Source organism: Micromonospora tulbaghiae (genome assembly GCF_900091605.1).
In the GTDB taxonomy this organism is placed as follows: Bacteria; Actinomycetota; Actinomycetes; order Mycobacteriales; family Micromonosporaceae; genus Micromonospora; species Micromonospora tulbaghiae.
Genome location: NZ_FMCQ01000001.1, coordinates 509,164 through 621,882, shown reverse-complemented (window position 1 = coordinate 621,882; position 112,719 = coordinate 509,164). Strand labels below are relative to the sequence as shown.

The following is a 112,719-nucleotide window of genomic DNA, read 5'->3' as shown; positions in this document are numbered from 1 at the left end:
CGCCAGGCGCTGCACGTCCTCGGCGAGCTGTTCGATGGCGGCCGGGCTGGTGGACTCGGCGGCGAGCATGGCGTACTGACGGGCGCGTTGTGCGGCCATGGCGAGGAGGTTCCTTTCCGGGCCGGCGCCGGTGGGGTCGACAATCTGTCGCTCCGGCGCAGGGGTCAACTGGTGGGGAGTCCAAGGGCGCTGTAGTTCGTCGATGGGCTTGCTGAACATGGCCTGTAGTGCCCGCCGGGTGGCGGGAGTCGATGAGGCCAGGTCGCGTTCGCCGCGTGCCAACCGCCCGAGGTGCCGGGCGCTGATCGCCGCCCGGGGATCCATCCGGGAGAACTCGTCGGCCAGTTCCTCGTACGTACGGTCGCTCTGCTGGATCAGGTGCTCCAGCACGGTGCGAGGTTCACGGCGTTCTCGTGCCATCCGTCTACGCCTTCCTGATGGGCTGTCTCCACGCTCGCCCGGGTGAGGTCCTTCCGGCAATGCAGGTCCTCGTGGTGTCCGCTCGATGTCCGCCAGAGGTGTCCCTACGGGTCCTCGATCGGTCCCGTAGGTCCCGTGCAATCTCTCCTACATGGACGGCTCACCCACCGCAATTGTGCATGTGCATCCCGTCGATGCACATGGGCAGCAGCGTCGACGCGGACACCGGGAGGGGCGCTCAGCGAGGAGCGGCGCTGAGCAAACCGGGGTCCGGGTCGTCCGGTGCGTGGATGGGCCGCGTCCGCAGCGAGGGCCGCATCGGTCCTCGCCGTCCGGGCCGGCTGCGTGTCCTGCATGCGAGGGGCGGGGCTGGAAGATGGCCAGCCCTCGGCGCTCGCTCCGGGCACCCGGTGACCCGAACCGGTTGCAGCGGCGTGACTGCCCCGACTGCGCAGGAACCGGCGCCCAGGGGCAGTGGGCGGGGCTAGCGGTCGTCTGACAGCGGCGACCGCCAACCCTCCGTGATCACGCGGCGTTCTGCCGTGTCCTGAGTTGGCCCGGGGCGGGTGCTGGTGGAAGCGCGGTGTCGGCCGCGTTCGCAAGCCCGCCCGCCTCGGCGCCCGCTCATCCGAGGTGTGGAAGGCGGCCGGCAGTGGTTCCGAAACCGGGAGACGTGCTTCACGTCGATGGCGGCGCGTCGGTGCAGTTCGGCGGCGACCGAGCCTTGATCTTCCGAGTCATCAAGGTCTCCGGCGAACTGGCTTTCCACGACTGGATCTGGCTGACGGGCTACGTCCTCGACCAGAAGGGCAACGCTCTGACCCGTCGAGAGATCTTCGTGCAGAAGGCAGGCCTTCGTCGGGCGGACCCGCCGCGGGCCGTGATCCGCCAACCAAGCAGGAGGCCAACAGCGGTAACGCGAGCCAGGAACGGCTCGAAGCAGGAATTAAGCGTGACAACTTGAAGGGAGATTTCAATGGCAGTGGGAGTCTTTCGCGTGGCGTCACGGCTCGTGCCGATGGCTCCGGAACAGGTGCGCCGTCAGCGGTTCCGGCGGACCGGGTTCGGTCGGCGGGGCCTGGCCGAGGAGCACGTCTATGCGTTCCTGCGCCGGGTCGTTGACGAGCTGACCGCCAGGGATGCGGTCGAGGCAAGCCTCCGGGAGGAAAACATCCGGCTGAAAAACGCTCTCCGAGACTGGCAGGGCCAATTCGCGCCGAGGCCCGGTCGGGCGGGCGGCAGCGCATGGACAGGGGATCAGCAGCGCAGATAGCCTGTTGACAACTTGAGTTTCCATCTGGAGTGAAACGGTGCCGATCGAGGTTGCGCCGCCGAAGTACGTGGTGATCGTCAATGCAGTGCAACAGCGCATCGAGGACGGCACCTACCCGCCGGGTGCGATGCTGCCCAGCGAGACCGAACTCATCCGCGAGTTCGGCGCGTCCCGGCCCGTCGTGGTCCGGGCCCTGGACCTCCTGCGACAGGACGGCTGGATCGAGAGTCGCCAGGGCAAGGGTCGGTTCGTTCTGGGTCGTCCAGGAGGCACCGGCCAGCGCTCACGCGAGCGGCGCTATGGCCTGCTCGACGACGACGAGCGGGCGGGGTCGACGCTACTGGCCGCCGGTACCGTTCCCGCTCCCCCACGAGCCGCTAACGCCCTCGGCGTGAAACCGGGGACTCCGGTCGTGGCACGTCGGCGTCTCATCACCGCTGAAGACGTCGGCCCGGTGGAACTGGGTACGGCGTTCCTGCCCGTCGAGCTGGCCGATGGAACCGGCGTGGGCTCCCAGGACGTCATGCCGGAGGGCCTGCTCAGACACGTCGCCTCCCGCAAGCGCCTCAAGCTCGACCACGTGACCGAGCGCATCTCGGCGCGGCTGCCCACCACCGAGGAAGCCGAGCTGTTGCAGGTCCGCGAAAGCGATCCAGTGCTGACCGTGCTCCTGGTCATCTGCGACCGGAGCGCCACGCCGCTGCTGGCGGTGGACGTGCTCCTTCCCGCCGCCCGGCACGATCTGGAAGACGTCTACCCGCTCGACTGACCAAAGTGGATTTGCTGCTTGACAAGTCAAGTTGGCACTCTTTACCTTCGATCTCACTTAACAAGTCAACTAGTCGAGTTGACTTGTCGACTTGGAGGTCTTGTCGTGATTCCGCTGACGTTGAAGGTGCCGGTCCCGTCCGAGTACGTCTTCCCCGCTGGGGCGCTCTGCCTCGGCGTCTCCCCGCAGATCGACTTCGAGCGGCGGGGCGAGGCGGATAACCAGGCGCGGGACAAGGACACCGGCGAGCGGGTCTGGGTGGTGCGAGTGATGGATCTCGACCCCGAAGCCGGGAAGTTCGGCCGGTCGACCGAAGTGAAGGTCAAGGTCGTTGCTCCGCAGCAGCCGGTCCCGCCGCCGTCGACCGTTCCCGGCTATCCGCCGGCGGTGGAGTTCGAGGGCCTGACCCTCACGCCGTATGTCGACTCGCAGCGGTGCAAGCCGGGTCGTTCCTCGGGTGACTGCCGTTCCCGCATGGCGTACTCGCTGCGGGCCACCTCGATCCGCCCGGCGTCGACGGTGCCGGGTTCGGTGGCTGCCTGACTCGGTTGTTGTGCGCGCGGGGCGGGTCGTTTCCCCGCCAAGAGTCCCGACCCGTCCCGCGCTCTCCCACCCCTCATCTGATGAAGGAGGGCGTAGTGCCCACCGTAGTTCCTGCTGCCCTGAACCCCTTGCGCCGCCGCTCGTCGGGGTGGTGGTCCTGATGTCGCGTACTCGTCTGGTCGGTGTGCGGCACGCGTACCGGGAGGTGGAGGCCGCCGTCCGGTCGGTGTTGCATCTGCCGCCGGCTTCGGCGCGCGTGTGCGCGATCCGCTGCCCCCGTTGCTGCCGGTGGGTGAAGCCGCGCCGGTTTGACCTGCGCCGCATGTCCTGCCACTCGTGCATCGCGACGCTGGGGCGTTCGGTTCGGGGTGGTGACCTGTGCCTCTGATCAACGTGATTCCCGGGGACAAGATCCCCATGGCGCCGATGAACGTGCGCCTTCCTGCGTGGCGGGTTCCGGGTTGGCTGCTGGTGCTCTGGTGGCTGGCCCGGGGCCTGTTCCGGCTCACCGTGCTGGCGATCCGGTACTGGTGGCTCACCGCCCCCGTCGCACTGGCCCTATGGGTCCGGGCGGAGTTCGGCGGCCTGGTATTGGCCGGCGTAGTCCTAACCGTCGCCACGGGCTGCGCGGCATGGTGGCGGTGGCATCCGTCGTCGTGGCTGCGGTTCGGCTGGTACCCGCTCGTCAGCCGGTTCCGCGCGCTGTTCGTCTACCGGCGTCGGTGGGCGTCGGTGATGGCCACGTGTGGCCTAGCGACCACGTTCGCCGGCAACCGGTACGTGCCGCAGCTCCTGCGGGTGCGCGGCGACCGGTTCGGCGATGAGCTGACCGTCCGGCTGTTGCCGGGGCAGATCCCGGACGACTGGGGGCAGGCCGCGGAACGCCTCGCCTACGCCTTCCGCCGCCGCAGCGGACAGGCCCGCTCCACAGGCCGCCCGGATCGGGTGGTGGTGCGCCTCGTGCGCCGTGACCCCCTCGCCGCTGTCGTGGTGCCGCTGCCGGTGGCCGACGTGCCGGAACTGGACGGGCTGCCGCTCGGCGTCGACGAGGACGGGCAGCCCTACCGGCTGCGGCTGGCCGGGTCGCATGTGCTCATCGCGGGGGCGACCGGTTCAGGGAAGGGCTCGGTGCTGTGGTCACTGCTCCGCTCCCTGGCCGGCGGCATCCAATCGGGCCTGATCGAGGTGTGGGCGTTCGACCCGAAGGGCGGAATGGAACTGGCGGCCGGAGTGCCGCTGTTCACCCGGTTCACCTACGACGACCCGGACAGCATGGCCGGCGTCCTGGAAGAGGCTGTGAAGCGGATGCGGCTGCGGGCGGCCCGGCTGCGCGGGGTGACCCGTCAGCATGTGCCGACCCCGGAGGATCCGTTGCTCGTCCTGGTCGTTGACGAGCTGGCCGCACTCACGGCGTACATCACCGATCGGAAGGTCCGCGACCGGATCAAGGAATCGCTCGGGCTGCTGCTGTCGCAGGGCCGGGCGGTCGGCGTGCACGTGGTCGCAGCCTTGCAGGACCCGCGTAAGGACGTCCTGCCGTTCCGCGACCTATTCCCCACCCGCATCGGGCTGCGGCTGACCGAGCCGGAACAGGTGGACATGGTCCTCGGCGACGCCGCCCGCGACCGAGGAGCCCTCTGCGACCGGATTCCGGAGTCGTCGCCCGGGGTGGGATTCGTGGTCCTCGACGGCGTCCGTGAACCCGTCCGGGTGCGGTTCGCCTACCTCACCGATGACGACATCCGTCAGCTCGGCCGCGACTACCGCCGCCTCTGCGACGACACCGACCAGGAGGTGACCTCATGAAGGCCGACACCGAGCGCGTGGAAGGGCTCGTCCTGGTGCTCATCGTCCTCATCGTGGGCGGACTGGCCGGGGCCGCATCCTTCACTCACGTGCACGACTGGACCATGGCCAACTCTCCGGCCGGTACCGGGGAGTGGTTCGGCTGGGCGAATGCCGCCATATCCGAACTGCTCCCGCTCGCGGCGCTGCTGACCATCCGGCGGCGCCGCCGCACCGGCGGCCCGATCGGGTACCCGCTGTTCCTGCTCGTCTGCGCCGTCGCTCTGTCTCTCGCCGCGCAACTGGCGGTGGCGAAGCCGAGCCCGTCCGGGTGGCTGCTGTCGGCCGTGCCCGCGCTGGCGTTTCTCGGCCTGTCCAAGCTCGTCTTCTCCACCGCCCCGGAGGCGCCCGTCGAGCAGCCGAGCGGCGACCGGGGCGAGGTGCCACCCGGCTACGACCCGACCGAGGATCACCGGCCCGTCGTGGTCGACGCCGTCAACGAGGACCAGGCGGTCACCGTCGAACCGGTTCGGTCGGCGGCGGTAGTGGTGCAGCGGCCCGGCCTGGTGCCCGTGCCCGCAGCAGCGTTCACGGCCCGCAACGGCACCTCGTACGGCGCGGAGCGTGACCAGTGACCCAACTTCCCCTCATTCCCGAGACTCCGTCGGAGACGCAGCCGCGGCCCGGGTCGCGGGCCGACCGGATGCGCAAACCCCTCGCCAAGGACGCGCTCAAACAGCTCGCCGAGTCACACGGCGTCTGCGTCCGCCCCCTCGCCCTGCGCCGCACCGACACCGCCAACGGCCTGACCGAGGTGGTGGAGGTGCCGTGCGGCGCGACGCTGGCCGTGAAGTGCAAGCCGTGCGCGGAGAAGGGCCGGCGGCTGCGGATCCAGCAGATCCGGGAGGGCTGGCACCTCGCTGACGAGCCGGCCGTGCGCCCCGACAAGCCTGGTGAGGACGCGCTCGCCCTGGTGCGGGTGCGGGCGCATCTGGAGTTCGAACGCGAAGCCGTCCAATACCAGCCGATGACCCCGGATGAGCGGGCCGCGCAGGTGGCGGAGATCGATGCCGCGATCGCCGAGCTGGACGAAGCCCTCGGCGAGACCAGCCTGCGCGGCCACCTGACCCCGAAAGAGCGGGACGATCGGCCTCGCCGCAAGCGGTCCACCCGGCGGCGTCAGGACTCGCCCGATCTGCCCCGCCTACCGGTCGACCCCCGCACGGTGGGCCGCGCCTACTCGGGCCGGGCGGGCAAGACCTACCGGCCGTCGATGCTGATCACGCTGACGCTCGACTCGCACGGGCCGGTGCACTCCCACCTCCGCCGCGGCGCGTATGTCGCTGCCTGTGAATGCGGTACCCGGCACGGTCCGAACGACGATCTCCTGGGCACCCCGGTCGACCCGGCCGGCTACGACTACCGACGCGCCGCCCTCGATGCGATCCACTTCGCCCGGGTTCTCGATCGGTGGTGGCAGAACGTCCGCCGTGCCGCCGGCTGGAACGTCCAATACGCCGGAGCGGTCGAGCTGCAACGCCGCCTCGCCCCACACGCGCACTTCGCTATCCGGGGCACTCTCCCGCGCCGGTTGCTCAAGCAGATCGCCGCCGCCACCTACCACCAGGTGTGGTGGCCACCCTTCAACGAGCCGGTTTACCGCCTGGACAAGCCGCCGGTCTGGGACGTCGACCGACAGGCATACGTCGACCCCAAGACCCGCGAGCCGCTGCCCACCTGGGGCGAAGCCCTCGACGCCCTGGAAGAACCCGACAGCCGACCCGCCTACGTCGCCCGCCTCGGCCGCATCGACGCCCGCGGCATCGAGCAGGGCACCAAGGACGCCGAACGGTCCATCCGGTACGTGACCAAGTACGTCACGAAGGATCTGACCGACCAGGCCAGGCCCCGCTCGGACCCGCAGAAGGCGCACTTCGACCGGCTCCACGCGGAACTGTCGGTCCTGCCGTGCTCGCCGACGTGTGCGAACTGGCTGCTCTACGGCGTTCAGCCGGACGGCGTCAAGGCGGGCTTGACCCCGGGCCGGTGCACCGGGAAGGTCCACCAACGCTCCACCCTCGGCTTCACCGGCCGCCGCGTCCTCGTCTCCCGCCAATGGTCCGGCAAGACTCTCGCCGACCACCGCGCGGACAACCGGGCGTGGGTGCGCGCCATCCTCGCCGGCGGCATGGCCGACACCGAGGAGCACGACCAGGCGGCCGACAACGCGGACGGATCCAAGCGGTACCGGTTCGAACTCGCCCGGCCCGAAGACCCCGACGTACCGCCACTGGAACACCGACTCCTGCGCGCCATATCCGCGCGCATCCGCTGGCGCACAGACCTCGACACCGCACGGCTACGAACAGCCGCGGTCGCGCCGTCATCCGATCAACCTGCCGCACTCGCGGCCTGAACCATGGGGGAAATCTTGTCCAACGTCGTGCCATTCGAGCTGCGGCAGGCCGGCCCTTGGATGGGCGAAGCCGCCTCCGAGGTCAAGCCGGTCCGTGCCGTCTACACGGTCAAGGAGGTGGCCGCGATGCTGTCTCTCTCGGTCAGCTCGGCCTACGCCCTGGTCCGGGCCGGGCAGATTCCCGCCGAGCGTCTGGGGCGCCGCTGGGTGGTGCCGCGCAGCCGCTTCCACGCCTGGCTGGACGGTGCGGCCGGCGGGCTTTCGGCAACCGGGACCGACTCGCCGCGTGGAGGTTGGTGACCGTGGGCTTCGTGAGCAAGACGCCGGCCGGGACCTACCGGGCGAACTGGCGGGATTCGGCCAACCGGCAGAAGGCCAAGACGTTCCGCACGAAGAAGGAGGCGAACGCGTACCTCGCTGAGGTGGAGGGCGCGATCAACCGGGGCACGTATGTCGACCCGCACGCCGGGCGGATGCGGTTCGGCGAGTTCGTGACGCGGTGGTTGGCCGGGCGGTCGGTGGAGGTTCGGACGGCCGAGCGGACGGAATCGATGCTGCGGGCGCATCTGCTGCCACAGTGGGCGGAATGGCCGTTGGCGCGGATCGACTACCTGGCGGTGCAGGAGTGGGTGACGAACCTGGGCCGGACCTTGGCGCCCTCGACGACGGCTAAGCACCTCGGCATGCTGTCGATGATCATGCAGACGGCGATCCGGGCGCGGCTGATCGCGGTGAACCCGTGCGAGGGGGTGCGGATACCGCGAAACCGGGCTGGTGAGGCTCGCGCTGGCACGATCAGCCGAGAGGTCTTCCTCGGCCGGCTGCTGCCCGCCGTGCCGGCCGAGCATCGGGGGATCGTCTGCGCCGCCGCCGGGGCGGGTCTGCGCTGGGGTGAGTGCGCGGGCCTGCCCTGGGAGGCTGTCGACCTCGACCGAGGGCTCGTGCACGTAGCCCAGGTTGCGGTAGAGACCCATGGCGGGGTCGTGCTGCGGGCGTATCCGAAGACTCGGGCCGGGGTGCGCGCAGTGCCGATGCCGCGCTTCCTCGTCGACGAGTTGCGCCGGCGGCGCGGGGCCGGGTCGCCGGACGGCCGGGCGTTGGTCTTCGCCGACCGGGACGGCGGGCCGCATCGGCGATCGAACTTCCGGCGGCGGGTGTGGCTGCCGTCGCTGGTGCGGGCCGGGCTGCTCGGTCGCGTGACCGAGGTGGCGCCGGGCCGGTGGCTGGCGGTGTGGCCGGATCGGGACGGGCGGGAGCCGCGGGCGGAGTTCGCCACGGAGGCGGCGGCGGTGGCGCACGCGGCGGCCTCGGCGGTCGGCGGGTTGCGGTTCCACGACCTGCGGCACTCGTACATAACGTGGCTGGTGACGGACGGGGTGCCGGTCAACGTGGTGCGGCGGGTGGTGGGCCACGAGAAGGCGTCGACGACGCTGGACCGGTACACGCACACGCCCGACGACTACGCCGATCGGGTCCGGCTGACGTTCGCTGACGATTCGCTGACTTTCCGCCCGGCGCCGCACCCGGCCGATCCGGAGAACCCGCCTCCACCTGTGCCGGAAGGGGAAGCCGCAAAGGGACGACCCCCGTCGGGGGGAGACGGGGGTCGTCTTGTGGTTCGGCTCCGGGGGGTCGAGCCGAACCGACTCAGCGGTTACGGGGGGTGCAACCGCCGAGGCCCATCGACGCCGGGTATGCGAACTCCCGTCGCGAGCACAAGCATGCCGCAGTCGACCCTTATACGTCGAGTGTTGTTCACTCCACGCAAAGCTAAATTCATCGATAGCTACCTGTGACCGCCGTCACTCCACCGGGTGCTCATCGGCTTTCGCGACCCGGGCGGACGCCTCCACGCCTCCCGTCGGGCTAGACTTTCGCGCCGTGGGCCGCAGCGCCGCTTTCTTCGATCTCGACAAGACCGTCATCGCCAAGTCGAGCGCCCTGGCGTTCGGTCGGCCGTTCTACCGGGACGGGCTGATCACCAGGCGTGACGTGGTCAAGTCGGCGTACGCGCAGTTGATGTTCCGGCTGGGCGGCACCGACGAGCAGACCATGGCCCGGACCCGGGACTACCTGGCCACACTCTGCAAGGGCTGGCCGGTGGAACAGGTCCGCCAGATCGTCGCGGAGACGCTGCACGAGCTGATCAACCCCTATGTGTACGCCGAGGCGGCCGCCCTGATCGAGGAGCACCAGTCCGCCGGGCGCGACGTCGTGCTGGTCTCCGCGTCCGGCGACGAGATGGTCCGGCCGATCGGTGAGCTGCTCGGGATCACCGACGTGATCGCGACCCGGATGGGCGTGGTGGACGGCCGTTACAGCGGCGAGGTCGAGTTCTACGCGGCCGGTCCGAGCAAGGTCGAGGCGGTCAGCGAACTGGCTCTGGAGCGGGACTACGACCTGGCCGACTCGTACGCGTACTCCGACTCGTACTCCGATCGGCCGCTGCTGGAGTGCGTGGGGCATCCGACGGTGGTCAACCCGGACCGGGCGCTGCGCAAGCTGGCGGTGGAGAACGCGTGGCCGGTGCTGGAGTTCCGGCACCCGATCCCGCTGGGTCGCCGCCTGCGCGAGCGGCCGGCGGTGCCGGTCGCGGCGGCAGCGCTCGGCGTGGGCGTCGGCGTGGCCATCGGCATCGCCTGGTACGGCCGGCACCGCCGCACCCGCACGGCCGCACCCACCGCCTGACACCCGCAACCGTCAGGACGCGGCGAGGATCTCGTCGCCGATCAGCGTGATCTGGTCCGCGCCGACCTCCACCGCGCTCATGTAGTGCCGCAGCCAGGAGCGCAGGCCGTCGGGCGTGCCGGTGGCGAACGCGCCGGCCGCGCCCACGTACTCCGGTTCGCGCTCGCGGTGGCCGACGTCCACCGCGACCAGCCCGCGGGGGTCGAACCCGGTGGAGATCAGCACCAGCCGGGCGGCGGCGCGGGCCACCACCCCGGACGGGCCGGGGAACGGGCGCAGGTTCAGCAGCTCGCCGTGTACGACGGCGGCCAGCACCAGCGGTGGCACCTTGGTGCCGCCGGCGACCAGGGCGGCCAGGCCGTCGAGGCGGGCCGCCACCACCGGGTCGGCGACGGGGCGGCCCAGTTCCTCCTCGGTCACCACGTCGCGGGCGGCGAGCACGTGCAGCCGGGCCATCACCTGCCGGGGGGCCTTGGGCCAGAGGTCGCTCAGTCCGGGCAGCGCCCCGGCGACCCGTAGCGCGCCCTGGAGCACCGGGTCGGTGACGGTGCCGGCGCGTACCTCCTCGCGTTCGTGGTCGCGGCCCTCCAGCGCGGCGCTGGCCACAGCCGAGCGGAGACTGACCTCGGCGGCGACCTGGCCGCCCTGGCGGCGCAGCGCGCGGTGCCGGTGGGCCAGGTCGACCCGCTCGCGGGCCCGCTCGACGGCGGGGGCGACGTCGGCGAGCGCGAGCAGCGGGGCGAGCGGATCGGTGGTCACCCCGTCACGCTAGCGACCGGCGGGCCGGTATCCGCCTCCGCCCGCCGGGAAAGTGACGCCGTCGGCGTCGCGCGGTGCACTCGGCGCGGGGACGGGGCCGCTCGGCGCGCGGTGAGAGGCCGGGCGGTCGCGGCCGGAGTACGGCGGGACTAACCTTCCCCGCAGTAGGAGACGCAGGTCACGCGACGAAGGAGTCACCGCATGAGCGAGGCATTGGCCAACTTGCTGAACGAGACGCGCCAGTTCCCGCCGCCGGCTGAACTCGCCGCGAACGCCAACGTGACCGCCGAGGCGTACGAGGAGGCGGCCGGCGACCGGCTCGCCTTCTGGGAGCGCCAGGCCGGCCGGCTGGCCTGGGCCCAGCCGTGGGAGCAGGTGCTGGACTGGTCGAACGCCCCGTTCGCGAAGTGGTTCACCGGGGGCCGGCTCAACGTGGCGTACAACTGCCTGGACCGGCACGTCGAGGCGGGCCAGGGCGACAAGGTGGCGATCCACTGGGAGGGCGAGCCGGGCGACACCCGTACCGTCACCTACGCCGACCTGCACAAGCTCACCTGCCAGGCCGCGAACGCGCTGACCGAGCTGGGCGTGACCGCCGGTGACCGGGTGGCGATCTACATGCCGATGATCCCGGAGGCGGCGGTGGCGATGCTCGCCTGCGCCCGGATCGGCGCCACGCACAGCGTGGTGTTCGGCGGCTTCTCCGCCGACGCGCTCACCAACCGGATCCAGGACGCCAGCGCCAAGGTGGTGATCACCGCGGACGGCGGCTTCCGCCGGGGCAAGCCGTCGGCACTCAAGCCGACGGTGGACGAGGCGGTGGCGAAGTGCCCGTCGGTGGAGCACGTGCTGGTGGTCCGCCGTACCGGTGAGGAGGTCGCCTGGTCGGGCAAGGACCACTGGTGGCACGAGACGGTGGAGACCGCGTCGCCGGAGCACGAGGCGCAGGCGTTCGACGCCGAGCACCCGCTGTTCATCCTCTACACCAGCGGCACGACCGCCCGGCCGAAGGGCATCCTGCACACCACCGGCGGCTACCTGACCCAGACGTCGTACACCACGCACGCGGTCTTCGACCTGAAGCCGGAGACGGACGTCTACTGGTGCACGGCCGACATCGGCTGGGTGACCGGGCACTCCTACATCGTGTACGGCCCGCTCTCAAACGGCGCCACCCAGGTCATGTACGAGGGCACCCCGGACACCCCGCACAAGGGCCGGTTCTGGGAGATCGTCGACAAGTACAAGGTGACCATCCTGTACACCGCGCCGACCCTGATCCGCACCATGATGAAGTGGGGCGAGGACATTCCGGCCGGGTTCGACCTGTCGTCGCTGCGTCTGCTCGGCAGCGTCGGCGAGCCGATCAACCCGGAGGCGTGGATCTGGTACCGGCAGCACGTCGGCCGTGGTGAGCTGCCGGTGGTGGACACCTGGTGGCAGACCGAGACCGGCGCCATCATGATCTCGCCGCTGCCCGGCGTGACCGAGGCGAAGCCCGGCTCGGCGATGAGCCCGCTGCCCGGCATCGTCGCCGACGTGGTCGACGACCAGGGCCAGTCGGTGCCGAACGGCGGCGGCGGATACCTGGTGCTGAAGGAGCCGTGGCCCTCGATGCTGCGGACCATCTGGGGCGACGACAACCGGTTCCTGGAGACGTACTGGTCCCGGTTCGGCGCGGGCGCCAACACCGGCGACGAGTGGGTCTACTTCGCCGGTGACGGCGCCAAGAAGGACGACGACGGGCACATCTGGCTGCTCGGCCGGGTCGACGACGTGATGCTGGTGTCCGGCCACAACATCTCCACCACCGAGGTGGAGTCGGCGCTGGTCAGTCACCCGTCGGTGGCGGAGGCGGCGGTGGTCGGCGCGACCGACCCGACCACCGGCCAGGCGATCGTCGCGTTCGCCATCCCGCGCGGCAGCGCGGAGACCGCGGGTGACGCGGGCGAGCAGCTCATCGCCGAGCTGCGCAACCACGTGGCGAAGACGCTGGGCCCGATCGCCAAGCCGCGACAGATCATGCTGGTGCCGGAGCTGCCGAAGACCCGCTCCGGGAAGATCATGCGCCGGCTGCTGCGGGACGTGGCGGAGAACCGGTCGCTCGGCGACGTGACCACGCTCCAGGACTCCTCGGTGATGGAGTTGATCTCCTCGGGGATGAGCGGCGGCAAGTCCGACGAGGACTGACCACAGCCGACCGAGGGGCGGGCCGCGCGGCGGTCCGCCCCTCGTCGTACCCGGGGACCTGTTCCGGTCGATCGGTGGACCCGGTCTGACCTGATCGGCCAGAGGGGCTTTTCACCACTGTCGATGTCGCTGCTTGTCGGTTACGTTCAGCCGCACCGGCGGATTTCGACGAGTGTCAGTGAGACGGCCGGTCCCTCACCATTCCCTACGAACGGAGTGGCATGCTCCCCATGTCGCAGCACAGGGCACGCCGACGCCTACTCGTCGCGCTGCCCGCCATCGCGCTCGCGGCCACGTCGCTGACCGTGACGGGCAGCGCGGCGGCCCAGCCGTCCCGGTCCGCACCGGTCACGATCGGGGCGGACGAGCACTACATCAACTACGCCGAGCCCGAGGTGCAGCCGGACACCGGCGGCAAGGAGGTCAAGGGCCGCGACGGCGTCTTCTCCTCGCCCGCGGACGAGGCGCGCGCCTACGACCGCAAGTACGCCGGCGGCAACCCGATCGCCGCCCGCGAGCTGGCGAAGCTGGAGGCCAAGTCCATCCGGACCGGCCACAGCCCTCGGAAGATCAAGAAGGCCAAGAGCACGCAGACCGCCAAGCTGCTGACGCTGCTCGTCGAGTTCAACGACAAGGCCAACGACGACTTCACGAACGTGATGGTCCCGAAGACGGTGTTCGAGGACCGCACCTGCGTTCCCGGCACCGTGCAGAACGGGCCGCGGCACAACACCATTCCGAACCCGGCCACGCTGCCGCACAAGGACAACAACTCGATGTGGGTGCCGGACTTCTCCCCGGCCCACTACGACAAGATGCTCTACAGCAAGAAGGGCATCACCGAGCGGGTCCGCAAGGACCTGAAGGGGCCGGACGGCAAGCCGGGCATCAGCCTCGCCGGGCGGACCATGCACAACATGTACCTGGAGATGTCCAAGAACGCGTACACCGTGGACGGGCAGGCCAGCCCGTGGATCACGGTGCCGCACTCGGAGGGCTGGTACGCCGCCTCGCGCTGCTTCCAGGACGAGAACGGCAACTGGGTCGCCGGGCGTGAGCAGTCGATGAACGGCCACCCGGACAACCCGCAGGGCGCCGGGCGCCTCGCCACCGATGCGATCGACGCGCTCGCCGCGGCCGACCCGAACTTCCCGTGGGCCGACTACGACATCGAGGACCAGAGCGACCGCGACGGCGACGGCAACTACCACGAGCCGGACGGCGTGATCGACCACCTGGTGCTGGTGCACGCCAACCAGGGCAAGTCCCGTGGCGGCGGCGACGTCGGGATCTACTCGGTCTGGGCGCACTCCTCGACCGTGACCGGTGGCTACACGATCCCGGGCACCAACCTGAAGGTGTCGAACTACATCGTGCAGCCGGAGGACGCCGGCGTCGGCGTCTTCGCCCACGAGTTCGGGCACGACCTGGGCCTGCCGGACCTCTACGACACCTCCGGCAACGCCGACTCGGACGTGGACTTCTGGGACCTGATGGCGTCGGGCTCGCACTCCGGCGAGATCTTCCAGGCGCTTCCCACCCACATGGGCCTCTGGGACAAGTGGGTGCTGGGCTGGGCCGAGCCGAAGACGTTCGGGCCGGGTGACCGGGCCAAGCTGGTCAAGCTCGGGCAGACCTCGCGTACGCCGGTCGGCACCGAGGACGGCATCAAGATCGATCTGCCGGACAAGGTGATCTCGCTGGCCACGCCGCACAGCGGCGGGAACATGTGGTACTCCGGCGCCGACCAGAACTGGGCCGACGTCAAGCTCAGCCGCACGGTGACCGTCCCGAACGCCGCGGACGCGAAGTTCTGGATGTGGAACAACTACGTCATCGAGGCGGACTGGGACTTCGGCTTCGTCGAGGTCTCCACCGACGGCGGGGCCACCTGGAGCGAGCAGAAGGTGTACGCCGAGGGCGGCGCGCTGGTCTCCACCAACGACGGTTACGCCGACCCGAACGGCCGCATGGTCGACTTCGGCAACAAGAAGTACGGCCTGACCGGCAGCACCGGCGGCTGGCGGCACGACTACGTCGACCTGTCGTCGTACGCCGGGCAGACCGTGCAGGTCCGGCTGCGCTACGCCACCGACGAGGCGTTCGTGGAGCGCGGCTGGTTCGCCGACGACTTCTCGGTGACCGGCGGCGGCGCCACCACGTGGAGCGACGACGTGGAGAGCGGCGCCGCGGGCTGGACCCAGACCGGCGGCACGTTCACCGACACCAGCGGCGCGGGTTGGTACATCGACTCGGGCACCCAGGTGAAGTCGCACTACTACCTGGCCGAGTGGCGTAACTTCGACGGCTTCGACAAGGGTCTGAAGTACACCTACGACACCGTCTACTCGCACGAGGCGTGGAAGGTCGACCGGATCGCGTACAACGCGCCGGGCATGCTGGTCTGGTACCGGGACACCCAGCTCGGCGACGTCAACCACGTCACCGCGCAGATGACCGCGCTGCCCAGCTACGGCGCCAAGGGCGGTCTGCTGATCGTCGACTCGCACAACGACCCGCTGCGCCGCAAGGGCGTCGCGGCCGAGAAGGACCCGTCGGTGCTGAAGAACCTGCCCAGCCGGCCGCAGTCCTCCAACGCCGCGTTCGGCCTGAAGCCCACGTACCCGTTCAAGGAGTGCCTGGAGGCGGCGGACGAGCCGTACAGCGAGTACTGCACGAAGTTCGGCCCGCAGGCTCCGGTGCGTGGCTTCACCGACGCCAAGGGCTGGTACCCGGGCATCGAGATCCGCGACGGTGCGGCGTACGCGCGGGACAACGACGCCTCGGTGGTCATCCCGTCGCGGGGCAACCAGCAGTACACGACCCGGGTGGTGAACCCGGACGGCAGCCCGGCGACGGACTACTACGGTTCGACGCTCGGTGGCGGGGCGATCGTGCTCGGCACCGGCAACCCGGGTGACGCGGGCGTCCAGTACGGTGTCTCGATCATCATCAAGCGGGCCGCCAAGGACAACTCGTACGCCCAGGTGTACGTGGTTCCGCCGCGCAGCTGAACGGGCGCGGTCAAAGCGGAACCGGAATGACCGAAAAATGATCTGATCCAGCTCGATGGGGGAAGGGCCGGGAGCGCGAGCGCTCCCGGCCCTTCCGCGCAACCATTAATCCATGCATGTCACTGCAATCGCCGCTGAGCGCATCGTTGCTGGTCAACGACTCGGCCACCGGCAGGCATGTGACGGTGAAAAGCATTCTCAACAAAAAGTTGCTACAAATCGACGCACGCATCTTCCCACCGGTCGCAGCAGTGTCTATGTTCACCTTTGGTCCCACTAGTGGGACGTTCCACCGGCCCGTACCCCCAGTTGGGCCGGTTCCCTCACACCGGAGGTACCACGTGCGCAAAGTCGCAGTGGGTCTGCTCGGGCTTTCGCTGACCGCGACGGGGCTGATGGCAGGCACGTCCGCCAGTGCCGCGCCGACGCCGAAGCTGCCGGCCGCCGCTCCGTCGGTGGCCGAGCCTGCGCAGGCTGAGCACGACCTGCCCAACCCGCTGGAGGAGAAGCGGCGCGCGCTGCGCCAGGAGGGCCTCAGCGAGGTCCTGTCCGGCAGGGCGAAGGCCCAGAAGATCAACGGCAGCAAGGTCGTCAAGGTCGGCGAGCAGGCTGTCGCCGGTCCCGCGGCGGGCAAGGCAGCCAAGAGCACCAAGGCAGGCAAGGGTCCGACCAAGGACCAGTACGTCGAACTCTCCCGCGAGCGGACCGACAAGATCTTCGTCATCCTCGCGGAGTTCGGCGACGAGCGGCACCCGAACTACCCGGACCAGGACACCGACCCGGACACCCCGGGCCCGACCCGGTTCGACGGTCCGCTCCGCAACCAGATCCCCCAGCCCAACCGTGCGGTGGACAACTCCACGGTGTGGCAGGCGGACTACAGCGCCGACCACTTCCGGCAGCTGTACTTCGGCACCAACCCGGGCGACGAGTCGCTGAAGCAGTACTACGAGGCCCAGTCCTCGGGTCGGTACAGCGTCGACGGCGAGGTCACCAACTGGGTGAAGGTGCAGTACAACGAGGCCCGCTACGGCCGCTCCGGCGGCTACCCGTGCGCCTCGAACGTCTGCACCAACACGTGGGCGCTGGTCCGCGACGCCGCCAACCAGTGGGTCGCCGACCAGAAGGCGCAGGGCCGCTCCGACGCGGAGATCGCCGCGGACGTCAAGGCGATGGACGAGTGGGACCGGTACGACTTCGACGGCGACGGCGACTTCAACGAGCCGGACGGCTACATCGACCACTTCCAGATCGTCCACGCCGGCGGTGACGAGGCCGACGGTGACCCGTACCAGGGTGAGGACGCCATCTGGAGCCACCGGTGGTACGCCTTCGCCAGCGACCAGGGCAACACCGGCCCGGAGAACTTCCCGGCCGGCGGCACCCAGATCGGCAACACCGGCGTCTGGATCGGTGACTACACGATCCAGCCGGAGAACGGTGGCCGGAGCGTCTTCTACCACGAGTACGGCCACGACCTCGGTCTGCCGGACGACTACAACGTCGTCAGTGGTGGGGACAACAACAACGAGCACTGGACCCTGATGGCCCAGAGCCGGCTCGGTGCCAAGAACGACGGTGGCATCGGCGAGCGCGGCGGCGACCTCGGCGCGTGGAACAAGCTCCAGCTCGGCTGGCTCGACTACGAGGTCATCGTGGCCGGTCAGAAGCGCACCCTGGAACTGGGCCCGCAGGAGTACAACTCCAAGAAGGCCCAGGGCGCCGTGGTGGTGCTGCCGCAGCGGGAGTACACGTTCCAGAACGGCAAGCCGTTCGAGGGCACGAAGCAGTTCTTCTCGGGCAACGACGACGACCTGAACAACACGATGACGCGCACTGTCGACCTCACCGGGAAGACCAGCGCCGCGCTGTCGATGAAGGGTCGCTACAGCATCGAGGCGGACTACGACTACCTCTTCTTCGAGGCGTCCACCGACGGTGGCCAGACCTGGGCCTCGCTGCCCGGTACGGCCAACGGCACCCCGCTGAAGGAGATCTCCCCCGGGCGCTACGCCCTGGACGGCTCCAGCAACAACGAGTGGGTCGACGTCAACATCCCGATGGACGCGGTCGCCGGCAAGGTCGTGCAGTTCCGGCTCCGCTACCAGACGGACGGCGGTGTCTCCGAGGGCGGCTTCTACGGTGACGCGGTCACCGTGACCGCCGACGGCCAGACGCTCCTCACCGACGGCGCCGAGGCCGGTGCGAACGGCTGGACCCTCAGCGGTTTCAGCATCGTCGAGGAGACCTACACCCGTAAGTTCGACAACTACTACATCGCCGGCAACCGGTCGTACGTCTCGTACGACAAGTACCTCAAGACCGGCCCGTACTTCTTCGGCTACGCGAACACCCGCCCGGACTACGTGGACCACTACGCGTACCAGGAGGGTCTGCTGATCTCCTACTGGAACCTCCGGTTCGCGGACAACGACACGTTCGCGCACCCGGGTGAAGGCCGGAACATGATCATCGACGCGCACCCGCGGCCGATCTACAACCTGACCGGGGCGCCCTGGCGGGCCCGCGTCCAGGTCTACGACGCGCCGTTCAGCCTGAAGAAGGCCGACTCGTTCACGCTGCACGTCAACAGCCAGCCGCAGTACATCCGCGGCCAGGCGGCGCAGCCGCTGTTCGACGACACCAAGCAGTACTGGTACCCGGAGCTGCCGAACCACGGCGTCAAGCTCCCGGCGACCGGCACCAAGATCAAGGTTCTGGAGCAGAACGGCACCTCGCTGAAGGTCCGCTTCTCCTGATCCACTGATCGACGCACCACGCGATGCCCGGGCGGTGAACCGCCCGGGCATCGCCCTTTCCGGGGAACCCGCCGGCCCTCACCCGCGTCCCATCCGGGTGACGCCCCGCACCATGCTGCCGGCCCTCTCGCGAACCGCTGCCGGCCGGCGCGGTCGCGGCCGAGACGGAGGATCCGTGTCCGACGACCACCAGCAGCCGGCCGTGAGCGGCGCGGGCGCACCCGCCGATCGTCCCGCGCCGCTGTCCGCCACCGACCTGCCGACGCTTCGGCGGCCTGCCGGCCCGCCGAAGAGGCCCACCGACAACCGGCCCACCGGCGTCGTCGCCGGCTGGATCACCCGGGGCGGGTCCGGGCCGTGCTACGGGCTGATGGACGAGAACGGCACGGAGTACGCGGTGTACGGCCCGAACGCCGGTGAGCTGCGCAAGGGCGATCTGGTCACGTTGCGGCTCACCGCGCGGGACCGCTCCGTCGACTGCGGACCCGGCATCCCGATGCGGATCATCGAAGAGTGACATGCGGTAGCGGCGCCCTCACGCGAACGCGGTACCCGGCTGCGCGGTTCCGGGTGACCGCCCGGAGAAATCCCTGATCCTCGTCACCTGCGGGGGCCGGTGGGTGACCGGCGGCCCTAGGCTGTGCCCCATGACCGACCAGCGCGGCGGACCCGTCGACGACTCCTGCGTCCTGCCCGAGGGGCCGTGGACGCACCGGTTCGTCGGCGCCAACGGCAGCCGGTTCCACGTCGTCGAGGCGGGCACCGGCCCGATGGTGCTCTTCCTGCACGGCTTCCCCGAACACTGGTACGCCTGGCACGAGATGCTGCCGGCGGTCGCCGACGCGGGCTTCCGCGCGGTCGCGGTCGACCTGCGCGGTTACGGCGCGAGCGACAAGCCACCCCGGGGGTACGACGGCTACACGCTCGCCGCCGACGTCGCCGGCCTGATCCGGGCACTCGGTGAGCGGTCGGCCACTGTCGTCGGCACCGGCGCGGGCGGGCTCATCGGCTGGACCGCCGCCTCCTTCCATCCGACGCTGGTCCGGCGGCTCGTGGTGCTCGGCGCGCCGCACCCGCTGCGGCTGCGGGCGGCCATCTTCGCCGACCCGCGCGGCCAGTTCGCCTCGGCCACCGCGACGCTGAAGTTCCAGCTCCCCCGCTACGAGCACGTCCTGGCCCGGGACGACGCCGCCGAGGTGGAGGAGATCCTGCGCCGGTGGGGCGGCCCGCGCTGGGTGTCCGGCCCCGACTTCGCCGACTACGCCCACTGCTGCCGGGTGGCGATGCAGATCCCGCAGGCCGCATTCTGCGCGATGGAGGGCTACCGCTGGGCGTTCCGCTCGGTGCTGCGGCTGCACGGCTACCGCTTCGTGAAGCTGATGCAGAAGCCGCTGGTCACGCCGACCCTGCAACTGCACGGCGCACTCGACCGCGCCTCGCTCCCCCGTACCGCCCAGGGCTCCGGCCGCTACGTCACCGCCCCGTACGAGTGGCGACTACTCGACGACGTGGGGCACTTCCCGCACGTGGAGGCGCGGGACGTGGTGCTCGGCGAGATCCTGCGCTGGGCGAAGTCCTGACTCAGACCCGCTGCTCGCCCAGGTCGGCCACCTCGGCCGCGGGCGCCCAGCCCTGGTAGACGCCGAAGTCGAACGCCTCCAGCCCCATCGCCTCGGCCACCGGCCAGCGCCCACCGGTGTACTCCAGCCGCAGCCAGCCCTCGTGCTCGGCCAGCACGATGAACGGCTGCCCCTGCCAGGTGCAGGTGGTCCGCACGTACGCCAGATCGTCGACCTCGGCGGCCGGCACCACCCGGACGTACCGGCCGGGGCGTACCTCGGTGAAGCCCTCGCCCGGTCCGGGCTGGTAGAGGCGGATGTCGTCCCCGTCAGGGCTGGCGTGGTACTCCCGTCCCCGCCAGCGGGCCACGTAGCCGTCCCGGGTCACGCCTCGCCCGCCTTCCGCCACAGCAGCTCGTCGGTGTCCAGGACCGCGACCAGCTTGCTGTCACCGTCCGCGCCGACCCGCCACAGCTCGGCACCGTGCGGGAGCCGGGCGCTGTCCACCTTGAACTCGGCGATCACATCGCTGCTCTCCCCCGGCGCGAAGCCGTTGCCGCGGAACGGGGGCCGCTCGATCACCCAGCCCTCCATCGCCCGCATCGCCGCCTCGTTCGGGCCGCCGTACGGGATCCGGTAGAGGCTCGGCCGGTAGGCGGGCCAGCGCAGCAGGTAGATCTCCTCGTCGTCGGGGGAGAACGGCGACCCCGGGTGGCCGAGGCCGAGCGCCCGGTACAGCTCCGCCGGGGTACGCAGGTGCCCCAGTTCCCCGGCCCGGTGCACGAATCCGGAGACCCGGTCGTAGCCACGCTCCAGGTAGTACGCGAGCTGGCTCGCCGCGATCGCCTTCTGCATGGCGACCGGCCGGTTCGCGGCGATCGTGGGCGCCTCCGTGCGCTGTCGTTCCGCCTGCTGCGGCGCGGCGGCCGGCTCCGGGTCGTCACCGAGGCCCACCTCGGCCGCCCAGTTGGCGAGCGCGAGGACCTGCTCCCCCGGGTACGTCGCGCCGACCGGGCTGCCCGGGTTGACCCGGAACGACCAGGCCACGTCCGGCCACCTGCGGATGAGCTGGACGAACTTGACCCGTACCGTCTCGACCTGACTCTCGGTGTGTTCGGCCAGGCGTTCCGGCGAGGTGTAGACCGAAACGCACCTCTCGCCGTCGACCTGATCGGCGTGCCAGACGAAGCCGGGGTCGCCCGGCCGGCTGCCGGCGACCGAGTCGGGCGCGACGGGCAGCAGCACCCGGGCCAGCAGCAGGGTGGTGAGGAAGCCGTCGGTGCTGCCGCTGCCCGCGGCGGCCAGCAGGTCCTCCTCGACGTCGTTCGCCGGTACGAATTCGGCGGGCCCGCTCGTGGTGGTCGATCCGTGGCCGGCCGGCGGACCGGCTGTCGTGGCGGGGGTCGCGGTGTCCGGTGCCGTCGACGCCGGCGTGGACAGCGCCACGGTCGGCTCGCCGCGCGCGAACAGCGACGCGGTGACCGGTTCGTCGCCGGTCGCCGGCGCGAAGAGGGACACGGTCGGCTGCTCCGCCGACACGGGGTTCGACAGCGAGACGGTCGGCTCAGCCGGTGCCGGGTCGAACAGCGGCGCGGTCGGCTCAGCCGGTACCGGATCGAACAGCGAGACCGTCGGCTCGGCCTCGGTAGGCCCGGAGAGCGGCGCGGTCGGCTCGGTCGACACCCGATCGAACAACGAGACAGTCGGCTCGGCCCCAACCGGACCGGACAGCGGCGCGGTCGACTCAGCCGATGCCCGGTCGGAGGCAGAAACTGCCGGCTCAGCCTCGACCGGGCCGGCCACCGGCGCGGGCGACTCGGTCGGTGCCGGATCGAACAACGAGACCGTCGGCTCGGCCGACGTCGACGGCGTGAACAGCGGCGCGGTGGCGTCCGCCGCGGGAGTCGGCGGCTCGAACAGCGACGTCGTGGGCTCGGATGACGACGCGAGCGACACGGTCGGCTCGGCCTCACCCAGGCCGGCCGGCGGCGCGGTCGGCCCGGTCGGCACCCGGTCGAACAACGAGACCGTAGGCTCGGCCGACGCCGACGGCGTCAACAGCGGCGCGGTGGCCTCGGCTGCCGGGGCCGGCGGCCCGAACAGCGACGTCGTGGGCTCGGATGACGACGCGAACGACACGGTCGGCTCGTCGGGCGGCGTACCCCGGTCCGTCGCGCCGGTGGCCCGGGTATGGGCCGGCGTCGGCTCGGCGGGGTTCACCGTGTCGTCGGCGGCCGGCGGGTCCGCGGAGAGCGACACGGTCGGGTCGGTGGTGCCGGCCCACGGCGTGGCCGCGCCCTCGGCCGGTTCCGCGCGCACCGGACCGACCTGCTGCGCGGACCAGAACGGCGCGGGCTCGGTCAGGTCGCGGGCCTCGATGACGGTGCCCTCGATGACGATGGGTGTGAAGTCGCGGCGTGACGCGGGCGGCGCGGAGACCGGTTCGGCGATCGACGGAGGCAGCTCCTCCACCGGCTCGTCGATCGTCTCCCACCGCGCGGTCTCGCCCTCGGCGTTGCCCGGCGCGGCCCCCCACCCGTCAGCAGTGGCCTGCCCGGCGGCGGTAGCGGATCCGGCGTCCGCCGCAGTGGCCGGTCCCGCGTGCCGCCGGGGCAGCGCCTCGGTGGCGTCCTCGGGCGGGCGGGTCGGCCGGAACGCCTGGGTCGCCTCCTCCGACCGGGGCACCGGCGACGGCTCGTCCGTCCGGGTCGGGAAGGCGTGGGTCGGGCCCTCGCGTACCGGCTCGTTCAGCGGCCGTCGGCGCGGAAACGGCTGCCCGCCGGCGAACCGGGTCGGCGGCATGGCCCGGTCGCCGGCCCGGCGCGACGGGTCCAGCGGCGACGGGCGCCGGGCCGAGCGGCCACCGGACGAGGGTTCGAAGAAGGAGCGGGACGGTGGCGGCGCGGAGGCCGCCGGCGCCTCGTCGGCAGGTGCCGCCGGGGCGGTGGCGAACGGGTCCGGCTCGTCCGGGCGGCGGCGCAGGTCGGTGAGCCAGCCGTCGAGGGCGTCCGTTTCCGCCTCGGCGCCGGAGGCGCTCCGGCTCGGGACGTCGCTGTCCGACGCCCGGCGGCGGGGCGGCACGGTGGGCAGCCGCCGGCCCAGGACCGAAGCGGCCCGCATCGGCACCGTCGGCGGCTCGTCGTTCTTCATCAGGCGCTCGTCCTTCATCAGCCGCTCGTCCCGGCCGGACGCGCCGGCGACCGGAGGCACGACCGGAGGCGGCACAGCGGGAGGCGGCACGACGGGAGGCGGAACAGCGGCCGGCGGCGGAACGACGGCAGTGGGCACCGATGCCGGCGCGACGGCAGCCGGCGGGACGGGAACGGCCGGCGGGCGGGGGGCCGCCTCGGGCACCGCGTTCCGGGCTCCCCGGGTGGCGTTCTCCACCCGTTCCAGCCGGGCGCGGGCGCCCATGGTGCGGCCGGGAAGCCGGACGTCGCCCCGGGAGAGCTGAGCCACGTACCAGGCGGGCAGGTAGCCCTCGATCGGCAGGCCGGGATTGACCGCCAACCACCACTCGGGGTTGGGCCAGCCGGCCGCCAGATCCGGGTAGGCGACGCGGCGGGTGGGCCCCGCGTTCTCCCCCAGGCTCGCGCGCAGCGCGGCGACGGAGGTGAAGGCCAGCACGTGGGTGCGGCCCCCGGAGGTCCAGGTGCCCCACCCGGCGGTCGGTCCGCTCGCGACCGGAAGCAAGAGATCGACGCGAGTCAGCGCCCGGAAGTACTGCTGCTGGTCCTGCGCGCGCAGCGCATCCCGCATCGCCACCTCGGCCTCGGTGGCCGGCTCCCATCCGGTCACGGCCACCTCTCCTTCCGCGAACAGGCCACAGGCATCGCCTACAACCTACAAGGTGGCAGCAAGATCAGGACTTCTGGCCATCGACGGTCGGCCCCGAGGTGAGCGAGCCGCTAACATCCCGTTCCGGAGCCGACACGTTACGGAGGTCGTCGATGTATCGGCCAGTCGCGTACCCCGCCGTGGCCGCCCTGGCGACGCTCCTCGCCACAGCGGTTCCGGCCGCCCCCGCGGCGGCTCGCGCGCCCGCCGGCTGCGCCTCGCCGCCCGCGCCGGCCCGGCCGGTGGCCGACCAGCCGTGGCCGCAGCAGCGGTACGCCCCGGACCGGCTCACCCCGCTCGCGACGGGAGCCGGGATCGTGGTCGCGGTCGTCGACTCTGGAGTGGACCGGTCCCACCCGCAGCTGGCCGGCCGGGTTCTCGACGGCGCCGACTTCCTCGACCGGGGCGGGGACGGCACCCGGGACTGCGCCGGCCACGGCACCGGGGTGGCGAGCATCATCGCCGCCGCGCCGCAGCCCGGCGTCGCATTCCGCGGCGTCGCGCCGGACGCACGCATCCTGCCGGTACGGGTGAGCGAGCAGCAGGTGGTCGAGGGTCGGGAGTCGGGGCGTACGGTCGACGCGGCCGGGTTCGCCCGGGCCATCCGCTGGGCCGTGGACCACGACGCCGACGTGCTGAACCTCTCGGTGGTGCTGTACACGGACGACCCGGCCGTACGAGCCGCCGTCGCCTACGCGGTGCGCCGGGACGTGGTCGTGGTGGCCGCCGCCGGGAACCTGCACGACAACGGTGATCCCCGGCCCTATCCGGCGGCGTACGACGGGGTGATCGGCGTCGGCGCGATCGGGCGGGACGGGACGCGCTCGGCGTTCTCCCAGACCGGCTCGTACGTGGACGTGGTCGCCCCGGGTAGCGAGGTGCTGATGGCGGCGCCCCGGTCGGGACACCAGCGGGCGGAGGGGACCAGCTATGCCACTCCGTTCGTCGCGGGTACGGCGGCGTTGCTGCGCCAGTACCGGCCGCGGCTGAGCGCGGACGAGGTGGCCGGTCGGATCGTGGCTGCCGCCGACCCGGCGCCGGGTCGGGACGCGGGCTACGGCGCGGGGGTGCTCAACCCGTACCGGGCGGTGACCGAGGCGGCCGGCGCGACCGATTCCCGTACCCGGCCGGGCGCGGCGCTTCCCGCCGACCGGCCCGATCCGGCCGCGCTGGCCCGCCAGTCCCGCCGGGACACGGCCCGGGACCGGGCGCTCCTGGCCGCCGCCGTCGCGGGCGGGACGGTGGCACTCGTGGCGGCGCTCGCCCTGGTGCTGCCGCGCGGTGCGCGCAGGCGATGGCGGGCGGCTGATCCGGCAGCTCCGAGATGACTGCCGGCCACGTGCGGCGCCGCGCGGCCCGGGTCACCTGCCCGGGCCGCGCGGCGTCGGTTCACTGGAACAGGTTGGCGTTGCGCTTCTCGGTGTCGAGGTAGTCGGTGGCGGAGTCCGCCACCGCGAGCTTGATGTCACGCAGCATCGCCTGGAGATCCTGGGAGGCGGCCCGCCACCGGGACTGCCGCACCTCGTACGCCTCGCGGGCCTCGCCGTTCCAGCCGGCCACCAGCGGAGCGGCGTCGCGTTCGAGCTGACCGAGCTGACTCTCCAGCGTGGACAGCGCACGTTGGATGTCGGCGCCCGCCTGTTGCAGGGCGGCGAAGTTGACGACCAGCACACCGTGCTCCATGGTTTCGATCCTTCCGGTTGTCAGAGCGGCAGCTGGATGCCGCGGTTGGTGCCCGCCACCCGGCCGGCGGCCTCGGTGTCGGAGACGTCGTACTGCCGGCCCGCGGTGCGGATCGCGGTGGCGGTCTCGCGCAGCGCCCGGTGAAGGGCGGCCTGGTCCTGCGCCCACTGCTGCTTGACCTGCGCGAACGAGCGCCCACCGGCGCCCCGCCAGGCCTGCTGCAACACCTCCAGCTCGGCCATCAGGCCGCTGAGCATGGTCTGGAGCGACTGGTCGACCTGCTCGAACTTCGCGGCGGTCTGCTGCATCACCGCGGCTTCTGCCTGGGTCTGGGACATCCCGGACGTCACCTCGTCTCCTCGGTCGTGGCTGGCCACCGTGTGACCACCGTGGACTCGTCGGCGGGGTCCGGGGCCGATGGAGGGGGAAGCCTGGCGGCGGCGGACACGCAACTCGACGTTTTCGTCGCTGACGGTAGCCGTCCGACTCCGGTTCTGCTACCCCTTCGGGCTCCCCTGTGGACAACTCGGCCATTACGATGAGCCACGGCAGCGTCACGCGGAGGCTCGGCGAGGAGGTGCGGTGACGGCGAGCACGTCCGAGCGGTCCGCGTGCGTCGCGGTCGTCGCCCCACAGTGGACGAGCCGTCCGACCGCGCGGCTGCGCGCCGGCCAGATCGTGGCGACCCAGGTCGCGGCGGCTGTGCTGATCGCGGCCGCCGGGCGGGGTGTCGTGCCGACTGCCGTCGCGCTGCTCTCGGCGGCCCTGCTGCTGCCCGCCGCGTGGGTGCGGGTGCGCGGCCGCTGGCTCCACGAATGGCTCGTCACCGCCGCCGCGTACCTGACCCGGCGGCGCGCCCTGCCGGCGGCGGCCGACCCGGCGGCGCTTCTGGAGCTGCTCCGGCCGGGCGCGGTGGTCGGCGCGACGGAGGCGTCCGGCGGGGCGGCCGTGCTGCACGACGCCGCCGGACTGACCGCGCTGCTGGAGCTGGGCGACCCGGACGACCTGCTCGGCGACCACGCGCACGAGCTGACCACGCCGTTCGACCTGCTTCCCCCGACCGGTCCGGAGGCGCCCGCGATCCGGCTGCAACTGGTGTTCTCGTCATCCCCCGCACCGGCGCCCGCTGTGGCCGGCGGTCCGGCCGGGACGTCGTACCGCCAGCTCACCGACGGGCGGCTGGCCGGGCGGGCGCGCGTGGTGCTGGCCGTCCAGGTGCTGCGCGCCGACGGCTGGCCGGATGAGGATCTGCTACGGGCACTGTCCGGCACCCTGCGCCGGCTCGTCCGCCGGCTCGGCCCGCTCACCGCACGGCCGCTCGGCGGCGACGCGGCGCTGCGGGTGATCGCCGAACTGGCCCACCACGAGCCCGGCGCCCCGGTGCGGGAGACCTGGCCGCTGCTCACCGTCGGTGGCCTCACACAGGCCACCTGGCGGCTGGGCCGGTGGCCGGATGCGCGTGGCGAGGCGGCGCGAGGGCTGGTGGGCCGGCTGCTCGCGCTGCCGGCCACCGCTACCACCGTCGCGCTCACAGTCGGCCCGCGCACCGGCACGGCGCCGGTCCCAGGCGAGCTGGCGGTACGGGTGGCGGCCGGGACCACGGCCGAGCTGTCGACGGCGGAACGCACGCTGCGCCGGGTCGCCGGTGACGCCGGCGGCGAGTTGCGCCGGCTCGACGGTGAGCACCTGGCCGGGTTGGCCGCCACGCTGCCGTTGGCGGCGAGCGCCGGGGGCGCGTTCCCGGCCGGGTCGCCTCCGCCCGCGCTGGACCTGCCCCCGGCCGCTGCCGGCCTGATGGTGGGCGCGAACCGGCACGGCGCCGCGCTCACGGTGCGCCTGTTCCGGCCGGCTACGACCCGGGTGCTGCTCGTCGGCGGCGTGCCCGCGGCGCAACTGCTCGTGCTGCGGGCGCTGGCGCTCGGCGCGCGCGTGGTGGTGCAGACCGGCCGCCCTCGGTTCTGGGAACCGTTCGTGCGGGGTGTCGGGACGGTCGGCGGCGGCGTACCGCTGCTTCCGCCCGGTCGTCCGGTCGGTGGCGCGCCCGGTTCGCCGCTGCGCCCGCTGCTGGTCGTGGTGGACGCCGGCCCGGTGCCGCCGGAGGCCGGACCGGCGGCCGCCTGGCAGTCGGTCCTGGTGGTCCGCGACGAGCTGACCCCGGCCGACACGCCCGCGCTGGCCCGCGCCGACCTGGCGATCCTCCAGCCGCTCGACCCGGACGAGGCCGCCCTCGCGGGCGCGGCGCTGGGCCTGGGCGACTCCGCGGAGTGGCTGACGCGGATCCGCGACGACATGGTGGCGGTGGTCAACCGACGGGCCCTGCGCTGGGCGCTGCTCTCGCCCACACCTGTCGAGTCGCAACTGGTCGGTCGCCCGGCCCGGCACTGACGGCCGCGCGCCGCCGCGCGACTTCCCCTGGTGGTACGGCCGTGGCACGATCCCGGCCATGGATTTCCTGAAGGGTCTTTTGATTCGCGTGGGTTCGACGGCGGTGGCGTTCTGGCTCGCCACCCTGCTCATCCCGGGCATTTCGCTCGACTCCGACTCGGCCACCGAGACGGTGATCACGCTGGTGCTCGTCGCGGTCATCTTCGGCGTGGTGAACGCGGTGCTCCAGCCGATCATCAAGACCGTGGGGTGCGGCTTCTACCTGCTGACCCTCGGCCTGATCGCGCTCGTGGTGAACGGCCTGCTCTTCCTGCTCACCAGCTGGATCGCCGGTGAGGCCGGACTGCCCTTCCACGTGGACGGGTTCTGGCCGGAGGCGGTGCTGGGCGCGCTCTTCGTCGGCATCGTCACCTGGATCCTCGGCGCCGTTCTCGACCGCGACTGACACCGGGCCCCGGCCGGCCACCGTGGCGGCCGGCCGGGGCCGCCAGGCCAGCAGTAGGGAATTGGCTGGCGAGAGGGCCGGGCGGTGGTACTAGCCTCGGCCGCGTGTTCACCCTGACCCGCGCGGACGGCTACGAGATCAGCACCGACCCGGACCGGATCGACCTGGACCTGGTGCACGTCTGGCTCGCCACCGACGCGTACTGGGCGCTGGGGCGGGAGCGGGAGACGGTGGCGCGCGCCTTCGCCGGCTCGATCGGCTTCGGCGTCTACCGGCCGGGTGACGGGCGGCAGGTGGCCGTCGCGCGGGTGGTCACCGACGGAACCACGTTCGCCTGGCTCTGCGACGTGTACGTGGACCCGGCCGAGCGGGGTCGCGGGCTGGGCACCTGGCTGGCCGGCGCGGTCCGCGACCACCTGGGCGAGCTGGGCGTACGCCGGATCCTGCTGGCCACGCTCGACGCCCACGGGGTCTACGCGAAGATCGGCTTCCGGCCGGTCGCGCCGGATCGGTGGATGGAGCTGGATCAGCGGGTGACGCCGGTCACCGATAAGGACCAGGGGAGCGATCCACCACTTACGGTGGAGCGGTGAACCAGCTCCGGCTCGGCTACCTGTACGGCGTCGGCGCGTACCTGATCTGGGGTTTCTTCCCGATCTACCTGAAGCTGCTGCGCCCGGCCGGGCCGGTGGAGATCCTCGCGCACCGGATCCTCTGGTCGGTGGCGTTCGTGGCGTTGCTGCTGGCCGCCACGCGGCACGCCGGCTTCCTGCGCAAGCTGGCCCGGCGACCCCGGGCGCTCGCCGGCATCGGGCTCGCCGCCGCGCTGATCGCTGTCAACTGGGGCACGTACATCTACGGCGTCAACTCCGACCGGGTGGTGGAGACGGCGCTCGGCTACTTCATCAACCCGCTGGTGTCGGTGCTGTTCGGCGTGCTGGTGCTGCGGGAACGGCTGCGCCGGGCACAGTGGGCGGCACTCGGCGTCGGCGCGCTCGCGGTCGCGGTACTCACCGTCGACTACGGCCGCCTGCCCTGGCTGGCGCTCACGCTGGCGTTCAGCTTCGCCGGGTACGGCCTGGTCAAGAAGCAGCTCGCGCTGCCCGCCACGGAGGGGCTGTTCGTCGAGTCGGCGGTGCTGGCGCTGCCCGCGCTGGCGTACCTGGGGTGGCTGTCGGCGCGCGGCGACTCGACGTTCGGGCACGTCTCGGCCGGGCACACCGCGCTGCTGGTGCTCGCCGGCGCCGCCACCGCGATCCCGCTGCTGCTGTTCGCCGGGGCGGCTAACCGGCTGCCGCTGTCCACTGTCGGCATGCTGCAGTACCTCGCGCCGATCCTCCAGCTCGGCTGCGGCGTGCTGATCTTCCACGAGCCGATGCCGCCGGCCCGGCTGGCCGGCTTCGCCCTGGTCTGGCTCGCCCTGGTCGTCTTCACCGCCGACGCCCTGCGCCACTCCCACCGCGCCCGCGTAGCCGCCCGCACCCCCACCCCCGTCCCCACCCCGTCTCGCTGATCTTGCACTTGCTGCCCCGGCGAAAGGGGCGAACCGCCCGCGCCGAGGGCCGATAGTGCAAGATCAACGGGGAGAGCGGGCGGGAGGGCGGGGTCAGCGGAGGTCGTAGGCCAGGACGGGGGCGTTTGTGCCTCGGAGCAACTCCAGGCGGACCAGCTCGCCCTTGGTGAAGCGGGTGACGCCGGAGAAGCGCAGGTCGTCGCCGGGCGCGGCGAGCCAGGAGCCGATCTGCTCCGTCGCGCCGTCCGGGCCGTGCGCGACCAGCCGGAACGTGTACGCCTCCCGGTGCCCGGCCCGCCTGTCGTAGCCACAGTGCATGGTGACCTCGGTGCCCCACGGCGTCTCGGTCAGCCCCACTTCGGCGTGCACCGGCACCGTCCCGGCCACCGGCCGCATGGAGGCCAGCGCCACCGGTGGCTTGGACGGCTCGGCGGACGGCTGCACGAGCGCCACCCCGACGCCCGCGAGCACCGCGAGCGCGGCGGCGGCGAGCGCTGTCAGCGCGTACCGTCGGCGGGAGCGGGACCGGTCGCGGCGCTTGCGCTCGCGCGCGGCGTCGAGCAGCGCGGGCACCCGCGACGTCTCCGGCCCGACCTCCAGGAACTGCTCCAGCCCGGCCGGGTCGAGCCGCCCCAGCAGGCCGGGCAGCACGGCGATCTCGGCCACCGCCTCCCGGCACTGCGCACACCCGGCCAGGTGCCGCTCGTAGGCGACCCGGTCCGCCGGGGCGAGAGCGCCGAGCACGTACGCCCCGTCGTCGTGCGCGAACTCGCAGCGTGTCACCCGGTCACCCCCATCTCGGCCAGCGCCAACCGTAGTGAGCGCAGCGCGTAGTGGGTACGCGACTTCACCGTGCCCGGTGGTACGCCCAGCCGCGCCGCCGCCTCCGCCACCGAACGCCCCTGGTAGAAGCACTCGACCAGCACCTCCCGGTGGGTCGGGCTGAGCCGGTTGAGCGCCTCGGCGACCGTCCACGCCTCCACCGCGCGCTCGGTCTCGTCGACCGTCTCGGCGGTCTCCGGCAGTTCGTCCGTGTACACCTCGCCGACCCGGGCCGAGCGCCGCCGCCAGGCGTCGATGGCGAGGTTCCGCGCGGTGGTGAACAGCCAGGCGCGTACCGAGCCGCGTCGCGGATCCAGCGACTCGGGGTGCCGCCAGGCGCGCAGCAGCGTCTCCTGCACGAGATCCTCGGCCCGGGGCCGATCGCCGTTGACCAGCCGCAGGGCGTGCGCGTACAGCGCGTCGGCATGCTCGTCGTGCAGCGCGCGCAGCAGTTGGGCGTCGTGGTCACTGATGGCGGTACCTCGCTTCCGGCGGCGGGGAAACCGGCGATGCGTTCGCCCTTCCATACGTGCCGTGACGCCGAACGGTTCAGCCGCAGGTCAACGCGGAGCTGTTCACGTCCGGTTCAGGTCCGGGCCGATCGCCGCTCACCGTGCCCTGGCAGCGTCCGGCGGGTGAGCGCGCGAGCCGATCACCCGCGCGCCTTCCGACATCGAAATCAGGAGGCTCCACCACATGAGCGACCGGCCTCGCCTGCTTCCGCTGCTGGGTGGCACCCGCCACGGCAGCCGCGACGCGATGACCTGTCTGTACCGGTGCGGCAACGCGTGTGACCACCCGGTGCCGAACCCGACCGACAACCCGTACTTCGGGGACGTGGTCGACACCGAGATCTCCCGGCGCGGCGTGGTCCGGGCCGGCGCGGTCGGCGCGCTGGTGCTCGGCTTCGGCGGCGCCGCCGTGGGCGCGCTCGCCGGCGCCGCGCCGGCCGCCGCCGCGCCCGCCGCCCCGCCCGTGCCCGGCGGCGGCGAGGTGTCCCCCGCCGGGGCGGGCCGCCCGGGCGGCGGCGCGCTGACGTTCAAGCCGATCCCGCCGAACAAGCTCGACACCCTCGTGGTCCCGAACGGGTACGACCACTCCGTCGTGATCCGCTGGGGCGACGAGGTCGTGCCCGGCGCGCCCGCCTTCGACCTGGGCCGGCAGACCGCCGCCGCCCAGTCCAAGCAGTTCGGCTACAACAACGACTTCGTCGGCGTGCTGCCCATCGACCGGCGGCGCGCGCTGCTCGTGGTGAACCACGAGTACACCAACGAGGACCTGATGTTTCCCGGCTTCACCGGCCAGGACGCGCTCACGGTCGAGCAGGTGCGGGTGGCGATGGCCGCGCACGGCATGTCAGTGGTGGAGCTGGAGCGGGTGGAGAACACCGGGCAGTGGCGGCCGGTACGGCGTGGCCGGCGGGAGTACAACCGCCGGGTCACGGCGCTCGCGACGAAGTTCGAGCTGACCGGCCCGGCCGCCGGCTCGGCGTGGCTGCGTACCGCCGCCGACCCGAAGGGCCGGACCGTGATCGGCACGCTCAACAACTGCGCCGGTGGCGTCACCCCGTGGGGCACGGTGCTCTCCGGCGAGGAGAACTTCAACCAGTACTTCGTCGGCGGCGACGGCGCGCCGGAGGAGCAGAAGCCGAGGCTGGCCCGGTACGGCATCCCGACCGACGTGCGTCACCCGAGCGGCAGCCGCAAGTGGGAGCGGGCGGACGAGCGGTTCGACCTGGCCCGGCACCCCAACGAGGCGAACCGGTTCGGCTGGATCGTCGAGATCGACCCGTTCGACCCGCAGGCCAAGCCGCGCAAGCACACCGCGCTGGGCCGGTTCAAGCACGAGGGCGCGAACGTCATCGTGGCGCGCAACGGCCGGGTGGTCGCGTACATGGGCGACGACGAGCGCTTCGACTACCTCTACAAGTTCGTCTCGGACAAGAAGTTCATGCCGGGGAAGTCCTCGGTGGCCCGGCGGCACAACCTGACGCTGCTGGAGTCGGGCACGCTCTACGTCGCGAAGATCGAGGGCGACAGCCCGGCCGCCGAGATCGACGGTTCCGGCACGCTCCCGGCCGACGGCGGCTTCGGCGGCCGGGGCCGCTGGATCAAGCTGGCCAGCGGCAACCGCTCGTACGTCGACGGCATGACCGCCGCGGACGTGCTCACGTTCACCCGGCTGGCCGGGGACAAGGTCGGCGCGACGAAGATGGACCGGCCCGAGGACGTCGAGCCGAGTCTGCTCACCGGCAAGGTCTACGTGGCGCTGACGAACAACAGCGACCGCGGCAAGGCCGGCAAGGCGCCCGCCGACGAGGCGAACCCGCGCAACAGCAACAAGCACGGGCAGATCCTGGAGCTGGTCGAGGACCGCGGCGACAACACCGGCGAGACCTTCACCTGGTCGCTGCCGATCGTCTGCGGCGACCCGGCCGACGCCTCCACCTACTTCGCCGGGTACGACAAGACGAAGGTCTCGCCGATCTCCTGCCCGGACAACGTCGCCTTCGACGCCACCGGCAACCTGTGGATCTCGACCGACGGCAACGCGCTCGGCAGCAACGACGGCCTGTTCGCCACGGCCGTCGAGGGTCCGGAGCGGGGCCACCTGAAGCAGTTCCTCACCGTGCCGCTCGGCGCGGAGACCTGCGGCCCGTTCATCACCGGTGACAACCGTTCGGTCTTCGTGGCGGTGCAGCACCCGGGCGAGGTCACCGGCGCATCGGTGGAGAACCCGGCCTCCACCTGGCCGGACGGCGACTTCGCCAAGCCCGGCGTGGTGGTCACCTGGCGCCTCGACGGCGGCCCGGTCGGTAGCTGACACACCCCGGGGGCGGTCCGGCGCTGGACCGCTCCGCGAGGGGCCGTCGACACACCGGGCCGGCGGCCCTTCGTCAGTTCTCCGAGGCGATCCCGTCCGCGACGGCGCGCGCGGCTCGTCAGTTCTCCGAGGCGATCCCGTCGGCGACGGCGCGCGCGGCGGTGAGCAGCTTGGCGCGGACCACCCGGGCCGAGGTCATCATCTCGCCGGCCGGCAGCGCGCACGCCAGCACCACCCGGCGCTCGATGTCCTTGTCCGGGGTGACGAGCACCGCCGCGCACGCCACGCCCTGCCGGAACTGCCCGAGTTCCAGCTGCATGCCGCGCCGGTCACCGGCGGCCAGGTCCGCCTCGAACGCCTCGACGGTGGTGAGGGTGGCTGTGGTGAACGGGCGCATGCCGTACTCGCGCAGGTAGCGGAAGCGCTGTTCGGTGGTGAGCGTGGCGAGCAGGCTCTTGCCCAGCGCGGTGGCGTGCGCGCCCTCGTCGAAGCCCGGCACCAGGTCTTCCATGTAGGGCGAGCGCGGCCCTTCGGCGGACGCGGTCACCGCCACCTGACCGCCGACGAAACGGCCGAGGTAGTGGCTCCAGCCGGTGTCGGTCGCCGCGCGGCGCAGCGCCTCGCCCACCGCCGGCGGCCCCCGGAACGCGGTGACCAGCTCGCGGTAGCGGTCGGCCACCTCCAACCCCACGATGTACGTCCCGTCCTCGCGCCGGATCACGTAGCCCTCGTACGCGAGCGTGCGCACCAGGTGGTAGGTGGTGGCGACGGTCAGCTCGCAGCGCCGGGCGATCTGCTTCACGGTGAGCCCTCTCGGCGCACGGCCGACCGACTCGAGCACTCGAAGCGCGCGAGACACACTACGGATCAGGTCCGAAGGTTCCGCCAAGGGGTCGCGCACAACCACCTCCGCCGCCGGGGACTTACACCATATGAAAAACCGGCCGAGTGCGAAATGCCTGTTCGGATGGAGGATGCCAGAAGACCGGACACAGACCGTGTGCCGACGGACACGATGAGCAGCCAAAACGTTCCGGCGTAAGGTGTGCTCGCGATGACCGAAACTGTTTCGCGAACCGACCCGCCGAAGGCCCGACACGCCGTCTCCGTGGGCGCCGGCGCCACCCTCACCACGATCGTGTGCGTCCTGCCCGTCTTCCTGGTCGGCGGTCTCGCCGTACAGCTCGCGGACGAACTCCGTTTCAGCCCGGCCGGTCTGGGCCTGGCCGTCTCGATCTACTTCGGCGTGAGCGCGCTCGCCTCGGTGCCCTCCGGCGCCCTGGTCGAGCGCTTCGGCCCGGCCCCGGTCGCCCGGGCCGCCATCCTCCTCGCTGCCGCCTCGCTGGTCGCAGTGGCCGGGCTGGCCCGGTCGTACCCGGTCCTGGTGGCGCTGCTGGCCCTCAGCGCCGCCGCCAACGCCCTCGGGCAGCTCGCCAGCAACGCCGCGCTCGCCGAGCACGTACCCGCCCACCGGCAGGGCCTCTCGTTCGGCGTGAAGCAGGCCGCCGTACCGGCCGCCACGCTGCTGGCCGGTCTGGCGGTACCCACAGTCGCGCTCACCGCCGGCTGGCGCTGGGCCTTCGTGGCTGCCGCCGTGGCCGCGCTCGCCGTGCTGCCGGCCGTACCCCGGGCCGGACAGGACCGGCGGGCCCGGACCGCCTCCGGCCGCCGCAACGGCGGCACCGGCCCGCTCGTGGTGATCGGGCTGGCCGCGACGCTCGCGGCGGCCGCGGCGAACGCCCTCGGCACGTTCCTGGTCGACTCGTCGGCGGCGCGAGGGCTCTCCCCCGGCCTGGCCGGACTGACGCTGACCCTGGGCAGCGTGGTGTGCGTGCTCGCCCGGGTGGGCCTCGGCTGGCTGGCCGACCGGCGCACCAGCGGGCACGTCGGACTGATCGCCGGGATGCTGCTGACCGGCTCGATCGGCCTGATCCTGCTCGCGGTGAGCGGCTCGGCGCCGCTGATCGCGGGCGTTGTGCTCGGCTTCGGTCTCGGCTGGGCCTGGCCCGGGCTGATGAACTTCGCCGTGGTCCGGCTCCACCCACAGGCGCCGGCCGCCGCCACCTCGATCACCCAGACCGGCGTGTACGCGGGCGGCTGCCTCGGACCGCTCGGCCTGGGCGCGCTGGCTGGCGCGGCCGGGTACCCGGCGATGTGGCTGACGGCCGCCGCGGCGATGCTCCTGGCCGCCCTGCTGATGCTGCTGGGCGCCCGCCTCCTACGCAGCCCTCTCGCCCCCGCCTGACCCCACACCTCGCGCCCGTCCCACCCCGCGCCCGGCCCGGCCCGGCCTCGGCCTCGGCCCGGCGATCATGAAGTTAGTGGTGCGACACGCCGGGGTGGGCGACCGTCAACTTCATGATCGACGGATCGACGGAGCGACGGAGCGACGGAGCGACAGGGCGCCGGGGCGCCGGAGCGGCAGGCGGGGTGCGGTGAAGGGTGGGTCAGCTGGTGCGGTCGGCGATGTAGTCGCAGAGGGACTCCAGTGCGCGACGCGCCGGACCCTCGGGAAGCGGGGCCAGCCGGGCCCGTGCGTCCTCGGCGTAGCTGCGTACCGTCTCCCGCGCGCGCTTGAGCGCCGGGGACTCCCGCAGCAGGCCCAGCGCCTCGGCGTGCAGCGTGTCGTCCACCAGCGGGCCGGTGGCCAGGATCTCGCGCAGCCGTACGCTCGCCGCGTCCGCGTCGTCGGAGGCCATCGCGTAGAGCACCGGCAGGGTGGGCACGCCCTCGCGCAGGTCGGTGCCGGGCGTCTTGCCGGACTGGACCGACTCGCTGGCGATGTCCAGCAGGTCGTCGGAGAGTTGGAACGCGACGCCGATGATCTCGCCGTACTCCGCCAGGGCCTCGACGTGCTCGGGTGACGCGCCGCCGAACATGCCGCCGAAGCGGGCCGACGTGGCGATGAGCGAGCCGGTCTTCTCGGCGATGACGTGCAGGTAGTGCGCGACCGGGTCCGTGTCGCGCGGGCCGACCGTCTCGGCGATCTGGCCGTGCACCAGCCGGGCGAACGTGCGCGCCTGCAGGCGTACGGCTTCGGGGCCCAGGTCGGCGGCGATGTCGGCGGCGCGGGCGAAGAGGTAGTCGCCGACCAGGATGGCGACGGAGTTGGTCCAGCGGGAGTTGGCGCTCGGGGCGCCACGCCGCACTGCGGCCTCGTCCATCACGTCGTCGTGGTAGAGCGTCGCCAGGTGGGTGAGTTCCATCACCACGGCGGCGGGGACGACCTGGTCGGCGTCCGGGTCACCGAACTGGGCGCCCAGCGCCACCAGCAGCGGGCGGAACCGCTTGCCGCCGGCCTCGACCAGGTGCCGGGACGCCTCGGTCACCAGCGGGTCGGCGCTGGCCACGCTCGCCCGCAGGCTCACCTCGACCCGGTCGAGCACGCCCAGCACTGAGGCTTCGACGCGCGGGTCGGCGAGGTGCAGGCCGAGCGCGCCGAACTGACCTGAACGCTCGCCAGCCGGGTTCGCCACGTCCTCAACCATGCCACACCCGTTCGACCTGCTCGTCGAGGGGGATACGCCGGGGGCCGGCACGCCACGGCGTACCGGCCCCCGGTGGGATCACCTCTGTCATCTGACGAATTCGGCGGCACCGGTCGTCAGGTCGAGCAGCGGGCCGGGCACCACGCCGAGGACCAGCGTGGCGAGCACGCCGATGACCAGCGCGGCCGAGGTGAGCGCCCCCGGCACGGTCACCGTCGGGGTGGACTCGCCCGGCTCGGAGAGCCACATCATCACCACGACCCGCAGGTACGGGAAGGCCAGCACCATGCTGGTCAGCACGCCCGCGATCACCAGCCACGCCTGGTTCGCCTCCAGGGCGGGACCGAAGACCGCGAACTTGCTGGTGAAGCCGCTGGTCAGCGGGATACCGGCGAAGGCCAGCAGGATGAACGTGAAGATCGCCGCGAAGAACGGAGAGCGGCGGCCCAACCCGGCCCAGCGGGACAGGTGGGTCGCCTCCCCGTCGGCGTCGCGCACGAGCGTCACCACTGCGAACGCGGCGAGCACCGAGAAGCCGTACGCGGCCAGGTAGAACATGGTGCCGGAGAGCCCTTCACGGCTCGGCGCCAGCACACCGACGAGCAGGTAACCGGCGTTCGCGATCGACGAGTACGCCAGCAGGCGCTTGATGTCGGTCTGGGTGACCGCCAGCACCGCGCCGACCAGCATCGTCAGCACCGCGATCGCGCCGAGCACCGGGGTGAAGTCCCAGGAGGCCCCGGCGAACGCGACGTGGAAGACGCGCAGCAGCGCCCCGAACGCGGCGACCTTGGTGCAGGCCGCCATGAAGCCGGTGATCGGGGTCGGAGCGCCCTGGTAGACGTCCGGCGTCCAGACGTGGAACGGCGCGGCGGCGGCCTTGAACAGCAGGCCGATGGCGAGCAGCGCCATGCCGGCGAACAGCAGCACCGGGCTGGACGGCGACTCGGTGACCGCGGCGTGCACGGTGGCGAAGTCGACGCCCGCCGTGCGGCCCGGGATCCCGGAGGTGAAGCCGTAGATCAGGGCGACACCGAACAGGAAGAAAGCCGAGGCGTACGCGCCGAGCATGAAGTACTTCAGCGCCGCCTCCTGGCTCAGCAGACGCCGGCGGCGGGCCAGCGCGCAGAGCAGGTAGAGCGGCAGCGAGAAGACCTCCAGCGCGACGAACATGGTCAGCAGGTCGTTCGCCGCCACGAAGATCAGCATGCCGCCGATCGCGAACGACATCAGCGGGTAGACCTCGGTGGCGCCACCGACGCCCTCGGCCTGCCGCCGGTCCTCCGCCGACTCGGCGGTGACAGCGGCGTGCGCCACGAAGGCGCCGCCCCGCTCCACCGTGCGATCGCCGACGAGCAGCAGCGCCATCACTGCGAGCACCAGGATGGCGCCCTGGAGGAACAGCGTCGGGCCGTCGATCGCGATGGCGCCGCCGATGGTGATCAGCCGGTCGTCGGCGTTGAGGATCACCATGACGATCGCGGCGAGCATCGCCACCAGGGCGAGCCCGAGTTGCACCGCGTTGCGCAGACGGCGCGGCACGAACGCCTCGACCAGGACCCCGAGCAGCGCCGCGCCCAGCATGATCAGGATGGGAGCGAGTGCCGCGTAGTCGATCGACGGCAGCCTCAGTTCACTCACTTCGCGGCCTCCTGGACGCTGCCGACCTCAGGGGCGGGATCGGACTTGCCGACGTCCTGCATGGTCGCCTGGACGGCGGGGTTGATGACATCGGTGACCGGCTTGGGATAGAAGCCGAGCAGCACGATCAGCGCGATCAGCGGCGCGACGACGACCTTCTCGCGCAGCGTGAGGTCCCGGCGCATGCCCTCGACCTCGGTCAGCGCCGGGTTCAGCGTGCCCTGCGTGGTGCGCTGCACCATCCACAGCACGTACGCCGCCGCCAGGATGATGCCGAGCGTGGCGATCACCGCGACCGGCTTGTTGACGGTGAACGTGCCGATCAGCACCAGGAACTCGGAGACGAACGGCGCGGTGCCGGGCAGCGCCAGTGAGGCGAGACCGGCGAAGAAGAGCACACCGGCGAGCACCGGCACCAGCTTGCCCGCGCCGCCGAAGTCGCTGATCAGCGCCGAGCCGCGCCGGGCGATCAGCATGCCGACCACCAGGAACAGCAGGCCGGTGGCCAGGCCGTGGTTGAGCATGTACAGCACCGCGCCGGTGCCGGCCTGGGTGGTGAACGCGAAGATGCCGACGCCGATGAACCCGAAGTGCGCGATCGAGGTGTACGACACCAGGCGCTTCAGGTCGTTCTGGCCGACCGCCAGCAGCGCGGCGTAGATGATGCCGATGACGCCGAGCGCCAACGCCCACGGCGCGAACCAGCGCGACGCCTCCGGGAACAGCGGGAGGCAGTAACGCAGGATGCCGAACGTGCCGACCTTGTCCAGCACGCCGACCAGCAGCGCGGCGGCGCCGGCCGGGGCGGCGCCACCGGCGTCCGGCAGCCAGGTGTGGAACGGGAAGAACGGCGCCTTGATCGCGAAGGCGACGAAGAACCCGAGGAACAGCCAGCGGGCCGTGTCGGTGGCGAACTCGGCCTGGCTCAGCGCCTGCCAGTCGAAGGTCTTGCCGCCGACCACCCAGAGGCCGATCACCGCGGCCAGCATGAACAGACCGCCGACCAGCGAGTAGAGGAAGAACTTCACCGCCGCGTACTGCCGCTGGTGGCCGCCGTAGCTGCCGATCAGGAAGTACATCGGCACCAGCATGACCTCGAAGAACACGTAGAACAGGAAGACGTCGGCGGCGGCGAAGACGCCGATCATCGTGCACTCGAGGACGAGCAGCAGCGCGAAGTACGCGGGCACCGAGCGCCTCGACGCCTCGGCGTCGTGCCAGGACGCCAGGATCACCAGCGGCACCAGGATCGCGATCAGCATCAGCATGACCAGCGCGATGCCGTCCACCTCGAAGGTGAAGTTCACGCCCCAGTTCGGGATCCACGGGTACGACTCGCGGAACTGGAACCGGTCACCACCGGCGGAGAAGGCGAACCACATCACCACCGACAGCACCAGCACCAGCAGCGACCAGCCGAACGCGACCAGCTTGGCCAGGTCCGGGCGGCTGCGGGGCAGCAGTGCCACCACCAGGGCGCCGACCAGCGGCGCCACGGTCAGCACCGAGAGGAACGGGAAGTTGGACATTATTCGGCCTTACCTCCGTCGTGACTGCGTGGCCCGCCGGCGGGGGCGGCCGCGTTGAGGTCGATCACGCCAGCCACCCCGCCTGCACCGCCAGGAACGCCGCCACCACGAGCAGCGCGCCGGTCAGGATCGAGGTCGCGTACGACCGCACGAAGCCGGTCTGGAGCCGCCGGAGCCGGCCCGAGCCCCCGCCCACGGCGGCGGCCAGGCCGTTGACCAGCCCGTCGACGCCCCGGTTGTCGAGGAACACCAGCGCCCGGGTGAGGAAGATGCCCGGCTTCTCGAAGACCGCCTCGTTGAAGGCGTCCGTGTAGAGGTTCCGGCGAGCGGCGGTGACCACCACGCCGGCCGGCTGCGGCTCGGTGGCCGTACCGCCCCGGAACAGGAACCAGGCCAGCCCGGCGCCCAGCACCGTGACCAGCAGCGACAGCGCGGTGAGCAGCCAGTGCGCCAGCACCGGCGCGTGCTCCCCGCTCTCGGCGCCGAGACCGTTGGTGGCGGTGAGCCAGTCCGGCACGGAGGTGGCGAGCAGGAAGCCCGCGCCGACCGAGCCGATCGCCAGCAGGATCAGCGGGATGGTCATCAGCTTCGGCGACTCGTGCGGGTGCTCGATGTCCTCGGTCCAGCGCTTCGGACCGTGGAACGTGAGCACGAACAGCCGCGTCATGTAGAACGCGGTGAGCCCGGCGCCGAGCAGCGCGGCCATGCCGAACAGCCAGGCCGTCCAGCCCTCCCGCTCGAACGCGGCCACGATGATCGGCTCCTTGGAGAAGTAGCCGGAGAACGGGAACATGCCGATGATGGCGAGCCAGCCCATCATGAACGTCAGCCAGGTGACCTTCATGTACTTGGACAGCCCGCCGAAGCGGCGGATGTCCACCTGGTCGTTCATGCCGTGCATGACCGAGCCGGCGCCGAGGAACATGTTGGCCTTGAAGAAGCCGTGCGCCAGCAGGTGCACGATGGCCAGCGCGTACGCGGCACCGCCGAGGCCGACGCCGAGGAACATGTAGCCGATCTGGCTCACGGTCGACCAGGCCAGCACGCGCTTGATGTCGTCCTTCGCCGCGCCGATGATGCAGCCCATCAGCAGGGTGAGCGCGCCGACGCTGACCACCACGAGCTGGAGCGTCTCGTTGGCCGAGAAGATCGCGTTGGAGCGGGCGATCAGGTAGACGCCCGCGGTGACCATGGTGGCCGCGTGGATGAGCGCGGACACCGGGGTCGGGCCCTCCATCGCGTCCGGCAACCACGCCTGGAGCGGGAACTGGCCGGACTTGCCGGCCGCGCCGAGCAGGAGCAGCAGGCCGAGCACCAGCACGGTGGTCGAGGTCAGCGAGCCGACCCCGTTGAACACCTCGTCGTACTGGGTGGTGCCGAGCATGGCGAACATGATGAAGATGCCGATGGCCAGGCCGGCGTCGCCGACCCGGTTCATCAGGAACGCCTTCTTGCCGGCGGTGGCCGCGCTGGGCCGGCCGTACCAGAACGAGATCAGCAGGTACGACGCCAGGCCGACGCCCTCCCAGCCGAAGTAGAGCATCACGTAGTTGTTGCCGAGCACCAGCAGGAGCATGGCGGCGACGAACAGGTTGAAGTACGCGAAGAACAGCCGCCGGCCCGCGTCGTGCGCCATGTACTCCACGGCGTAGAGGTGGATCAGGAAGCCCACCCCGGTGATCAGCAGGACGAAGACCGCGGCCAGCGGGTCGAAGAGCAGACCGAAGTCCACCCGCAGACCGCCGACCGCGATGAAGTCCCAGAGGCTCAGCTCGACCTGCTTGTTCTCCAGGCCTCGCAGCTGGAAGAAGTAGGTGAGCCCGAGCACGAAGGCGGCGCCGATGGCACCCACGCCCAGCCAGTGGCCCCAGCGGTCGGCCCGCTTGCCGAGCAGCAGCAGGATCGCCGCGCTGACCAGCGGGATCGCCACCAGCAGCCAGACACTGCCCAGCATCCCGTCCGCCGTGGCGAAGGTGACGGCTTCGGCTGGCTCAGACTGGGCGATCGTCAGAATCTGTTCCACCACGAGCCCCTCAGTACTTCAGCAGGTTGGCGTCGTCGACGCTGGCCGAGCGCCGGGTCCGGAAGATCGCCATGATGATCGCGAGCCCGACCACGACCTCGGCCGCCGCCACCACCATCACGAAGAACGCCATGATCTGGCCGTTCAGGTCGCCGTTGATCCGGCTGAACGTGACCAGGGTCAGGTTGGCCGCGTTGAGCATCAGCTCGATGCACATGAACAGCACGATCGCGTTGCGCCGGACCAGCACGCCCACGGCGCCGATGGTGAACAGCACCGCCGCGAGGATGAGGTAGTAGTCCGGGGTCATTTGTCAGTCCCCTTCGGTGCGGTCTCCTCGGCCGTCAGCTCGCGCACCGGCAGGATCTCCGGGATGCTGCGGTCGGTCAGCCGGCCGTCGGGCAGACGGGCCGGGGTGGCCACCGAGGAGGACGTGGCGTAGACACCCGGGCCGGGCTTCGGTCCGGGGTAGTTGCCGGGGCGGAACCGCGCCTTCATGGTGGCGATCTGGTCCATCCGGTCCGCCTTGCGCCGCTCCACGTGCGCCAGCACCATCGCGCCGACGGCGGCGGTGATCAGCAGCGCCGAGGTCAGCTCGAAGGCGAAGACGTACTTGGTGAACAGCAGCCGGGCGATGCCCTGCACGTTGCCCTCGCCGTTGGCCTCGTCGAGCCCGACCGCCTGGACGCCGTCGAGCGCGCGGTAGAGGCCGGTGCCCACCAGGCCGGCGAAGCCGAGCCCGAGGACCACGGCGGCGACCCGCTGGCCGCGCAGCGTCTCGATGAGCGAGTCGGACGCGTCCCGGCCGACCAGCATCAGCACGAACAGGAACAGCATCATGATCGCGCCGGTGTAGACGATGACCTGCACCATGCCGATGAACGGCCCGGCCTGGAGCACGTAGAACACGCCCAGGCAGAGCATGGTCAGCACCAGCCAGAGCGCGGAGTGGACCGCGTTGCGGGCCCACACCATGCCGACCGCGCCGAGCAGGGCCAGCGGGGCGAGGATCCAGAAGGTGACCTCCTCACCCCCGGACACCTGGCCCGCCGCGGCGAGCACCGTAGCCGAGGTCATGCCTTGCCTCCCTTGCCCGCCGCGGCAGCGGACCGCTGCTCGGTCTGCTCGGCGCCGGGGAAGGTCACGCCCGGGTGTTCCTCCACCTGGTACCGGCCCGGGCCCATCGGCGAGCGCTCGGCGCCGGCCGAGGTGCCCGGGTTGGTGAGCGCGCCGACGTAGTAGTCCTTCTCGCTGTCGCCCAGCCGCATCGGGTGCGGCGGCTGCTCCATGCCTTCGAGCAGCGGCGCGAGCAGCTGCTCCTTGGTGAAGATCAGGTCCTGCCGGTTGTCCCGGGCCAGCTCGTACTCGTTGCTCATGGTGAGCGAACGGGTCGGGCAGGCCTCGATGCAGAGCCCGCAGAAGATGCACCGGGCATAGTTGATCTGGTAGGTGCTGGCGTACCGCTCACCCGGGGAGAAGCGCTGCTCCTCGGTGTTGTCGCCACCCTCCACGTAGATCGCGTCGGCCGGGCAGGCCCAGGCGCACAGCTCGCAGCCGATGCACTTCTCCAGCCCGTCCGGGTGCCGGTTGAGGATGTGCCGCCCGTGGTAGCGCGGCGCCGAGACCGGCGGCTTGAACGGGTAGTCGGTGGTGACGACCTTCTTGAACATGTGCGAGAAGGTGACACCGAAGCCCTTGAACGTTCCGGTGATCGCGCCCACGTCACACCTCCCTGGAGTCCGGGCCGGCGACCACGTTGGCCGGCTCCCGCTCGGCGAGCACGCGCTTCGTACGCGGGCTCGGCGGAACCTGAAGATCCATCGGCGGCAGCGGGAAGCTGCCGTACGGCCGGGTGTCCGCCTGCTCCTGGAGCGACGGCTTGAGCTCCTTCTTCCGCGACGGCCAGAAGAGCGTGGCCAGCAGCAGCACGCCCGCGCCGACGGCGGTGACGAGCAGCCGGTCCCTGGTCTGCCAGTCCTCGATCGAGCGCAGCCCGGCGAGCACCATGATCCAGACCAGGTTCAGCGGCAGCAGCACCTTCCAGCCGAACCGCATGAACTGGTCGTACCGGAGCCGCGGCAGCGTGCCGCGCAGCCAGACGAAGACGAACACCAGCATGATGACCTTGCCGAAGAACCACAGCATCGGCCACCAGCCCTCGTTGGCGCCCGACCACAGCGTGATCGGCCACGGCGCGTGCCAGCCGCCGAGGAACAGCGTCACGGTGAACGCCGACATGGTCACCATCGCGACGTACTCGCTGAGCATGAACAGCGCGAACTTCAGCGAGCTGTACTCGGTCTGGAAGCCGGCCACCAGCTCCGACTCCGCCTCGGGCAGGTCGAACGGCGCCCGGTTCGTCTCACCGACGATGGCGATGAAGAACATGATGAAGCTGGGCAGCAGCAGGATCGCGTACCAGCCGGGGGCGGCGATGTCGAAGCCGCCGATGGTCAGCCGGGTGCCGTCGCCCTGTGCGGCGACGATCCCGCTCGTCGACATGGTGCCCGCGGTCATGAAGACCGCGACCACGCTCAGGCCCATGGTGACCTCGTACGAGACCAGCTGGGCCGCCGAGCGCAGACCGCCGAGCAGCGGGTAGGTGGAGCCGCTGGCCCAGCCGCCGAGCACGATGCCGTACACGGCGAGCGAGGAGAAGGCCAGCACCACCAGCACCGCCACCGACACGTCGGTGACCTGGAGCGGCGTCCGGTGCCCGAAGATGCTCACCATCGGCCCGAACGGGATCACCGACAGCGCGGTGACCGCGCAGACCACCGAGATCACCGGGGCGAAGAAGTAGACGACCTTGTCGGCCTTGCGCGGGAGGATGTCCTCCTTGAAGGCCAGCTTCACGCCGTCGGCGAGCGTCTGGAGCAGACCGAACGGGCCGGCCTGGTTGGGGCCGGGCCGCACCGCCATGCGGCCCACGACCCGGCGCTCGAACCAGACGCCGAGCAGCGTGGCCGCCACGGCGACGACGAACGCGAACAGGATCTTGCCGAGGACCAGCCACCACGGGTCCTTGCCGAAGTCGGCAAGCGTCGGGTCCTGCGCCGCGAGGATGACGGGGTTCACTGCACCCACCTTTCGTTCCCGACTGCGGAGACGCTCACCACGTCGCCGGACGTCGCGCCGAGGCCGCGCCGCACGGTGGAGCCGGGTGAGTTGGTCGGCAGCCAGACGACGCCGTCGGGCATCTCGGTGATCGCCGCCGGCAGCGTGATCGCGCCCCGGTCGGTGCCCACCGTGACCGGGTCACCGTCGGCGACGCCCAGCGCCTCGGCGGTGCCCTTGCCCAGCCGGACCACCGGCGGGCGGGCGGTGCCGGCGAGGTGCTCGTCGCCGTCGGTGAGGCTGCCCAGGTCGATCAGCTGGTGCCAGGTGGCGAGCACGGCCTCGCCCGGTCCCGGCTGCCGCACGGCGGCCGGCTCGACCGAGGGCGCCGACGGCCGCTCGACCCGGGTGCGCGGCAGCGCGCCCAGCTCGCGGCGGATGGCCGGCACGTCGCCGGTGCCGAGCCGCACGTCGAGCTGCGCGGCGAGCGCGTCGAGGATCCGGGCGTCGGTCATCGCGCCGGTGTCCAGCACCTTCTCGAACGTGCGCAGCCGGCCCTCCCAGTCCAGGAAGCTGCCGGCCTTCTCGACCACCGGCGCGACCGGCAGGACCACGTCGGCGCGGCGGGACACCGCGCTCATCCGCAGTTCCAGGCTGACCAGGAACGGCACCGCGTCCAGTGCGGACTCGGCCAGGCGCGGGTCGGCCAGGTCGGCCGGGTCGACGCCGGCCACCACCAGGGCGCCGAGCCGGCCGTCCGCGGCGGCGGTGAGGATGCCGTCGGTGTCGCGGCCGGCCTGGCTGGGGATGACCCCGGCCGGGATGTCCCACGCCTCGCCCAGCTCCGCGCGCGCGGCCGGCTCGGTGACGACCCGGCCGCCGGGGAGCAGGTTGGGCAGGCAGCCCGCGTCGACAGCGCCGCGGTCACCCGCGCGCCGCGGCACCCAGACCAGCCGGGCACCGGTACGCCGGGCGACGTCCGCCGCCGCCGACAGCCCGCCCGGCACCTCGGCCAGGCGCTCGCCGACGATCAGGATCGCGCCGGGCTGCCCCAGCGCCTCGGCCACCGTGGCGTGCTCGGCCAGCACGCCCGCTTCCTCACCGGGCACGACCCGGGCGAGCTTCGCGCCGAGCTTCTCCAGGCCGCGGGTCGCGAACGGCGCGATCGCGTACACCGTGAGCTTCTTCTTGGAGTACGCCTTGCGCAGCCGCAGGAAGAGGATCGGGCACTCCTCCTCCGGCTCCAGGCCGACCAGCACCACAGCGGGCGCGTTCTCCACGTCCGTGTAGGTGACGTCGGTGACACCGGCGACGCTGCTGGCCAGGAAGTCGGCCTCCTCGCGGGAGACCGGGCGGGCCCGGAAGTCGATGTCGTTGGTGTGCAGCGCGATCCGGGCGAACTTCGCGTACGCGTAGGCGTCCTCGACGGTGAGCCGGCCGCCGGTCAGCACCGCCGTGCCGGTCGCGCCGTCGCGGGCCGCGCGCAGCCCCTCGGCGGCCCGGGTGAGCGCCTCGCTCCAGGACGCCTCGCGCAGCTCACCGGTCTTCTCGTCGCGCACCATCGGCGTGCTGATCCGGTCGAACGCGCGGGTGTACTGGAAGCCCCAGCGGCCCTTGTCGCAGTTCCACTCCTCGTTCACCGCCGGGTCGTCGCCGGCCAGCCGGCGCAGGACCTTGCCGCGCCGCCAGTCGGTGCGCTGGGCGCAGCCGGCCGAGCAGTGCTCGCAGACGCTGGGCGTGGAGACCAGGTCGAACGGGCGGGCCCGGAACCGGTACTGGGCGCCGGTCAGCGCGCCCACCGGGCAGATCTGCACGGTGTTGCCGGAGAAGTACGAGTTGAACGGGACGTCACCGGCGTCGCCGTCCTCGCCGTACTCCTCGTCCCGGTAGATGTTGATCTCCTCGTGCGAGGAGCGTCCCATCAGGTCGATGAACTTGTCCCCGGCGATCTCCTCGGAGAACCGGGTGCACCGCTGGCAGAGCACGCAGCGCTCGCGGTCGAGCAGCACCTGGGTGCTGATCGGCAGCGGCTTCGGGTACTCCCGCTTGTGCTCGTGGAACCGCGAGTCCGTCCGGCCGGTGGACATCGCCTGGTTCTGGAGCGGGCACTCGCCGCCCTTGTCGCACATCGGGCAGTCCAGGGGGTGGTTGAGGAGCAGCAGCTCCATCACCCCCTCCTGGGCCTTCTTGGCGACCGGGGAGGTGAGCTGCGTCCGCACCACCATGCCGTCGGCGACGGTCTGGGTGCAGGAGGCGACCGGCTTGCGCTGGCCCTCCACCTCCACCAGGCACTGCCGGCAGGCACCGGCCGGGGCCAGCAGCGGGTGGTCGCAGAAGCGCGGGATCTCGGTGCCGAGCTGCTCGGCGACGCGGATCAGCAGCGCGCCCTTGGGCGCGGTGACCTCGACGCCGTCGATGGTCAGCGTGACGGTCTCGGTCTGCTTGGCTACGTCGGTCATCAGTGAGCTCCAACCAGAGACTTGTCGGAGAGCTTCGGCGCGGTACGTCCCTCGATGTAGTCGAGGTAGTCCTGCTTGAAGTACTTCAGCGACGAGGTCACCGAGCTGGTCGCGCCGTCACCCAGACCGCAGAACGAGCGGCCGAGGATGTTGTCGCAGGTGTCGAGCAGGGTGTCCAGGTCCTCGTGGGTGCCCTGGCCGGCCAGGATGCGCCGGTAGACCCGGACCATCCAGTAGTTGCCCTCCCGGCACGGGGTGCACTTGCCGCACGACTCGTGGTGGTAGAACTCCAGCCACCGGTAGGTCGCGTACACCGGGCAGTCCTGGTCGGAGAAGATCTGCGTGGCGGTGGTGCCCAGGATCGAGCCGGCCCCCGCCACCCCCTCGAAGTCCAGCGGCACGTCCAGGTGCTCGGCGGTCAGCAGCGGCGTCGACGAGCCACCCGGGGTCCAGAACTTCAGGTTGTGCCCGGGCTTCATGCCGCCGGCCAGCTCGATCAGCTCACGCAGCGTGATGCCCATCGAGCACTCGTACTGGCCGGGGTTGGCGATCCGGCCGGACAGCGAGTAGATCATCGGGCCGGACGACTTCTCCGTGCCCATCGTCTTCCACCAGTCCGCGCCACCGAGCACGATGTACGGCACGCTGGCGATGGTGCCGACGTTGTTGACCACTGTCGGGCTGGCGTACAGGCCGTGGGTCGCCGGGAACGGCGGGCGCAGCCGGGGCTGGCCGCGGAAGCCCTCCAGCGAGTCCAGCAGCGCGGTCTCCTCACCGCAGATGTACGCCCCGGCGCCGGAGTGCACCACCAGGTCCAGGTCGAAGCCCGAGCCGAGGACGTTCCGGCCGAGATAACCCTTGGCGTACGCCTCGTCGACCGCGCTGCGCAGCCGCCGGGCGGCGTGCACCGCCTCACCGCGGATGTAGATGTACGCCCGGTTGGCCCGGATCGCGTACGAGGCGATGATGACGCCCTCGACCAGCGAGTGCGGGTCGTGGGTCATCAGCGGCAGGTCCTTGCAGGTGCCCGGCTCGCCCTCGTCGGCGTTCACCACCAGGTAGTGCGGCTTGCCGTCGCCCTGCGGGATGAACCCCCACTTGAGGCCGGTCGGGAAGCCCGCGCCGCCCCGGCCACGCAGTCCGGAGTCCTTGATCAGCTGGATCAGGTCGTCCGGGTGCGCCTTGAGCGCCTTGCGCAGGGCGGCGTAGCCGTCCAGCTTCTCGTAGGTGCCGAGCCGCCACGCGTCCGGCGAGAGCCAGCGCTTGGTGAGCACCGGCGTGAGCTTGGCCAGCGTCTCCGGCCGAGGAGTGGTCACTTCCGGACCCCCGTTCCGCTCGCGTCCGCCGGGTCGCCGCCGTCCGCGCCCGTACCGGATTCCGCTTCCTTGAGGTTGCGCTCCTGCGCGCCGGCCGCGTCGCCGGCGGGCTTGCCGTCGCCGGCCGGCGGGTTCGCCGCCGCGCCGGCCGCCTCGGCCGCCCGCGCGTCGCGGGGCGCCGGGGCCGGGCCGTCCACCGGCATCTTCGTGCCGGGCGCGTCCGGCACCGCGGTGCCCGCGTCCGGCTGCCGGGTCTCGGCGGTACGCACCTGCGGCGACTTGGCGTCCGGCGCCTTCACGTCCGGAGCCGTGCTGCCGGTGGCCGCCTCGGGCTTGGCCGGCTCGACGGCCTTGGCCGGCTCGGGCGCCGGCTTCGCGGCCTCGGCCTTCGCCTTCTCCTCGGCGGCGGCCCGGTCGGCCTCGGCCTTGCTGCGGATCGGCGTCTTCGGGTCGAAGCCCGGCACCGAGACGCCGTGCTGCTCGGCCAGGCGCAGGCCGCGCAGGCTCGGCTCGCCCGGCCCGCCGTCAGCCACCGCGCCGTCGCGCTCGTCGGCGAAACCGGCGAGCTGGACCGCCATCTCCTTGAGCGTGCAGAGCCGCGCCCCACGGGTCGGCATCGGCCGGCCGCCGGCGCGCAGCTCCTCGACCACGTCGAGCGCGGCCTGCGGCTCCACGTTGTCGAAGAAGTCGTAGTTGACCGTCATCACCGGGCCGTAGTCGCACGCCGCCAGGCACTCGGCGTGCTCCAGGGTGATCTTCCCGTCGGCGGTGGTCTCCTCGTGCCCCACACCGAGGTGCTCGGCGAGGGTGTCGTAGACCTTCTGCCCGCCGAGCACGTCGCACATCGTGTTGGTGCAGACGCTCACCAGGTATTCACCGGTGGGCTTGCGCTTGTACATGGTGTAGAAGGTGGCGACGGCGCCGACCTGGGCCTTGTTGAGCCCGAGCACCTCGGCGCAGAACTCGACACCGGCCGGAGAGACGTAGCCCTCCTCGGACTGGACCAGGTGCAGCAGCGGCAGCAGCGCCGAGCGGGACCGGTCCGCCGGGTACCGGGCGATGATCTCCCGCGCGCGGGCGCGAGTCGTTTCGGAAAAGCTCATCGGTCACAACCACCCATCACGGGGTCCAGCGAGGCGCCGCCGGCGATCACGTCGGCGATCAGGCCGCCCTCGGCCATCGCCGGGAGGGCCTGGAGGTTGACGAAGCTCGGCTCCCGGTAGTGCACCCGGTAGGGCCGGGTGCCGCCGTCGGACACCGCGTGCACGCCCAGCTCGCCGCGGGGCGACTCGATGCCGACGTACACCTGGCCCGGCGGAACCCGGAAGCCCTCGGTGACGAGCTTGAAGTGGTGGATCAGCGACTCCATCGACTGACCCATGATCTTGGCGACGTGCTCGAGCGAGTTGCCCATGCCGTCCACGCCGATGGCGAGCTGCGCCGGCCAGGCGATCTTCTTGTCGGACACCATCACCGGGCCGGGCTTCAGGCGGTCCAGCGCCTGCTCGATCAGCTTCAGCGACTCGCGGATCTCCGCCACCCGCACCAGGTAGCGGCCCCACACGTCACCGTCGGTGTGCGTCGGCACGTCGAACTCGTACGTCTCGTAACCGCAGTACGGCATGGTCTTGCGCAGGTCCCAGGCGAGGCCCGCGGACCGCAGCACCGGGCCGGTGACGCCGAGCGCCATGCAGGCGGTCACGTCGAGCACCGCCACGTGCTGCGTACGCTCCAGCCAGATCGGCTGGCCGGACAGCAGGTTCTCGTACTCCTTGAGCCGCTTCGGCATCAGCTGGAGGAAGTCGCGGATCTTGCGGATCGCGTCGTCCGGCACGTCCTGCGCCACACCGCCCGGCCGCACGTACGCGTGGTTCATCCGCAGGCCGGTGATGGTCTCGAAGATGTCGAGGACGTACTCCCGCTCGCGGAAGCCGTACAGCATCATGTTGATCGCGCCCAGCTCCATGGCGGTGGTCGCCAGCCAGACCAGGTGCGACGAGACGCGGTTGAGCTCCATCATCAGCACGCGGATGGTGGTGGCCCGCTCGGTGATGTCGTCGGTGATGCCGAGCAGCTTCTCCACCGCGAGCGCGTACGCCGTCTCGTTGAACAGCGGCGCGAGGTAGTCCATCCGGGTCACGAACGTCGAGCCCTGGACCCAGTTGCGGTACTCCAGGTTCTTCTCGATGCCGGTGTGCAGGTAGCCGATGACCGAGCGGGCCTCGCGGACCGTCTCGCCCTCCAGCTCCAGGACCAGCCGGAGCACGCCGTGGGTGGACGGGTGCTGCGGACCCATGTTGACGACGATCCGCTCGTCGTTGATCGGGTCCGTGCCGGAGACGACCTCGTCCCAGTCCCCGCCGGTGACGGTGAAGACCTTGCCCTCGGTCGTCTCGCGCTCGGTCGCGTAGTTCGACGTGGTCACAGTGCCAACCCTCCGTTCGCGACTGCGGGGCTCCGCTTCGCTGCACTCCTCGCGCTCACTGGTACGACCGCCGCTTGTCCGGCGGGGGGATCTCCGCACCCTTGTACTCGACGGGGACGCCGCCCAGCGGGTAGTCCTTGCGCTGCGGGTGCCCCTCCCAGTCGTCCGGCATGAGGATCCGGGTCAGGGCGGGGTGACCGTCGAAGACGACGCCGAACATGTCGTACGTCTCCCGCTCCTGCCAGTCGGCGGTCGGGTAGACGGCGGTGACGCTCGGGACGTGCGGCTCCTCGGCGGAGACCGCCACCTCCAGCCGGACGCTGCGGCGGTAGGTCATCGAGGTGAGCTGGTAGACCACGTGCAGGCGGCGCTCCGCGCCCAGGTAGTCCACGCCGGACACCGACGAGAGCAGCTCGAAGCGCAGCGCGAGGTCGTCGCGCATGACCTGGCAGACCTCGGCGATCCGCTCCGGCCGGACGTGCAGGGTCAGCTCGCCCCGGTCGACCACGACCTTCTCGATCGCGTCGCCGAAGTCCGGGTACGCCTCCTCCAGCGCGTCCCGCACCTCGTCGAAGTAGCTCCCGTACGGCCGGGCCGCCTCCTCGATCGGCTGGCGCTGGCGGACCAGGCCGCCGTAGCCGGAGACGTCACCGGTGCCCTGGTTGCCGAACATGCCCCGACCGGCCGGGCTGGCCGGCGGGTACTCCGCCGGGGCGGTGGAGCTGGCACCGGCCGGGGTGGTGGGTACCGGCACCCCGCCGTCGTTGTTCCTGTCGTTCGGTGCGGTCATTTCGGGCCCCTATGCGACGCCTGAAGGTGGTTCTGCGCCTTCATCCAGTTCTCGATCCGAAGCTGCTCCTCGCGCCCCTCGCGGACCGCCTTCGTCCACTCGGCACGGCGGGCCTTGTCGCTGCGGTACGACGAGGGCATCGAGCCGTACGGCACCACCGGCACGTCACCGCGCGCCAGGCGGGCCTCGGCCATCTTGCGGCCGTTCGGGCCCAGCGGCTCGTGCATGATCTTCTCGCGCAGCTTGAGAACCGCGTCGATGAGCATCTCCGGCCGGGGCGGGCAGCCGGGGAGGTACATGTCGACCGGGACGACGTGGTCGACGCCCTGCACGATGGCGTAGTTGTTGAACATGCCGCCGCTGCTGGCGCAGACGCCCATCGAGATGACCCAGCGGGGCTCGGCCATCTGGTCGTAGATCTGGCGCAGGACCGGAGCCATCTTCTGGCTCACCCGGCCGGCCACGATCATCAGGTCCGCCTGCCGGGGCGAGGCGCGGAAGACCTCCATGCCCCAGCGGCCCATGTCGTAGTGCGGGCCGCCCGCCGCCATCATCTCGATGGCGCAGCAGGCCAGACCGAACGTGGCACCCCAGACCGAGGTCTTCCGCGTCCAGTTGACCAGCTTCTCGACGCTGGTGAGCAGGACGCCGGAGGGGAGCTTCTCCTCGATGCCCATCTGCTACCTCCTCAGTCCCAGTCCAGGCCGCCGCGCCGCCAGACGTAGGCGTATGCGACGAAGACCGCGACGATGAACAGGACCATCTCCACGAAGCCGAAGATCGGCAGGGCGTCGAAGGAGACCGCCCAGGGGTAGAGGAAGATGATCTCGATGTCGAAGACGATGAAGAGCATCGCCGTCAGGTAGAACTTGATCGGGAACCGGCCGCCGCCGACCGGCTGCGGGCTCGGCTCGATGCCACACTCGTACGCCTCGAGCTTGGCCTTGTTGAGACGCCGCGGGCCGGCGAGTCGGGCAGCGGCCACGGAGAACAGCGCGAACGCCGCAGCGAGGGCGAACAGCCCGATGATGGGTGCGTAAGGAGAGAGCGTCATCGTTGTCCCCTGCTCGTCCTTCCCTGACCTCGGTGGTTGGCCAAAATCACACTATTCACGTCCCTCACGACCTCGGTCGGCGGGGTCGATCTCTGTCCGGCTCGTGGGCTTTCGGCCCCGGGCCGGTCGTCTCTACACGGCCGGAGCCACCTTCGTCATCGCGTTGATGACCCGGTCCATCGCGTCCCCGCCGCGCGGGTCGGTCAGGTTGGCCAGCAGCTTGAGCACGAAGCGCATGAGCATCGGGTGCGGCATGCCGTGCTTGGTTGCCATCCGCATGATCTCGGGCCGGCCGATGAGCTTCACGAAGACGCCGCCGAGCCGGTAGTAGCCGCCGAAGCGGGCCTTCAGCTCCTGCGGGTACGCCATCAGCGCCCGCTCCCGCTCCGCGCCGGCCGGGCGGGCGAGCGCCTGCACCACGACCTCCGCGGCCATCTCGCCGGACTCCATCGCGTACGCGATGCCCTCGCCGTTGAAGGGGTTGACCATGCCGCCGGAGTCGCCGACGAGCAGCACGCCGCGGGTGTAGTGCGGTACCCGGTTGAAGCCCATCGGCAGCGCGGCGCCGAGGATCGGACCCTCCGCGTTGGACTCGTCGGTCATCCCCCAGTCCTCGGGGGTGTTCGCGAGCCAGTCGGTGAGCAGCTTGCGGTAGTTCGTCTTGCCGAACGCCGAGGAGGAGTTGAGCACGCCCAGGCCGACGTTCACCCGGCCGTCGCCGAGGCCGAAGATCCAGCCGTAGCCGGGCAGCAGCGCGTCGTTGCCCTTGGCCCGCAGCTCCAGCCAGGACTCCAGGTAGTCGTCGTCGTGCTTGGCGGGCGAGCGGTAGTAGCGGCGGACGGCCACGCCGATCGGGCGGTCCTCCCGCTTGGCCAGCCCGAGGGCGAGCGGGAAGCGGCCGGAGACGCCGTCGGCGGCGACCACGAGCGGCGCGTGGAACGTGGCGGGTTCCTTGTCCGGGCCGACCTCGGCCTGCACGCCGACGACCCGGTCGTCGGCGCCGAGCACCGGCCCGAGGACGTTGACGCTGGTCTGCAGCTTCGCCCCGGCGGCGACCGCGCGCTGGGCGAGCAGGTCGTCGAAGTCGAGCCGGGTCCGCACCAGGCCGTAGTTGGGGAAGCTGGCCAGGTCGGGCCAGTCCAGCTCCAGGCGTACTCCGCCACCGATCACCCGCAGGCCCTTGTTGTGCAGCCAGCCCGCCTCGGGCGAGGTGTCCACGCCCATCCGGATCAGCTGCCGCACGGCGCGGGGCGTGAGCCCGTCACCGCAGACCTTCTCCCGGGGAAATTCCGTCTTCTCCAGCAGCAGCACGCGTACGCCGTGCCGCGCCAGGTGGTACGCCGTGGCCGATCCTCCGGGACCGGCGCCCACGACGATGACGTCGGCGTCGTTCTCCACCGCGGTCATCCGCGCCTCCTCCCGCATGCTCGTGAAATGCTTCACAAGCCGATCCGGTTGGAGTCTATGACCGGCGTTACACCAGTACGCGCTGAGGGGGGCCTAACTTAGCGGAAACGCGCCGGTAAGAGCGTCGGGACCGGTCAGGGGCGCGCCTGCGCGGCCGGTCCGAGTCCGGCGTCGAGCCGGATGGCCTCGGGCAGATGGTCGCGCAACGCGCCACCGGCGGCCCGGTCCAGCGCGGCGAGCACCTCGGCGACGACCTGCCGGACATCGGCGGGATCCGCGCCGGCCAACTCGCGGAGCTGCGCGATCAGCTCGGCGGCGTCGTCGTCGGTGGCGGCCTGGTCTGGTCCCGTCATGGGGGCGAGCCTACGGGACAAAGTAGACCAAAACCGGATATTCACGAAATGACCGAGTGTCCGCCGGTCGGACGGTCAGTTTCGGACGGCCCGGTGCAACGCCACGACGCCGCCGGTCAGGTTGCGCCACGCCACCCGGCCCCAGCCGGCCGCGCCGATCCGCGCGGCCAGCGCCGCCTGGTCCGGCCAGGCCCGGATCGACTCCGCCAGGTAGACGTACGCGTCCGGGTTGCTCGACACCGCGCGGGCCACCGCCGGCAACGACCGCATGAGGTACGACAGGTAGACGGTGCGGAACGCCGGGTTGACCGGGGTGCTGAACTCGCAGACCACCAGCCGCCCACCCGGCCGCGTGACCCGGGCCAGCTCGGCCAGCGCCGCGTCGGTGTCGTTGACGTTGCGCAGCGCGAAGGAGATGGTGACCGCGTCGAAGCTGGCGTCGGCGAACGGCAGCCGCAGCGCGTCCCCGGCCAGCAGCGGCACCGACGGGCGGGTGCGCTTGCCGGCGTACAGCATGCCCAGCGACAGGTCCGCGCCGACCGCGTACGCCCCGGAGTGGGCCAGTTCCTCGGTCGACACACCGGTGCCGGCGCCCACGTCCAGCACCCGCTCACCCGGGCGCAGCCCGAGCGCCGCCCGGGTGGCCCGCCGCCAGGACCGGTCCTGCCCGAACGAGAGCACGGTGTTCGTCAGGTCGTAGCGGGCCGCGACGCCGTCGAACATCGCGGCGACCTCGTGCGGCTGCTTGTCCAGGCTGGCGCGCTGGCCCTGCGGGGTACGACTCACCCCTCCACTCTGCCAGCCGCGCCACCCCCGCCTCCCCCCGGGTACGCGGCCGTTGTTCCCATCGATCCCGGCAGACGGCAGGGGCGGGATGGTCACCCATCCCGCCCCTGCCGCGGTGCGTTATATGAACGGCCCTCATGGGCCGATGGAGGACGACGGTCCGGCGGACGCCGCAAGCGTAATGGCGTCGCCGGCTCACCGGGCCGTGCTCGACCGGGTCGCCGCCGACCTGTTACCAGCCTGCTCGCGGCCCGGATCGGTGGTGTCGCGCGGGCAGGCTAGCCGCCGGTGATCACGCAGGTGAAGACCCCTGGCGCAAGCTTCACCGGAAACGGGCGGAGCTCCGGCCGCACGACGGACGCCGACCGGCCGAACGGCGGAACCGGGTCAGTTGACCTCGACCAGCGGCAGCGACTTCCCGGCCCCGCCGCCGGGCAGGGCGATCGACGAGAAGTGCGAGACCACCCGGTCGTCGCTCGGGTCGTCGGCGGGCGTGTGGTGCACCGCGAGCCGGTTGTAGAGCGTGTCCCGCTGGGCCGGGATCCGGTCGGCCGACCGGATCATGCCGATCAGCTCGTGCAGGTTGGACCGGTGCCGGGCGCCGGCCGAGGAGATGACGTTCTCCTCCAGCATGATCGAGCCGAGGTCGTCCACGCCCATGTGCAACGCGAGCTGCCCGACGTCCTTGCCGGTGGTCAGCCAGGACGCCTGGAGGTGCGGCACCGTCTCGAAGAACAGGCGGGCCACCGCGACCAGGCGCAGGTACTCCAGCGTGGTCGCCTGGGTACGGCCCTTGAGGTGGTTGTTCTCCGGCTGGTACGTCCACGGGATGAAGGCCCGGAAACCGCCGGTGCGGTCCTGCACGTCGCGGATCATCCGCAGGTGCTCGATGCGCTCGGCGTTGGTCTCGCCGGTGCCCATCATCATGGTGGCGGTCGACTCCAGGCCCTGCCGGTGCGCCAGCTCCATGACCTCCAGCCAGCGGGCGCCGGACTCCTTCAGCGGCGCGATCGCCTTGCGCGGGCGGTCCGGCAGCATCTCGGCGCCGGCACCGGCGATCGAGTCCAGGCCGGCGGCCTTGATCCGGGCGATGGCCTCGTCCAGGCTCACGCCGGAGACCTTGGCCATGTGCAGGATCTCGCTCGGGCCGATCGAGTGGATGGCGAGCTGCGGGTACGCCTTCTTGACCGAGGAGAACAGCTCCTCGTAGTACTCGACGCCGTAGTCCGGGTGGTGCCCGCCCTGGAGCATGACCTGGGTGGCGCCCAGCTCGACCGCCTCGCCGCAACGGCGCAGGATCTCCTCGGTCGGGTGGGTCCAGCCCTCCTTGTGCTTGGGGGCCCGGTAGAACGCACAGAACTTGCACGCCGTCACGCAGACGTTCGTGTAGTTGATGTTGCGGTCGATCAGGTACGTGACGATGTTGTCCGGGTAGCGGCGCCGCCGTACCGCGTCGGCCGCCTCGCCCAGCGCGTGGAAGGGCGCGTCGGTGTAGAGCAGCAGCGCCTCCTCGGGCGTGATCCGCCCGCCGTCCGCGCCGCGTTGCAGGATGTCGTCGATCTCCCGGTTCGCCGTCACACTCCCGAGCGTACGCCGACCGCCCTCGCCCTCGACCGGCCCACCCAGGGGATCCGGCGCGGGAGACACGGTGACGAGCGCCACTCCCCCCGGGAATTCCATCGACCAACTACGATGCATCGATGATTGACGAACCCTTACCCCGAACGGGGCGCGCCCTCCGCCGGCGCGCCTTCCTCGTCCTGGCTCCCCTCGCTGCCGGCGGACTGGCCCTCGCCGCGACCCCCCGCCCCGCCGTGGCGGCCACAACCCGCGCGCCGGAGTGCCTCGCCGACCTGCTGGAGCGCTGATGGCCACCATCCCGTGGCTCGCCGACGTGCTGCGCTCGGCCGGCGTCACAGTGGTGGAGGCGGGCAACTGGCTCGACCGCGTCGCCGGCAGCTCGTTCGACCCGATCGGCGTGCTCTGGCACCACACCGCCTCGACCTCCGGCGCCACCAACCCGCACCCCGCGCTGGGCATCTGCATCAACGGCCGCTCCGACCTCCCCGGCCCGCTCTGCCACGCGCTCGTCGACTACCACGGTGTGTTCCACGTCATCTCCGGCGGGCGGGCCAACCACGCCGGAAGAAGCCGCGGCAGCGGCCCGATCCCGGCCGGCGACGGCAACACGCTGATGGTCGGCTGGGAGATCGACTACAACGGGGTCGACCAGCGGATGACGCCCGCTCAGTACTCCGCCTCGGTGCTCGCCACCGCCGCCGTACTGCGCCGGCTGGGCCGCGACGCCTCCCATGCGCGCGGCCACCGGGAGACCAGCACCACCGGCAAGATCGATCCCTCCTTCATCGACCTCGACACGATGCGCTCCGACGTCGCCCGGCAGCTCACCGGGAACCCGCCCCTCGAACTCTGGAAGGACGACATGAAACTCATCCAGTCCACCAACCGGGGCATCGCCCTGGTCGGCCCCGGCTACTTCCGCCTGCTCCGCAACGACGAAGAGGTCTTCGCCGCCGTCGCGCTCGTCGGCAACCCGCTCGTCGGCAACGACCGCCAGTTCGACCTCTGGCGCAGCATCGCCTTCGACGGTCAGGTCAAGGCGCCGAGCTGACCCGCGCCGGGCGACGGGCGCGAGGGATCTTGCGCCCGTCTCCTAGGCTCGCCGCGTGTCCGTCGCATCGCATCCGCCCACCCCGGTCGTCGTGGCCGGTGCCCGCCCCGCCCTCTGGTCCCTCGTGCTGACGGCGGTGGTGGCCGGCCTCGGCCTCGCCGTGATCGCGGTGAACACGCTCGTCGGCTACCTGACGGTCGGGCTGTCCCAGGCCGTGCCGATCTGCCTCGGCCTGGTCGGCTGCTTCGCCTTCACCGTCGCCCTGCGCCTGCTGCACCGGGCCTGGTGGCTGGCTGTCCTGTCGGTGGTGCCGGCCCTCTTCGTGCTGGTGGGAAGCGTGCAGCTCGCCCCCGAGGCGGTGCTGCAGGAGCGGGGCGTCGCCCAGCAGGTCACCATCACCGACGTGCAGACGTCCGGCAAACGGCACGAGTTCGCGCTCCGCAGCGACTCCGGTCCGCTCGACGAGCCACTCGTCTACCAGGGCAGCGCTCCCGACTACCGGGTCGGCCAGCAGCTCACCGTGCTCACCGACCCGCGGCGGCAGGTGGAACTGGCCGACGCCGAGGACGTCGATGCCGCCGGCAAGCGGGCCATGCTCGTGTTCGGCGCGGTCGGCTGGACGCTGTTCGCGCTCCTCGCCGGATGGCGCGGCCACGTCCGCCGGGCCCGGGGGCGTCAGGCATCGGCGCCGCTGCCGCTGCCGTACTGATCGGCGGGTGCCGCCCCGCCGGTCAGCTCACGCGTCGTAGTCGACTGTCAACTCTTCGGTGACCGGGCTGGACTGGCAGGTCAGCACGTAACCGGCGGCCACCTCGTCGGGCTCCAGCGCGTAGTTGCGCGCCATCGTCACCTCACCGGCCGTCACCTTGGCCCGGCAGGTCGAACACACGCCGCCCTTGCACGCGTACGGCAACTCGCCGCGCACCCGCAGAGCCGCGTCGAGCACCCGCTCGTCCCGGCCCATCGTGAAACTGGACGAGCGGCCGTCCAGCAGGATCGTCACCTCGGTGCCGGACCCGGGCCGGTCGGCCTCGCGCCGGACCGGCTCCGGCGGGGCGTCGACGTGGAACAGCTCGGTGTGCACCGCCGCATCCGGCACGCCGCGACCCGCGAGCACCGCCTTGGCGTCCACCACCATGCCGTACGGGCCGCAGAGGAACCACTCCTCGATCTCGTCACCGGGCACGAGTGTGTCGAGCAGCCGGGTCAGGCGGTCGGCGTCGATCCGCCCGGACAGCAGCGCCGACTCGCCCATCTCCCGGGACAGCACGTGCACCAGGTGCAGCCGGGTCGGGTAGCGGTCCTTCAGGTCGGCCAGCTCCTCGGCGAACATCACCGAGTTCGCCGTGCGGTTGCCGTACACGAGCGTGAACGTGCTGCGCGGCTCGATGGCCAGCGCGGTCGCGGCCAGCCCGAGGACCGGGGTGATGCCGGAGCCGGCGACCACCGCGCCGTACCGGCGGACCCGGTCCGGGGTGAACGCGGAGGTGAAGTGGCCCAGCGGCGGCAGCACCTCGACGGTGTCGCCGCCCCGCAGCGCGCCGCACGCGTACGCGGAGAACGCCCCACCCGGCACCTCACGCACCCCGATCCGCAACCGGCCGTGCCGGACCAGCTCGTCCGGGGTGGAGCAGATCGAGTACGACCGCCGCACCTCCTCGCCGTCGGCGCCGGCCGGGCGGCGGACGGTGAGGTGCTGCCCGGCTGAGAACGCGAACGTCTCGCGCAGCGCCTCCGGTACCGCGAACGTGATCGACACCGAGTCGTCGGTGAGCCGGTCCACGGCGGTGACGGGCAGCGGGTGGAAGACCGGCCGGCGGCGCACCGGCCGGGTGATGGTGACAGTCACAGCGCCTTCAGGTGGTCGAAGGGTTCGGAACAGGAGCGGCAGCGCCACAGCGCCTTGCACGCGGTGGAGCCGAAGCGGCTGATCTGGGTGGTCTCCGGCGACCCGCAGCGCGGACAGCGTACGGCCAGGGTCAGCGGCACCACCGTGTCGTCGCCGCGCGGCGCGGGCGGGGCGATGCCGGCGGCTTCGAGCTTGGCCCGGCCGCTGTCGGAGATCCAGTCGGTGCTCCACGCCGGGTGGTAGACGGTACGGACCTCGGCGTCCGGATGCCCGGCGGCGGCCAGCGCCCGGCGGATGTCCTCCCGGATCACGTCCATGGCCGGGCAGCCGGTGTAGGTGGGGGTGATGGTGACGACGACCCGGCCGGTGCCCGGTTCCTCGTCGACCGCGCGAAGGATGCCCAGCTCGTCGATGGTGATGACCCGGATCTCCGGATCCACCACCGCCGCCGCGGCCGCCCTGGCGTCGGTCACCAGCGCCACCCTCCGTTCACGACTGCGGGGCTCCGCTCCGCTGCACTCCTCGCGCTCACCAGCTCGCTCCGGGGTGGGCGCGGTGCAGCACCTGCATCTCGGCGAGCAGGTACGAGAGGTGCTCGGTGTGCAGGCCGTCCCGGCCGCCGCCGGGCGCCCAGCCGGTCTCCGGCCGGGTCAGCGTGGCCTCGTCCAGCACGGCGGACACGGTGGCGTCGAAGTCGGCCCGAAGGGTGGACGGGTCGACCGGCGCCGCCGGGTCCGGGGCGAACAGCTCGTGGACGTACGGCCACACCTGGTCGACGGCGTCCTGCATGCGCCGGTGCGACTCCTCGGTGCCGTCGCCGAGCCGCTTCACCCACAGCGCGGCGTGGTCCAGGTGGTACGCCGACTCCTTGCGCGCCTTCGCCCCGACCGCCGCGAGCCGTTCGTCCGCGCAGCCGGCCAGCGCCGAGTAGAGCGGCACCTGGTAGGCGGCCAGGAAGAACAGCTTCGCCATGGTCACGCCGAAGTCGCCGTTGGGCAGCTCGACCAGCAGGCAGTTGCGGAACTCGCGGTCGTCGCGCAGGTAGGCCAGGTCGTCCTCGTCGCGGCCCGCGCCCTCCAGTTCGCCCGCGTACGTGAGCAGCAGCCGCGCCGCGCCGAGCTGGTCGAGGGCGATGTTCGCGAGCGCGATGTCCTCCTCCATCTCCGGCGCGCGGGAGGTCCACTCACCGAGGCGCTGCGCCGCGATCAGCGCGTCGTCGCCGACGGCCAGCGTGAAGTCGAACCGGCTCATAGGTGGGCCGCCCCTTCGGGGACCTCGTAGAACGTCGGGTGGCGGTAGACCTTGTCGGCGGCCGGGTCGAAGAACGCGTCCTTCTCGTCCGGGCTGGACGCGGTGATCGCGCTCGCCGGCACCACCCAGATGGAGACGCCCTCCTGGCGGCGGGTGTAGAGATCCCGGGCGTTGCGCAGGGCCAGCTCGGCGTCGGGGGCGTGCAGGCTGCCGACGTGGGTGTGCGACAGGCCACGGCGGGCCCGCACGAAGACCTCCCACAGGGGAGAGGACGAGCTGCTCATGCCGAGCCGACCGGGCATGCCCTCACGGCCCTCGCTCCGCTCGGTGCGTTCGCTCATGCCGTGCCGACTGGGCATGCCCTCACGGCCCTCGCTCCGCTCGGTGCGTTCGCTCATGCCGCCACCGGTTCCTTTCGCTCCGCCCGCTTCGCGGCGTACGCCGCGGCGGCCTCCCGTACCCACGCGCCGTCGGCGTGCGCCTTGCGCCGGTGCGCCATGCGCTCCCGGTTGCACGGCCCGTCACCCTTGATCACCCGCATCAGCTCGGCGTAGTCGGGCTGGGTGTAGTCGTACGCCTGCCGCTCGTCGTTCCAGCGCAGGTCCGGGTCGGGCAGGGTGAGGCCGAGCACCTCCGCCTGGCCGACGCACATGTCGACGAAGCGCTGGCGCAGCTCGTCGTTGGAGAAACGCTTGATCTTCCAGGCCATGGACTGGGCGCTGTGCGTCGAGTCGCCGTCCGGCGGGCCGAACATGGCCAGTGACGGGTACCACCAGCGGTCCACCGAGTCCTGCGCCATCGCCTTCTGCGCCGGGGTGCCGTGCGCCAGCGTGTGCAGGATCTCGTAGCCCTGGCGCTGGTGGAACGACTCCTCCTTGCAGACCCGGATCATCGCCCGGGCGTACGGCCCGTACGAGCAGCGGCACAGCGGCACCTGGTTGACGATCGCCGCGCCGTCCACCAGCCAGCCGATCGCACCCACGTCGGCCCAGGTCAGGGTCGGGTAGTTGAAGATCGAGCTGTACTTCTGCCGCCCGTCGAGCAGCAGCTCCACCAACTCGTCGCGGCTGATGCCGAGCGTCTCGGCGGCCGCGTAGAGGTAGAGGCCGTGACCGGCCTCGTCCTGCACCTTGGCCAGCAGGATCGCCTTGCGCTTGAGCGAGGGCGCCCGGCTGATCCAGTTGCCCTCCGGCTGCATGCCGATGATCTCGGAGTGGGCGTGCTGGGCGATCTGCCGGATCAGCGTCCTGCGGTACGCCTCGGGCATCCAGTCGCGGGGCTCGATCTTCTGGTCCGCGTTGATGACGTCGGCGAAGTACGCCTCGACGTCCTCGTCCGGGGCCGCGCCGCCACGCCGGGCCCGCGCCGCCGCCTCGCGCAGCGCGGCCTCCGCCGCCTCCACCTCGCCGAGCAGGCCGCCGCCCGGAGCGTCCTCCGGCGGGGCGAAGTCGTTGCCATACATGCAGCCAGTGTTACAGCTCGCCACGAATGACACCAGAGGGTGTAACAGGTTTCGAGGGCCACCGCGCGTCACCGGGCATACGCGTGCCGACATCGGCCCTGGTAGCTGTGATGTCGATCACTTGGAAAAGAAGAAATCCCCCAAGGACCGCAAAGCGGCTCAATATCCCGCCCACCCGGCAAAGTCACGGGTGTCGAGACCTGGCATCAAGGCTGTCCGGAAGTAGACTTCCGACCGGCAAACCGTTCGGCTTCATGATCGTCACCGTTCAGGCCATCGTCCCCCGGCCTAGTGGCGACCGGGCCGAACCCATGCGGAAGTGCCGGTCCCCCCGGCCAGACATCTGGAGCTCACCACTCATGCGACCTCGCGTGACCATGGCGGTCGCCATCGTGGCGATCATCATCGGTGGCGTCATGCTGGTGCCGGCCGCGTACGCGAAGCTCTCCGGCGGAGACGGCGCGGGCGGCCTCGGCGGCGGCGAGCAGGTCCCGGCGCCGGCACCGACCGCGCCGGCGCCCCCGACGCTCGCCGACGCCCCGGTGTCGGTGAACTTCAAGGGTGAGTTCCTCTCCTGGGCCCTGATGGACCGCGAGACCGGCACGGTCACCGGCGCGAAGAACATGAACCAGACCAGCTCCACCGAGTCGATGCTCAAGGCCTGGATCGTCGCGGACTACCTTCGCCAGCTCGGCGACAAGCAGCCGAGTGCCGGGCTCAAGAAGGCGGCGATCCTCGCGATCCGGGACAGCGACGACGACGGCGCCAACGCGGTCTACCGGGCGGCGGGCGGCTCCTACAGGCCCCAGCCGGGCGGCAAGCCGGACCCGGTCATCGCGCGGGCGATCCGGATCTGCGGCCTGACCGACACCAGGCCCGGCGACGTGCCCGACTACAAGGGCTGGTGGAGCTTCACCGAGATGTCCCCCCGGGACGCGGCCCGCCTCGGCGACTGCATCGCCGACGGCCGCGCCGCCGGCCCCAAGTGGACCGAGTGGCTGCTCAGCGAGATGACCAAGGTCGCCGGCAGCGTCAGCAAGCAGGGCGAGCGGTCCGGCGGCGGTCGGTGGGGCATCATCGACGGCCTGCCGGCGACGATCAAGTCGCAGGGGCCGGTGCACATGAAGAACGGCTGGACGCAGCTCGCCTACGACGGCAACTGGCACGTCAGCTGCCTGGCGTTCACCGACAAGTGGAGTCTCGCCGTGATGATGCGGTACCCGGGCCGCTCCGGTCTGCCGTACGGTGCGAAGATGTGCGCCGCCGTCGCCACCCAGCTCGTGACGCCGCAGCCCGGCGCCGCGCTCAAGGTGCCGCAGCAACCGGTCGGGAAGCTCTGATGGCCGGTGCCCGGCGTCGGCCCGGCAGCTATCGGCGCCCGCTCGCGTTCAGCGCCCTGGCTGCGGTCCTCGTCGGCCTGCTCGGCCTCTCCCTGCGCGTGATCCCCGGCTCACCGCTGGAGGCCACCGCGAACTCTCACCCCGAGCCGACGAGCGAGCGGTCGGCGCAGCAATCCGTCGACCGCAACGCGCCGCGCGTCGCCCCCTCGCGGTCGCTCGAACCGCTGCCGTTCCAGGCGAAGAACCTGGACAGCCTCAAGATCAAGGGCTGGTACGCCTGGTCCGTGCTGGACAAGCGCACCGGGAAGATCATCGGCTCGTCGAACATGGGCGAGACGAGCACGACGGCGTCCCTGATCAAGTCCTGGGTGGTGGCCGACTACCTGCGCCTGAGCGCCGAGGACGGCAGGACGCCGAGCGACGCGAAGCTGGCCGACGCCACGAAGATCATCCGGGACAGCGACAACACCCGGGCGCAGGAGTTCTACGAGAGCGTCGGCGGCTCGGACTCGATCGAGCGACTGATCTCGATCTGCAAGCTGACCGACAGCGAGGTCGCCTCCGACGGCGGCTGGAGCCGCACCGAGCTGTCCCCTCGGGACACCGCCCGCCTCGGTCTCTGCATCGACGACGGCCGCGCGGCCGGGCCGAAATGGACCAAGTGGCTGCTCAGCGAGATGCGCCAGGTCCGCGCTCCCGGCGACTTCGGCATCCGCAAGGCGTTCCCGGCGGCCCAGCAGAAGAAGATCGCCATCAAGAACGGGTGGATCGACCGGGACAAGGAAGAGGAGTACCACGTCAACTGCCTGGCCATCGGCGACACCTGGACGATGGGCGTGATGCTGCGCACCCCGTTCGGCGTCGAGGGCGGCTGGGAGTACGGCATGGACGCCTGCGAACGGATCACCAAGGCGCTGCTGCGCCCGGCGCCCTGAGCCGCGCGCCGCGCTCAGCCCTGGAAGAACTCCGGGCCGTCGGCCGGCAACGCCGGCACCTCCCCGTACGCGGCCGCCCGGCGGGCGAACTCGCGCAGCCCGGCCACCTGCCGCTCACCCAGCGAGAAGTCGAGCGCCCGGAAGTACGTGGCGAGCGTCGCCGCGTCGAACGTCTCCCAGCGGGCCGCCGCCTCCGCCACCTGGTCCAGCTCGGCCAGGCACAGGTCACGCGAGCGCAGGAACGCCTCGTGCACCTCCTTGACCAGGCCGGGGTGGGCGGCGGCGAACTCGCGGCGTACCGCCCAGACGGCGAACACCATGGGCAGACCGGTCCAGTCGTGCCACGCCTGCCCCAGGTCGGTCACTTCGAGGCCCTTGGCCGGAGCCTCGTAGAGCGCGCGCAGCGCCACGTCGCCGATGAGCACCCCGGCGTCGGCCTCCAGCAGCATCTGGGTCAGGTCCGGCGGGCAGCGGAAGTACTCCGGGCGCACCCCGTGCCGCTCGGCGAGCAGCAGCTGGGCCAGCAGCACCCCGGTACGCGACGTGGAGCCGAGCGCGACCCGGGCGCCGTCCAGCTCGCCCAGCGGGCGGGTGGACACCACGTTCACCGAGAGCACCGGCCCGTCGCTGCCCACCGCCAGGTCGGGCAGGAGCAGCAGATCGTCGGCGTGCTTGAGGAACTCCACGAGCGTGATCGGGCCGATGTCCAGGTCACCGGCGACCAGGTCGGCGCTCAGCCGGTCCGGCGAGTCCTTGTGCAGGTCGACGTCGATGAGCGCGCCGGACCGCATCAGCCCCCAGTAGATGGGCAGGCAGTTGAGGAACTGGATGTGCCCCACCCGGGGGCGGGCGATGCGGTCGGCCATGACCCGACCGTATCGCCGTGGCTCCGACCTCGCCGCCGGGGGATCCGATCGAGTGGCGAACTACGCACCCCGGCGGCGCCTAACCGCCTGCCACGGCGACGGCGCCGGGCGTGGCCGCGCGGGCGACGGCGGCCCGCTCGGCGCGTACCGCGCGACGCACCGGCCAGGCCAGCGCCACGACCACGAGCAGTCCGGCCACGCCGCATCCGGCGACGAGCACGCGCGGGCCGGCCACCTCCAGGAGCAGGCCACCGACCAGGTAGCCGCCCATCGCGGCGCCCTGGGCGGCCGCCCCGAAGAACGCGAACGCCCGGCCACGGGCCGCCTCCGGCACCCGCCGGGCCAGCAGCAGGTTGTTGAAGACGTTGTCGCCGCCGTTGCCCACACCGCCCAGCAGCCAGATCGGCACGAGCAGCCACGCCGAGGGCACCGCCGCCGAGACGAGCACCGCCAGACCGCAGCCGCCGAGCAGCACCAGCCCGGCGCCGAGCAGCGCGCCGTCGTCGGCGAGCCGGCGGGCGACCCGGGCGAACAGCCACGCGCCGAGCACGATGCCGAGCGTCCAGGAGCCGGTGACCAGGCCGTACACGGTGGCGCTGCTGCCGAGTGTCTCCCGGATGAAGAAGACCTCGATCACGTTCACCGCGCCGACCGCGCCGATCACCGCTGCCACGCTGCCGACCATCACCGTCAGCAGCGGGTCGCGGCGCAGCCGCCACGGTGGCGCGACCGCCGTGGTGACGCCGGCCGTCGCCCGGCGGCCTCCCCTGCGGGTACGGACGAGCAGCCCGGCCGCGACCAGCGAGAGATAGCTGATCGCGCCGAGGAGCAGCGGCACCCGGGTGCCGAACTGGCCGACGAGCAGCCCGGCCAGCGCCGGTCCGGCGAGCGCGCCGAGCGTGCCGGCGGTCTGGCTGAGCGCGCCGGCCCGGGGCAGGTCCTCGGGCCGCACCATGGCCGGCACCAGCGCGGAGATCGCCGGCTGGGAGACCGCGAGGCCGGTGGCCAGCAGCGCCACGAGCGCGATCACCAGGACCGGGTCCCGGGCGTAGGCGAGCGCCAGACATGTCGCGACCTGGCCGATGCCGGTGGCGATCAGCAGCACCCGGCTGTCCACCCGGTCGGCGAGGCGGCCGGTCAGCGGGGCGAGCGCGACCAGCGGCAGCGTCGCGGCGAGCAGCAGCCCGGAGACGGCGAGCCCACCGGCTCCGGCGGACTGGAGCGCGAGCGTGAGGGCGCTGGTGACCAGGAAGTTCCCGCAACTGGAGATGCCGCGCGCGGTGGCCGCGAACCAGACGTCAGGCCAGCGCGACTCGACAGTTGTGAAAGACATACTTCGAAAGTAATCCTTCACAACTGTCGTACGCAACCCCTGTCAGTCGAGAGGCATCGCCCGGTACTGCGTCGCCACCGGCCGTGCCCCCGCGGGCGGATCGGTCCGGGTCCGCCGCCGATACGGCTCCATCAGCGCCTGGACCGCCTGGTTCAGCTCGGACAACTCCTCGGCGGTCAGGAGCAGCACGCTGTCGCTGAACCAGGTCGCCGCGTACCACTCCGGCGACTCGTCCGCCGCGCGGCGCAACCACTCCCGGACCCGCTGGGCGTCACGGACCATGTGCGCCTCGACCAGGGCCGCCTCGGCGGCACGCGCCTCCGGGTCGGCGTCCGGCCCCACCTCGACGTGATACGACGGGTTCACCGCCTGCCACACCCGCTCCCGGGCGTCACCCCGGCCGGGCGCCTGCCGGACCAGCCCGAACTTCGCCAGCTCGCGCAGGTGATAGCTGGTCGCGCTCGGCGACAGCCCGGCGATCTCGGCGCACTCGGTGGCCGTCGCACCGCCCTCCAGCGTGCCGAGATGTTCCATGATCGCCATGCGGGCCGGGTGAGCGAGCGCCCGCATCACCTGCGGATCGCTGATCGTCACCTTGCTCCTGCCGGGAAGCGCCTCGGTCATGCCCCAATGATCGCCGTCGGGCCGGGCCGACGGACACGCCCCCCGCGGTCGACATCAGGAAATTCGTTGGCGCGACCTGCCGGTGCTCCCGTAGCGTGGAGGACCGCCCGACGGCCGCGGTGAGCATGCACCGCAGCGGACGTCCCCGCGCCGGGAGCAGGCCAACCGCCCCGGACACGCGAGCGAGCCTCAGTTGAGCCATCGGAGTTCACAGTGCCCGCAACCGACCTTGACGCCACCCCCGGCCTCGACGCCGAACTGGCCGCCGAGCGTGCCCACCTCGACGCCTCCCGCGCCGCGCTGACCCGGATGCGGGAACGCGCCCAGGCGCTCTTCGCCACCGGCGACAAGGTGGCCGGTGACTCGTACACCGCCGAGCAGCTCGGCCGGCACATGGCCCGGCGGGTCAAGGAGCTGGCCGACGACCCGACCACCCCGCTGTTCTTCGGCCGCCTGGACTTCGGCGGCGGCGACCCGGACCACGCCGGGCGGGAGTACCACGTCGGGCGGCGGCACGTCACCGACGAGCTGGGCGAGCCCCTGGTGCTGGACTGGCGCGCGCCGGTCTCCCGGTCGTTCTACCGGGCCAGCGCGCGCGAACCGCAGGGTGTCGCCGTACGCCGCCGGTTCGGGTTCAGCGCCGGGACGCTGACCAGCTTCGAGGACGAGCACCTGGACCGGGGCGAGGAACTCGGCACCGCCAGCCGCATCCTCACCGCCGAGATCGAGCGCCCCCGCGTCGGCCCGATGCGGGACATCGTGGCCACCATCCAGCCCGAGCAGGACGAGCTGGTCCGGGCCGATCTTGCCGACTCGATCTGCGTACAGGGCGCGCCGGGCACCGGCAAGACGGCGGTCGGGCTGCACCGCGCCGCATACCTGCTCTATCTGCACCGGGAACGGCTGCGCCGCTCGGGTGTGCTGATCGTCGGGCCGAACCGGGCGTTCCTGTCGTACATCGCGGCGGTGCTGCCGGCGCTCGGTGAGGTCGAGGTCGAGCAGGCCACTGTGGAGGACCTGGTCACGCGCGTGCCGGTCCGCGCGGTCGACGACCCGGCCGCCGCCGTGCTCAAGCACGACGTCCGGATGGCCGAGGTGCTGCGCCGGGCCGTCGACGCCCACATCGGTACGCCGACCGAGCCGATCATGGTGTCGGACGGCTCGTACCGGTGGCGGATCGGGCTCGACCCGCTGCACCGGCTGGTCACCGAGACCCGTCAGGAGGGGCTGCCCTACGCGACCGGCCGGGAGCGGGTCCGGGCACGGGTGGTGGGGCTGCTGCAACGCCAGGCCGAGGCCCGCCGGGCGGAGTCACCGAGCGACGCCTGGCTGCGCCGGATGAGCCGGATCAAGCCGGTCACCGACCTGCTCGACACGGTCTGGCCGGCGCTCACCCCGGACGGGCTGCTGCACCGGCTGCGTACCGACGCCGACGCGCTCGCCGCCGCCGCGGACGGCCTGCTCACGCCCGAGGAGCAGGAGCTGTTCCGGTCCGGCAAGGTCGCCCGCACCGCGAAGGCGACCCGGTGGACCGCCGCCGACGCGGTGCTCATCGACGAGGTGGCCGGGCTGCTGGAACGGCCCGCCGGCTTCGGGCACGTGGTGGTCGACGAGGCGCAGGACCTCTCCCCGATGCAGTGCCGGGCCATCGCCCGGCGCAGCGAGCACGGCTCGATCACGCTGCTCGGCGACCTGGCCCAGGGCACCGCGCCCTGGGCCGCCACCGACTGGCGGGAGTCCCTGGCCCACCTGGGCAAGCCGGACGCCGCTGTGGTGCCGCTGAGCGTGGGCTTCCGGGTGCCGGCCGCCGTGGTCGCGTTCGCGAACCGGCTGCTGCCGGCGCTCGCCGTCGACGTACCCCCGGCCCGGTCGCTGCGCAACGACGGCGCGCTGGATGTGCGTACCGCCGAGGACCTGACGGCCGCGACGGTGGCCGAGGTGCGGGCGGCGCTCGCGCACGACGGCTCGGTCGGTGTGATCGCCGCCGACGACGCGGTCGACCGGCTCCGCGCGGCGCTCGCCGACGCGGGCGTCGAGACCGCGACCGCCGACGACGTCGAGGCCGCGGCGCGCGTCACAGTGGTCCCGGCGACGCTGGTCAAGGGCCTGGAGTACGACCACGTGGTGGTCGTCGAGCCGGCCGCGATCGTGGCCGCCGAGCCTCGCGGGCTGCACCGCCTCTATGTGGTGCTGACCCGGGCGGTCTCCCGCCTGGCCGTGCTGCACCGCGAGCCGCTGCCCGCGCCGCTGACGGCCTGACGCGGAGGCCAGGCCGCACGCGGACGTGGGCCGCGGCCACGCTGACGTGGACGGCCGACCGCGGTCCTGGACGGCCCGGCCCACGGTCCGGCGGCCCGGCCCACGGTCCGGCGGGGCTGGTCCGGTCAGGCGGACAGCGCGGCGGCGACCTCGCGCAGCGGTCGGCCGGACTCGGCGATCGGCACGGTGAACGACAGCCAGGAACCGTCGGTGAAGTCGATCCGCAGCCGCTTCGGGTTGAGCCGGTGCCAGCCCACCCGCGCGGAGGCGATCTCCGCCCGGGTGGCCGACCACGCCACGGCGGTCTCGGCCAGCGCGCGTTCCTCGGCCTCGCGACCGGCCAGCAGCTTGACCCCGCCGGTACGGCAGACCACCAGCCGCCGGTCGGTGACCGCGAGCAGCGTCTCCCGGACCTGGAGGTCGGGCCGGGGCGGGCGGAGCGCGCGGTGCAGGCGGGAGGCGGCCGAGCCGGGGGCGCCGCGCCCGGCGATCCCCCAGCCGATCAGGTCGACCAGGCGGTCGCCACGGTCCCAGCTGGCCAGTGGCAGCAGGACGTTGAGCAGCACCGAGCCGACCGTCCGCCGGCTCGGCTCGGCGGCAGGCTCCGGCTCGGGCGGCGGTGCCGGGGCGAGCCCCTGGCCGACGTCGGCCTTGGCGTGGGCCAGGACGCGCTCGTCCGGCTCGACGAGCCGGCCGATCCGGTCGCGGTATCTGGTCTCGTCCATCGGCTCAGTATCGGTCGTGGCCGTAGCCGTCGTCGGCGCGGCGCTCCGCGGCGGGGGCGTTGCCCATCACCTCGCCGACGATCTCCCGTACGCGGGCGGCGGCGGCGTCCTGCGCCCGGTTCGCCGCCGAGGTGATCTCCTCGGCGAGCGTGTACGAGTCGAAGCGCATGGCGCGGGCGTTGATGTCGGTGGAGAGGATCTTGCCGTCGGCGGCGGCCACGACAGTGACCAGGCCGGAGTCGCTCACCCCCTCGGCGCTGCTCTGCTCCAGCTCGGCCATCCGCGCGCCGAGTTCACGCTGCCACCCGTCCAGATTGCGGGCCAGCGCCTCGATCCGGTCCAGGGCCGGGAACGTCATTGCTGCCTCTCAGTTCACGATCGAGTCGAACACGTTCTGCACGCCCTTGGTGTACGGGCCCAGGTCCTCGTGGTACGTGCCGTCCACCAGGTAGTTGCGGTCCTTGCGCCCGTCGGAGACGTCGTGCAGGCCCATCCCGGTGTCGAGCAGCGCGCCGCCGATGCCGGGGATGTTCACCGGTGACGCCTGGTTGATGGCGAACTTGCCCGGGAAGAGGACGGCGGCGCGTTCGACCTTGAAGGCGAGCGCCGCCTTCGTGTAACCGGACTTGTTGAACGCGCTGTACGCCTTCTTGGCCCGGCGCAGCTCCATCACCACCTTGGCGTAGTGGTCGAGCAGGTTGGCGACCTTCTGGAGCTTGGTGGCGAGCTTCGTGAGGATCTCCGCGAACCGGGCCACGATCTTGACCATGCGGCCGACGGTGGTGGCCAGCCGGGCCAGTACCCGCACCACTGTGGCGGCCAGGCTCACCCCAGCGCTCAGCGCCGCCGCCACCGCGGCGATGATGATCTCGGTCAGGAACCAGAGCAGGAACTCCAGGATCAGCTCGACCAGCAGGTTGAACGCGTCCACCGCCGCGTTCGCGGAGTCGACCAGCACCTCCTTGGTGCCGTCCAGCCCTTTCGCCAGATCCTCCATGGCGTCCTCGATGGACTGCATCGAGGCGTGGAACTTCTCCGCCGCGTCGCCGTCCCAGGCGCCGCGCAGCCGCGCCCGGTCGGCGATCTGGTCACCGGCGATCTGCCGGACCGCCTCCCCGGTCGTCATCGCGAGTTGGGCCGCCCGCATCAGGTCGTCCGGCTCACCGGCGACCAGTTCCAGGAGCTGCTCGAACGGCCACAGCACCGCGTTCGACAGCGGCTTGAACGGGTCGGGCGTGCCCGACACGATCTGCTCGAAGTAGGTCTTGTTGCGCTGGAGCGCCTCGGTACTCATCCCCGCTCCCCTCAGCCGCCGGCGGTGAACATGGTGTCGTTCGCCGTGTCCGTGTCGTCGTAGGCCGCGGCGGTCTCGGCGAGCCCCGTGGCGACGGTCAGCATGGTCTCGGCACCGTCCGCCAGCCCTTGCAGGCACGCCTCGAACTGCTCCGCGTACGCCGCGGCGAGGCTGAACGACGCGGGCATCACGCCGAAGGAGTGCCGGGCCACATGGCCGTCGCGGAACGCCCGCTCCAGCTCGCGGAACCGGGACGACCGGTCCCGGGAGGCGGCGGCGAACGCCCTCAGCGCCTCCGGCTGGACGTCGAGATTCCTGCTCGGACTGGTCACGGACCCTCCCCAGTGTCCGGTTGGAACTTCCACCGTCGTCGACGGCGCCACCAGACTAGGGGATACGAGCACCCGGTCAGGGGACACCACGGCTGGCGCACGCACGGTAGACAGGGGATGCACCACCCCCCGCCCGAGGAGATCGCCGATGATCCTGGCCCGCGCCGAACAGGTCAGCCGCCGCTACGGCGAGGTGCTGGCACTGGACCGGGTCGACCTGACCGTCCGGTCCGGGGAGCTGGTCGGCCTGCTCGGTCCGAACGGCGCCGGCAAGAGCACGCTGATCAACCTGCTGGTCGGGCTGCGCCGCCCCACCGCCGGCCGGGTCGAGCTGTGCGGCGGCGATCCCCGCGACCCGGCGAGCCGGCGACAGCTCGGTGTCACCCCGCAGGAGACCGGCCTGCCCGGCACGCTGCGGGTCGGCGAGGTGGTCGACTTCGTCTCCGCGCACTTCCCCGACCCGGTGCCGCGCGGCGAGCTGCTCGACCGGTTCGGCCTCGCCGACCAGGTACGGCGGCAGACCGGTGGTCTCTCCGGCGGGCAGCGTCGCCGGCTCGCGGTGGCGCTGGCGTTCGTCGGCCGTCCCCGGCTGGTGGTGCTCGACGAGCCGACCACCGGCCTCGACGTGGAGGCGCGACACGCGCTCTGGGACGCGATCCGCGGCTTCCACGCCGACGGCGGCACCGTGCTGCTGAGCAGCCACTACCTGGAGGAGGTGGAGGCGCTCGCGCAGCGGGTGGTGGTGATCGGCCACGGGCGGGTGCTCGCCGACGACTCGGTGGCGGCGATCCGCGGGATCGTCGGCGTACGCCGGGTCAGCCTGGTCGCCGACGACCTGCCGGCACTGCCGGGTGTGGTCGCCACCGAACGCGCCGACGGGCGGGTGCACCTGCTGACCACCGACGCCGACCAGCTCGTCCGCGACCTGGTCACCTCCGGGGTGCCGTTCCGCGACCTGGAGGTCCGGCCCACCTCGCTGGAGGAGGCGTTCCTCGCCATCACGGCCGACGACCGGCCCGCGCCCACCCCCGCCTAGGAGGCCGCCGTGCCGCTCGCCCTGGTTCACGCCCGCTACCAGCTCATGGAGATCGTCCGAGTACCGGTCGCGGTGTTCGGCAGCGCCTTCTTCCCCGCCGCCTCGATGCTCTTCTTCGTGGTGCCGTTCGCCGACGACGACCCCACCGGAGCCACCTACGCCACCGCCGCCATGGTCACGTTCGCGGTGATGACCGCCAACATCTTCCAGTACGGCGTGGGTGTCGCCGAGGACCGCGACCAGCCCTGGAACCCGTACACCCGGACCCTGCCGGCCGGACCGGCGCCACGGCTGGCCGGGCGGATCCTGGCCGGGCTGGTGCTGACCTACGTGTCGATGATCCCGGTGGTGGTGATCGCGGCGGTCGCCACCGAGGCCCGGGTCAGCGCGGTGCAGTTCCTGCTCGGGCTCGGCGCGGTCGCCGTGGCCTCGGTGCCGTTCACGCTGCTCGGCCTGGCGATCGGCTACTCGCTGCCGAGCAAGGCCGCGATCGTGGTGGCACAGGTGGTCTTCTTCCCGCTCGCGTTCGGCGGCGGCCTGCTCTCCGGGCCGGACGACGCGCCCGGCTTCATCAAGGCGATCGCACCCTACCTGCCGACCCGGGGCGCGGTGGAGCTGATCTGGGCGGCCGTCACCGACTGGCAGCCCGATCCCCGAGCGCTGGTGATGCTGGTGGTCTGGGTGGTGGCGCTCGCCGCGGTCGCCGGGTGGGCGTACCGGCGGGACGAGGGCCGCCGCTTCAGCTGACCTTTTGTCCGGTTCCGGCCCGGCGGCCGACCCGGCGGTGCCACGATGCCGACAGGGCGGGCGAGCGGAGCCGCCCCCGGCGAGAGGGGTCACCGTGAACGGCGTCGAGCCCGGCACGCCCTGCTGGACCGACCTGGCCACGCCGGGTCTGGACGACGCACGACGGTTCTACCCCGAGCTGTTCGGCTGGACCGGGCAGATCTCCCCCGAGCCGGACGCCGGCGGCTACACCGTCTTCCGCAAGGACGGCAAGGCGGTCGCGGGGGCCGGGCCACCCGGCACGCCGGAGCAGGTGCCGGTCTGGTCCACGTACGTGGCGACCGACGACGCCGACCTGGTCGCGACCCGGGTGGAGGCGGCCGGCGGGCAGGTGGTCGTCTCCCCGTTCGACATCGCCCAGCAGGGCCGGATGGCGGTGCTCGCCGACCCGGCCGGCGCGGTGTTCAGCGTGTGGCAGCCGATGGCGATGCGCGGGGCCGAGCTGTACAACGCACCGGGCGCGATGTGCTGGAACGAGCTGGTCACCCCCGACCCCGACGGGGCGAAGGAGTTCTACGCGCTGGTCTTCGGCTGGCATCCGGAGGAACGCCCGGCCGGGCCGGTCGCGTACACCGGGTGGCGCTGCGGCGCCCGGATCGTCGCCGGCATGCTGCCCCGGGCCGAGCCGATGCCGACGGACCTGCCCGCGTACTGGGCGGTCTACTTCGCGGTGGAGGACGCCGACGCCAGCGCCGCCCGCGCCGCCGAGCTGGGCGGCACCATCCTCGTCCCGCCCCGCGACAACCCGGCCGGCCGCAGCGCCGCCCTGCGCGACCCGGCCGGCGCCCTTTTCTCCATCTCCACCTTGCGCTGACCCACCCCGCCCCTCTCCGCCGATCTTGCGCTTGCGGCCCTCCCCACGTGGCATACGCACCTTTCGCCGGGGCCAAAAGTCCAAGATCGACGAGGAGAAGCGAGGGCGGTCGAGATCTTGGTACGGAGTGGCCCCCAGGAGGGCCGATCCGTACCAAGATCTATCTGTTCGGGGACGGGGGTGGGTGGGCGGGTCAGGTTGGGCGGACGGGGACCACCAAGGGGCCGTGGTCGCCGGGGATGACGCGGATGTGGGCTCGGTAGTGGCGGGCCAGCAACTCCTCGGTCAGCACCTCCTCCGGTGGGCCGGCGGCGGCCACCCGGCCGTCGGCGAGCAGCACCAGGCGGTCGGCGTACTCGCCGGCGATGGAGAGGTCGTGCATGGTGGCGAGCACGGTCAGGCCGTGCGCCCGGCGGAGCTGGTCGACGAGTTCCAACACCTCCTGCTGGTGCCCGATGTCCAGCGCGCTCGTCGGCTCGTCGAGCAGCAGCAGGGTGGCGCCCTGGGCCAGCGCCCGGGCCAGGAAGACGCGCTGACGCTCGCCGCCGGAGAGCGTGGCCAGCTCGCGGTGGGCGAACGGGCCCAGGTCGAGCCGGTCCAGCACCTCGTGCACGGCGGCCAGGTCGGCGGCGGACTCGCGGCCCAGCGCCGGGATGTACGGGGTGCGGCCGAGCAGCGCGTAGTCGAACACCGACATGCCGGCCGGCACCACCGGGGACTGCGCCACGGTGGCCACCACCCGGGCCCGCTCGCGGCGGCGGAGCGCAGCTATCGGCGTACCGAAGAGGGCCACCTCGCCCGGGCCGGTCAGCAGGCCGCCGACGGCGCGCAACAGGGTCGACTTGCCGGCGCCGTTGGGGCCGATGACGGTGACCCATTCGCCCGCGGCGACGGTCAGGTCGACGCCGGCCAGGATCGGGTTGCCGCCGAGGGCGACCCGCAGGTCGTGGACGTGCACGGCGGGGGCGTTCACATCGCCACCCGGCGGGCGGTCCGCAGGACCAGGACGAAGAACGGGCCGCCGAGCAGCGCGGTGACCACGCCGATCGGGATCTCGGCGGGGGCGGCGGCGGTACGGGCGACCACGTCGGTCAGCGCGAGGAACGCGCCGCCGAACAGCATCGACAGCGGCAGGATCACCCGGTGGCTGGAACCGAAGAGCAGCCGCATGGTGTGCGGCACGATGATGCCGACGAAGCCGATCAGTCCGGACGCGGACACGGCTGCGGCGGTGCCCAGCGACGCCGCGGCGATCAGCAGGTAGCGGGAGCGCTGCGGGTGCAGGCCCAGGCCGGCGGCCTCGTCGTCGCCGACGGAGAGCACGTCCAGCTCGCGCCGGTGCAGCAGCACCACCACGGCGGTGAGCACGAAGTACGGCAGGACCAGCCACACGTCGTGCCAGCCGGCGGTGGCCAGCCGCCCGAGCAGCCAGGAGTAGACCTGCTGGATGTTGTCGGAGTGCTGTTGCAGCAGGTACGTCTGCCCGGCGCCGAAGAACGCCGAGACCGCGACGCCGGCCAGGATCAGGGTGGCCGGTGACCGGTCCCGTCCGCCGGCCGCGCCGAGCAGGTACGTCAGCACGACCGCGCCGAGCGAGCCGACGAACGCGGCGAGCGGGATGGTGATCGGCAGCCCGGTCAGCGCGCCGCCCGCCCCGGCGCCGAGCACGATCGCCGTGGTGACCGCGAACCCGGCGCCGGCCGCCACACCCAGCAGGTACGGGTCGGCCAGCGGGTTGCGGAAGACGCCCTGGTAGCAGCCGCCGGCCAGGGCCAGGAGCGCGCCGACGAGCAGCCCGAGCACGACCCGGGGCAGCCGCAGTTCGGTGATGATCGCGATTTCCCGCTCGGTGAGCCCGCTGTCCAGGTGCACCCCGGGCAGCAGGTTGAGCAGTTCGGCCGCGACGCTGCCGGGCGGCAAGCTCACCGGGCCGAGCGAGACGCCGGCCACCAGCGCGACGAGCACCGCCGCGACACCGGCGAGCAGCCAGCGCTTGCGCAGCCCGGCGGGCCGGATCGGGCCACCGGCCGCGCCGCGCGCCCCACGCCGCCCGGGGCGGGACAGCCACGTGCCGGGCCGGGGCGCCCCGGACGGCCGGGCACCCGGCCGGGACGTCTCGGACGTCCCGGCCGGGCGAGGGGCGGAGTCCGCCTGTCGTACGGCCACGGTCAGGCCGGGACCTTGGCGGTGGCGTCGACGATCACCTTGAGCAGGTCGACCACGCGCGGGCCCCAGCGCGAGGCGATGTCGTCGTCCAGCTCGACGATCTGGTTGTTCTTCACGGCGGTGATGCCGGACCAGCCGCTGCGCGCCTTCACCGTGTCGGCGTTCTGCTTGCAGCACTTGGTGTCGGAGAGGAAGACGAAGTCGGGGTTCGCCTTGACGATGACCTCCTGGGAGAGCTGCGGGTAGCCGCCGTTCTTCCCGTCGGCGTCGGACGCGTCGGCGATGTTCTCCAGGCCGGCGAGCGCGTAGATGGTGCCGATGAACGTCTTGCTGGTCGCGGTGTACAGCTCCGGGCCCAGCTCGTGGTAGTAGGTCACCTTCTCCGCGCGCTTCGGCAGGTCCTTCGTCAGCGCGGTGATGTCGTCCTTCATCTTCTGCACCACGGCGTCCGCCTCGGACCGGTGGCCGGTGAGCGTGCCCAGGTCGGTGAGCTGCCGGTACGTGTCGTCGAGGGTGGCCGCGGCGGGGATCTGGAGGACCGGGATCTTCAGCGCGACGAGCTGGTCGGCGATCTTGTTGAGGTTGTCCGAGATCACCACCAGGTCGGGGTTCCGGGAGGCGACGGCCTCGGCGTTCGGCTGGTAGCCGGACAGGTCGGTGCGGGGCGCCTCGGCCGGGTAGTTCGACTGGTCGTCGACGGCGGTGACCTGCTTGCCGGCGCCGATGGCGAAGAGCATCTCGGTGGAGGTCGGCGAGAGCGAGACGATCTTCTCGGGCCGCTTCTCCAGCGTCAGCTTGCCGACGGTGGCCGGGAACGCGCCGCCGGAGCCGCCGGCGGCGGGAGTGTCGGTCGAGGTCTTCTCGGCGCAGCCGCCGAGGAGCAGCACGCCGGCCGCGAGCGCGGTGGCGAAGAGCCGGGGGGTACGTCTGGACATGGGTGCCTCCTGTCGGTCGAGGAGTGTGGTGCTTCGCCGACAGGGGAAAGGCCCGCCCGCGAGGCGCCCTTCCTCGAGAGCGCGTGTCGCGACCGGGCCGCAGGCGACCTGGCTCGTCCCACGTCCGTCGGCGCCGGCGGGAGGCCGACGCCGCGCGTACGGGGCATCACAGTTGCGGGACAGCGCCGGTTTCACACCGGCTTCGCTGTGGCACGGTCGGTGCCACGGTAGCGCACGACCAGCGGAGATCGTCCGGACGGTAGGGGGTGGGCGGGAACCCCGGCGGGGGTGGAACCGGGGTTCCCGCCCGGTGGTGAGGTCAGCAGTACTGGCTCTGCTTGCCGATCGCCCGGTACGGGCAGTCGGCGTACTCGGCCAGCAGCAGCACCGCGCTGCGGTTGCGCGAGGTCTGCGCCGGGATCACCTCGTCGGGCGGGTAGAAGCCGCCGCCCGAGGCCGAGCCGGGGTACATCTCGAAGGTGTACGCCCAGATCTTGTGGGCTCCCCACATCCAGTCGATGCTGGTGCCGTCGGCGATGTAGAGGTCGCTCGACTGCTCCGGGGTGTAGTTGTTCGTCGCCGCCATCTGCTGGCCGATGGTGGCGAAGGTGTTGTACTGGTCGGCGGTCATGCCGGTGGCGGTGTTGCTGTACGTGTAGCCGTACGGCCAGAGCACCAGCTGCGAGTAGGTGTGGAAGTCGATGTTGGCCTTGATCTGCTGCACCCCGCCGACGACCCGGCTGTTGACGAAGTTGCGCAGCGCCGCGGTCTCCGGTGCGGAGAACGCGGACGGGCCCCGGTAGGTTTCCGACGACTTGGTGCTGGACGAGCCGCCGCAGCAGCCCCACTGGTAGCCCCAGTTGCGGTTCAGGTCGGTGCCGACGGCGGTCGAACCGCTGTTGGGCTGCCGGTTCTTGCGCCAGGAGCGGTAGGAGCCGGTGGCGATGTCGTACTCGCTGCCGTCCGGGTTGACGGTGGGGACGATCCAGATCTCCCGCGAGTTGACGATGTTCGTGATCCGGGAGTCGCTGCCGTAGTTGTCGGTGAAGAGGTTGAGCAGGTAGATCGCCATCTCCACGGTCAGGTGCTCACGGGCGTGCTGCTGGGCGTTGAACAGGATCTCCGGCTCGGCCTCGTCGGTGGCGACGTTGTCGGAGATCTTCACCGCCATCAGGTCCCGGCCCTGGTACGACGTGCCGATGCTCAGCTTGCGGGCGATCGTCGGGTGGTCGGCGACCACCTTGTTCACCACGGCGGTCAGCTCGGCGTAGTCGTGGTAGTTCGAGTCGGCGGACGGGAACGCGTTCGCGGTCATGCCCCCGTCGGCGTGTCCCGGCTCCGGCGCGACGTCCTTCTCGAGCCGGAATCCGAGCCGGGTGATCGCGTTCGCCTCGGCCTTGGTCGCCGTGACGTGCAGCACGCCGTGCTCGGAGTAGTCGATCGCGGCGCCGGTGGAGGCGACGGCGGTGCGGTCGGCCGCCGTACGCGGGCCGAGCACCCGGTAGGCGACGGTGGCCGGCTCACCGGAGCCTGCCGGCGCGGGCCGGGCCACGGCCGGCGCGGCGGCCGCGGTGAGGACGATGGTGAGGCCGACGGCGGCGGCGAACGCCAGCCGGCGGCGGAGCGGAGAGGCGCGGAAGGCCATGGACAACCTCCTGGGGGTACGGGAGATCCCGTTGTCCGCACACTCCATCAGGAGACACATGGTCATATCAATATCTGTCTCTATCTTTAGCCATCCCGACCTGATCCTCACTTCGGCAATGATTTTCTATGCCTGAACATCTGGCGAAACTTCCCGCCAAGCGCGACAGTGAACGGCAACGATGCCGTCTCCCTGTGGAGCTGCCATGTTCGGAAGACCCATGCGCGCGGCCGCCCTCGCCGGCCTCACCGCGCTCACCCTCCTCGGCACCAGCGCACCGGTCCAGGCGCAAGCCCCGCGGCCGGGCGTCACGCACGACGAACAGATCACCTTTCAGGAGTTCTCCCGCTTCCCCGACTGGCGTAGCGGCTCCCACCAGGGCACCCGCGCCGTACCGGGCCGCCACCCGGCGCTGACCATCGACCGCCCGGCGGGCACCACCGAGTTCACCGACGAGCACACCGGCACGACCCGCACCTGGGAGTACGCCACCTGGACCTCGCCCGAGCGGCGGATCGGCTTCGACGCCACCGAGATGGTCGCGTCGTGGAACGCCGCCACCCCGGCCGGCACCTGGATCCAGGTCGAACTGCACGGCACGTACAACACCGGGGCACAGACCCCGTGGTACGTCATGGGCCGCTGGGCCTCCGGCGACCAGGACATCAAGCGCTCCACGCTGGACGGCCAGGGCGACCCGTGGTCGAGCATCTGGACCGACACGTTCTCGGTCGACGACGCCGACGCCGGGGTGCTGCTGCGCTCGTACCAGTTGCGGCTGACCCTCTACCGCGCGCCCGGTCAGGCCGCCGCGCCGCAGGTCCGGATGCTCGGCGCGATGGCGTCGAACGTGCCGGACCGGTTCACCGTCACCCCGAGCCGGGGCGGCATCGCCTGGGGCACCGAGCTGGCCGTGCCGCGCTACTCGCAGAACATCCACATCGGCGAGTACCCCGAGTACGACGGCGGCGGTGAGGCGTGGTGCTCGCCCACCTCGACGGAGATGGTGGTCGAGTACTGGGGCCGCAAGCCCTCGGCCGAGGACGTCTCCTGGGTCGACCCCTCCTACCCCGACCCGACCGTCGACCACGCCGCCCGGATGACCTACGACTACGAGTACGAGGGCGCCGGCAACTGGCCGTTCAACACCGCGTACGCGGCGAGCTTCCCCGGCCTGGAGGCACGGGTCACCCGGCTGCACTCGCTGGACGAGGCGGAACGCTTCATCAAGGCGGGCATCCCGGTGGTGACCTCGCAGTCGTTCCTCGCCAGCGAGCTGGACGGGGCCAACTACGGCACCTCCGGGCACCTGTTCGTGATCGTCGGCTTCACCGCCGACGGCGACGTGATCGTCAACGACCCGGCGTCCTCGTCCAACGACGCGGTGCGCAACGTCTACAAGCGGGAGCAGTTCGAGCAGATCTGGCTGCGCACCAAGCGCTACCGCGCCAACGGCACAGTGGCCTCCGGCTCCGGCGGCATCGCGTACCTGATCAAGCCGGCCGACCGGCCGTGGCCGGTCGTCCCGGGCTCGACCAACTGGTGAACGGCGAGGGGCCCGGCGCCACGTCCGGCGCCGGGCCCCTCGTCCATCCGCTCAGCCGTCGCGGCGCTCCGCGTCCGGCTCGTCCTCGCCGGCGAGCGCGGTGCGCAGCCGGTCCTTCTCGGCGCGGCGCCGCTCCGACGCCTCCGCCATCTCCCCGGCCATCTCGTCCCGCCAGTTGCGCAGCAGGAAGAACGACAGCGCGGCGGAGGAGATCAGCGCCACCATCAGCCGCAGGAACATGTTCATCTCGACGAACCAGAGGGCTGCCAGCACAGCGACGAACAGCCCGACCCGGCCCAGCGTGTACTTGACCGCCGCGCTCATTCCCGCATTCCCACTCTCTCCGTGCCTCAGCCCGTACGCCGGGCCAGCCAGTGCACGCCATGAAACCAGATGACGGCGTAGACCACGGTGAACACCGCCGCGGCCAACGCGCCGGTGAACAGCGCGGGCAGCCCGGAGGCCAGGCCCGCCACCAGCAGGCCGGCGACGACGCCGAGCCCGAGACCGGCCGGCGCGGCCACCACCCGGGCGGCGCCGAACTCCCAGGCCCGGAACTCGTCCCAGAACAGCCAGAGCGGCAGGATCACCGCGAGCCAGCCGTTCGTGCCCCCGAAGCCGCCGTCGCCGACGACGGCGAACGCCCACTCGAAGACCAGCAGCGCCAGCACCCCGATGACCAGGCCGGCGAGGCTCACCCCGAGCAGGTCGCCGAGGGTGAGGATGCGCCCCTCGGCGTCGCGCCGGGGGAAGCCGCGCTGCTGTTCCTCGTCGCTCATCGCCAGGTCAGGCCCAGACCTGCTGCGGCTCGGACCGGCGCTCCGCCATCGACGGGGGCGCGTCGTACTCGCGGACGATCTCGTAGCGGGTGTTCCGCTCGACCGGACGGAAGCCGGCGTCCCAGATCATGTGCAGCAGGTCGTCGCGGTGCATGGTGTTCGGCGTGCCGTACGAGTCGGCGTCGTGGGTGATCTTGTATTCCACGACCGAGCCGTCCAGGTCGTCGACGCCGAAGTTCAGCGAGAGCTGCGCGACCGACAGGCCGTGCATGACCCAGAAGCACTTGACGTGCGGCACGTTGTCGAACAGCAGCCGGGAGACCGCGAACGTCTTGAGCGACTCGGCCGGCGAGGCCATCGTGGTCCGGGCCTGGATCCGGTTACGGATCTTGCCGTCCGCCGAGTCGACGAAGTCGTGCTGGTAGCGCAGCGGGATGAAGACCTGGAAGCCGCCGGTCTCGTCCTGCAGCTCGCGCAGCCGCAGCACGTGGTCGACCCGGTGCCGAGGCTCCTCGATGTGGCCGTAGAGCATGGTCGACGGCGTCTTCATGCCCTTCGAGTGGGCCAGCCGGTGGATGCGCGACCAGTCCTCCCAGTGGCAGTTGTGGTCGACGATGTGCTGCCGGACCTCCCAGTCGAAGATCTCCGCGCCGCCGCCGGTCAGCGACTCCAGGCCGGCGTCCATCAGCTCGTCGAGGATCGCGTCGGCGGTGAGCCCGCTGATCTTCTCGAACCACTGCACCTCGGTCGCGGTGAACGCCTTGAGCTTGATCTTCGGCAGCGCGGCCTTCAGCTCGCGCAGCACCTTCGGGTAGTAGCGCCAGGGCAGCGTCGGGTGCAGGCCGTTGACGATGTGCAGCTCGGTGAGCTGCTCGTCCTCCATTTCCTTGGCCTTGCGGACCGCCTCGTCGATACGCATCGTGTAGGCGTCCTTCTCGCCCGGCTTGCGCTGGAACGAGCAGTACGCGCACGACGCCGAGCAGACGTTCGTCAGGTTCAGGTGCCGGTTGACGTTGAACATCACCCGGTCGCCGTTGAGCTCGGTACGCCTGTGGTGGGCCAGCCGGCCCAGCCAGGTCAGGTCGTCGCTGGCGTAGAGGGCGATGCCGTCCTCGCGGGTCAGCCGCTCACCCGCGTACACCTTCGCCTCGAGTTCGCGCTTGAGTCCGGCGTCCATCCGAAAGCCACGTCCTTCCACCTGGGTTCCCGATCGAGCGTACGTCGCGGGTCGGACCGGCCGCCGACGTGGTCGCGCCGGTTCACCGGCCGTCACGCTCCGCACATCGACATCGTCGCAACAGTGAGGTAAGACAGGGTGGGGCGGAACACACACCAGGGCCGTCCTGTCCCGACACGCCCCAAGCACGCGTGACGGACCCCAGACCGGACGGGGAGCGGTATGGCTCACAGCACCAAGGCCCGACGGCGACGAGGACGGCAGCCGGTGATCTCACCGATCCTGCGCCCGGCGCTCTGGTCCGCCCTTCTGGGGGCGGTCGCGGCCGCGGCGCTCGCCACACCCGCCTGGGCCGACCCGCTGCCCGACGTCGTACCCGACACCGGCTCCCGGCCCCAGGTCACCGGCCCCCTGCAACTGCCCGGCTCGTCCGGCGCCGTCCGCGGCGCACCCGGCACCGTCCCCGGCGTACCCGGCACCGTCCCCGGCCTGCCCGGCACCGTTCCCGGCGTGCCCGGCACCGTTCCCGGCGTGCCCGGCACCGTCCCGGGCCTGCCCGGCGTCACCGCCCCGGGCGGCACGGCGGGCCTGCCGGGCACCACCGGCGTGACCAACCCGGCCGACGGCCCGCTGATCGCCCAGATCAACCAGCTCGACGCCCGGGTCACGCTGCTGGGTGAGGAACTGCTCCGGATCAAGACCGAGCGGGACGCCGCACAGACCGAGCTGACCCAGTCCGCCGCCCGGCTCACGGAGGCCCAGGACGCGCTCCGCCGCGCCCAGGACAACGCCAAGAGCGCCGCCGCCGACGCGGTCAAGGCCGACGCGGCGCTGCCGCCGGGCGAGTTCGGCGCCAGTCTGCGGGAGTTCGCCAACCTCCAGCGCATCACCCGGGGCGACAAGGCCGAGGGCGCCACCACGTCGGTGACCGGCGAACTCCTCCGTGCCACGAGCGCCGAGCAGATCGCGCGGGAGGCGCACGAGTCGGCCCGGCGGCGGGCGACCGAGAAGGCCACCGAGTTCACCCGCGCCGAGACCGACCTGCGCAAGCAGGAAACGGCGCTCGTCTCGCTGCGCAAGGAGAACGCGGCCAAGCTCCTGGAGATCGAGCGCCTGGCGGACGCCGCCGAGCAGCGGCTCGGCACCTCGTACGTGGTCGACCAGAGCATCGACGGCCTGGTGGCGGACCCGCGGGCGCTCGCCGCGGTGCGCTACGCCCTCGCGCAGCTCGGCGACCCGTACCTGTGGGCCGCGGAGGGCCCGGACCGGTTCGACTGCTCCGGCCTGATGCTCGCCTCCTACCAGGCGGCCGGCTACCGGGGCCTGCCCCGCGTCGCCAAGGACCAGTACTTCGCCACCCGTTCCCGCACCGTCCCGCCGAACGCCCTACTCCCCGGTGACCTGCTGTTCTTCGCCTCGGGCAGCAGCTGGACCAGCGTCCACCACGTCGCCATGTACATCGGCAACGGCAAGATGGTGGAGGCGCCGCGGACCGGCGACGTCGTCAAGATCTCGGTGGTCCGCTGGTCCCGGCTCTACGCCGCGACCCGGGTGATCGGAGCCGTACCCGCCCCGGCCACCCCCGCCCCGCCGCCGACCGTGCCGGCCACGCCGAAGCCGTCGACCACGCCCAAGCCCACGCCCACCACGCCCAAGCCGTCGACCACGCCCAAGCCCACGCCGACCACGCCGAAGCCCACCACGCCGACGCCGAAGCCGACGACGTCCAGCCCGGCGCCCAGCACGCCGCCGCCGAGCCCGACCGACTCGCCCGACCCGACGCCGAGCCAGAGCGCGAGCGCCGAGCCGGACACCAGCAGCGCCGCGCCGAGCAGCAGCAGTGTCGCCCCGTCGAACAGCACGTCCGGCAGCGGCTCCGCCAGCCCGAGCAGCAGCGCCGACTGACCCAACCGCCACTCCGGCTGTGCTCCCGGGCCGGAATATGGCACGGTGAGATCCAGGCACTTCCGGTCGGCGCCACGGCTGGAGGCGAGCGTGGGTGCGGAGGGGCGAGATGGGCGAGCAGGACGTTCCGGCGGAGAAGGTCCACCCGGGACCGACGCCCGGCCCCGCCGACCCGGCCGGCGACGACGACCGCGGCTCGGCCCCACCCGGGCCGGTAGCCGTCGCGCGGGCACGGGTGTCAGTCGCCGGCTCGGCCGTGCCGCCGCCCGCCGGTGACGAGCAGCCACGTCCGCAGGGCGGTCCCACGACGTACCGCGCGGGCACCCCGGCGGACGCCGCACCGCCGCTGGACCGGCGCCTCCCCGGCGCCACCGTGCCGCCGTCCAGTTGGTCCGCCTTCGCCGTGGCCGAACGCCAGGCGACGCCCCAGCCCGTCGCCGTGCCGCCCGCCCCGGCCGGCACGGCACCCGAGCCCGCCGCCGCACCGGCGGCGGACGGCGACGCCTCCCCGGGTACGCCCGGCAGTGCTCGCGCAGCCATCCCGGCTCCCCGCGTCTCCGGTTCCGCACGCGTGCCCGTACCTGCTCCTTCCGCCCCGGCCGTGGACGCGGTCGCAGTGGACGCCGCAGCCCCTGCCGACGCCGCCCCGGACCGCGACGCCGCCCCCGGCCGGCAGACGGACGCCTCCGAGCCGCACGACGGCTCCGGAACCTCCCCCGCCCGATCCGCCGAGCCCTCGGCAGGCGGTTCCGGCGAGTCTCCGCCGGCCACGCCCGTCACCGCACCGTCGGCCGGGTCTGCAAGCTCCCCGCCGGGCACGTCCGGCGACGCACCGCCGGCCGGGTCCGCCGACTCCCTGCCGCTTGAGGCCTCCGACGCTCCGCCGGCCTCCGCGACCGACCGCCCGGCCCCGCCCACCGGCGCCTCCGCGCCCGCTGAGCAGGCCGGACCCGCACCCGCCCGGGCCAGCGCGTCGGTGCCGGGCCTGAGCCGCGTCTCCGCCGAGGAGGTCGCCGCCTCCGTGGTGGCCGCGCCGCCCGCCGCCGCCACGGTCTACCGGGCCGGACCGGTGAACCCGGAACCGCCGGAGCCGGTCCAGCCGCCGGAGCCCGCGCAGCCCCCGGCGCCGAACGGCCCGGAGCCCGAGCCGGCGCCGACCCCGGTGCCCGGTCCGACGCCGCCGTCGCCCGCGCCGCCGGTACCCGAGCCGGAGCCCCCGCTCCGGCCCACGCCACCCCTGCCCACGCCACCCGCGCCCACCCCGCCGACGCCGACGCCCACGCCCGGTCCGGTGCCACCGGTCCCCGGGCCGCCGGTACCGCCGCCGGGTCCGCCCGTACCCCCGCCACCGCCCCCGCCGGGCCCGATGCCCGCGCCGCCGTTCCCGCCGCCACCGGCGATGACCGGCGGGCCGGGCCCACTGCCCGCGCCGCTGTTCCCCGCCCCGCCGGCCGGCCCGTCGTTCCCGCCCGCACGGGCCGCCGTGCCGGGCCCGCCGGCCGCGCCCCTGTCGCCGCCGACCACGCCCATCGCGCCGCCGGCCACGCCCGGCACGCCGGACGCTGCGCTGCCGTCGTGGGCCGCCGCCCCCGTGTCGGCACCGCCGCCGCCCGTGGTGACGGCCCCGGCGCTGCCGACCTGGCCGCCGCCGGCCACGCCCGCCCGCGACGGCGACACGACCCGTCCGGTACGTCCGCAGCCCGGCGGGCCGGATCTCGCCGCCACCGTGTACGGCGGGACCGACGGGCCCGGTTTCGCCACCGTGTCGTTCCCGCAGGGCAACCCGCTGGAGAACTCCGGATCGCTGACCGGGCACATCCTGGCCCAGGGCTGGTCCGAGGAGGGCCCGGCGGCCCGGGGCGGCAACACCAAGGTGATCATCGTGCTGGCGGTCGCGCTGACCATGCTCATCGCGATCAGCCTGCTCGTGGTCTTCCTGGCCAACGACGCGCTGAGCGGCCTGACCGGGACCATGCTCATCGAGTGACAGGGGTGAGCCCGCCCACTACGGTCTCGCGTTGCCCTGGCGGACTCGACGATCCGCCGTACACTTGTGTGCGATCACTGACCCGGCGCGCCCCGACTGCGCGCCCATGGGCGATCTTGCGGGCGATTCGGCGGCGTGACAGGCCGCGGCGGGCCATCGCGAAGATGCGCCCCGCTCGAGAGGCATTTCTTGACCACGTTCGCTGAATCCAGCACGTCCCCGTCCGTCGACCCGACGCCCGACACCGTCGACTTCGCCTCGCTCGGCCTGCCCCGGCAGATCGTCGAGACGCTCGCCCGGCAGGGCATCACCACCCCGTTCGAGATCCAGCGGGCCACGCTGCCCGACTCGCTCGCGGGCCGCGACGTCCTCGGCCGGGGCCAGACCGGCTCGGGCAAGACGCTCGCCTTCGGCCTGCCGGTGATCGCCCGGGTCGCCGACCGCAACCGGGCTCGGCCGCTTCACCCCCGCGCCCTGATCATGGTCCCCACCCGTGAACTTGCCATGCAGGTCAACGACGCCCTGGTACCGCTCGGCAAGTCGGTCGGCGTGTTCCTGAAGACCGCCGTCGGCGGCGTGCCGTACGACCGGCAGATCGACGCGCTGCGCCGCGGCGTGGAGATCGTCGTGGCCACCCCGGGCCGGCTCGGCGACCTGATCGAGCGGGGCGTGTGCCGGCTCGACGACGTCGAGATCACCGTGCTGGACGAGGCCGACCAGATGGCGGACATGGGCTTCCTGCCCGAGGTCACCCGGCTGTTGGCGAAGACCCCGGCGGACGCGCAGCGGCTGCTGTTCTCGGCCACTCTGGACAACGACGTCGACACGCTCGTCAAGCGGTTCATGACCGACCCGGTCACCCACTCGACCGCACCGGCCACCGCGGCCGTGTCCACCATGGATCACCACCTGCTGCTGATCCCGCCGCACGACAAGTTCGCTGTCGCGGCGTCCATCGCCGCCCGTGAGGGCCGCACCATGCTGTTCGCCCGTACGCAGCTCGGCGTCGACCGGCTGGTCGAGCAGCTCGCCGCCGTCGGTGTGCGGGCCGGTGGGCTGCACGGCGGCAAGACCCAGCGCATGCGCACCAAGACGCTCGCCGAGTTCCGCGAGGGCCGGACGCCCGTGCTGGTCGCGACCGACGTGGCGGCCCGGGGCATCCACGTCGACGGCGTCTCGCTGGTGCTGCACGTGGACCCGCCGAAGGACCCCAAGGACTACCTGCACCGGGCCGGGCGTACGGCCCGGGCCGGCGAGTCGGGCGCGGTGGCGACGCTGGTGCTGCCGAAGCAGCGCCGCACCACGCTGGCCATGATGGAGAAGGCGGGCGTCGAGCCGGCCGAGACCCGGGTCCGGGCGGGCGACGAGGCGCTGGCCGAGCTGACCGGCGCGCGTGAGCCCAGCGGCGTACCGGTCCGGGAAGAGCCGGAGCCGCGGCGCGGCGGCGGCTCGCGCCGCTTCGGCGACCGGGACGGCCGGGGCTTCGACCGTGGCGGCCGGAGCTTCTCCGACCGTGGCGAGCGCCGGTTCGGCGACCGTGACGGCCGGGGCGAGCGCCGCTTCGGCGACCGGCCTGCGGGCGAGCGGTCGAGCGACCGATTCGCGGACCGGGGCGGTGACCGCCGGTTCGGCGACCGGCCAGCCGGCGAGCGCTACTCGGGCGAGCGGTCCGGCGGCGGTGAGCGCCGCTTCGGGCGGCCGGAGCGTCGCGACGACCGCAGCTTCGGCGACCGGGGCGAGCGCTTCGGCGACCGGCGGTCCGACGGCCGGAGCTTCGGCGAGCAGCGGTCCGACGACCGCGGCCCGCGCGGCGACGACCGGCGCTTCGGCGAGCGGGCCGACCGGCCGTACGGGGACCGGCAGCGGCCGACGGCCGGACGCGGGTACGACCGGGACGAGCGGCGGTACGACGACCGGCCGAGTGGCTCGCGCGGCTTCGGCGACCGGCGCCAGGAGGACCGCCCGCACGCCGAGCGGCGTTTCGGTGACCGGGGCGACGCGCGTCCGGCCGAGCGCCGGGCCGGCGGTTTCCGGGCCGAGGGGCGGGGCCGGGACGACAGGCGCGGCTTCGGCGGGCGCCCGCCGGCACGTACCCACTGATCTGAGCGCACCCACTGCCGCCGCCGAGCATCCGCTCGGCGGCGGCAGTGCGTCCGGGGTGATTTCGGCTCCCGTTCTAGCTGCGCGATGTGAGGACGGGATATCGCCGGGTCGGCTCATTCCACAGCGACAGGCGATGACGAGGCCGCCAGTCGGGCGGTGGCGTCGGGGTGGCCTTGTCGATGGTCTGCCGGAGGCTGCGCCGAGCGGACCGGCCCCACGACCAGGCGACCCAGCAGCCGAACGCCTGGGCGATGACGGCGGCCAGCAGCAGCCCGGTGCCGATCGGGTCAGACATTGCGCACCGACCGCAGCCAGCCCAGGAACCGGATGTGCATCTCGGCGGGGTCCGGCGGCTCGGAGTAGAGCCTGGTCAGGTCATCGGTTGCCTGCCGCATCAGGGCGGCCAGATCGACGGCGAGGTGGCGTCGGTCGTGCTCGTAGTCAGCGACCAACTCGGCCTTGGCGTTCTCGCACGGCCAGTTGAGCAGGTCTGCCGTACAGACCCAGAGGGGTTTCAGCGGAGCGTGGCGCTGGGTCACTCGGGGCCTCCTGCATGGTTCGGCGTCCAGGTGGCACCCCCGTCCGCCGCGAACTCGCCACCGGGCGGGGGGCCTGATCCATCAGATCGCTCACTTGCCCCCCTGTCAACGTTGACGGGCCCACATAGGTGTGGTCATTTGTTCGCGTAACCATGGTCGGGTCGGCCCGCTCCTACCTTCGAAGTCGTGACCAAGGAGACGGGACCGGGCGAACTTGTCGCGGCCGGTGAGATCTTGAAGATGCTCGGCGTGGGCAGATCGAGATTCCGCGAGATCCGGCGGCATCCCGCATTCCCCGCGCCGTATCAAGAGCTGTCGGTCGGTGCGGTCTGGTTGAAGCGGGACGTCGAGCGGTACATCCGGGAACACCGACCGCCCCGGCCGGCGGACGACGACGAGTAGCCCGACGGCATGAACGTCTGGGACGCGGACGAGGTGGACGAGTGGGCCCGTCACAACCGGCCGCCCCGCCCCACAGAGGGCGACGAGCAGGGGTAACCAGTAGCGCTGGCCTGACGCCCGGGAACAGCGGGACATCCCGCTCGGCGGCGGCGTTCGCGCATCCGCTGCCGCCGACCGCCGGTTCGCGTAACGTCCGGACCATGCCGAAGTCGCTCTTCTGGGCCCGGACCGACACCGCCGGCTGCGAGCACGTCGTGCTCGACGACGGCCAGGGGCTGACCGCGCAGGGCGTGGCGCTCGCCGTGGATCCGATCCCGTACACGTGCCGGTACCGCCTCGCCGTCGGGCCGGACTGGTCGACGAACCGGCTGGAGGTCGAGTCCGAGGGCGCGGGCTGGTCGCGGAGCGTACGCCTGGAGCGGGGCCGGGACGGGTGGCGCGTGCGTACCGGCGAGGAGGGTGACCTGGACGCGGCGCTGAGCGCGGCGGGCCACCCACCGGCGGGCCTGCCGGGCACCGACGACCCGGGCCGGCTGGCCGAGGCGCTCGACGTGGATCTGGGCGGCTCGCCGCTGACGAACACGCTGCCGATCCGCCGGGTCGGGCTGGGCCGGCTGCCCGCCGACCTGGCGACCGCCGTGTCGGTGGCCTGGGTGCTGCTGCCCGGCCTGGCCGTGGTGCCCGCCGAGCAGGTCTACACCTCGCTGGGCCCGGGCCGGGTCCGGTATTCCAGTGACACGTTCACGGCCGACCTGGAGGTCGACCCGGACGGCTTCGTGGTGCGCTACCCGGGGCTGGCCGAGCGGGTCGACCCGCGCTGACGGTCCGGGGTCCGGCTGAGGCCGCCGGCCAGGTGCCGTCGGTCAGGAACCGGTCGATGGTGGCGAGGTGCGGCGCGAGGTCGAGGCCCTGCGCGGCCACCCAGTCGTCGGAGTAGTAGGTGTCGACGTACCGGTCGCCCGGGTCGCAGATCAGCGTGACCACCGAGCCGGTACGCCCGGCCGCGCGCATCTGCGCGATCAGCCCGAACGCGCCCCACAGGTTGGTGCCGGTGGAGCCGCCCACCCGGCGGCCGAGCACCGCCGAGCCGGCCCGCATCGCCGCCAGCGACGCTGCGTCCGGCACCTGCACCATCCGGTCCACCACGCTGGGCAGGAAGGACGCCTCGACCGTGGGCCGCCCGATGCCCTCGATCCGGGAGCCGCGGTCGGTGCGCACCGACCAGTCACCGGCCTGCCAGGCGGGGTAGAAGGCGGAGTTCTCCGGGTCCACCACGCAGAGCTTGGTGGGCAGCCGCCGGTAGCGGGCGTACCGGCCGATGGTGGCGCTGGTGCCGCCGGTGCCGGCGCCGACCACGATCCAGGCGGGCACGGGATGCCGTTCCAGCGCGAGCTGGGCGTAGATCGACTCGGCGATGTTGTTGTTGCCCCGCCAGTCGGTGGCCCGCTCGGCGTACGTGAACTGGTCCATGAACCGGCCGCCGCTGTCCTCGGCGAGCCAGCGCGCCTCCACCACGACCTTCGACGGGTCGTCCACCAGGTGGCAGCGTCCGCCCTGGAACTCGATCTGGGTGATCTTCTCCGGCGACGTGGAGGCGGGCATGACCGCGATGAAGGGCAGCCCGAGCATCCGGGCGAAGTACGCCTCGGAGACCGCCGTCGAGCCGGACGACGCCTCGACGATGGTGGTGTCCGGGCCGATCCAGCCGTTGCAGAGCCCGTAGAGGAACAGCGAGCGGGCCAGCCGGTGCTTCAGCGAGCCGGTGGGGTGCACCGACTCGTCCTTGAGGTAGAGGTCGATCCCCCACTCGCGGGGCAGCGGGAAGGGCAGCAGGTGGGTGTCGGCGGAGCGGTTGGCGTCCGCCTCGACAGTGGCGATCGCCTCGGTCACCCAGCGCCGGCTGGCCTCGTCGCACCGGTCGAAGTGAGTCACGTCGGCAACGTTACAAGCGAGGTGGGCTCGGGTTTTCCCGGACCCGGCGGGCCTGCCGCCGCTGACCGGCCCGTCCGGTGGCCCGGATCACCGGCGTGAGGGCCAGGGCGAGCCGGGGGAAGGCGTCCAGGAGCCGTACCTGGGCGCCGCGCCAGCGCGGCAGGCTGACCACCGGCCGGGGCCGGCGGGCCAGCCGGACGGCCCGTGCGGCCACCCGCTCCGGCGTGAGCAGCGAGCCGGTGAAGGACGCCAGCGCCCCCGGGTCGTCCAGCTTGTCGTGCAGCATCGGCGTCCAGATCCCGTCCGGGCACAGGCACGACACGTGTACGCCCCGGACGCCCGCCATCCGCAGGTCGCTCGCCGTGCCGAGGCTGAACGCGAGCAGGGCGTGCTTGCTGGCCGCGTACACCGTCTCGCCCGGCGCGGCGATCAGCCCGGCCAGCGAGACGACGTTGAGCACGTGGCCGTGGCCCTGCTCGCGCATCACCGCGACGGCGGCGAGCGTGCCGTTCATCGCGCCGAGCGCGTTCACCTCGACCACGGCGCGGCGGGTCCGGGCGTCGTGGCCCCAGGACGGGCCGGTGACCAGGATGCCGGCGTTGTTCACCCAGAGCCCGAGGCCGCCGGGCGCGGCCGCCGCCTCGGCGGCGACCTCCGCGCAGGCGGATTCGTCGCGTACGTCGAGCGGGCGGGACCAGCCGCCCAGCGGCGCGGCGGCGGCCGCCACGGCCCCGGCGTGCACGTCGGTGAGCAGCACGTTCCAGCCGTCGGCGTGCAGCGCGGCGGCGATGGCCCGCCCCAGCCCGCCGGCCGCTCCGGTCACCACTGCGGCACCGCGTCCCGAGCTCGTCATCGGCGCACGGTAACCGCAACCGGCGGCCCGGGGCCAGAGGCGTCAGGCGGTGGGCGGTTCCAGCGGCTGCGGACGGTTCTCCCACTTGGTCGACAGGGCGATGCTGGTGCGGGTGGACGCCACACCCGCCGTCCGGTTCAGCCGGACGATCAGCTGCTCCAGCTCGGCGATCGTGCCGACTCGCGCCTTCAGCAGGAAGGACTCGACGCCGGCCATGAAGTAGCAGGACTCGATCTCGGGGATGCGGCGGAACGACTCCAGCACGTCGTCGGTGTCCGCGTCGGAGTCCTCGATGATGCCGATGAGCGCTGTGACGCCGAGCCCGATCGACTCCGGCTCGACCTCGGCCCGGTACGCCTGGATCACGCCGCTGGACTCCAGCTTGCCGACCCGCTCGTGCACGGCCGGGGCGGAGAGGCCGACCTGACGGGCCAGCTCGGCGTACGACAGACGGGCGTTGCCCCGCAACAGCTCCACGAGGCTCAGGTCGATCGTGTCCACGGAGAGTGACCCTATCCGTTCGGCGACCATGGAACACTGCCGGTACCCGTGGATCAACCCCTCACAAACGTACGATCACGGGGGTTCTCCACCGGTACCATTTCCTATCCTTCCCAGTGTGTGCGTTTTTCGCGTTTGGCGGACACGTCCGGTAGCCGGTGCTGTAATTGCCATACGTCCCTCATGACGGCTCTGGGCTCGCACCGGCCGGGGGCAGTGTGTTCAGCCGGGGGCTTCGTCGACGCGAGGAGGGGGCTGTGGACACTGGAGATCGCCTGCTGACACCGGGTGAGGTCGCTGCGCTGTTTCGGGTGGACCCGAAGACCGTGACCAGATGGGCAGCGGCCGGCCGGATCGGCAGTATCCGGACTCCAGGAGGGCACCGCCGGTTTCGGGAATCCGAGGTGCGGGCCCTGCTCGAGGGGGAGGGCATGCTGGACGAGGCGGAGGACATGGGCAAGGCCCGCAACATGGGCCCGGCCGCTTCCACCGGCCCCGGACCGGCGAACGCCGGCATGTACTGAACGTGCGGGGCGCGGTCCGGCCGAGGGCCGCGCCCCGCACGTCGGCAACCGGGCCGATCAGTCCGGATCCGCCTCCCGGCGACCGGCGGCCAGTTCGCCGGACCACCGCCGGAACAGCGTGTGCTCGACACCGAGCGCGTCGAGCACCTTCCCGGCCACGAAGTCCACGAGCTGCCCGGCGGACGCCGCCGCGCCTGCGCCGTAGAAGCCGGGACTGGCCGGCAGCACCACCGCGCCGGCGTCGTGCAGCGCGATGAGATGTTCCAGGTGACTGCGGGTCACCGGCGTCTCCCGGGGCACCACGACGACCGGGCGGCGTTCCTTGAGGTTCACCTCGGCGGCGCGCTGGAGCAGATCCTTCGACAGCCCGATGGCGATGCCCGCGCACGCGGCGGTGCTCGCCGGCACCACCGCCATGCCGCGTACCGGGTAGGAGCCGCTGCTCGGGCCGGCGGCCAGGTCACCGGCGGGCCAGTGCCGCAGGTCCGCGCCGGTGAGGTCGCGGTCGAGCCAGGCGGCCAGGTCCTCGGCCCAGTGCGCGTCCCGGAAGGGCCGGCCGGTCTCGTCCAGCACTGTCAGCCGGGCCGCCCGGGAGACGATCAGGTCCACGGACTGGCCGGCGTCGAGCAGGCCCCGGACGACAGCCGCCGCGTACGGCGTCCCGGACGCGCCGGAGACACCCACCACCCATGGTTCGCGCATGCCCCAAGCGTGCCTGGTCGCCGGGGACGGCGGGCGGCGACCCCCGTTCGGTCGGTCCGCCCGGGATGTCCAGAGGGTTCACGGAACTTCCCGCGACGTGAAATTCTTCGATCGGCGATCCACTTCCACGGAGGGGCCGGTGATGACGGCGGCGGTGCTGCGGGCGCTCCGTTCCGACTGCCCCATCCCGCCCCGCCTCTCCCCGTACGCCGACGACGTGCAGGGCTGGCTGGTGGAGCAGGTCGACCGGCTCGGCCTGCCGGCTGACCCGGCCACCCGGCGACGGCTGGCGCGGGCCGGCTTCGCCCGGTACGCCGGCCGCCTCTACCCGGACGCCACCGAGCCCGACCTGCGGGTGCTGACCGCGTTGTTCACCTGGTTCTTCCTCGTCGACGACGCCTGCGACGGGCGGGACGGGCTGACCCCGCCGCAGATCCGGGCGTTGCGTGACGGCGCGCTCGCGTTGCTGCGCGAGGGTCCACGCGCCCGCCATCCGGGCTTCTCCGGCCCGCTGCGCCGTCTGCTGGTGCAGGCGTGGCGCGAGCCACGCCGCCGGATGCCGGCCCGGTGGCGGCTGCGCTTCGCCGACGCGGTCGCCGACCACCTCGACGGGGTGTACCGGGAGGCCACCGCCACCACGTCCGGCCGCCCACCGGGCATCGCCGAGTACGTGCGGCTGCGCCGGGCCACGTCGGCGGCGTACGTGTCGTACCCGCTGATCGAGTTCGCGTCCGGGCGTCCGCTGCCCGACGCGGTCTACCACCATCCGGCGCTGCGGCGGCTCGCCGGCCTCGCCAACGACCTGCTCTCCTGGTTCAACGACGTCGCCTCGCTGGAGCGCGACCGGGCCACCGGCGGCGGGCACAACCTGGTGCTGGCGACGGCCGCCGAGCGGGGCGTGCCGGTGCCGGCGGCGGTCGACCTGGTCGCCGCGCACTGGCGTGCCGAGATGGACCGGTTCGCGGCGCTCCTGGCGGCGGCGCCGTCGTTCGGTCCGACGCTCGACGACGCGGTCGCCATCCACCTCGACGGCCTGGCCGCCGCCGTGCGCGGCACAGTCGACTGGACGCTGGAGAGCGCCCGCTATCCGGTCGCCGCGGCGTCCTGACCGGGGTGCGGCGGCCCGGTCGTCGCCGTTACGGCCGCAGGCCGAGCCGGATCACCAGGTCGAGCAGCGCGAGGACGAACAACGCGATGCCGACGAACCCGTTGGCGGTGAAGAACGCCCGGTTGACCTTGCTCAGGTCGGTGGGGCTGACCACCATGTGCTGGTAGGTGAAGGCGACAGCGGTGAGCGCCAGCCCGATCCACCACAGCCAGCCGAAGCCGACCCACGCGCCGAACCAGATGAACAGCGCGAACGTCACCACGTGCGCGACCGTGGAGGCGTGCAGCGCGAAGCGCAGCCCGTACCGGGCGGGGACGCTGTGCACCCCGATCTCGCGGTCCACGTCGGCGTCCTGGCAGGCGTAGATCAGGTCGAAGCCGCCGATCCAGAGCCCGACCGCGGCACCGAGCAGCCAGGCCGGGCCGGAGCCGTCGAGCGTGCCGGTGACCGCCAGCCAGGCGCCGACCGGGCCGACCGCCTGGGCCACCCCGAGGATGGCGTGCGGCCAGTTCGTGAACCGCTTGCCGTACGGGTAGACCACGAGCGGCACCACGGCGAGCGGCGCGAGCACCAGGCAGAGCGGGTTGAGCAGGGCGGCGGCGGCCAGGAACACCACGAGCGCGACGGCCGCGCCGGTCCAGGCCGTCCGCACGCTCACCGCGCCGGTGACCAGTTCCCGGTTCGCGGTACGCGGGTTCCGCGCGTCGATCCGCCGGTCGAGGATCCGGTTCGCGGCCATGGCGAACGTCCGCGCGCCGACCATCGCCACGGTGATCAGCAGCAGGTCGAGCCAGCGCACCCGGCCGCCGTCGAGCTGCATGGCGGTCAGCGCCGACAGGTACGCGAACGGCAGCGCGAAGACCGAGTGCTCGATGGCGACGAGCTTGAGGAAGGACGAGACCCGGCCGGGCCGTTCCTGTACTGCCGCCGTCATCAGATCCCGTATTCCTTCCAGCGCTTCTCGACGAGCGAGACCACCTCGGGCGACATGCGCATCTCCTCCGGCCAGCCCCGGCTGTAGCCCTCCTCGGGCAGCTTGCGGGTCGCGTCGATGCCCGCCTTGCCACCCCAGAACTGCTGGTACGAGGCGTGGTCGAGGTGGTCCACCGGCCCTTCGGTGACCATCAGGTCACGGGCGTAGTCGACGTTGCCGAAGGCGCGGAACGCGACCTCGTTGTAGTCGTGCACGTCGCAGTCCTCGTCGACGATCACGATCAGCTTGGTCAGCGACATCATGTGCGCGCCCCAGATCGCGTTCATGACCTTCTGCGCGTGCTTCGGGTAGCGCTTGCGGATCGACACGATCGCGCAGTTGTGGAACACCCCGGCGGCGGGCAGGTCGTAGTCGACGATGTCCGGGATCAGGAAGCGCAGCAGCGGCGCGAAGATCCGCTCGGTGGCCTTGCCGAGGCCGTGGTCCTCCTGCGGCGGCTGGGACGTGACGATCGAGTGGTAGACCGGGTCGCGCTGCATGGTCATGCACTCGATGTGCATGACCGGGAACGGCTCGACCGGCGTGTAGAAGCCGGTGTGGTCGCCGAACGGCCCCTCGGGCAGCCGCTCGCCCGGCTCGATGTAGCCCTCCAGCACGATCTGCGCGTGCGCCGGCACCTGCAACGGGACGGTCAGGCAGTCCACCATCTCGACCCGCTCACCGGCGAGGAACCCGGCGAACAGGTACTCGTCGATGTCGGCCGGTAGCGGCGCGCTGGCCGAGTACGCCACCACCGGGTCCGCGCCGATCGCGATCGCCACCGGCAGCCGCTGGCCGAGCCGCTCGGCGACCGCGTGGTGCGCGGTGGAGTTCTTGTGGATCTGCCAGTGCATGCCGATCGTGTTGTGGCTGTGCTGCTGGAGCCGGTAGAGCCCGAGGTTGCGCTTGCCGGTCTCCGGGTGCTTGGTGTGGGTCAGCCCGAAGTTGTGGAAGATCCCGCCGTCACCGGGCCACACCTGCAACCCGGGCAGCCGGTTCAGGTCGACGTCGTCGCCGCGGTAGACGACCTGCTGGCAGGGGGCGGTCTTGACCTTCTTCGGCGGCATCGACTTGAGCTGCATGACCTTGCCCAGGCCGCCCATCATCCCGGAGAAGCCCTGCGGCAGCTCCGGCTTGAGCATGTCGCCGATCCGCTCGCCGATCTCGTCGAGGTGCTCCACCCCGAGCGCCATCGCCATCCGCTTCTCGGTGCCGAACAGGTTGATCGCCACCGGCATCTCGCCCCGGGTGGGGCGCTCGAACAGCAGCGCCGGCCCGCCGGCCCGGACGGTGCGGGTGACGATCTCGCTGATCTCCAGCGTGGGGTCGACCGGCGCGCTCACCCGCCGCAGCTCGCCCGCACGCTCCAGCGCCGCGAGGAAATCCTTGAGATCGGTGTACGGGAAGCGAGCCGCCATATCCCCATCCTCCCGCACCCCGTTCCTCGGGCCGGGCGCGCCCCCGGTCAACAGGGGGCGGGAGTCCAGGCGTACGCGGCCAGTGACGCGTCGAGCGGCGCGTCGGTGAGCCGGTTGGCGAACGTGGAGATCGTGTACGTGCCGACGCCGAGCACCACGTCCAGCGCGTGCCGGGGCTGCCATCCGGCGGCGAGCAGCGCGTCCAGGTCGGCGTCGGGGACCGCGCCCCGCTGGTCGAGCACGGCCACGGTGAACCGGCGCAGCGCCTCCAGCCGGGAGTCGGGCAGCGTCGCACCGGTCCGCAGCGCCTCGATCAGCTCGGGCGCGGCGGCGTGCCGGACGAGCGCGGCGGTGTGCATGGCCACGCAGAGGTGGCAGCCGTTGCGGGTGGCGACGGTCAGCACGACCACCTCCCGGGCGACCGGGTCGAGGTCGGTTGCCTCGAACGCGGCGTTGGAGGCGAGGAAGCCCTTGAGCAGCTCGGGCGAGCCGGCCATCAGGCCGACGGCGGCGGGCAGGTGACCGAGTGTGCGGCGCACCCCGGCCATGACCGGGCGGGCGGCGGCGGGCGCGGTGTCCGGCTCGTACGCGGTGAAGCGGGACATGACAGTGCCCCTCTCGTAAGATGGTCAACGTGGTTGACGAAATAGTAAACCTGGTTGTCGGACATGGCAACGCCTGACCGCCCCGGCTTCGCGCTTCCGCTGCTCCTGCTCGCCGGCTTTCGCACGCTCGTCGACGACCTGCACGCCGAGCTGGCCCGCCAGGGGCACCCCGAGCTGCGCCCCGCCCACGGCTTCGTCCTCCAGGCCATCGGCCCGGCCGGCACCACCGCCTCCGACCTCGGGCAACGCCTCGGCGTCTCCAAGCAGGCCGCGGGCAAGACGGTGGACCGGCTGGTCGCGCTCGGCTATCTGGAACGCGTGGACGACCCCGCCGACGCCCGCCGCAAGCTGGTCCGGATGACCGCGAAGGGCCGCGACGGGCTGCACCGCTCGGCGGTCGTCTTCGACGAGTTACGGGACCGCTGGGCGGCGACGCTCGGCGCGGACCGGGTCGACGCCATCGAGGACGACCTGCGCCGGATGGTTCCCGCCGACGTGTTCCGCCTCGACGTCCCCGGCTGGTTCGGCGGATGAATTCGTCACTGACAGCTTCGCCGTCGGCGGTTCATCATCGGCGGATGGACGACGCATACGTCATGGGCGACCCGGACGGCCTCAGCCCGCTCCGAGCAGAGATCCGCGACGCGGTGGCGCGCGAGCTGCACGCCCAGTTCGCGCTCCGGGCCGACCGCCTCGAACTGGCCGACCTGCCGGAGGTGGCCTACCAGATCACGCGCCGGGTGGACGAGGTGCTGAGCGCACGCCCGGCCGCTACACCCCGGCGTACGAGTGCAGACCGGTGAAGAAGAAGTTCACGCCGAACAGGTTCATCATCACGGTCAGGAAGCCCACAACGGCGATCCAGGTGGCCACGTTGCGCTTCACGCTCGGCGTGGCCCGGGCGTGCAGGTAGCCCGCGTACACCACCCAGGAGATGAACGCCCAGGTCTCCTTCGGGTCCCAGGCCCAGGGGCGGCCCCAGGCCGCCTCGGCCCAGATCGCTCCCGCGATCACCGCGAAGGTGAAGATCGGGAACGAGAAGGCGTGCAGCATGAAGGTCAGCCGCTCCAGCCCGGCCGCCTCCGGGAGGCGGCGGGCCAGGGTGTACGGGAAGCTGCGCCGCCCCTGCTCCCAGCCGGACCGCATCAGGTACGCGGCGGCGGGCACCACACCCAGCAGGAAGATGCCCGAGGCGAAGATGATCGTCGAGACGTGGATGATGAACCACCACGACTGCAGCGCCGGCATCAGCGGCTCGATCGGCACGTAGAGCTTCAGCTCGGCGAACGCCAGCAGCAGCACCATGACCAGCGTCAGGAACAGCCCGAGCCGGCGCAGCCACGGCTGCTTCCAGAGCACCACGAGCCAGGCCGCCACCCCGATCCAGGTGCCGGTCAGCACGAACTCGTACATGTTGCCCCAGGGCATCCGGTCCGCGGCGAGGCCCCGGGTGACCACGGCGCCCAGGTGCACGGCGGCGGCGAGCACGGTGAGCCAGGCGGCGATCCGGCCGGCCAGCACGGCCCGCGCGCCGGTGCGGTCCGGGTGCGGCGGCGTCGCCGCGACGGCCGGCTCGTCGATCGTGCCGCCGGCTCCGCCGACGCCCGCGCCGACCAGCTCCCGCGCCGGTGCGGCCGCGGGCACCTTCCGCGCGTTGCCCAGCGCGAACTCCACGGCGTGGCTGATCATCGCGATCAGGTACGCCAGGATCGCGAACGCGACCAGCTGGTCGGAGAGTGCGGACATCAGTCGTCTCCTTCTCGCGCCCGCCGCGCGTCCGGCGCGTCGCCGCTCACGGCGGCGACGAGCTGCGCGAACTCGTCGGCGAACCCAGGGTGCTCGGTGCGCGGCAGCCCACCGGCCTCCACCAAACTACTACCGCTCGTCGGAGATCCGCCCTCGGGGGGCGAAACCCGGAACCAGACCCGGCGCCGCCGGGCGAACAGCGAGCCCATCAGGCCCAGCAGCAGCGTGCCGCTCGCCACCAGCAGCAACGTCTGCCCGGGCGCCTCACGGACCGAGATCGTGATGTACGGCTTGGTGCCGACGAACTCCAGCGTGCTGCCGTCGTCGAGGGTCCACTTCTCCCCCGGCCGCAGCAGCTTGGTGCCGATCTCCTTGAGCTTGCCGTCGTCGATCTGCCGCCGGTCCAGCGCGTAGACCGAGCCGGGGATGCCCGCGTCCAGCCCGAGGTTGCCCCGGTATGCGGTCAGGTTCACCGCCGGGTTCCGCTCGGCCGGGTACTGCGACGAAACGTACGGCGCGCTCTCCGGCGCGGTCGGCAGGTAGAGCCCGTCGAAGGCGATCTGCTGATCGGGGGCACGCGCGCCGGTCTTCGGGTCGACGTTGGCGTCCGGGAAGATCGCCACGCCCTCCTCGGTCGCGTTGGAGTCGCCGGTACGCAGGAACGGCGCCTCGCTGGTCTGGCTGCGGCCGTACTTGTCGGTGTACTTCAGCAGCGGCGCGTAGCCGTTGCCGAGCAGGTAGACGTTCGCCGAGCCGAGCCGCAGCGGCGAGTTGACCGAGAAGCCGGCGGTCCGTTCCGCGCCGCCCGGCTCGTCCACGGTCACCGTGGCCCAGTAGCGGGACGCCAGCCCGGACGGCAGGTAGTCGGCCTCGAACTTCTCCAGCGTCAGGCAGAACGGCGGCAGGTCGGAGCTGTCCACGCGTGGGCCGAGCGACGCCTCGGCGTACTGCTGGCGGGTGTTGCAGAACGCGTTGTCCTCGCCCGCCACCAGGATGCGGTTGCCGTGCCAGCCGTACCAGGAACCGAGCGCCACCCCGAGCAGGACGGCGACCAGCGACACGTGGAAGAGCAGGTTGCCGGTCTCCTTGAGGTAGCCCTTCTCGGCGGAGACCTCGTTGCCGCGCACGGTGACCCGCCACCGGCGACGGCGCAGCACCGCCGCGATCGCCTCGGGGTCGGCGGCGGCCGGGGTCTCCAGCACCGCGTGCTGCGGCAGCCGGTCGAACCGTCTCGGCGCGGCCGGTGGCCTCATCCGCAGCGCGCGGACGTGGTCGCGGGCGCGGGGCAGGATGCAGCCGATCAGCGAGGTGAACAGCAGCAGGTAGATCGCGGAGAACCAGACCGAGCCGAAGACCTCGAACGCGCCGATCTGGTTCAGCCGGGGCGCGAGGTCGGGGTGGTCGACGAACCACTGGTTGACGCGTTCCGGGTTGACACCGCGCTGGGGCAGCACCGAGCCGGGGATGGCCGCGATGGCGAGCAGGAACAGCAGGATCAGCGCGGTACGCATGCTGGTGAGCTGCCGCCACGAGTTGCGCAGCAGGGCCAGCACCGGGTTGACCCGCCGCCGGGGCGTCTGCGCGGGTGGGGTCGACGGCCGGTCGTCGACTGTCGTCATCAGATGCTCACCTCGCCCACGCCCACGTTCGTCTGCAACCAGATCACCACGTTCACCCAGCCGCCGGTGATCAGCGCCAGGCCGATCGCGATCAGCAGCGCGCCGCCGATCCGGGTGACCCAGCGGCTGTTGCGCCGGACGGCGCGGAACACCCCGAGCAGGCGCTGGAAGCCCAGCCCGAAGACGACGAACGGTATCCCCAGCCCGAGGCAGTACGCCACTGCGAGCAGCACGGCCCGGTCGGTCCCGCCTTCGGTGGCCGCCATGCCGAGCACCGCGCCGAGCGTCGGGCCGGTGCAGGGCAGCCAGCTGAGCGCGAAGACCGCGCCGAGCACCGGTGCGCCGAGCAGCCCGGCGGCGGGCAGCCAGCGGATGCGGAACTCCCGCTGCATGCCGGGGATCACACCGAGGTAGCCGAGGCCGAGCACCACCACGAGCGCGCCGATGACGATCTCCAGCGTGCGCTCGTACCGGAAGAAGAGCTTGCCGACGCCGGAGAAGAGGATCGCGGTGGCGACGAACACGACTGTGAAGCCGGCGATGAACAGCAGCGTGCCGGCGAGCACCCGGCCCTTGACGGCGGCGGTGGTGCGCTCCGGCGCCGCCCGCTCGGCGACACTCACGCCGCCTGCGCCGCCGGTGCCACCTGCACCGCCGCCTACGGTGCCGGTGTTAGGAAGGGGCCCTTCCTCTACCGGAGGCGTTAACAGGGGGCCCTTCCTTGCACCGCCCTCCAGGTCGGTGCCGGCCAGGCCGGTCACGTACGACAGGTAGCCGGGCATGAGCGGGAGCACGCACGGGGACAGGAAGCTGACCAGTCCGGCCAGTGCGGCCGCGCCCACCGCGAGCAGCAGCGGGCCGGACTCGGCGAGCTGGCGGAACGTCTCGCCCATCAGCGGGCGCCGTTCGGCGGCGGCGACTCGGCGGCGATCTCCTCGACGATCGGCCGCAGCTCGTCGCGGGTGACAGCCCGGCGGATCACCACGGCGATCCGGCCCTCGCGGTCCAGCACGACTGTGGCCGGGGTGGTGTTCGGCGGGATGTCGAAGTTCAGCGCCTGCCGGCTGGCCGGGTCGAAGATGCTCGGGTACGTGACCCGGCCCTCCTCGAAGGCGATCGCCTTGTCCTTGCTGTCCTGCACGTTGATGCCGAGGAACGTCACGCCGGAGCCCTTGGTGGCCTGGTAGGTGGCCTCCAGGTCGTCCGCTTCGGCCCGGCAGGGCGCGCACCAGGAGCCCCAGAAGTTGACCACGACGACCTGCCCGCGGTCGCGGGAGATGTCGTAGCCGCCGCCGGTGAGCAGTTCGCCGCTCACCTTCGGCGTCTTGGAGCGCTGGTCGGGGGCACAGGTGACGGTCGAGCCGTCGGCCGCGCACCGGCTCTCCTGGCTGCCGGAGGAACAGCCGACCAGCGCCGTACCGGCGGTCACGGCGGCGAGCAGGGCGGCGGCGAGCCTCCGGGTGAGCATCAGGCCCCCTTGGCCGTCCGGGCGGTCGGCGAGATCGAGACGAGGTGGGCCGCCGGCTCGGAGTACCCGATTCCGGCGATCTTGGCGCCGTCGAAGTGGAACGAGGTGAGGCTGGCCAGGCCGCACTGGCGGCGGCGCGGGTCGTGCCAGAGGCGCTTGCGCTCGACGTGCCGGCGCAGCGTCCAGATCGGGAGCTGGTGCGACACGAGCACCGCCTCCCGCCCCTCGGCGGCGACCCGGGCGGCGTGCAGCGCGGCGAACATGCGCTCGGCGATGGCCCGGTACGCCTCCCCCCAGGACGGGGTCACCGGGTCGCGCAGCACCCACCAGTTGCGCGGGTCGCGGAACGAGCCGTCACCCGGCGAGACCTTCTTGCCCTCGAACCAGTTCGCGCTCTCGATCAGCCGCTCGTCGACGCCGACGGAGAGGCCGAACTGCGCCGCGATCGGCTCGGCGGTCTGCTGGGCGCGCTCCAGCGGGCTGGCCACCACGTGCACCACGGTCCGGTCGGCGAGCGCCTGCGCCGCCGCCTTGGCCATCTGCACGCCCAGCTCGGAGAGGCGGAACCCGGGCAGGCGGCCGTAGAGGATGCCGTCCGGGTTGTGCACCTCACCGTGCCGCAGCACGTGCACCACCGTCTCCGCCATTGGCTAGGCCCCCTTCGTTCGCGACTGCGGGGCTCGCAAACCCGGCTTACTCCTCGCGCTCACTGCTATCCCCCGCTTCCTGCCGCTGCCGCCGCCCGCGCCGCCACCGGAAGGGCGGCGGCGATCTGCTCCCACGCGGCGTCGTCGATCGCGGTCGAGACGAACCACGACTCGAACGCGCTCGGCGGCAGGTAGACGCCACCGGCGAGCATCGCGTGGAAGAACGCCTTGAACGCCGGCACCACCTGGGTGCGGGCGCTGTCGTAGTCGTGCACGTCCGCGTCGGTGAAGAAGACCGAGAACATGTTGCCCGCGGTGGAGAGGCGGTGCGGCACGCCGGCCGCGGACAGCGCCTCGGTGGTGAGCTTGCCCAGCGCGGCGGCCGTCTCGTCGAGCCGCCGGTAGAGCGCGTCGTCGGCCAGCCGCAGCGTGGCCAGCCCGGCCGCGCAGGCCAGCGGGTTACCGGACAGCGTGCCGGCCTGATAGACCGGGCCGACCGGGGCGAGCTTCGCCATGATCTCCGCGCGCCCGCCGAACGCCGCGGCGGGCAGGCCGCCGCCCATGACCTTCCCGTACGTCCACAGGTCCGCGTCGGACGGGTCGAGGCCGTTCCATCCGGCGCGGGACACCCGGAACCCGGTCATCACCTCGTCGACGATGAGCAGCGCGCCGTTCGCGTGCGCGATCCGGGCCAGCTCGGAGTTGAAGCCGTCGCGCGGGGCGATCACGCCCATGTTGCCGGCGGCGGCCTCGGTGATGATCGCGGCGATGTGCGGCCCCTCGGCGGCGAACGCCTCCTCGACCGCGCGCAGGTCGTTGTACGGCAGCACGATGGTGTCGCCGGCCGCCGCGCCGGTCACGCCGGGCGAGTCGGGCAGGCCGAACGTGGCCACGCCGGAGCCGGCGGCGGCGAGCAGCGCGTCCGAGTGGCCGTGGTAGCAGCCGGAGAACTTGATGATCTTGGAGCGGCCGGTGAAGCCGCGGGCCAGCCGGATCGCCGACATGGTCGCCTCGGTGCCGGAGTTGACCAGGCGTACCTGCTCCACCGGCGTCCGCGCGACGATCTCGTCGGCCAGGTCGACCTCACCCGGCGTCGGCGTGCCGAAGCTGGTGCCGAGCGCCGCCGCCTCACGCAGCGCCTCCACCACGGCCGGGTGCGCGTGGCCGAGGATCAGCGGACCCCAGGAGCAGACCAGGTCGACGTAGCGACGACCGTCGGCGTCGAAGAGCCACGGACCCTCCCCCCGGACCATGAAGCGCGGGGTGCCGCCGACGGCACGGAACGCGCGCACGGGAGAGTTGACCCCGCCGGGCACGACGGCCTTGGCGCGGTCGAACAGGGCCTCGGAGGCCGGGGCGTCGGCCGGGTAGCGGCCGGATCCGGCGGAATGCGTCTCGGTCACGATGGGGCCATTGTGTCAGCGCCGGAGTGCTGCCTGGCAGGCACCCCGCGACGGGGGTTACCAGGCTCACCCGCCTGAGCGGCGCGGCGGGCCGACAGCGATCCGCTCGACAGGCCCGCTGGTCGAGATCGCGATAGGCTGACCGGGTGGATCGTGCCGAACTGTCCATCACCGTACACCGGACGGGTGACGAAGCCGTGCTTCGCCTGGCCGGTGAGATCGACATGCTCACGGCCGCCCAGCTCTCGACGGTGGTCAACGAGGTGCTGGCGGATCCGCCCCCGCGCATCGTGCTCGACCTGGCCGGGGTCACGTTCTGCGACTCGCAGGGCCTCGGCACGCTCGTGGTGCTCAGCCGCAAGGCCAGTCACACCCAGTGCCTGCTGATCCTCACCAACGTCGGTGACTTCCTGATCCGCGTACTGGACATCACCGGCCTCCGCAGCGCCCTGATGATCCGCAACGGAGCCACCCCGTAGCCCTCGGGGTTCTCCCCCGCGATCTTGCACTTGCGGCCCTCAGCTGAGGTGATTTGCCCCTTTCGCCGGGGCCGCAAGTGCAAGATCAACGCCTTTAGAGGACGGGGATGTCGCGGCGGCGGAACGTCAGCAGGCCGGTTGTGGCCAGCGTCACCGCCAGGGCCGTCAGCACGTACAGCGGGGTGGGGGTCCAGGCGTCTCGCAGCACCTGCGGGGTGTGCGTGAACGGGGACACGTCCAGCAGCCACTGGTCCAGTTCCAGCACCGCGCCGAGCTGACCGAGCAGCACGCAGACCGCCAGCACCACCCACGCGGCCGACGCGAGCCGGGGCAACAGGCCGTAGAGCAGCACGGCGAGCCCGGCCAGCACCCACGCGGCAGGCACCTGGGCCAGGCCGGCGGCGAGCATCCGGCCCAGCTGGCGGGGCACGTCGCCGGTGCTCAGGCCGTACGTCAGGCCGGTCGTCAGCCCGGCCACCGCCAGCACGACGACCGGGCCGAGCAGCGCGAACGCCACGTGCGAGAGCAGCCAGGTCGAGCGCCGCGTACCGGTGGCGAGCACCGGCTCCGCGTGCCCGGCGGACTCCTCCGCGCGCATCCGCAGCGCGGCCTGGATGCCGTACCCGGCAGCGGCCAGCCCGGCCAGGCTCAGCGTGACCCCCAGGTACGCGTCGGCCATCCCGGACGCCCCGCCGAGCCGGGCCACGATCTCCTCCATCCGCGGGCTCCCCTCGACCGACCGGCCGGCCGCCTCGGCCGCGCCCCCGAGGATCAGCCCGAGCAGGCCGAACCCGACCGACCACCAGAGGATCTGCCCCCGGTGCAGCCGCCAGGCCAGCCCGAACGGACCGGACAGGGCGCCGCCCGCAGTGGCCGGGCCGAGCCGGGGCGGCAGCACGCCGGCGCCCAGGTCGCGGCGGACCGAGACGGGGTACGCGAGCGCGGCGAGCAGCACCGTCGCGGCCAGCGGCAGCAGCAGCACCCACCACCGCTCCCCCTCGTACGGCCGGACGCGGGCGCCCCAGCCCAGCGGGGACAGCCAGCTCGGCCAGTCGTTGCCGGCGGTGTCCCCGGCCAGGCGCAGCCCGAACGCGGCGCCGAGACCGGCGAGGCCGATGCCCCGTGCTCCGCCCGCGGTCTCGGTGAGCTGGGCGGCCAGGCCGCCGAGCGTCGCGAAGACCACGCCGGTCAGCACGGTGACCAGCCCGTACGCGACCGAGCCGCCGACCGGCAGCCCGGTCGACACCAGCCCGGCGGCGGTGAGCAGCCCGAGCACCACGTCGGCCGCGTACGTGACGAGCAGCGCGGCGGTCAGCCCGGCGTGCCGCCCGAGCACGCTGCCGCCGAGTAGTTCCCGCCGCCCGGCCTCCTCCTCGGTGCGGGTGTGCCGGATGACCGTGAGCAGGCTCGCCAGCGCGACGATGAGCAGCAGGAAGCCACTGCGCTGGGCGGTCAGCCCGCCGACGCTGTCGCCGTACGCCGGGCCGAGCAGCGCGACGATCGACGGGTTGCGGGCGGTGCCCTCCAGGTACGCGGCCCGCTCGGCGGCGGTCGGGAACAGCTCGAAGAAGCTGGCCGCGTACGTCATCGGCAGCACCGCGAGGACCAGCACCCACAGCGGCAGCAGGAGGCGGTCCCGGCGCAGCATCAGCCGGACCAGGTGGCGCGTGCCGGTGAGCGCACTCATGACCGGTCCGCCGTCTCGGGGCGCGCCACGCCGGAGGAGGACGCCGCGTCGGAGGAGGACGCCGTCTCGTAGTGCCGCAGGAACAGTTCCTCAAGCGTGGGCGGCGTGCTCACCAGGCTGCGTACGCCGAGTTCGGTGAGCCGGCGCAGCGCGGCGTCGAGCGACGCGGTGTCCACGTCGAAGCGGACCCGCTGCCCCTCCACCCGCAGGTCGTGCACGCCGGGCAGGTCGGCCAGGCCGTCCAGCGGCGCGGTGACCTCGGCGTCGATCGCGGTGCGGTGCAGGTGGCGCAGGTCGCCGAGGGTGCCGGACTCCACAGTCCGGCCGGCGCGGATGATCGTCACCCGGTCGCAGAGCGCCTCCACCTCGGCCAGGATGTGGCTGGACAGCAGCACTGTGCGCCCGTCCTGCCGGGCCCGGCGGACCCAGTGCTGGAAGACCTCCTCCATCAGCGGGTCGAGCCCGGAGGTCGGCTCGTCGAGGATGAGCAACTCGACGTCGGAGGCGAGCGCGGCGACCAGGCCGACCTTCTGCCGGTTGCCCTTGGAGTAGGTGCGCCCCTTCTTGCGCGGGTCCAGCTCGAACGACTCCAGCAGCTCGGCGCGGCGCTTCGGGTCGAGGCCGCCGCGCAGCCGGCCGAGCAGGTCGATGACCTCGCCGCCGCTGAGGTTGGGCCAGAGTGTGACGTCTCCTGGTACGTACGCGAGACGGCGGTGCAGCGCCACCGCGTCCCGCCAGGGGTCGCCGCCCAGCAGTCGGACGGCCCCCGCGTCCGCCCGCAGCAGACCGAGCAGCACTCGGATGGTGGTCGACTTGCCGGAGCCGTTCGGGCCCAGGAAGCCGTGCACCTCACCGGTGCGGACGGTGAGGTCGAGTCCGTCGAGAGCCCGGGTGCGGCCGAAGGTCTTCACCAGGCCGGACACATCGATTGCTGTTTCCATATTTCAGAAGCTACGCTCGTTTCACAAACTTGTGAAGACTGTAGGGTCACGGGGTGAGCGTCGAGGAGCCGACCATGAACGTGCCGCCCCACCACGACGAGGAAGAGGTCCACCTCTTCATCGAGCGGATGGCGATGGCCTTCGCCGACGTGGGCTTCCCCCGGATGGCCGCCCGGGTCCTGTTCACGGTGATGAGCGCCGACGGCCCGCTCACCGCGGGCGAGATCGCCGAGCGGCTCGGCGTCAGCGCGGCGGCCGTCAGCGGCGCGGTGCGCTACCTGACCCAGTTCGCCATGCTGGTCCGCGAGCCGGTCAAGGGCTCCCGGAGCGACCGCTACCGGATGCCCGACAACCCGTGGTACGAGGCGACGATCACCAAGACCACGATCTACAAGAACTTCATCGACATCGCCGCCGGCGGGGTCGACGCGCTGCACGGCCGCAGCACGCCGGCCGGTGAGCGGGTCGCCGAGATGCGCGACTTCTTCCTCTTCGTACAGGAGGAGCTGGAATCGCTCGGCGACCGCTGGCGGGCCCGGCGGGCCGCGACCGGGCACGGCGGCCCGGCCGTCGGCTGAACCGTCAGCGGGTGTTGCCCCAGCGCGCCTGCTCCAGCAGTTCCACCGCGCGGTCCCGGGTGGACGGGTCGTCGTCGGCGCGCAGCAGCGCTGTCGCCTCGTCCACCGCGTCGGTCAGGTGCCGCCACTGCAGGTCCCGCTCCCGCACCAGGTCCGACTGGGCGGCGAGCTGCCGCGTCTTCACCCACAGGTCGACGAAGACGGTCACCTTGGCCCGCAGCACCCACGGGTCGAACGGCTTGGTCAGGTAGTCGACCGCGCCGGCCGCGTAGCCGCGCAGCGCGAGCTGGGCGTCCTTGTCCGCGGCGGTCAGGAAGATGATCGGTACGTGCCGGGTGCGCTCACGCCGCTTGATGTGGGTGGCGGTCTCGAAGCCGTCCATGTCCGGCATCTGGGCGTCCAGCAGGATCACCGCGAAGTCGTCCACCAGGAGCTGCTTGAGCGCCGCCTCGCCGCTCTCCACCGCGACCGACTGCACCGGGAGACCCTGGAGGATCGCCTCCAGCGCCATCAGGTTCTCCCGCCGGTCGTCCACCAGCAGGGCCTTGGCCGTCTGCGTCACGCGTTCTCCTCGCCTCGGCTCCGGCCGATCCAGGACGCCATCAGTTCGATCAGCTCGTCCAGGTCCACCGGCTTGGTGATGTAGTCGCTGCCGCCGGCGCCGAGCGCCGACTCCCGGTCGCCGGGCATCGCCTTCGCGGTCAGGAACACGACCGGCAGGTCCGCGAACCGGTGGTTGCGGCGGATCTGCGCGGTCGTCTCGTACCCGTCCTGGTCCGGCATCATGGCGTCCATCAGGACGATGTCCACCTCCGGGTGCTCGGCGAGCTGGCGGACGCCGTCCGCCCCGTTGTCCGAGTACAACACGGTCATCCCGTGCAGTTCCAACGCGGACGTCAGCGCGAACACGTTCCGCACGTCGTCGTCGATGATCAGCACGGTCACGCCGTCCAGGCGCCGGGTCGCGGGCGTCTCCTGGGGCTGCGGCAGCTCCATCGGCATGAGCAGCGAAGACGGCAGGCCCGCGCGGCTCGGCGACGGCGGCGCCGGCGCCACCACCGCGTCCGGCGCCAGCACATCGGGTACGAAGAGAGTGAACGTCGAACCCTGACCGGGCGCGGACGACACGGTGATCGTGCCACCGAGCAGGCGGGCCAGATCCCGGCTGATGGACAGCCCGAGGCCGGTGCCGCCGTAGCGCCGGCTGGTGGTGCCGTCCGCCTGCTGGAACGCCTCGAAGATCAGCGACAGTTTGTCGTCGGAGATCCCGATCCCGGTGTCTATCACGGTGAACGCGATCACCCGCTGCGCGTTCGTCAGCGCCGGCACGTCGAAGACGGCGTTCTCGGCCGCCGGGCCGATGCGCAGCGTCACGGCGCCGTTGTCGGTGAACTTCACCGCGTTGGACAGCAGGTTGCGCAGGATCTGCTGCAACCGCTGGGCGTCGGTGACCAGCGCGGGCGGCAGATCGCGGCTGACCCGTACCTGGAAGTCCAGGCCCTTCTCCTCGGCCTGCGGCGCGAACGCCTGCTCCACGTAACCGCGGATCTCGGCGAAGTGGATCTCGGTGGGCTCCACGTCCATCCGGCCCGCCTCGATCTTGGACAGGTCGAGGATGTCGTCGATCAGCGACAGCAGGTCCGACCCGGCGCCGTGGATGGTCCGGGCGAACTCGATCTGCTTCGCGCTGAGGTTGCGCTCCGGGTTCTCGGCCAGCAGCCGGGCCAACAGGAGCAGCGAGTTCAGCGGCGTACGCAGCTCGTGGCTCATGTTCGCCAGGAACTCCGACTTGTACGCCGACGCGCGGGTGAGCTGCTGCGCCTTCTCCTCCAGGCCGAGGCGGGCCAGCTCGATCTCCCGGTTCTGCGTCTCGATGTTGGCCTTCTGCTCGGACAGCAGCTTCGCCTTGTCCTCCAGCTCGGCGTTGGTGCGCTGCAACTCGGCCGACTGGTCCTGCATCTCGTGCGCCAGCCGCTGCGACTGCGCCAGCAGCTCCTCCGTACGCCGGTTGGCCTGGATGGTGTTGACCGCGACGCCGATGGTGAGCACCAGCCGCTCCAGGAAGGCCAGGTGCAGCTCGGAGAACGTGGCCACGCCGGCGAACTCGATCACGCCGAGCAGCTCGCCCTCGAACTGGACCGGCAGCACCACCAGGTCGGCCGGGGGCGTGTCGGCCAGCCCGGACCGTACGACGAGGCGTCCGTCCGGCTGCGCCTTGACCCGGATCGTCCGGCGCGACAGCGCGGCCTGCCCGACCAGCCCTTCACCCGGGCCGAACGTGACGTCGTGGCCGCGCGCCACGTACCCGTAGGAGGCGGTGAGCCGCAGCCGCATGCTGCCCTCGGAGCTGTCCGCCAGGAAGAACGCGCCGAGCTGCGCGTCCACCAGCGGGGTCACCTCCTGCATGATCATGCGGCAGACCTCGCCCAGGTCGCGCTGGCCCTGGAGCAGACCGCCGATCCGGGCCAGGTTCGAGTCCAGCCAGCCCTGCTCGGCGTTCTTCTTCGTCGTCTCCCGGAGGGTGACGATCATCTGGTTGATGTTGTCCTTCAGCTCGGCGACCTCGCCCTGCGCCTTCACGTTGATCCGCTGGGTCAGGTCGCCGCGGGTCACCGACGTGGAGACCTGCGCGATCGCGCGCAACTGCGTGGTGAGGGTGGAGGCGAGCTGGTTGACGTTCTCGGTGAGGTCGCGCCACGTACCGGAGACGCCCTTGACCTGTGCCTGACCACCCAGCTTGCCCTCGGTACCCACCTCACGGGCCACCCGCGTCACCTCGTCGGCGAACGACGAGAGCTGGTC

Annotated in this window: 106 protein-coding genes, 2 pseudogenes and 1 riboswitch (1 of these 109 only partly in view); of the genes and pseudogenes, 42 read left to right on the top strand and 66 right to left on the bottom strand. The window is 72.2% G+C overall.

Going from position 1 to position 112,719, the window contains the following annotated elements:
• A protein-coding gene (locus tag GA0070562_RS02985) for an NsdA family TPR-like regulatory protein (protein ID WP_254663715.1) crosses the window boundary here: on the bottom strand, positions 1-390 show its beginning. The gene continues 888 nt to the left of window position 1, outside the view; 390 of the gene's 1,278 nt are visible here — the first part of the coding sequence; the start codon lies at positions 388-390; its stop codon lies beyond the left edge, outside the window.
• A 703-nt stretch (positions 391-1,093) separates the two neighbouring features.
• Between GA0070562_RS02985 and GA0070562_RS02980 the strand changes: the two genes are divergently transcribed.
• The 10 genes from GA0070562_RS02980 to GA0070562_RS02925 all read left to right on the top strand — a co-directional run bounded on the left by GA0070562_RS02980 (position 1,094) and on the right by GA0070562_RS02925 (position 9,894).
• The gene (locus tag GA0070562_RS02980; protein ID WP_338060904.1) at positions 1,094-1,384 is read left to right on the top strand and encodes a hypothetical protein; all 291 of its coding nucleotides are present in this window, start codon (positions 1,094-1,096) and stop codon (positions 1,382-1,384) included.
• 12 nt (positions 1,385-1,396) lie between these two features.
• A complete protein-coding gene (locus GA0070562_RS02975; protein WP_254663714.1) occupies positions 1,397-1,693 on the top strand; it encodes a DivIVA domain-containing protein in 297 nt (98 codons plus the stop codon).
• A gap of 37 nt (positions 1,694-1,730) precedes the next feature.
• Positions 1,731-2,462, top strand: a complete 732-nt coding sequence (locus tag GA0070562_RS02970; protein ID WP_091414585.1) for a GntR family transcriptional regulator — start codon at positions 1,731-1,733, stop codon at positions 2,460-2,462.
• Positions 2,463-2,567: 105 nt separating this feature from the next.
• Complete coding sequence (locus GA0070562_RS02965) at positions 2,568-3,005, top strand: hypothetical protein (RefSeq protein ID WP_091414583.1); 438 nt, start codon at positions 2,568-2,570, stop codon at positions 3,003-3,005.
• A gap of 378 nt (positions 3,006-3,383) precedes the next feature.
• Positions 3,384-4,811, top strand: a complete 1,428-nt coding sequence (locus tag GA0070562_RS02955) for an FtsK/SpoIIIE domain-containing protein (RefSeq protein ID WP_091414582.1) — start codon at positions 3,384-3,386, stop codon at positions 4,809-4,811.
• Positions 4,808-5,425, top strand: a complete 618-nt coding sequence (locus tag GA0070562_RS02950; RefSeq protein WP_091414580.1) for a DUF2637 domain-containing protein — start codon at positions 4,808-4,810, stop codon at positions 5,423-5,425. Before GA0070562_RS02955 ends, GA0070562_RS02950 begins: the two co-directional genes overlap by 4 nt.
• Complete coding sequence (locus GA0070562_RS02945; RefSeq protein ID WP_091414578.1) at positions 5,422-7,206, top strand: replication initiator; 1,785 nt, start codon at positions 5,422-5,424, stop codon at positions 7,204-7,206. The genes GA0070562_RS02950 and GA0070562_RS02945 overlap by 4 nt, the downstream gene beginning before the upstream one ends.
• Before the next feature lie 15 nt (positions 7,207-7,221).
• The gene (locus GA0070562_RS02940) at positions 7,222-7,506 is read left to right on the top strand and encodes a helix-turn-helix domain-containing protein (protein WP_231394856.1); all 285 of its coding nucleotides are present in this window, start codon (positions 7,222-7,224) and stop codon (positions 7,504-7,506) included.
• A gap of 122 nt (positions 7,507-7,628) precedes the next feature.
• Complete coding sequence (locus tag GA0070562_RS30550) at positions 7,629-9,002, top strand: tyrosine-type recombinase/integrase (protein ID WP_254663712.1); 1,374 nt, start codon at positions 7,629-7,631, stop codon at positions 9,000-9,002.
• An 85-nt stretch (positions 9,003-9,087) separates the two neighbouring features.
• Entirely contained in the window at positions 9,088-9,894 is an 807-nt protein-coding gene (locus tag GA0070562_RS02925; RefSeq protein WP_091414576.1) for an HAD family hydrolase, read from the top strand.
• 12 nt (positions 9,895-9,906) lie between these two features.
• Here GA0070562_RS02925 and GA0070562_RS02920 read toward each other — a convergent pair whose 3' ends face one another.
• The gene (locus GA0070562_RS02920) at positions 9,907-10,653 is read right to left on the bottom strand and encodes a Fic family protein (protein ID WP_091414574.1); all 747 of its coding nucleotides are present in this window, start codon (positions 10,651-10,653) and stop codon (positions 9,907-9,909) included.
• 201 nt (positions 10,654-10,854) lie between these two features.
• Between GA0070562_RS02920 and acs the strand changes: the two genes are divergently transcribed.
• The 5 genes from acs (at position 10,855) to GA0070562_RS02895 (ending at position 20,196) form a co-directional block, all read left to right on the top strand.
• The gene (acs, locus tag GA0070562_RS02915; RefSeq protein ID WP_091414572.1) at positions 10,855-12,843 is read left to right on the top strand and encodes an acetate--CoA ligase; all 1,989 of its coding nucleotides are present in this window, start codon (positions 10,855-10,857) and stop codon (positions 12,841-12,843) included.
• 230 nt (positions 12,844-13,073) lie between these two features.
• Entirely contained in the window at positions 13,074-15,857 is a 2,784-nt protein-coding gene (locus tag GA0070562_RS02910; RefSeq protein ID WP_225853215.1) for an immune inhibitor A domain-containing protein, read from the top strand.
• A 356-nt stretch (positions 15,858-16,213) separates the two neighbouring features.
• Entirely contained in the window at positions 16,214-18,616 is a 2,403-nt protein-coding gene (locus GA0070562_RS02905; protein WP_091414568.1) for an immune inhibitor A domain-containing protein, read from the top strand.
• Positions 18,617-18,791: 175 nt separating this feature from the next.
• The gene (locus GA0070562_RS02900) at positions 18,792-19,133 is read left to right on the top strand and encodes a hypothetical protein (protein ID WP_091414566.1); all 342 of its coding nucleotides are present in this window, start codon (positions 18,792-18,794) and stop codon (positions 19,131-19,133) included.
• 130 nt (positions 19,134-19,263) lie between these two features.
• Positions 19,264-20,196: an alpha/beta fold hydrolase gene (locus GA0070562_RS02895; RefSeq protein WP_091414564.1), complete on the top strand. Its 933-nt coding sequence runs from the start codon at positions 19,264-19,266 to the stop codon at positions 20,194-20,196.
• Position 20,197: 1 nt separating this feature from the next.
• On the opposite strand, the gene GA0070562_RS02890 is transcribed toward GA0070562_RS02895, so the two are convergent.
• Complete coding sequence (locus GA0070562_RS02890) at positions 20,198-20,563, bottom strand: hypothetical protein (protein WP_091414562.1); 366 nt, start codon at positions 20,561-20,563, stop codon at positions 20,198-20,200.
• Positions 20,560-23,973: an SseB family protein gene (locus tag GA0070562_RS02885; RefSeq protein ID WP_091416091.1), complete on the bottom strand. Its 3,414-nt coding sequence runs from the start codon at positions 23,971-23,973 to the stop codon at positions 20,560-20,562. The genes GA0070562_RS02890 and GA0070562_RS02885 overlap by 4 nt, the downstream gene beginning before the upstream one ends.
• Before the next feature lie 152 nt (positions 23,974-24,125).
• On the opposite strand from GA0070562_RS02885, the gene mycP reads away from it, so the two are divergent.
• A complete protein-coding gene (gene mycP, locus GA0070562_RS02880) occupies positions 24,126-25,340 on the top strand; it encodes a type VII secretion-associated serine protease mycosin (protein WP_091414560.1) in 1,215 nt (404 codons plus the stop codon).
• Between the two features lie 61 nt (positions 25,341-25,401).
• Here mycP and GA0070562_RS02875 read toward each other — a convergent pair whose 3' ends face one another.
• Entirely contained in the window at positions 25,402-25,695 is a 294-nt protein-coding gene (locus GA0070562_RS02875; protein ID WP_091414558.1) for a WXG100 family type VII secretion target, read from the bottom strand.
• Between the two features lie 20 nt (positions 25,696-25,715).
• Positions 25,716-26,033, bottom strand: coding sequence for a WXG100 family type VII secretion target (locus GA0070562_RS02870; protein WP_091414556.1), 318 nt, complete (start codon positions 26,031-26,033; stop codon positions 25,716-25,718).
• Positions 26,034-26,277: 244 nt separating this feature from the next.
• On the opposite strand from GA0070562_RS02870, the gene eccE reads away from it, so the two are divergent.
• From eccE to rarD, 4 genes are all read left to right on the top strand, one after another.
• Complete coding sequence (gene eccE, locus GA0070562_RS02865; protein WP_091414554.1) at positions 26,278-28,080, top strand: type VII secretion protein EccE; 1,803 nt, start codon at positions 26,278-26,280, stop codon at positions 28,078-28,080.
• Positions 28,081-28,138: 58 nt separating this feature from the next.
• Positions 28,139-28,525 (top strand): phage holin family protein, encoded by a 387-nt coding sequence (locus GA0070562_RS02860; RefSeq protein ID WP_013283623.1) that lies wholly within the window; start codon positions 28,139-28,141, stop codon positions 28,523-28,525.
• A gap of 104 nt (positions 28,526-28,629) precedes the next feature.
• Positions 28,630-29,118, top strand: coding sequence for a GNAT family N-acetyltransferase (locus GA0070562_RS02855; RefSeq protein WP_091414552.1), 489 nt, complete (start codon positions 28,630-28,632; stop codon positions 29,116-29,118).
• A complete protein-coding gene (gene rarD / locus GA0070562_RS02850) occupies positions 29,115-30,038 on the top strand; it encodes an EamA family transporter RarD (protein ID WP_091414549.1) in 924 nt (307 codons plus the stop codon). Before GA0070562_RS02855 ends, rarD begins: the two co-directional genes overlap by 4 nt.
• A 93-nt stretch (positions 30,039-30,131) precedes the next feature.
• Here rarD and GA0070562_RS02845 read toward each other — a convergent pair whose 3' ends face one another.
• Both GA0070562_RS02845 and GA0070562_RS02840 read right to left on the bottom strand, forming a co-directional pair.
• Positions 30,132-30,821, bottom strand: a complete 690-nt coding sequence (locus GA0070562_RS02845; RefSeq protein ID WP_091414547.1) for an anti-sigma factor family protein — start codon at positions 30,819-30,821, stop codon at positions 30,132-30,134.
• Positions 30,818-31,387 (bottom strand): sigma-70 family RNA polymerase sigma factor, encoded by a 570-nt coding sequence (locus GA0070562_RS02840; RefSeq protein ID WP_013283619.1) that lies wholly within the window; start codon positions 31,385-31,387, stop codon positions 30,818-30,820. The genes GA0070562_RS02845 and GA0070562_RS02840 overlap by 4 nt, the downstream gene beginning before the upstream one ends.
• Before the next feature lie 169 nt (positions 31,388-31,556).
• Between GA0070562_RS02840 and GA0070562_RS02835 the strand changes: the two genes are divergently transcribed.
• Positions 31,557-33,683, top strand: a complete 2,127-nt coding sequence (locus tag GA0070562_RS02835; protein ID WP_091414545.1) for a PhoX family protein — start codon at positions 31,557-31,559, stop codon at positions 33,681-33,683.
• 118 nt (positions 33,684-33,801) lie between these two features.
• Here GA0070562_RS02835 and GA0070562_RS02830 read toward each other — a convergent pair whose 3' ends face one another.
• Positions 33,802-34,584 carry an IclR family transcriptional regulator gene (locus GA0070562_RS02830; protein ID WP_091414544.1) on the bottom strand — a complete coding sequence of 261 codons (783 nt, stop codon included), beginning with the start codon at positions 34,582-34,584 and terminating at the stop codon, positions 33,802-33,804.
• Positions 34,585-34,737: 153 nt separating this feature from the next.
• On the opposite strand from GA0070562_RS02830, the gene GA0070562_RS02825 reads away from it, so the two are divergent.
• Positions 34,738-35,928, top strand: coding sequence for an MFS transporter (locus GA0070562_RS02825; protein ID WP_091416089.1), 1,191 nt, complete (start codon positions 34,738-34,740; stop codon positions 35,926-35,928).
• Positions 35,929-36,130: 202 nt separating this feature from the next.
• On the opposite strand, the gene GA0070562_RS02820 is transcribed toward GA0070562_RS02825, so the two are convergent.
• The 19 genes from GA0070562_RS02820 to mqnC form a co-directional block, all read right to left on the bottom strand.
• On the bottom strand, positions 36,131-37,171 hold the full coding sequence (locus tag GA0070562_RS02820) for a polyprenyl synthetase family protein (RefSeq protein WP_091414542.1): 1,041 nt from the start codon (positions 37,169-37,171) through the stop codon (positions 36,131-36,133).
• An 87-nt stretch (positions 37,172-37,258) separates the two neighbouring features.
• Positions 37,259-38,812, bottom strand: coding sequence for an NADH-quinone oxidoreductase subunit NuoN (gene nuoN, locus GA0070562_RS02815; protein ID WP_091414540.1), 1,554 nt, complete (start codon positions 38,810-38,812; stop codon positions 37,259-37,261).
• A complete protein-coding gene (locus GA0070562_RS02810) occupies positions 38,809-40,341 on the bottom strand; it encodes an NADH-quinone oxidoreductase subunit M (RefSeq protein WP_091414538.1) in 1,533 nt (510 codons plus the stop codon). Before GA0070562_RS02810 ends, nuoN begins: the two co-directional genes overlap by 4 nt.
• Before the next feature lie 64 nt (positions 40,342-40,405).
• Positions 40,406-42,367, bottom strand: a complete 1,962-nt coding sequence (gene nuoL / locus GA0070562_RS02805; protein WP_091414536.1) for an NADH-quinone oxidoreductase subunit L — start codon at positions 42,365-42,367, stop codon at positions 40,406-40,408.
• A 7-nt stretch (positions 42,368-42,374) separates the two neighbouring features.
• The gene (gene nuoK, locus GA0070562_RS02800; RefSeq protein ID WP_013283611.1) at positions 42,375-42,674 is read right to left on the bottom strand and encodes an NADH-quinone oxidoreductase subunit NuoK; all 300 of its coding nucleotides are present in this window, start codon (positions 42,672-42,674) and stop codon (positions 42,375-42,377) included.
• Positions 42,671-43,441, bottom strand: coding sequence for an NADH-quinone oxidoreductase subunit J (locus GA0070562_RS02795; RefSeq protein WP_091414534.1), 771 nt, complete (start codon positions 43,439-43,441; stop codon positions 42,671-42,673). Before GA0070562_RS02795 ends, nuoK begins: the two co-directional genes overlap by 4 nt.
• Positions 43,438-44,085, bottom strand: coding sequence for an NADH-quinone oxidoreductase subunit NuoI (nuoI, locus tag GA0070562_RS02790; RefSeq protein ID WP_091414531.1), 648 nt, complete (start codon positions 44,083-44,085; stop codon positions 43,438-43,440). The genes GA0070562_RS02795 and nuoI overlap by 4 nt, the downstream gene beginning before the upstream one ends.
• A 1-nt stretch (position 44,086) precedes the next feature.
• On the bottom strand, positions 44,087-45,442 hold the full coding sequence (gene nuoH, locus GA0070562_RS02785) for an NADH-quinone oxidoreductase subunit NuoH (protein ID WP_091414529.1): 1,356 nt from the start codon (positions 45,440-45,442) through the stop codon (positions 44,087-44,089).
• Complete coding sequence (locus GA0070562_RS02780) at positions 45,439-47,880, bottom strand: NADH-quinone oxidoreductase subunit G (protein WP_091414527.1); 2,442 nt, start codon at positions 47,878-47,880, stop codon at positions 45,439-45,441. Before GA0070562_RS02780 ends, nuoH begins: the two co-directional genes overlap by 4 nt.
• On the bottom strand, positions 47,880-49,196 hold the full coding sequence (gene nuoF / locus GA0070562_RS02775) for an NADH-quinone oxidoreductase subunit NuoF (RefSeq protein ID WP_091414525.1): 1,317 nt from the start codon (positions 49,194-49,196) through the stop codon (positions 47,880-47,882). The genes GA0070562_RS02780 and nuoF overlap by 1 nt, the downstream gene beginning before the upstream one ends.
• Positions 49,193-50,299 carry an NADH-quinone oxidoreductase subunit NuoE gene (gene nuoE / locus GA0070562_RS02770; RefSeq protein ID WP_091414523.1) on the bottom strand — a complete coding sequence of 369 codons (1,107 nt, stop codon included), beginning with the start codon at positions 50,297-50,299 and terminating at the stop codon, positions 49,193-49,195. The genes nuoF and nuoE overlap by 4 nt, the downstream gene beginning before the upstream one ends.
• Positions 50,296-51,621, bottom strand: coding sequence for an NADH-quinone oxidoreductase subunit D (locus tag GA0070562_RS02765; protein WP_091414521.1), 1,326 nt, complete (start codon positions 51,619-51,621; stop codon positions 50,296-50,298). Before GA0070562_RS02765 ends, nuoE begins: the two co-directional genes overlap by 4 nt.
• A 55-nt stretch (positions 51,622-51,676) precedes the next feature.
• Complete coding sequence (locus GA0070562_RS02760) at positions 51,677-52,411, bottom strand: NADH-quinone oxidoreductase subunit C (protein ID WP_091414519.1); 735 nt, start codon at positions 52,409-52,411, stop codon at positions 51,677-51,679.
• The gene (locus GA0070562_RS02755) at positions 52,408-53,088 is read right to left on the bottom strand and encodes a NuoB/complex I 20 kDa subunit family protein (protein WP_091414517.1); all 681 of its coding nucleotides are present in this window, start codon (positions 53,086-53,088) and stop codon (positions 52,408-52,410) included. Before GA0070562_RS02755 ends, GA0070562_RS02760 begins: the two co-directional genes overlap by 4 nt.
• An 11-nt stretch (positions 53,089-53,099) precedes the next feature.
• Complete coding sequence (locus tag GA0070562_RS02750; RefSeq protein ID WP_013283601.1) at positions 53,100-53,465, bottom strand: NADH-quinone oxidoreductase subunit A; 366 nt, start codon at positions 53,463-53,465, stop codon at positions 53,100-53,102.
• Positions 53,466-53,597: 132 nt separating this feature from the next.
• Complete coding sequence (locus GA0070562_RS02745; protein ID WP_091414515.1) at positions 53,598-54,872, bottom strand: geranylgeranyl reductase family protein; 1,275 nt, start codon at positions 54,870-54,872, stop codon at positions 53,598-53,600.
• Positions 54,873-55,006: 134 nt separating this feature from the next.
• A complete protein-coding gene (locus GA0070562_RS02740) occupies positions 55,007-55,225 on the bottom strand; it encodes a hypothetical protein (RefSeq protein WP_030273586.1) in 219 nt (72 codons plus the stop codon).
• A 75-nt stretch (positions 55,226-55,300) separates the two neighbouring features.
• Positions 55,301-56,011 (bottom strand): demethylmenaquinone methyltransferase, encoded by a 711-nt coding sequence (locus tag GA0070562_RS02735; RefSeq protein ID WP_091414513.1) that lies wholly within the window; start codon positions 56,009-56,011, stop codon positions 55,301-55,303.
• 387 nt (positions 56,012-56,398) lie between these two features.
• A complete protein-coding gene (mqnC, locus tag GA0070562_RS02730) occupies positions 56,399-57,589 on the bottom strand; it encodes a cyclic dehypoxanthinyl futalosine synthase (RefSeq protein WP_030500766.1) in 1,191 nt (396 codons plus the stop codon).
• 289 nt (positions 57,590-57,878) lie between these two features.
• Here mqnC and GA0070562_RS02725 point away from each other — a divergent pair, with 289 nt between their 5' ends.
• The gene (locus GA0070562_RS02725) at positions 57,879-58,643 is read left to right on the top strand and encodes a peptidoglycan recognition protein family protein (RefSeq protein WP_254663711.1); all 765 of its coding nucleotides are present in this window, start codon (positions 57,879-57,881) and stop codon (positions 58,641-58,643) included.
• A 55-nt stretch (positions 58,644-58,698) separates the two neighbouring features.
• Complete coding sequence (locus tag GA0070562_RS02720) at positions 58,699-59,352, top strand: hypothetical protein (protein ID WP_225853273.1); 654 nt, start codon at positions 58,699-58,701, stop codon at positions 59,350-59,352.
• Between the two features lie 27 nt (positions 59,353-59,379).
• On the opposite strand, the gene paaE is transcribed toward GA0070562_RS02720, so the two are convergent.
• The 5 genes from paaE to paaA are packed head-to-tail and all read right to left on the bottom strand — an operon-like array spanning position 59,380 to position 63,205.
• Positions 59,380-60,492, bottom strand: a complete 1,113-nt coding sequence (gene paaE, locus GA0070562_RS02715) for a 1,2-phenylacetyl-CoA epoxidase subunit PaaE (RefSeq protein ID WP_091414512.1) — start codon at positions 60,490-60,492, stop codon at positions 59,380-59,382.
• A complete protein-coding gene (paaD, locus tag GA0070562_RS02710) occupies positions 60,489-60,965 on the bottom strand; it encodes a 1,2-phenylacetyl-CoA epoxidase subunit PaaD (protein WP_091416081.1) in 477 nt (158 codons plus the stop codon). Before paaD ends, paaE begins: the two co-directional genes overlap by 4 nt.
• A gap of 55 nt (positions 60,966-61,020) precedes the next feature.
• The gene (gene paaC / locus GA0070562_RS02705; RefSeq protein ID WP_091414510.1) at positions 61,021-61,743 is read right to left on the bottom strand and encodes a 1,2-phenylacetyl-CoA epoxidase subunit PaaC; all 723 of its coding nucleotides are present in this window, start codon (positions 61,741-61,743) and stop codon (positions 61,021-61,023) included.
• Positions 61,740-62,084 carry a 1,2-phenylacetyl-CoA epoxidase subunit PaaB gene (gene paaB, locus GA0070562_RS02700; protein ID WP_419779847.1) on the bottom strand — a complete coding sequence of 115 codons (345 nt, stop codon included), beginning with the start codon at positions 62,082-62,084 and terminating at the stop codon, positions 61,740-61,742. The genes paaC and paaB overlap by 4 nt, the downstream gene beginning before the upstream one ends.
• Positions 62,085-62,137: 53 nt before the next feature.
• Entirely contained in the window at positions 62,138-63,205 is a 1,068-nt protein-coding gene (gene paaA, locus GA0070562_RS02695; protein WP_091414508.1) for a 1,2-phenylacetyl-CoA epoxidase subunit PaaA, read from the bottom strand.
• Positions 63,206-63,564: 359 nt separating this feature from the next.
• On the opposite strand from paaA, the gene GA0070562_RS02690 reads away from it, so the two are divergent.
• Positions 63,565-64,545 (top strand): serine hydrolase, encoded by a 981-nt coding sequence (locus GA0070562_RS02690; protein ID WP_091414507.1) that lies wholly within the window; start codon positions 63,565-63,567, stop codon positions 64,543-64,545.
• The gene (locus GA0070562_RS02685) at positions 64,545-65,480 is read left to right on the top strand and encodes a hypothetical protein (protein ID WP_091414504.1); all 936 of its coding nucleotides are present in this window, start codon (positions 64,545-64,547) and stop codon (positions 65,478-65,480) included. Before GA0070562_RS02690 ends, GA0070562_RS02685 begins: the two co-directional genes overlap by 1 nt.
• Before the next feature lie 14 nt (positions 65,481-65,494).
• Here the strand turns inward: GA0070562_RS02685 and GA0070562_RS02680 are convergent, their stop codons facing one another.
• The 3 genes from GA0070562_RS02680 to GA0070562_RS02670 form a co-directional block, all read right to left on the bottom strand.
• Entirely contained in the window at positions 65,495-66,346 is an 852-nt protein-coding gene (locus GA0070562_RS02680; RefSeq protein WP_091414501.1) for a menaquinone biosynthetic enzyme MqnA/MqnD family protein, read from the bottom strand.
• A gap of 79 nt (positions 66,347-66,425) precedes the next feature.
• Positions 66,426-67,679, bottom strand: coding sequence for an MFS transporter (locus GA0070562_RS02675; protein WP_091414499.1), 1,254 nt, complete (start codon positions 67,677-67,679; stop codon positions 66,426-66,428).
• Positions 67,680-67,721: 42 nt separating this feature from the next.
• Positions 67,722-68,303: an ArsR/SmtB family transcription factor gene (locus GA0070562_RS02670; RefSeq protein ID WP_091414496.1), complete on the bottom strand. Its 582-nt coding sequence runs from the start codon at positions 68,301-68,303 to the stop codon at positions 67,722-67,724.
• A 213-nt stretch (positions 68,304-68,516) separates the two neighbouring features.
• On the opposite strand from GA0070562_RS02670, the gene GA0070562_RS02665 reads away from it, so the two are divergent.
• Positions 68,517-70,562, top strand: a complete 2,046-nt coding sequence (locus GA0070562_RS02665; RefSeq protein ID WP_091414494.1) for a HelD family protein — start codon at positions 68,517-68,519, stop codon at positions 70,560-70,562.
• 125 nt (positions 70,563-70,687) lie between these two features.
• Here the strand turns inward: GA0070562_RS02665 and GA0070562_RS02660 are convergent, their stop codons facing one another.
• Genes GA0070562_RS02660 through GA0070562_RS02645 form a run of 4 tightly spaced genes read right to left on the bottom strand, consistent with a single transcriptional unit; the run spans position 70,688 to position 72,913 of the window.
• Entirely contained in the window at positions 70,688-71,287 is a 600-nt protein-coding gene (locus GA0070562_RS02660) for a hypothetical protein (RefSeq protein WP_091414492.1), read from the bottom strand.
• 4 nt (positions 71,288-71,291) lie between these two features.
• The gene (locus GA0070562_RS02655) at positions 71,292-71,645 is read right to left on the bottom strand and encodes a YbaB/EbfC family nucleoid-associated protein (protein ID WP_091414490.1); all 354 of its coding nucleotides are present in this window, start codon (positions 71,643-71,645) and stop codon (positions 71,292-71,294) included.
• A gap of 9 nt (positions 71,646-71,654) precedes the next feature.
• Positions 71,655-72,581: a WXG100 family type VII secretion target gene (locus GA0070562_RS02650; protein ID WP_091414488.1), complete on the bottom strand. Its 927-nt coding sequence runs from the start codon at positions 72,579-72,581 to the stop codon at positions 71,655-71,657.
• Between the two features lie 11 nt (positions 72,582-72,592).
• Complete coding sequence (locus tag GA0070562_RS02645; RefSeq protein ID WP_091414486.1) at positions 72,593-72,913, bottom strand: type VII secretion target; 321 nt, start codon at positions 72,911-72,913, stop codon at positions 72,593-72,595.
• A gap of 148 nt (positions 72,914-73,061) precedes the next feature.
• Here GA0070562_RS02645 and GA0070562_RS02640 point away from each other — a divergent pair, with 148 nt between their 5' ends.
• The 3 genes from GA0070562_RS02640 to GA0070562_RS02630 all read left to right on the top strand — a co-directional run bounded on the left by GA0070562_RS02640 (position 73,062) and on the right by GA0070562_RS02630 (position 75,549).
• Positions 73,062-73,949, top strand: coding sequence for an ABC transporter ATP-binding protein (locus GA0070562_RS02640; protein WP_091414484.1), 888 nt, complete (start codon positions 73,062-73,064; stop codon positions 73,947-73,949).
• A 9-nt stretch (positions 73,950-73,958) separates the two neighbouring features.
• The gene (locus tag GA0070562_RS02635; RefSeq protein ID WP_091414481.1) at positions 73,959-74,696 is read left to right on the top strand and encodes an ABC transporter permease; all 738 of its coding nucleotides are present in this window, start codon (positions 73,959-73,961) and stop codon (positions 74,694-74,696) included.
• A 94-nt stretch (positions 74,697-74,790) separates the two neighbouring features.
• Positions 74,791-75,549, top strand: coding sequence for a VOC family protein (locus tag GA0070562_RS02630; protein WP_091414479.1), 759 nt, complete (start codon positions 74,791-74,793; stop codon positions 75,547-75,549).
• A 193-nt stretch (positions 75,550-75,742) separates the two neighbouring features.
• Here GA0070562_RS02630 and GA0070562_RS02625 read toward each other — a convergent pair whose 3' ends face one another.
• From GA0070562_RS02625 to GA0070562_RS02610, 4 genes and pseudogenes are all read right to left on the bottom strand, one after another.
• A complete protein-coding gene (locus tag GA0070562_RS02625; RefSeq protein WP_091414477.1) occupies positions 75,743-76,522 on the bottom strand; it encodes an ABC transporter ATP-binding protein in 780 nt (259 codons plus the stop codon).
• Complete coding sequence (locus GA0070562_RS02620; RefSeq protein WP_091416074.1) at positions 76,519-77,613, bottom strand: FecCD family ABC transporter permease; 1,095 nt, start codon at positions 77,611-77,613, stop codon at positions 76,519-76,521. Before GA0070562_RS02620 ends, GA0070562_RS02625 begins: the two co-directional genes overlap by 4 nt.
• 104 nt (positions 77,614-77,717) lie before the next feature.
• The gene (locus GA0070562_RS02615) at positions 77,718-78,650 is read right to left on the bottom strand and encodes an ABC transporter substrate-binding protein (RefSeq protein ID WP_091414475.1); all 933 of its coding nucleotides are present in this window, start codon (positions 78,648-78,650) and stop codon (positions 77,718-77,720) included.
• A 107-nt stretch (positions 78,651-78,757) separates the two neighbouring features.
• A riboswitch (cobalamin riboswitch) is annotated at positions 78,758-78,851 on the bottom strand.
• A 121-nt stretch (positions 78,852-78,972) separates the two neighbouring features.
• Positions 78,973-80,295, bottom strand: a pseudogene (locus GA0070562_RS02610) (M14 family metallopeptidase); the annotation flags it as partial.
• 205 nt (positions 80,296-80,500) lie between these two features.
• Between GA0070562_RS02610 and GA0070562_RS02605 the strand changes: the two are divergent.
• Positions 80,501-81,841, top strand: coding sequence for a C39 family peptidase (locus GA0070562_RS02605; protein ID WP_091414471.1), 1,341 nt, complete (start codon positions 80,501-80,503; stop codon positions 81,839-81,841).
• A gap of 51 nt (positions 81,842-81,892) precedes the next feature.
• On the opposite strand, the gene GA0070562_RS02600 is transcribed toward GA0070562_RS02605, so the two are convergent.
• Genes GA0070562_RS02600 through mqnE form a run of 3 tightly spaced genes read right to left on the bottom strand, consistent with a single transcriptional unit; the run spans position 81,893 to position 83,797 of the window.
• Complete coding sequence (locus tag GA0070562_RS02600; RefSeq protein ID WP_091414468.1) at positions 81,893-82,165, bottom strand: DUF4229 domain-containing protein; 273 nt, start codon at positions 82,163-82,165, stop codon at positions 81,893-81,895.
• Between the two features lie 26 nt (positions 82,166-82,191).
• On the bottom strand, positions 82,192-82,620 hold the full coding sequence (locus GA0070562_RS02595; RefSeq protein ID WP_091414462.1) for a hypothetical protein: 429 nt from the start codon (positions 82,618-82,620) through the stop codon (positions 82,192-82,194).
• 7 nt (positions 82,621-82,627) lie between these two features.
• The gene (gene mqnE / locus GA0070562_RS02590) at positions 82,628-83,797 is read right to left on the bottom strand and encodes an aminofutalosine synthase MqnE (protein ID WP_091414396.1); all 1,170 of its coding nucleotides are present in this window, start codon (positions 83,795-83,797) and stop codon (positions 82,628-82,630) included.
• A 222-nt stretch (positions 83,798-84,019) separates the two neighbouring features.
• Between mqnE and GA0070562_RS02585 the strand changes: the two genes are divergently transcribed.
• From GA0070562_RS02585 to GA0070562_RS02575, 3 genes are all read left to right on the top strand, one after another.
• Positions 84,020-85,702 carry an NlpC/P60 family protein gene (locus tag GA0070562_RS02585; RefSeq protein ID WP_254663710.1) on the top strand — a complete coding sequence of 561 codons (1,683 nt, stop codon included), beginning with the start codon at positions 84,020-84,022 and terminating at the stop codon, positions 85,700-85,702.
• 109 nt (positions 85,703-85,811) lie between these two features.
• Positions 85,812-87,689: a hypothetical protein gene (locus tag GA0070562_RS30850; RefSeq protein ID WP_091414375.1), complete on the top strand. Its 1,878-nt coding sequence runs from the start codon at positions 85,812-85,814 to the stop codon at positions 87,687-87,689.
• A gap of 189 nt (positions 87,690-87,878) precedes the next feature.
• Entirely contained in the window at positions 87,879-89,789 is a 1,911-nt protein-coding gene (locus tag GA0070562_RS02575) for a DEAD/DEAH box helicase (RefSeq protein ID WP_091414373.1), read from the top strand.
• Positions 89,790-89,865: 76 nt separating this feature from the next.
• Here GA0070562_RS02575 and GA0070562_RS29880 read toward each other — a convergent pair whose 3' ends face one another.
• Positions 89,866-90,087, bottom strand: coding sequence for a hypothetical protein (locus GA0070562_RS29880; RefSeq protein WP_139135419.1), 222 nt, complete (start codon positions 90,085-90,087; stop codon positions 89,866-89,868).
• Positions 90,080-90,331, bottom strand: a complete 252-nt coding sequence (locus tag GA0070562_RS02570) for a flavin reductase (RefSeq protein ID WP_091414371.1) — start codon at positions 90,329-90,331, stop codon at positions 90,080-90,082. The genes GA0070562_RS29880 and GA0070562_RS02570 overlap by 8 nt, the downstream gene beginning before the upstream one ends.
• Before the next feature lie 186 nt (positions 90,332-90,517).
• On the opposite strand from GA0070562_RS02570, the gene GA0070562_RS02565 reads away from it, so the two are divergent.
• Positions 90,518-90,733: a helix-turn-helix transcriptional regulator gene (locus tag GA0070562_RS02565; RefSeq protein WP_036311366.1), complete on the top strand. Its 216-nt coding sequence runs from the start codon at positions 90,518-90,520 to the stop codon at positions 90,731-90,733.
• Between the two features lie 200 nt (positions 90,734-90,933).
• Positions 90,934-91,554, top strand: coding sequence for a putative glycolipid-binding domain-containing protein (locus GA0070562_RS02560; RefSeq protein WP_091414369.1), 621 nt, complete (start codon positions 90,934-90,936; stop codon positions 91,552-91,554).
• A gap of 22 nt (positions 91,555-91,576) precedes the next feature.
• Here the strand turns inward: GA0070562_RS02560 and cds1 are convergent.
• The 3 genes and pseudogenes from cds1 to GA0070562_RS02545 form a co-directional block, all read right to left on the bottom strand.
• A pseudogene (cds1, locus tag GA0070562_RS02555) lies at positions 91,577-92,665 on the bottom strand (L-cysteine desulfhydrase Cds1); the annotation flags it as partial.
• Positions 92,666-92,675: 10 nt separating this feature from the next.
• Positions 92,676-93,518: an SDR family NAD(P)-dependent oxidoreductase gene (locus GA0070562_RS02550; RefSeq protein ID WP_091414367.1), complete on the bottom strand. Its 843-nt coding sequence runs from the start codon at positions 93,516-93,518 to the stop codon at positions 92,676-92,678.
• 42 nt (positions 93,519-93,560) lie between these two features.
• Positions 93,561-94,019: an Lrp/AsnC family transcriptional regulator gene (locus GA0070562_RS02545; protein WP_091414365.1), complete on the bottom strand. Its 459-nt coding sequence runs from the start codon at positions 94,017-94,019 to the stop codon at positions 93,561-93,563.
• 257 nt (positions 94,020-94,276) lie between these two features.
• Between GA0070562_RS02545 and GA0070562_RS02540 the strand changes: the two genes are divergently transcribed.
• Positions 94,277-94,543 (top strand): BldC family transcriptional regulator, encoded by a 267-nt coding sequence (locus GA0070562_RS02540; protein ID WP_091414363.1) that lies wholly within the window; start codon positions 94,277-94,279, stop codon positions 94,541-94,543.
• Between the two features lie 57 nt (positions 94,544-94,600).
• Here the strand turns inward: GA0070562_RS02540 and GA0070562_RS02535 are convergent, their stop codons facing one another.
• Positions 94,601-95,245, bottom strand: coding sequence for a UbiX family flavin prenyltransferase (locus GA0070562_RS02535; protein ID WP_091414361.1), 645 nt, complete (start codon positions 95,243-95,245; stop codon positions 94,601-94,603).
• 142 nt (positions 95,246-95,387) lie between these two features.
• Between GA0070562_RS02535 and GA0070562_RS02530 the strand changes: the two genes are divergently transcribed.
• Positions 95,388-96,353: a terpene synthase family protein gene (locus tag GA0070562_RS02530; protein WP_091414359.1), complete on the top strand. Its 966-nt coding sequence runs from the start codon at positions 95,388-95,390 to the stop codon at positions 96,351-96,353.
• Positions 96,354-96,381: 28 nt separating this feature from the next.
• On the opposite strand, the gene mqnP is transcribed toward GA0070562_RS02530, so the two are convergent.
• From mqnP to GA0070562_RS02515, 3 genes are read right to left on the bottom strand one after another with little or no spacing between them, the layout of a single operon-like run.
• The gene (gene mqnP / locus GA0070562_RS02525) at positions 96,382-97,287 is read right to left on the bottom strand and encodes a menaquinone biosynthesis prenyltransferase MqnP (RefSeq protein WP_091414355.1); all 906 of its coding nucleotides are present in this window, start codon (positions 97,285-97,287) and stop codon (positions 96,382-96,384) included.
• On the bottom strand, positions 97,287-98,744 hold the full coding sequence (locus GA0070562_RS02520) for a menaquinone biosynthesis decarboxylase (RefSeq protein WP_091414353.1): 1,458 nt from the start codon (positions 98,742-98,744) through the stop codon (positions 97,287-97,289). The genes mqnP and GA0070562_RS02520 overlap by 1 nt, the downstream gene beginning before the upstream one ends.
• Positions 98,745-98,791: 47 nt before the next feature.
• Positions 98,792-99,349: a carboxymuconolactone decarboxylase family protein gene (locus GA0070562_RS02515; RefSeq protein WP_091414351.1), complete on the bottom strand. Its 558-nt coding sequence runs from the start codon at positions 99,347-99,349 to the stop codon at positions 98,792-98,794.
• Between the two features lie 63 nt (positions 99,350-99,412).
• Here GA0070562_RS02515 and GA0070562_RS02510 point away from each other — a divergent pair, with 63 nt between their 5' ends.
• Together GA0070562_RS02510 and GA0070562_RS02505 are read left to right on the top strand one after the other, a co-directional pair.
• A complete protein-coding gene (locus tag GA0070562_RS02510; RefSeq protein ID WP_091414349.1) occupies positions 99,413-99,883 on the top strand; it encodes a MarR family winged helix-turn-helix transcriptional regulator in 471 nt (156 codons plus the stop codon).
• A 44-nt stretch (positions 99,884-99,927) separates the two neighbouring features.
• Positions 99,928-100,152 carry a hypothetical protein gene (locus tag GA0070562_RS02505; RefSeq protein WP_091414347.1) on the top strand — a complete coding sequence of 75 codons (225 nt, stop codon included), beginning with the start codon at positions 99,928-99,930 and terminating at the stop codon, positions 100,150-100,152.
• Here the strand turns inward: GA0070562_RS02505 and ccsB are convergent.
• From ccsB to hemL, 6 genes are all read right to left on the bottom strand, one after another.
• Positions 100,121-101,095, bottom strand: a complete 975-nt coding sequence (gene ccsB / locus GA0070562_RS02500) for a c-type cytochrome biogenesis protein CcsB (protein WP_091414345.1) — start codon at positions 101,093-101,095, stop codon at positions 100,121-100,123. The genes GA0070562_RS02505 and ccsB overlap by 32 nt on opposite strands.
• The gene (resB, locus tag GA0070562_RS02495) at positions 101,095-102,714 is read right to left on the bottom strand and encodes a cytochrome c biogenesis protein ResB (protein WP_091414343.1); all 1,620 of its coding nucleotides are present in this window, start codon (positions 102,712-102,714) and stop codon (positions 101,095-101,097) included. The genes ccsB and resB overlap by 1 nt, the downstream gene beginning before the upstream one ends.
• Entirely contained in the window at positions 102,714-103,607 is an 894-nt protein-coding gene (locus tag GA0070562_RS02490; protein WP_091414341.1) for a cytochrome c biogenesis CcdA family protein, read from the bottom strand. Before GA0070562_RS02490 ends, resB begins: the two co-directional genes overlap by 1 nt.
• A complete protein-coding gene (locus tag GA0070562_RS02485) occupies positions 103,607-104,182 on the bottom strand; it encodes a TlpA family protein disulfide reductase (RefSeq protein ID WP_091414339.1) in 576 nt (191 codons plus the stop codon). The genes GA0070562_RS02490 and GA0070562_RS02485 overlap by 1 nt, the downstream gene beginning before the upstream one ends.
• Positions 104,182-104,829, bottom strand: a complete 648-nt coding sequence (locus tag GA0070562_RS02480) for a histidine phosphatase family protein (RefSeq protein ID WP_091414336.1) — start codon at positions 104,827-104,829, stop codon at positions 104,182-104,184. The genes GA0070562_RS02485 and GA0070562_RS02480 overlap by 1 nt, the downstream gene beginning before the upstream one ends.
• Positions 104,830-104,894: 65 nt before the next feature.
• Positions 104,895-106,232 (bottom strand): glutamate-1-semialdehyde 2,1-aminomutase, encoded by a 1,338-nt coding sequence (gene hemL, locus GA0070562_RS02475; protein ID WP_091414334.1) that lies wholly within the window; start codon positions 106,230-106,232, stop codon positions 104,895-104,897.
• 146 nt (positions 106,233-106,378) lie between these two features.
• On the opposite strand from hemL, the gene GA0070562_RS02470 reads away from it, so the two are divergent.
• On the top strand, positions 106,379-106,711 hold the full coding sequence (locus tag GA0070562_RS02470; protein WP_091414331.1) for an STAS domain-containing protein: 333 nt from the start codon (positions 106,379-106,381) through the stop codon (positions 106,709-106,711).
• 94 nt (positions 106,712-106,805) lie between these two features.
• Here the strand turns inward: GA0070562_RS02470 and GA0070562_RS02465 are convergent, their stop codons facing one another.
• Together GA0070562_RS02465 and GA0070562_RS02460 are read right to left on the bottom strand one after the other, a co-directional pair.
• Positions 106,806-108,398 carry an ABC transporter permease gene (locus GA0070562_RS02465; protein ID WP_091414328.1) on the bottom strand — a complete coding sequence of 531 codons (1,593 nt, stop codon included), beginning with the start codon at positions 108,396-108,398 and terminating at the stop codon, positions 106,806-106,808.
• Positions 108,395-109,339: an ABC transporter ATP-binding protein gene (locus tag GA0070562_RS02460; RefSeq protein WP_091414326.1), complete on the bottom strand. Its 945-nt coding sequence runs from the start codon at positions 109,337-109,339 to the stop codon at positions 108,395-108,397. Before GA0070562_RS02460 ends, GA0070562_RS02465 begins: the two co-directional genes overlap by 4 nt.
• Positions 109,340-109,392: 53 nt before the next feature.
• Between GA0070562_RS02460 and GA0070562_RS02455 the strand changes: the two genes are divergently transcribed.
• Complete coding sequence (locus tag GA0070562_RS02455; protein ID WP_254663709.1) at positions 109,393-109,917, top strand: GbsR/MarR family transcriptional regulator; 525 nt, start codon at positions 109,393-109,395, stop codon at positions 109,915-109,917.
• A 4-nt stretch (positions 109,918-109,921) separates the two neighbouring features.
• Here the strand turns inward: GA0070562_RS02455 and GA0070562_RS02450 are convergent, their stop codons facing one another.
• On the bottom strand, positions 109,922-110,479 hold the full coding sequence (locus tag GA0070562_RS02450; RefSeq protein ID WP_091414322.1) for a response regulator: 558 nt from the start codon (positions 110,477-110,479) through the stop codon (positions 109,922-109,924).
• Positions 110,476-112,719 (bottom strand): ATP-binding protein (locus GA0070562_RS02445; RefSeq protein WP_139135432.1); only part of this gene is annotated, 2,244 nt, incomplete at its 5' end. The genes GA0070562_RS02450 and GA0070562_RS02445, both read right to left, overlap by 4 nt.

What these genes read in the sequence shown, in the direction of transcription:
- GA0070562_RS02975 (WP_254663714.1), top strand. Translation starts at nt 1,397, where the DNA reads ATGGCAGTGGGAGTCTTTCGCGTGGCGTCACGGCTCGTGCCGATGGCT.
- GA0070562_RS02950 (WP_091414580.1), top strand. Translation starts at nt 4,808, where the DNA reads ATGAAGGCCGACACCGAGCGCGTGGAAGGGCTCGTCCTGGTGCTCATC.
- acs (WP_091414572.1), top strand. Translation starts at nt 10,855, where the DNA reads ATGAGCGAGGCATTGGCCAACTTGCTGAACGAGACGCGCCAGTTCCCG.
- GA0070562_RS02910 (WP_225853215.1), top strand. Translation starts at nt 13,074, where the DNA reads ATGTCGCAGCACAGGGCACGCCGACGCCTACTCGTCGCGCTGCCCGCC.
- GA0070562_RS02895 (WP_091414564.1), top strand. Translation starts at nt 19,264, where the DNA reads ATGACCGACCAGCGCGGCGGACCCGTCGACGACTCCTGCGTCCTGCCC.
- mycP (WP_091414560.1), top strand. Translation starts at nt 24,126, where the DNA reads ATGTATCGGCCAGTCGCGTACCCCGCCGTGGCCGCCCTGGCGACGCTC.
- GA0070562_RS02875 (WP_091414558.1), bottom strand. Translation starts at nt 25,695, where the DNA reads ATGGAGCACGGTGTGCTGGTCGTCAACTTCGCCGCCCTGCAACAGGCG.
- GA0070562_RS02870 (WP_091414556.1), bottom strand. Translation starts at nt 26,033, where the DNA reads ATGTCCCAGACCCAGGCAGAAGCCGCGGTGATGCAGCAGACCGCCGCG.
- GA0070562_RS02860 (WP_013283623.1), top strand. Translation starts at nt 28,139, where the DNA reads ATGGATTTCCTGAAGGGTCTTTTGATTCGCGTGGGTTCGACGGCGGTG.
- GA0070562_RS02840 (WP_013283619.1), bottom strand. Translation starts at nt 31,387, where the DNA reads ATGGAAGGGCGAACGCATCGCCGGTTTCCCCGCCGCCGGAAGCGAGGT.
- GA0070562_RS02835 (WP_091414545.1), top strand. Translation starts at nt 31,557, where the DNA reads ATGAGCGACCGGCCTCGCCTGCTTCCGCTGCTGGGTGGCACCCGCCAC.
- GA0070562_RS02825 (WP_091416089.1), top strand. Translation starts at nt 34,738, where the DNA reads ATGACCGAAACTGTTTCGCGAACCGACCCGCCGAAGGCCCGACACGCC.
- GA0070562_RS02820 (WP_091414542.1), bottom strand. Translation starts at nt 37,171, where the DNA reads ATGGTTGAGGACGTGGCGAACCCGGCTGGCGAGCGTTCAGGTCAGTTC.
- GA0070562_RS02810 (WP_091414538.1), bottom strand. Translation starts at nt 40,341, where the DNA reads ATGTCCAACTTCCCGTTCCTCTCGGTGCTGACCGTGGCGCCGCTGGTC.
- nuoK (WP_013283611.1), bottom strand. Translation starts at nt 42,674, where the DNA reads ATGACCCCGGACTACTACCTCATCCTCGCGGCGGTGCTGTTCACCATC.
- GA0070562_RS02795 (WP_091414534.1), bottom strand. Translation starts at nt 43,441, where the DNA reads ATGACCTCGGCTACGGTGCTCGCCGCGGCGGGCCAGGTGTCCGGGGGT.
- GA0070562_RS02780 (WP_091414527.1), bottom strand. Translation starts at nt 47,880, where the DNA reads ATGACCGACGTAGCCAAGCAGACCGAGACCGTCACGCTGACCATCGAC.
- nuoE (WP_091414523.1), bottom strand. Translation starts at nt 50,299, where the DNA reads ATGAGCTTTTCCGAAACGACTCGCGCCCGCGCGCGGGAGATCATCGCC.
- GA0070562_RS02760 (WP_091414519.1), bottom strand. Translation starts at nt 52,411, where the DNA reads ATGACCGCACCGAACGACAGGAACAACGACGGCGGGGTGCCGGTACCC.
- GA0070562_RS02755 (WP_091414517.1), bottom strand. Translation starts at nt 53,088, where the DNA reads ATGGGCATCGAGGAGAAGCTCCCCTCCGGCGTCCTGCTCACCAGCGTC.
- GA0070562_RS02750 (WP_013283601.1), bottom strand. Translation starts at nt 53,465, where the DNA reads ATGACGCTCTCTCCTTACGCACCCATCATCGGGCTGTTCGCCCTCGCT.
- GA0070562_RS02745 (WP_091414515.1), bottom strand. Translation starts at nt 54,872, where the DNA reads ATGACCGCGGTGGAGAACGACGCCGACGTCATCGTCGTGGGCGCCGGT.
- GA0070562_RS02740 (WP_030273586.1), bottom strand. Translation starts at nt 55,225, where the DNA reads ATGACGGGACCAGACCAGGCCGCCACCGACGACGACGCCGCCGAGCTG.
- GA0070562_RS02725 (WP_254663711.1), top strand. Translation starts at nt 57,879, where the DNA reads ATGGCCACCATCCCGTGGCTCGCCGACGTGCTGCGCTCGGCCGGCGTC.
- paaC (WP_091414510.1), bottom strand. Translation starts at nt 61,743, where the DNA reads ATGAGCCGGTTCGACTTCACGCTGGCCGTCGGCGACGACGCGCTGATC.
- paaB (WP_419779847.1), bottom strand. Translation starts at nt 62,084, where the DNA reads ATGAGCGAACGCACCGAGCGGAGCGAGGGCCGTGAGGGCATGCCCGGT.
- paaA (WP_091414508.1), bottom strand. Translation starts at nt 63,205, where the DNA reads ATGTATGGCAACGACTTCGCCCCGCCGGAGGACGCTCCGGGCGGCGGC.
- GA0070562_RS02690 (WP_091414507.1), top strand. Translation starts at nt 63,565, where the DNA reads ATGCGACCTCGCGTGACCATGGCGGTCGCCATCGTGGCGATCATCATC.
- GA0070562_RS02685 (WP_091414504.1), top strand. Translation starts at nt 64,545, where the DNA reads ATGGCCGGTGCCCGGCGTCGGCCCGGCAGCTATCGGCGCCCGCTCGCG.
- GA0070562_RS02680 (WP_091414501.1), bottom strand. Translation starts at nt 66,346, where the DNA reads ATGGCCGACCGCATCGCCCGCCCCCGGGTGGGGCACATCCAGTTCCTC.
- GA0070562_RS02675 (WP_091414499.1), bottom strand. Translation starts at nt 67,679, where the DNA reads ATGTCTTTCACAACTGTCGAGTCGCGCTGGCCTGACGTCTGGTTCGCG.
- GA0070562_RS02670 (WP_091414496.1), bottom strand. Translation starts at nt 68,303, where the DNA reads ATGACCGAGGCGCTTCCCGGCAGGAGCAAGGTGACGATCAGCGATCCG.
- GA0070562_RS02660 (WP_091414492.1), bottom strand. Translation starts at nt 71,287, where the DNA reads ATGGACGAGACCAGATACCGCGACCGGATCGGCCGGCTCGTCGAGCCG.
- GA0070562_RS02655 (WP_091414490.1), bottom strand. Translation starts at nt 71,645, where the DNA reads ATGACGTTCCCGGCCCTGGACCGGATCGAGGCGCTGGCCCGCAATCTG.
- GA0070562_RS02650 (WP_091414488.1), bottom strand. Translation starts at nt 72,581, where the DNA reads ATGAGTACCGAGGCGCTCCAGCGCAACAAGACCTACTTCGAGCAGATC.
- GA0070562_RS02640 (WP_091414484.1), top strand. Translation starts at nt 73,062, where the DNA reads ATGATCCTGGCCCGCGCCGAACAGGTCAGCCGCCGCTACGGCGAGGTG.
- GA0070562_RS02615 (WP_091414475.1), bottom strand. Translation starts at nt 78,650, where the DNA reads ATGTCCAGACGTACCCCCCGGCTCTTCGCCACCGCGCTCGCGGCCGGC.
- GA0070562_RS02605 (WP_091414471.1), top strand. Translation starts at nt 80,501, where the DNA reads ATGTTCGGAAGACCCATGCGCGCGGCCGCCCTCGCCGGCCTCACCGCG.
- GA0070562_RS02600 (WP_091414468.1), bottom strand. Translation starts at nt 82,165, where the DNA reads ATGAGCGCGGCGGTCAAGTACACGCTGGGCCGGGTCGGGCTGTTCGTC.
- GA0070562_RS02595 (WP_091414462.1), bottom strand. Translation starts at nt 82,620, where the DNA reads ATGAGCGACGAGGAACAGCAGCGCGGCTTCCCCCGGCGCGACGCCGAG.
- mqnE (WP_091414396.1), bottom strand. Translation starts at nt 83,797, where the DNA reads ATGGACGCCGGACTCAAGCGCGAACTCGAGGCGAAGGTGTACGCGGGT.
- GA0070562_RS02585 (WP_254663710.1), top strand. Translation starts at nt 84,020, where the DNA reads ATGGCTCACAGCACCAAGGCCCGACGGCGACGAGGACGGCAGCCGGTG.
- GA0070562_RS30850 (WP_091414375.1), top strand. Translation starts at nt 85,812, where the DNA reads ATGGGCGAGCAGGACGTTCCGGCGGAGAAGGTCCACCCGGGACCGACG.
- GA0070562_RS29880 (WP_139135419.1), bottom strand. Translation starts at nt 90,087, where the DNA reads ATGTCTGACCCGATCGGCACCGGGCTGCTGCTGGCCGCCGTCATCGCC.
- GA0070562_RS02560 (WP_091414369.1), top strand. Translation starts at nt 90,934, where the DNA reads ATGCCGAAGTCGCTCTTCTGGGCCCGGACCGACACCGCCGGCTGCGAG.
- GA0070562_RS02550 (WP_091414367.1), bottom strand. Translation starts at nt 93,518, where the DNA reads ATGACGAGCTCGGGACGCGGTGCCGCAGTGGTGACCGGAGCGGCCGGC.
- GA0070562_RS02535 (WP_091414361.1), bottom strand. Translation starts at nt 95,245, where the DNA reads ATGCGCGAACCATGGGTGGTGGGTGTCTCCGGCGCGTCCGGGACGCCG.
- GA0070562_RS02530 (WP_091414359.1), top strand. Translation starts at nt 95,388, where the DNA reads ATGACGGCGGCGGTGCTGCGGGCGCTCCGTTCCGACTGCCCCATCCCG.
- mqnP (WP_091414355.1), bottom strand. Translation starts at nt 97,287, where the DNA reads ATGACGGCGGCAGTACAGGAACGGCCCGGCCGGGTCTCGTCCTTCCTC.
- GA0070562_RS02520 (WP_091414353.1), bottom strand. Translation starts at nt 98,744, where the DNA reads ATGGCGGCTCGCTTCCCGTACACCGATCTCAAGGATTTCCTCGCGGCG.
- GA0070562_RS02515 (WP_091414351.1), bottom strand. Translation starts at nt 99,349, where the DNA reads ATGTCCCGCTTCACCGCGTACGAGCCGGACACCGCGCCCGCCGCCGCC.
- GA0070562_RS02510 (WP_091414349.1), top strand. Translation starts at nt 99,413, where the DNA reads ATGGCAACGCCTGACCGCCCCGGCTTCGCGCTTCCGCTGCTCCTGCTC.
- GA0070562_RS02505 (WP_091414347.1), top strand. Translation starts at nt 99,928, where the DNA reads ATGGACGACGCATACGTCATGGGCGACCCGGACGGCCTCAGCCCGCTC.
- ccsB (WP_091414345.1), bottom strand. Translation starts at nt 101,095, where the DNA reads ATGTCCGCACTCTCCGACCAGCTGGTCGCGTTCGCGATCCTGGCGTAC.
- resB (WP_091414343.1), bottom strand. Translation starts at nt 102,714, where the DNA reads ATGACGACAGTCGACGACCGGCCGTCGACCCCACCCGCGCAGACGCCC.
- GA0070562_RS02490 (WP_091414341.1), bottom strand. Translation starts at nt 103,607, where the DNA reads ATGGGCGAGACGTTCCGCCAGCTCGCCGAGTCCGGCCCGCTGCTGCTC.
- GA0070562_RS02485 (WP_091414339.1), bottom strand. Translation starts at nt 104,182, where the DNA reads ATGCTCACCCGGAGGCTCGCCGCCGCCCTGCTCGCCGCCGTGACCGCC.
- GA0070562_RS02480 (WP_091414336.1), bottom strand. Translation starts at nt 104,829, where the DNA reads ATGGCGGAGACGGTGGTGCACGTGCTGCGGCACGGTGAGGTGCACAAC.
- GA0070562_RS02465 (WP_091414328.1), bottom strand. Translation starts at nt 108,398, where the DNA reads ATGAGTGCGCTCACCGGCACGCGCCACCTGGTCCGGCTGATGCTGCGC.
- GA0070562_RS02460 (WP_091414326.1), bottom strand. Translation starts at nt 109,339, where the DNA reads ATGGAAACAGCAATCGATGTGTCCGGCCTGGTGAAGACCTTCGGCCGC.